General features: G+C 64.1%; 111 protein-coding genes, 1 tRNA gene and 3 pseudogenes (1 of these 115 only partly in view). 51 read left to right on the top strand and 64 right to left on the bottom strand.

Going from position 1 to position 111,555, the window contains the following annotated elements; all coding sequences use genetic code 11:
- The 4 genes from cpaB to rsmI all read right to left on the bottom strand — a co-directional run.
- Positions 1-472, bottom strand: the 5' portion of a protein-coding gene (gene cpaB / locus FXB41_RS12625) for a Flp pilus assembly protein CpaB (protein WP_007598472.1). The gene continues 332 nt to the left of window position 1, outside the view; only the first 472 of its 804 coding nucleotides appear in the window; it begins with the start codon at positions 470-472; its stop codon lies off the left edge, out of view.
- Between the two features lie 352 nt (positions 473-824).
- Positions 825-1,769, bottom strand: a complete 945-nt coding sequence (gene gshB / locus FXB41_RS12620) for a glutathione synthase (protein ID WP_219681938.1) — start codon at positions 1,767-1,769, stop codon at positions 825-827.
- Positions 1,770-1,779: 10 nt separating this feature from the next.
- Positions 1,780-2,181, bottom strand: a complete 402-nt coding sequence (locus tag FXB41_RS12615; RefSeq protein WP_007598474.1) for a YraN family protein — start codon at positions 2,179-2,181, stop codon at positions 1,780-1,782.
- Entirely contained in the window at positions 2,168-3,118 is a 951-nt protein-coding gene (gene rsmI / locus FXB41_RS12610) for a 16S rRNA (cytidine(1402)-2'-O)-methyltransferase (protein ID WP_219681937.1), read from the bottom strand. The genes FXB41_RS12615 and rsmI overlap by 14 nt, the downstream gene beginning before the upstream one ends.
- A 350-nt stretch (positions 3,119-3,468) precedes the next feature.
- On the opposite strand from rsmI, the gene FXB41_RS12605 reads away from it, so the two are divergent.
- Positions 3,469-4,722: a penicillin-binding protein activator gene (locus FXB41_RS12605; RefSeq protein WP_371261329.1), complete on the top strand. Its 1,254-nt coding sequence runs from the start codon at positions 3,469-3,471 to the stop codon at positions 4,720-4,722.
- Between the two features lie 121 nt (positions 4,723-4,843).
- Here the strand turns inward: FXB41_RS12605 and hemW are convergent, their stop codons facing one another.
- Genes hemW through rph form a run of 3 tightly spaced genes read right to left on the bottom strand, consistent with a single transcriptional unit; the run spans position 4,844 to position 7,345 of the window.
- Entirely contained in the window at positions 4,844-5,998 is a 1,155-nt protein-coding gene (gene hemW / locus FXB41_RS12600; RefSeq protein WP_219681936.1) for a radical SAM family heme chaperone HemW, read from the bottom strand.
- Positions 5,985-6,620 carry an RdgB/HAM1 family non-canonical purine NTP pyrophosphatase gene (gene rdgB / locus FXB41_RS12595; RefSeq protein ID WP_219681935.1) on the bottom strand — a complete coding sequence of 212 codons (636 nt, stop codon included), beginning with the start codon at positions 6,618-6,620 and terminating at the stop codon, positions 5,985-5,987. Before rdgB ends, hemW begins: the two co-directional genes overlap by 14 nt.
- Positions 6,621-6,631: 11 nt before the next feature.
- The gene (gene rph, locus FXB41_RS12590) at positions 6,632-7,345 is read right to left on the bottom strand and encodes a ribonuclease PH (protein WP_007598482.1); all 714 of its coding nucleotides are present in this window, start codon (positions 7,343-7,345) and stop codon (positions 6,632-6,634) included.
- 181 nt (positions 7,346-7,526) lie between these two features.
- Between rph and hrcA the strand changes: the two genes are divergently transcribed.
- Together hrcA and grpE are read left to right on the top strand one after the other, a co-directional pair.
- Positions 7,527-8,615: a heat-inducible transcriptional repressor HrcA gene (hrcA, locus tag FXB41_RS12585; RefSeq protein WP_007598483.1), complete on the top strand. Its 1,089-nt coding sequence runs from the start codon at positions 7,527-7,529 to the stop codon at positions 8,613-8,615.
- Positions 8,616-8,711: 96 nt separating this feature from the next.
- Positions 8,712-9,326 carry a nucleotide exchange factor GrpE gene (grpE, locus tag FXB41_RS12580; protein ID WP_219681934.1) on the top strand — a complete coding sequence of 205 codons (615 nt, stop codon included), beginning with the start codon at positions 8,712-8,714 and terminating at the stop codon, positions 9,324-9,326.
- 142 nt (positions 9,327-9,468) lie between these two features.
- Here the strand turns inward: grpE and pncA are convergent, their stop codons facing one another.
- Together pncA and FXB41_RS12570 are read right to left on the bottom strand one after the other, a co-directional pair.
- Positions 9,469-10,191: a bifunctional nicotinamidase/pyrazinamidase gene (pncA, locus tag FXB41_RS12575; RefSeq protein WP_219681965.1), complete on the bottom strand. Its 723-nt coding sequence runs from the start codon at positions 10,189-10,191 to the stop codon at positions 9,469-9,471.
- 271 nt (positions 10,192-10,462) lie between these two features.
- Positions 10,463-11,404, bottom strand: coding sequence for a hypothetical protein (locus FXB41_RS12570; protein ID WP_219681933.1), 942 nt, complete (start codon positions 11,402-11,404; stop codon positions 10,463-10,465).
- A gap of 395 nt (positions 11,405-11,799) precedes the next feature.
- Here FXB41_RS12570 and dnaK point away from each other — a divergent pair, with 395 nt between their 5' ends.
- From dnaK to FXB41_RS12530, 8 genes are all read left to right on the top strand, one after another.
- On the top strand, positions 11,800-13,701 hold the full coding sequence (gene dnaK / locus FXB41_RS12565) for a molecular chaperone DnaK (protein WP_007598490.1): 1,902 nt from the start codon (positions 11,800-11,802) through the stop codon (positions 13,699-13,701).
- A 257-nt stretch (positions 13,702-13,958) separates the two neighbouring features.
- Positions 13,959-15,092, top strand: coding sequence for a molecular chaperone DnaJ (dnaJ, locus tag FXB41_RS12560; protein ID WP_219681932.1), 1,134 nt, complete (start codon positions 13,959-13,961; stop codon positions 15,090-15,092).
- Positions 15,093-15,180: 88 nt separating this feature from the next.
- The gene (locus tag FXB41_RS12555) at positions 15,181-15,780 is read left to right on the top strand and encodes a class I SAM-dependent methyltransferase (protein ID WP_007598495.1); all 600 of its coding nucleotides are present in this window, start codon (positions 15,181-15,183) and stop codon (positions 15,778-15,780) included.
- Between the two features lie 57 nt (positions 15,781-15,837).
- On the top strand, positions 15,838-16,416 hold the full coding sequence (locus tag FXB41_RS12550; RefSeq protein ID WP_007598496.1) for an NADPH-dependent FMN reductase: 579 nt from the start codon (positions 15,838-15,840) through the stop codon (positions 16,414-16,416).
- Positions 16,417-16,422: 6 nt separating this feature from the next.
- Complete coding sequence (gene pyrF, locus FXB41_RS12545; protein ID WP_219681931.1) at positions 16,423-17,136, top strand: orotidine-5'-phosphate decarboxylase; 714 nt, start codon at positions 16,423-16,425, stop codon at positions 17,134-17,136.
- A gap of 95 nt (positions 17,137-17,231) precedes the next feature.
- Complete coding sequence (locus FXB41_RS12540; protein WP_027566211.1) at positions 17,232-17,543, top strand: DUF1330 domain-containing protein; 312 nt, start codon at positions 17,232-17,234, stop codon at positions 17,541-17,543.
- 261 nt (positions 17,544-17,804) lie between these two features.
- A complete protein-coding gene (gene dapB / locus FXB41_RS12535) occupies positions 17,805-18,620 on the top strand; it encodes a 4-hydroxy-tetrahydrodipicolinate reductase (RefSeq protein WP_007598502.1) in 816 nt (271 codons plus the stop codon).
- A gap of 19 nt (positions 18,621-18,639) precedes the next feature.
- Entirely contained in the window at positions 18,640-19,263 is a 624-nt protein-coding gene (locus tag FXB41_RS12530) for a 2,3-bisphosphoglycerate-dependent phosphoglycerate mutase (protein WP_007598504.1), read from the top strand.
- Positions 19,264-19,419: 156 nt separating this feature from the next.
- Here the strand turns inward: FXB41_RS12530 and FXB41_RS12525 are convergent, their stop codons facing one another.
- Together FXB41_RS12525 and FXB41_RS12520 are read right to left on the bottom strand one after the other, a co-directional pair.
- Positions 19,420-20,316 (bottom strand): methylated-DNA--[protein]-cysteine S-methyltransferase, encoded by an 897-nt coding sequence (locus tag FXB41_RS12525; RefSeq protein WP_007598507.1) that lies wholly within the window; start codon positions 20,314-20,316, stop codon positions 19,420-19,422.
- Positions 20,317-20,372: 56 nt separating this feature from the next.
- The gene (locus FXB41_RS12520; RefSeq protein ID WP_007598508.1) at positions 20,373-20,906 is read right to left on the bottom strand and encodes a DUF2244 domain-containing protein; all 534 of its coding nucleotides are present in this window, start codon (positions 20,904-20,906) and stop codon (positions 20,373-20,375) included.
- Positions 20,907-20,928: 22 nt separating this feature from the next.
- Here FXB41_RS12520 and nth point away from each other — a divergent pair, with 22 nt between their 5' ends.
- From nth to FXB41_RS12505, 3 genes are read left to right on the top strand one after another with little or no spacing between them, the layout of a single operon-like run.
- Positions 20,929-21,681, top strand: coding sequence for an endonuclease III (nth, locus tag FXB41_RS12515; RefSeq protein ID WP_007598509.1), 753 nt, complete (start codon positions 20,929-20,931; stop codon positions 21,679-21,681).
- A 36-nt stretch (positions 21,682-21,717) separates the two neighbouring features.
- A complete protein-coding gene (locus FXB41_RS12510; protein ID WP_219681930.1) occupies positions 21,718-22,854 on the top strand; it encodes an HlyD family secretion protein in 1,137 nt (378 codons plus the stop codon).
- On the top strand, positions 22,841-24,469 hold the full coding sequence (locus FXB41_RS12505; protein WP_219681929.1) for an MFS transporter: 1,629 nt from the start codon (positions 22,841-22,843) through the stop codon (positions 24,467-24,469). Before FXB41_RS12510 ends, FXB41_RS12505 begins: the two co-directional genes overlap by 14 nt.
- A gap of 6 nt (positions 24,470-24,475) precedes the next feature.
- On the opposite strand, the gene FXB41_RS12500 is transcribed toward FXB41_RS12505, so the two are convergent.
- From FXB41_RS12500 to FXB41_RS12495, 3 genes are read right to left on the bottom strand one after another with little or no spacing between them, the layout of a single operon-like run.
- Positions 24,476-25,216, bottom strand: coding sequence for a sulfate transporter family protein (locus tag FXB41_RS12500; protein ID WP_219681928.1), 741 nt, complete (start codon positions 25,214-25,216; stop codon positions 24,476-24,478).
- 19 nt (positions 25,217-25,235) lie between these two features.
- Positions 25,236-25,604 (bottom strand): hypothetical protein, encoded by a 369-nt coding sequence (locus FXB41_RS40630; RefSeq protein ID WP_246648761.1) that lies wholly within the window; start codon positions 25,602-25,604, stop codon positions 25,236-25,238.
- The gene (locus FXB41_RS12495) at positions 25,561-26,451 is read right to left on the bottom strand and encodes a phosphorylase family protein (RefSeq protein ID WP_246648760.1); all 891 of its coding nucleotides are present in this window, start codon (positions 26,449-26,451) and stop codon (positions 25,561-25,563) included. Before FXB41_RS12495 ends, FXB41_RS40630 begins: the two co-directional genes overlap by 44 nt.
- A gap of 270 nt (positions 26,452-26,721) precedes the next feature.
- On the opposite strand from FXB41_RS12495, the pseudogene FXB41_RS41710 reads away from it, so the two are divergent.
- From FXB41_RS41710 to FXB41_RS12480, 4 genes and pseudogenes are all read left to right on the top strand, one after another.
- A pseudogene (locus tag FXB41_RS41710) lies at positions 26,722-27,126 on the top strand (protease pro-enzyme activation domain-containing protein); the annotation flags it as partial.
- 106 nt (positions 27,127-27,232) lie between these two features.
- Positions 27,233-28,363, top strand: coding sequence for a S53 family peptidase (locus tag FXB41_RS40620; protein ID WP_311985835.1), 1,131 nt, complete (start codon positions 27,233-27,235; stop codon positions 28,361-28,363).
- A gap of 138 nt (positions 28,364-28,501) precedes the next feature.
- Positions 28,502-29,695: a CoA transferase gene (locus FXB41_RS12485; protein ID WP_219681927.1), complete on the top strand. Its 1,194-nt coding sequence runs from the start codon at positions 28,502-28,504 to the stop codon at positions 29,693-29,695.
- The gene (locus FXB41_RS12480) at positions 29,692-30,639 is read left to right on the top strand and encodes a hydroxymethylglutaryl-CoA lyase (protein WP_219681926.1); all 948 of its coding nucleotides are present in this window, start codon (positions 29,692-29,694) and stop codon (positions 30,637-30,639) included. The genes FXB41_RS12485 and FXB41_RS12480 overlap by 4 nt, the downstream gene beginning before the upstream one ends.
- Before the next feature lie 381 nt (positions 30,640-31,020).
- On the opposite strand, the gene FXB41_RS12475 is transcribed toward FXB41_RS12480, so the two are convergent.
- Positions 31,021-33,456 carry a heavy metal translocating P-type ATPase gene (locus FXB41_RS12475; RefSeq protein ID WP_219681925.1) on the bottom strand — a complete coding sequence of 812 codons (2,436 nt, stop codon included), beginning with the start codon at positions 33,454-33,456 and terminating at the stop codon, positions 31,021-31,023.
- A gap of 50 nt (positions 33,457-33,506) precedes the next feature.
- Between FXB41_RS12475 and FXB41_RS12470 the strand changes: the two genes are divergently transcribed.
- Positions 33,507-33,782, top strand: a complete 276-nt coding sequence (locus FXB41_RS12470; protein WP_007598521.1) for a metal-sensitive transcriptional regulator — start codon at positions 33,507-33,509, stop codon at positions 33,780-33,782.
- A 229-nt stretch (positions 33,783-34,011) separates the two neighbouring features.
- Here FXB41_RS12470 and FXB41_RS12465 read toward each other — a convergent pair whose 3' ends face one another.
- A complete protein-coding gene (locus FXB41_RS12465; protein ID WP_219681924.1) occupies positions 34,012-34,989 on the bottom strand; it encodes a YiiX/YebB-like N1pC/P60 family cysteine hydrolase in 978 nt (325 codons plus the stop codon).
- Positions 34,990-35,181: 192 nt separating this feature from the next.
- Here FXB41_RS12465 and FXB41_RS12460 point away from each other — a divergent pair, with 192 nt between their 5' ends.
- A complete protein-coding gene (locus tag FXB41_RS12460; RefSeq protein WP_219681923.1) occupies positions 35,182-36,579 on the top strand; it encodes a flavin monoamine oxidase family protein in 1,398 nt (465 codons plus the stop codon).
- A gap of 135 nt (positions 36,580-36,714) precedes the next feature.
- On the opposite strand, the gene FXB41_RS12455 is transcribed toward FXB41_RS12460, so the two are convergent.
- The 4 genes from FXB41_RS12455 to pheS all read right to left on the bottom strand — a co-directional run bounded on the left by FXB41_RS12455 (position 36,715) and on the right by pheS (position 41,553).
- Positions 36,715-37,485: a sulfite exporter TauE/SafE family protein gene (locus tag FXB41_RS12455; protein ID WP_219681922.1), complete on the bottom strand. Its 771-nt coding sequence runs from the start codon at positions 37,483-37,485 to the stop codon at positions 36,715-36,717.
- A gap of 23 nt (positions 37,486-37,508) precedes the next feature.
- Complete coding sequence (pheT, locus tag FXB41_RS12450; protein WP_219681921.1) at positions 37,509-39,917, bottom strand: phenylalanine--tRNA ligase subunit beta; 2,409 nt, start codon at positions 39,915-39,917, stop codon at positions 37,509-37,511.
- A complete protein-coding gene (locus tag FXB41_RS12445) occupies positions 39,914-40,384 on the bottom strand; it encodes an endonuclease domain-containing protein (RefSeq protein ID WP_219681920.1) in 471 nt (156 codons plus the stop codon). The genes pheT and FXB41_RS12445 overlap by 4 nt, the downstream gene beginning before the upstream one ends.
- Before the next feature lie 86 nt (positions 40,385-40,470).
- Positions 40,471-41,553 carry a phenylalanine--tRNA ligase subunit alpha gene (pheS, locus tag FXB41_RS12440; protein ID WP_219681919.1) on the bottom strand — a complete coding sequence of 361 codons (1,083 nt, stop codon included), beginning with the start codon at positions 41,551-41,553 and terminating at the stop codon, positions 40,471-40,473.
- Positions 41,554-41,703: 150 nt separating this feature from the next.
- On the opposite strand from pheS, the gene FXB41_RS12435 reads away from it, so the two are divergent.
- Positions 41,704-42,114 (top strand): hypothetical protein, encoded by a 411-nt coding sequence (locus FXB41_RS12435; RefSeq protein WP_219681918.1) that lies wholly within the window; start codon positions 41,704-41,706, stop codon positions 42,112-42,114.
- A 3-nt stretch (positions 42,115-42,117) separates the two neighbouring features.
- Here FXB41_RS12435 and rplT read toward each other — a convergent pair whose 3' ends face one another.
- Positions 42,118-42,477, bottom strand: coding sequence for a 50S ribosomal protein L20 (gene rplT, locus FXB41_RS12430; RefSeq protein WP_007598538.1), 360 nt, complete (start codon positions 42,475-42,477; stop codon positions 42,118-42,120).
- Positions 42,478-42,557: 80 nt separating this feature from the next.
- Positions 42,558-42,758, bottom strand: a complete 201-nt coding sequence (gene rpmI / locus FXB41_RS12425) for a 50S ribosomal protein L35 (protein ID WP_007598540.1) — start codon at positions 42,756-42,758, stop codon at positions 42,558-42,560.
- Positions 42,759-43,028: 270 nt separating this feature from the next.
- Here rpmI and FXB41_RS12420 point away from each other — a divergent pair, with 270 nt between their 5' ends.
- The gene (locus tag FXB41_RS12420) at positions 43,029-43,433 is read left to right on the top strand and encodes a hypothetical protein (RefSeq protein ID WP_219681917.1); all 405 of its coding nucleotides are present in this window, start codon (positions 43,029-43,031) and stop codon (positions 43,431-43,433) included.
- Between the two features lie 189 nt (positions 43,434-43,622).
- On the opposite strand, the gene infC is transcribed toward FXB41_RS12420, so the two are convergent.
- Entirely contained in the window at positions 43,623-44,162 is a 540-nt protein-coding gene (infC, locus tag FXB41_RS12415; protein ID WP_085349942.1) for a translation initiation factor IF-3, read from the bottom strand.
- Between the two features lie 249 nt (positions 44,163-44,411).
- On the opposite strand from infC, the gene FXB41_RS12410 reads away from it, so the two are divergent.
- Positions 44,412-45,236, top strand: a complete 825-nt coding sequence (locus FXB41_RS12410; protein WP_219681916.1) for an alpha/beta hydrolase — start codon at positions 44,412-44,414, stop codon at positions 45,234-45,236.
- 139 nt (positions 45,237-45,375) lie between these two features.
- Complete coding sequence (locus tag FXB41_RS12405; protein ID WP_219681915.1) at positions 45,376-45,840, top strand: nuclear transport factor 2 family protein; 465 nt, start codon at positions 45,376-45,378, stop codon at positions 45,838-45,840.
- Between the two features lie 17 nt (positions 45,841-45,857).
- On the opposite strand, the gene FXB41_RS12400 is transcribed toward FXB41_RS12405, so the two are convergent.
- From FXB41_RS12400 to FXB41_RS12390, 3 genes are all read right to left on the bottom strand, one after another.
- Positions 45,858-46,655 (bottom strand): acyl-CoA thioesterase domain-containing protein, encoded by a 798-nt coding sequence (locus FXB41_RS12400; RefSeq protein WP_219681914.1) that lies wholly within the window; start codon positions 46,653-46,655, stop codon positions 45,858-45,860.
- Positions 46,656-46,856: 201 nt separating this feature from the next.
- The gene (queG, locus tag FXB41_RS12395; RefSeq protein ID WP_219681913.1) at positions 46,857-48,047 is read right to left on the bottom strand and encodes a tRNA epoxyqueuosine(34) reductase QueG; all 1,191 of its coding nucleotides are present in this window, start codon (positions 48,045-48,047) and stop codon (positions 46,857-46,859) included.
- A complete protein-coding gene (locus tag FXB41_RS12390; protein ID WP_007598553.1) occupies positions 47,996-48,688 on the bottom strand; it encodes a glutathione S-transferase family protein in 693 nt (230 codons plus the stop codon). The genes queG and FXB41_RS12390 overlap by 52 nt, the downstream gene beginning before the upstream one ends.
- Positions 48,689-48,858: 170 nt before the next feature.
- Between FXB41_RS12390 and FXB41_RS12385 the strand changes: the two genes are divergently transcribed.
- A complete protein-coding gene (locus FXB41_RS12385; RefSeq protein WP_007598554.1) occupies positions 48,859-49,665 on the top strand; it encodes an undecaprenyl-diphosphate phosphatase in 807 nt (268 codons plus the stop codon).
- Between the two features lie 218 nt (positions 49,666-49,883).
- On the opposite strand, the gene FXB41_RS12380 is transcribed toward FXB41_RS12385, so the two are convergent.
- Positions 49,884-50,849: a complex I NDUFA9 subunit family protein gene (locus FXB41_RS12380; RefSeq protein ID WP_219681912.1), complete on the bottom strand. Its 966-nt coding sequence runs from the start codon at positions 50,847-50,849 to the stop codon at positions 49,884-49,886.
- A gap of 162 nt (positions 50,850-51,011) precedes the next feature.
- On the opposite strand from FXB41_RS12380, the gene FXB41_RS12375 reads away from it, so the two are divergent.
- Positions 51,012-51,098: transfer RNA gene (locus FXB41_RS12375), tRNA-Leu, on the top strand.
- A gap of 70 nt (positions 51,099-51,168) precedes the next feature.
- On the opposite strand, the gene FXB41_RS12370 is transcribed toward FXB41_RS12375, so the two are convergent.
- Together FXB41_RS12370 and FXB41_RS12365 are read right to left on the bottom strand one after the other, a co-directional pair.
- Positions 51,169-51,468: a type II toxin-antitoxin system RelE/ParE family toxin gene (locus FXB41_RS12370; protein ID WP_219681911.1), complete on the bottom strand. Its 300-nt coding sequence runs from the start codon at positions 51,466-51,468 to the stop codon at positions 51,169-51,171.
- Positions 51,465-51,722, bottom strand: coding sequence for a type II toxin-antitoxin system ParD family antitoxin (locus FXB41_RS12365; RefSeq protein ID WP_007598561.1), 258 nt, complete (start codon positions 51,720-51,722; stop codon positions 51,465-51,467). The genes FXB41_RS12370 and FXB41_RS12365 overlap by 4 nt, the downstream gene beginning before the upstream one ends.
- Before the next feature lie 240 nt (positions 51,723-51,962).
- On the opposite strand from FXB41_RS12365, the gene FXB41_RS12360 reads away from it, so the two are divergent.
- The 11 genes and pseudogenes from FXB41_RS12360 (at position 51,963) to FXB41_RS12310 (ending at position 63,425) form a co-directional block, all read left to right on the top strand.
- The gene (locus FXB41_RS12360; RefSeq protein WP_219681910.1) at positions 51,963-53,486 is read left to right on the top strand and encodes a hypothetical protein; all 1,524 of its coding nucleotides are present in this window, start codon (positions 51,963-51,965) and stop codon (positions 53,484-53,486) included.
- On the top strand, positions 53,483-55,003 hold the full coding sequence (locus FXB41_RS12355) for a glycosyltransferase family protein (RefSeq protein WP_219681909.1): 1,521 nt from the start codon (positions 53,483-53,485) through the stop codon (positions 55,001-55,003). The genes FXB41_RS12360 and FXB41_RS12355 overlap by 4 nt, the downstream gene beginning before the upstream one ends.
- Before the next feature lie 119 nt (positions 55,004-55,122).
- Positions 55,123-55,737: a ribonuclease D gene (locus FXB41_RS12350; RefSeq protein WP_007598566.1), complete on the top strand. Its 615-nt coding sequence runs from the start codon at positions 55,123-55,125 to the stop codon at positions 55,735-55,737.
- A 145-nt stretch (positions 55,738-55,882) separates the two neighbouring features.
- Positions 55,883-56,608, top strand: a complete 726-nt coding sequence (gene lptC, locus FXB41_RS12345) for an LPS export ABC transporter periplasmic protein LptC (protein WP_007598567.1) — start codon at positions 55,883-55,885, stop codon at positions 56,606-56,608.
- Positions 56,605-57,333 carry an LptA/OstA family protein gene (locus FXB41_RS12340; RefSeq protein WP_007598568.1) on the top strand — a complete coding sequence of 243 codons (729 nt, stop codon included), beginning with the start codon at positions 56,605-56,607 and terminating at the stop codon, positions 57,331-57,333. The genes lptC and FXB41_RS12340 overlap by 4 nt, the downstream gene beginning before the upstream one ends.
- A gap of 237 nt (positions 57,334-57,570) precedes the next feature.
- Positions 57,571-58,569, top strand: a complete 999-nt coding sequence (gene lptB / locus FXB41_RS12335) for an LPS export ABC transporter ATP-binding protein (RefSeq protein WP_219681908.1) — start codon at positions 57,571-57,573, stop codon at positions 58,567-58,569.
- A 91-nt stretch (positions 58,570-58,660) separates the two neighbouring features.
- The gene (rpoN, locus tag FXB41_RS12330; RefSeq protein WP_219681907.1) at positions 58,661-60,274 is read left to right on the top strand and encodes an RNA polymerase factor sigma-54; all 1,614 of its coding nucleotides are present in this window, start codon (positions 58,661-58,663) and stop codon (positions 60,272-60,274) included.
- An 80-nt stretch (positions 60,275-60,354) separates the two neighbouring features.
- On the top strand, positions 60,355-60,972 hold the full coding sequence (gene hpf / locus FXB41_RS12325; RefSeq protein WP_007598572.1) for a ribosome hibernation-promoting factor, HPF/YfiA family: 618 nt from the start codon (positions 60,355-60,357) through the stop codon (positions 60,970-60,972).
- Positions 60,973-61,210: 238 nt separating this feature from the next.
- Positions 61,211-61,672, top strand: a complete 462-nt coding sequence (gene ptsN, locus FXB41_RS12320) for a PTS IIA-like nitrogen regulatory protein PtsN (RefSeq protein ID WP_027514736.1) — start codon at positions 61,211-61,213, stop codon at positions 61,670-61,672.
- A gap of 411 nt (positions 61,673-62,083) precedes the next feature.
- Positions 62,084-62,209, top strand: a pseudogene (locus tag FXB41_RS12315) (transcriptional regulator); the annotation flags it as partial.
- A 103-nt stretch (positions 62,210-62,312) separates the two neighbouring features.
- Positions 62,313-63,425 carry a tetratricopeptide repeat protein gene (locus FXB41_RS12310; protein WP_219681906.1) on the top strand — a complete coding sequence of 371 codons (1,113 nt, stop codon included), beginning with the start codon at positions 62,313-62,315 and terminating at the stop codon, positions 63,423-63,425.
- A 51-nt stretch (positions 63,426-63,476) separates the two neighbouring features.
- Here the strand turns inward: FXB41_RS12310 and FXB41_RS12305 are convergent, their stop codons facing one another.
- The 11 genes from FXB41_RS12305 to FXB41_RS12255 all read right to left on the bottom strand — a co-directional run bounded on the left by FXB41_RS12305 (position 63,477) and on the right by FXB41_RS12255 (position 72,696).
- The gene (locus FXB41_RS12305; RefSeq protein WP_219681905.1) at positions 63,477-63,971 is read right to left on the bottom strand and encodes a type II toxin-antitoxin system VapC family toxin; all 495 of its coding nucleotides are present in this window, start codon (positions 63,969-63,971) and stop codon (positions 63,477-63,479) included.
- Positions 63,968-64,261 (bottom strand): type II toxin-antitoxin system Phd/YefM family antitoxin, encoded by a 294-nt coding sequence (locus FXB41_RS12300; RefSeq protein ID WP_219681904.1) that lies wholly within the window; start codon positions 64,259-64,261, stop codon positions 63,968-63,970. Before FXB41_RS12300 ends, FXB41_RS12305 begins: the two co-directional genes overlap by 4 nt.
- A gap of 125 nt (positions 64,262-64,386) precedes the next feature.
- Positions 64,387-64,659: a BQ00720 family protein gene (locus tag FXB41_RS12295; RefSeq protein WP_007598581.1), complete on the bottom strand. Its 273-nt coding sequence runs from the start codon at positions 64,657-64,659 to the stop codon at positions 64,387-64,389.
- Positions 64,660-64,710: 51 nt separating this feature from the next.
- Positions 64,711-65,136 carry an Hsp20 family protein gene (locus tag FXB41_RS12290; protein ID WP_007598583.1) on the bottom strand — a complete coding sequence of 142 codons (426 nt, stop codon included), beginning with the start codon at positions 65,134-65,136 and terminating at the stop codon, positions 64,711-64,713.
- 297 nt (positions 65,137-65,433) lie between these two features.
- Positions 65,434-66,513, bottom strand: coding sequence for a sn-glycerol-3-phosphate import ATP-binding protein UgpC (locus tag FXB41_RS12285; RefSeq protein ID WP_219681903.1), 1,080 nt, complete (start codon positions 66,511-66,513; stop codon positions 65,434-65,436).
- 5 nt (positions 66,514-66,518) lie between these two features.
- Positions 66,519-67,367 carry a sn-glycerol-3-phosphate ABC transporter permease UgpE gene (ugpE, locus tag FXB41_RS12280; protein WP_211395093.1) on the bottom strand — a complete coding sequence of 283 codons (849 nt, stop codon included), beginning with the start codon at positions 67,365-67,367 and terminating at the stop codon, positions 66,519-66,521.
- Complete coding sequence (gene ugpA / locus FXB41_RS12275; protein WP_219681902.1) at positions 67,367-68,248, bottom strand: sn-glycerol-3-phosphate ABC transporter permease UgpA; 882 nt, start codon at positions 68,246-68,248, stop codon at positions 67,367-67,369. Before ugpA ends, ugpE begins: the two co-directional genes overlap by 1 nt.
- Before the next feature lie 47 nt (positions 68,249-68,295).
- Positions 68,296-69,612, bottom strand: a complete 1,317-nt coding sequence (ugpB, locus tag FXB41_RS12270; protein WP_219681901.1) for a sn-glycerol-3-phosphate ABC transporter substrate-binding protein UgpB — start codon at positions 69,610-69,612, stop codon at positions 68,296-68,298.
- A gap of 297 nt (positions 69,613-69,909) precedes the next feature.
- A complete protein-coding gene (locus FXB41_RS12265; RefSeq protein ID WP_007598590.1) occupies positions 69,910-70,500 on the bottom strand; it encodes a Smr/MutS family protein in 591 nt (196 codons plus the stop codon).
- Positions 70,497-72,023 carry a murein transglycosylase A gene (mltA, locus tag FXB41_RS12260; protein ID WP_219681900.1) on the bottom strand — a complete coding sequence of 509 codons (1,527 nt, stop codon included), beginning with the start codon at positions 72,021-72,023 and terminating at the stop codon, positions 70,497-70,499. Before mltA ends, FXB41_RS12265 begins: the two co-directional genes overlap by 4 nt.
- Positions 72,001-72,696, bottom strand: coding sequence for a Tim44/TimA family putative adaptor protein (locus FXB41_RS12255; protein WP_219681899.1), 696 nt, complete (start codon positions 72,694-72,696; stop codon positions 72,001-72,003). The genes mltA and FXB41_RS12255 overlap by 23 nt, the downstream gene beginning before the upstream one ends.
- Before the next feature lie 415 nt (positions 72,697-73,111).
- Here FXB41_RS12255 and secB point away from each other — a divergent pair, with 415 nt between their 5' ends.
- Positions 73,112-73,594 carry a protein-export chaperone SecB gene (secB, locus tag FXB41_RS12250; protein ID WP_007598595.1) on the top strand — a complete coding sequence of 161 codons (483 nt, stop codon included), beginning with the start codon at positions 73,112-73,114 and terminating at the stop codon, positions 73,592-73,594.
- Here secB and dnaQ read toward each other — a convergent pair.
- Genes dnaQ through FXB41_RS12230 form a run of 4 tightly spaced genes read right to left on the bottom strand, consistent with a single transcriptional unit; the run spans position 73,591 to position 76,426 of the window.
- Positions 73,591-74,307 (bottom strand): DNA polymerase III subunit epsilon, encoded by a 717-nt coding sequence (dnaQ, locus tag FXB41_RS12245; RefSeq protein ID WP_219681898.1) that lies wholly within the window; start codon positions 74,305-74,307, stop codon positions 73,591-73,593. The two genes, secB and dnaQ, sit on opposite strands and share 4 nt — an antisense overlap.
- Before the next feature lie 28 nt (positions 74,308-74,335).
- On the bottom strand, positions 74,336-74,935 hold the full coding sequence (gene coaE, locus FXB41_RS12240) for a dephospho-CoA kinase (protein WP_219681897.1): 600 nt from the start codon (positions 74,933-74,935) through the stop codon (positions 74,336-74,338).
- A 23-nt stretch (positions 74,936-74,958) separates the two neighbouring features.
- Positions 74,959-75,567, bottom strand: coding sequence for a Maf family nucleotide pyrophosphatase (locus FXB41_RS12235; RefSeq protein ID WP_219681896.1), 609 nt, complete (start codon positions 75,565-75,567; stop codon positions 74,959-74,961).
- Between the two features lie 19 nt (positions 75,568-75,586).
- Positions 75,587-76,426 (bottom strand): pyruvate, water dikinase regulatory protein, encoded by an 840-nt coding sequence (locus FXB41_RS12230; RefSeq protein WP_007598606.1) that lies wholly within the window; start codon positions 76,424-76,426, stop codon positions 75,587-75,589.
- A 66-nt stretch (positions 76,427-76,492) separates the two neighbouring features.
- On the opposite strand from FXB41_RS12230, the gene FXB41_RS12225 reads away from it, so the two are divergent.
- The 8 genes from FXB41_RS12225 (at position 76,493) to FXB41_RS12190 (ending at position 85,529) form a co-directional block, all read left to right on the top strand.
- Entirely contained in the window at positions 76,493-76,708 is a 216-nt protein-coding gene (locus tag FXB41_RS12225; RefSeq protein WP_007598608.1) for a hypothetical protein, read from the top strand.
- 176 nt (positions 76,709-76,884) lie between these two features.
- Complete coding sequence (gene hemJ / locus FXB41_RS12220) at positions 76,885-77,319, top strand: protoporphyrinogen oxidase HemJ (RefSeq protein ID WP_007598610.1); 435 nt, start codon at positions 76,885-76,887, stop codon at positions 77,317-77,319.
- 246 nt (positions 77,320-77,565) lie between these two features.
- Positions 77,566-78,831, top strand: a complete 1,266-nt coding sequence (gene rho, locus FXB41_RS12215; RefSeq protein ID WP_007598612.1) for a transcription termination factor Rho — start codon at positions 77,566-77,568, stop codon at positions 78,829-78,831.
- 304 nt (positions 78,832-79,135) lie between these two features.
- Entirely contained in the window at positions 79,136-80,494 is a 1,359-nt protein-coding gene (gene mnmE, locus FXB41_RS12210; RefSeq protein WP_219681895.1) for a tRNA uridine-5-carboxymethylaminomethyl(34) synthesis GTPase MnmE, read from the top strand.
- Positions 80,495-80,943: 449 nt separating this feature from the next.
- Complete coding sequence (mnmG, locus tag FXB41_RS12205; protein WP_219681894.1) at positions 80,944-82,824, top strand: tRNA uridine-5-carboxymethylaminomethyl(34) synthesis enzyme MnmG; 1,881 nt, start codon at positions 80,944-80,946, stop codon at positions 82,822-82,824.
- Between the two features lie 7 nt (positions 82,825-82,831).
- Positions 82,832-83,605 (top strand): 16S rRNA (guanine(527)-N(7))-methyltransferase RsmG, encoded by a 774-nt coding sequence (gene rsmG, locus FXB41_RS12200; RefSeq protein WP_219681893.1) that lies wholly within the window; start codon positions 82,832-82,834, stop codon positions 83,603-83,605.
- A gap of 29 nt (positions 83,606-83,634) precedes the next feature.
- The gene (locus FXB41_RS12195; protein ID WP_007598621.1) at positions 83,635-84,489 is read left to right on the top strand and encodes a ParA family protein; all 855 of its coding nucleotides are present in this window, start codon (positions 83,635-83,637) and stop codon (positions 84,487-84,489) included.
- Positions 84,490-84,644: 155 nt separating this feature from the next.
- Complete coding sequence (locus FXB41_RS12190) at positions 84,645-85,529, top strand: ParB/RepB/Spo0J family partition protein (protein ID WP_219681892.1); 885 nt, start codon at positions 84,645-84,647, stop codon at positions 85,527-85,529.
- A gap of 232 nt (positions 85,530-85,761) precedes the next feature.
- Here the strand turns inward: FXB41_RS12190 and holA are convergent, their stop codons facing one another.
- From holA to leuS, 3 genes are read right to left on the bottom strand one after another with little or no spacing between them, the layout of a single operon-like run.
- Positions 85,762-86,790: a DNA polymerase III subunit delta gene (gene holA / locus FXB41_RS12185; RefSeq protein ID WP_007598623.1), complete on the bottom strand. Its 1,029-nt coding sequence runs from the start codon at positions 86,788-86,790 to the stop codon at positions 85,762-85,764.
- Between the two features lie 47 nt (positions 86,791-86,837).
- Positions 86,838-87,389: an LPS assembly lipoprotein LptE gene (gene lptE, locus FXB41_RS12180; protein ID WP_007598624.1), complete on the bottom strand. Its 552-nt coding sequence runs from the start codon at positions 87,387-87,389 to the stop codon at positions 86,838-86,840.
- Positions 87,376-90,000, bottom strand: a complete 2,625-nt coding sequence (leuS, locus tag FXB41_RS12175) for a leucine--tRNA ligase (RefSeq protein WP_219681891.1) — start codon at positions 89,998-90,000, stop codon at positions 87,376-87,378. Before leuS ends, lptE begins: the two co-directional genes overlap by 14 nt.
- Positions 90,001-90,222: 222 nt before the next feature.
- On the opposite strand from leuS, the pseudogene FXB41_RS40615 reads away from it, so the two are divergent.
- Positions 90,223-90,330 (top strand): annotated as a pseudogene (locus FXB41_RS40615) (GGDEF domain-containing protein); the annotation flags it as partial.
- Positions 90,331-90,333: 3 nt separating this feature from the next.
- Here FXB41_RS40615 and FXB41_RS12170 read toward each other — a convergent pair.
- Positions 90,334-92,031: a diguanylate cyclase domain-containing protein gene (locus FXB41_RS12170; RefSeq protein WP_007598626.1), complete on the bottom strand. Its 1,698-nt coding sequence runs from the start codon at positions 92,029-92,031 to the stop codon at positions 90,334-90,336.
- 107 nt (positions 92,032-92,138) lie between these two features.
- Here FXB41_RS12170 and FXB41_RS12165 point away from each other — a divergent pair, with 107 nt between their 5' ends.
- Entirely contained in the window at positions 92,139-92,828 is a 690-nt protein-coding gene (locus FXB41_RS12165) for a YggS family pyridoxal phosphate-dependent enzyme (protein WP_219681890.1), read from the top strand.
- Between the two features lie 156 nt (positions 92,829-92,984).
- On the opposite strand, the gene FXB41_RS12160 is transcribed toward FXB41_RS12165, so the two are convergent.
- Both FXB41_RS12160 and FXB41_RS12155 read right to left on the bottom strand, forming a co-directional pair.
- Positions 92,985-93,758, bottom strand: a complete 774-nt coding sequence (locus tag FXB41_RS12160) for a 2-keto-4-pentenoate hydratase (RefSeq protein WP_219681889.1) — start codon at positions 93,756-93,758, stop codon at positions 92,985-92,987.
- Between the two features lie 6 nt (positions 93,759-93,764).
- Entirely contained in the window at positions 93,765-94,334 is a 570-nt protein-coding gene (locus tag FXB41_RS12155) for a L,D-transpeptidase family protein (protein ID WP_219681964.1), read from the bottom strand.
- Positions 94,335-94,536: 202 nt separating this feature from the next.
- Here FXB41_RS12155 and FXB41_RS12150 point away from each other — a divergent pair, with 202 nt between their 5' ends.
- Together FXB41_RS12150 and FXB41_RS12145 are read left to right on the top strand one after the other, a co-directional pair.
- The gene (locus FXB41_RS12150) at positions 94,537-95,223 is read left to right on the top strand and encodes a response regulator transcription factor (RefSeq protein ID WP_007598630.1); all 687 of its coding nucleotides are present in this window, start codon (positions 94,537-94,539) and stop codon (positions 95,221-95,223) included.
- Between the two features lie 58 nt (positions 95,224-95,281).
- Complete coding sequence (locus FXB41_RS12145) at positions 95,282-95,725, top strand: cyclic nucleotide-binding domain-containing protein (RefSeq protein WP_007604089.1); 444 nt, start codon at positions 95,282-95,284, stop codon at positions 95,723-95,725.
- 96 nt (positions 95,726-95,821) lie between these two features.
- Here FXB41_RS12145 and xth read toward each other — a convergent pair whose 3' ends face one another.
- From xth to FXB41_RS12080, 13 genes are all read right to left on the bottom strand, one after another.
- A complete protein-coding gene (gene xth / locus FXB41_RS12140; protein ID WP_007598633.1) occupies positions 95,822-96,637 on the bottom strand; it encodes an exodeoxyribonuclease III in 816 nt (271 codons plus the stop codon).
- A 153-nt stretch (positions 96,638-96,790) separates the two neighbouring features.
- Positions 96,791-97,546, bottom strand: a complete 756-nt coding sequence (locus FXB41_RS12135; RefSeq protein WP_219681963.1) for an outer membrane lipoprotein carrier protein LolA — start codon at positions 97,544-97,546, stop codon at positions 96,791-96,793.
- Positions 97,547-97,698: 152 nt separating this feature from the next.
- Positions 97,699-100,173, bottom strand: a complete 2,475-nt coding sequence (locus FXB41_RS12130) for a DNA translocase FtsK (protein WP_219681888.1) — start codon at positions 100,171-100,173, stop codon at positions 97,699-97,701.
- A gap of 9 nt (positions 100,174-100,182) precedes the next feature.
- A complete protein-coding gene (locus FXB41_RS12125; protein WP_219681887.1) occupies positions 100,183-101,397 on the bottom strand; it encodes an aminotransferase class I/II-fold pyridoxal phosphate-dependent enzyme in 1,215 nt (404 codons plus the stop codon).
- Between the two features lie 310 nt (positions 101,398-101,707).
- Positions 101,708-102,112 carry a GFA family protein gene (locus tag FXB41_RS12120; protein WP_007598639.1) on the bottom strand — a complete coding sequence of 135 codons (405 nt, stop codon included), beginning with the start codon at positions 102,110-102,112 and terminating at the stop codon, positions 101,708-101,710.
- A gap of 116 nt (positions 102,113-102,228) precedes the next feature.
- Complete coding sequence (locus FXB41_RS12115) at positions 102,229-103,827, bottom strand: caspase family protein (RefSeq protein WP_219681886.1); 1,599 nt, start codon at positions 103,825-103,827, stop codon at positions 102,229-102,231.
- 207 nt (positions 103,828-104,034) lie between these two features.
- Positions 104,035-105,483 (bottom strand): ammonium transporter, encoded by a 1,449-nt coding sequence (locus FXB41_RS12110; protein ID WP_007598641.1) that lies wholly within the window; start codon positions 105,481-105,483, stop codon positions 104,035-104,037.
- A gap of 38 nt (positions 105,484-105,521) precedes the next feature.
- A complete protein-coding gene (locus tag FXB41_RS12105; RefSeq protein ID WP_007598642.1) occupies positions 105,522-105,860 on the bottom strand; it encodes a P-II family nitrogen regulator in 339 nt (112 codons plus the stop codon).
- A 434-nt stretch (positions 105,861-106,294) separates the two neighbouring features.
- Positions 106,295-106,897: an ATP-dependent Clp protease proteolytic subunit gene (locus FXB41_RS12100; protein ID WP_007598643.1), complete on the bottom strand. Its 603-nt coding sequence runs from the start codon at positions 106,895-106,897 to the stop codon at positions 106,295-106,297.
- A 41-nt stretch (positions 106,898-106,938) separates the two neighbouring features.
- On the bottom strand, positions 106,939-107,286 hold the full coding sequence (locus tag FXB41_RS12095) for an SRPBCC family protein (protein WP_007598644.1): 348 nt from the start codon (positions 107,284-107,286) through the stop codon (positions 106,939-106,941).
- Positions 107,283-107,597 carry an ArsR/SmtB family transcription factor gene (locus FXB41_RS12090; protein WP_035993871.1) on the bottom strand — a complete coding sequence of 105 codons (315 nt, stop codon included), beginning with the start codon at positions 107,595-107,597 and terminating at the stop codon, positions 107,283-107,285. The genes FXB41_RS12095 and FXB41_RS12090 overlap by 4 nt, the downstream gene beginning before the upstream one ends.
- 41 nt (positions 107,598-107,638) lie before the next feature.
- The gene (locus tag FXB41_RS12085; protein ID WP_219681885.1) at positions 107,639-108,940 is read right to left on the bottom strand and encodes an ammonium transporter; all 1,302 of its coding nucleotides are present in this window, start codon (positions 108,938-108,940) and stop codon (positions 107,639-107,641) included.
- Positions 108,941-109,068: 128 nt separating this feature from the next.
- Complete coding sequence (locus tag FXB41_RS12080; RefSeq protein ID WP_007598647.1) at positions 109,069-109,407, bottom strand: P-II family nitrogen regulator; 339 nt, start codon at positions 109,405-109,407, stop codon at positions 109,069-109,071.
- 239 nt (positions 109,408-109,646) lie between these two features.
- On the opposite strand from FXB41_RS12080, the gene FXB41_RS12075 reads away from it, so the two are divergent.
- Positions 109,647-110,537 (top strand): DUF4339 domain-containing protein, encoded by an 891-nt coding sequence (locus FXB41_RS12075; RefSeq protein ID WP_007598648.1) that lies wholly within the window; start codon positions 109,647-109,649, stop codon positions 110,535-110,537.
- Positions 110,538-110,577: 40 nt separating this feature from the next.
- Here FXB41_RS12075 and tesB read toward each other — a convergent pair whose 3' ends face one another.
- Positions 110,578-111,441, bottom strand: a complete 864-nt coding sequence (gene tesB, locus FXB41_RS12070) for an acyl-CoA thioesterase II (protein ID WP_219681884.1) — start codon at positions 111,439-111,441, stop codon at positions 110,578-110,580.
- Positions 111,442-111,555: the final 114 nt, after the last annotated feature.

Raw genomic sequence — 111,555 nt, 5'->3', positions numbered from 1 at the left:
AGCGGCGGGTCAGCACGATGTCGACGCGGTCATTCGGCAGGATGAAGCCGCCGGCGGCAGTCTCGGCTGAAATCTCGGTGGAGACCGCGCGCATGCCCGACGGCAGGATCGCGGCCATGAAGCCGGAGCCGTCGGCCTTGACCAGCTTCTGCTCGCGGATCGGCTCGCCCTGCATCAACGGCACGCGTGCGATCGAGCCTGCGATCTGGATCTGCGCCTCGGGCCTGTTGTCGCGGCGGATGAAGGCGCTGCTCGCGGTCGCCGCCGGCCAGACCTGCCATTGCAGGTCCTCGGGCTTCACGGCCTGACCGAGCTGGATGTCGTTCTTGGCGACCAGGACCTCGACCGTCGGCAGCTTTTCGGCGACAGGAAGAACGGGCGCGGGCTTGTTGTCATAGCCGCTCGCCAGATACGCAGCGACGCCGCCGGCGCCCAGTGCGATGACGAGAACGACAATGCGTGCGGTGTTCATACGCTTCTACTCTTACGCGGGGCACTCGAACCGCACCTGGCGGGTTCCCCGTGTCGATGAGTAGGCAGTAAAAGTATAAGCGGTGTTGCGAGGCCGAACGTGATCGACGCCCGCGCTGTGGTCTTTCGGCAGATGGTGAACGTCGCGTTAGCCGCTCGGCCACTGGCCCCGTAGTTTCACGCAGCCGCGGCCCGTGCGTTCGAATGATGCGCGCCGCGTCATGGTGAATGGGTAGTTAGTGATGGGTGAGGTGATGCTTGGTGCCGGCATGCAGTGAGATGGAAACAACGCGCCACATCACCGCTGTCGTCCTGGCTTTCGCCAGGACGACATTGAGGCTACAAGCCGATGCCTACCTCGCCCGCTTCTGCTCGATCACGTCCCAGAGCTTTGCGGCAACGTCCGGTCCGCCGAGCCGCGCGATGGCGCGGACGCCGGTCGGCGAGGTCACGTTGATCTCGGTGAGATTGCCGTTGATGACGTCGATGCCGACGAACAACAGCCCGCGCTCGCGCAGCGCCGGGCCCACGGTGGCGCAGATCTCGCGCTCGCGCGGCGTAAGCTCGGTCTCCTGCGCTGCGCCGCCGCGCACCATGTTGGAGCGGAGGTCGTCGGCGGCCGGCACGCGATTCACCGCGCCGGCGAACTCGCCGTTGATCAGGATGATGCGCTTGTCGCCGTGCTTGACCTCGGGGATGAACTGCTGGATCACCCAGGCTTCCTTGAAGGTCACCGAGAACATGTCGAACAGCGAGCCGAAATTCATGTCCTGCGGCATCACGCGGAACACCGCCGCGCCGCCATGGCCGTGCAAGGGCTTCATCACGACGGCGCCATGCTTGTCGCGAAACGCGTTGATCTCGTCGAGGTCGCGCGAGATCAGCGTCGGCGGCATCAGCTGCGGGAAGTTCATCACGAACAGCTTTTCCGGCGCGTTGCGCACCGAGGCGGGGTCGTTGACGACGAGCGTCTTCGGATGGATGCGTTCGAGAAGGTGCGTCGAGGTGATATAGGCGAGGTCGAACGGCGGATCCTGGCGGAGCAGCACCACGTCGAAGCCGTTGAGCGCCTCGCGCCTGGGTTCGCCCAGGGTGAAATGATTGCCGGGCTCGTCGCGCACGGTGAGGAGCTGAACCGGAGCGACGATCTCCTCGCCGACCATCGAGAGCTTGTCGGGCGTGTAATAGGACAGGCCGTGGCCGCGCTTCTGCGCCTCCAGGAGCAGCGCAAAGGTGGAATCGCCCTTGATGTTGATGCGGGCGATGGGGTCCATCTGGACGGCGACGTTCAGTTTCATGGTCTGCCTTTCAGGTCGAGGCGTCGAATGCCGCCAACACATGGCGTGGAAGTGACCGCGGCGCAATCAGCATGGCATCGAATCGCATTTCAAATTCCGCATGCTCGGGATGCGCGACGAGCCAGCCTTGCGCGGCATCGATGATGCGCTGCTGCTGGCGCGGCGTCACCGCGAAGGCGGCGTCGTCCAGCGTCGCGCGCGCCTTGACCTCGACGAAGGCGATCAAATTGCGGCGGCGCGCCACGATGTCGATCTCGCCATGCGGCGTGCGGTAGCGTTTGGCGAGGATGCGATAGCCCTTGGCCATGAGATAGGCCGCGGCGCGGCTTTCCGCGGAGATGCCGGTGCGAAACGCGGCGACGCGCTCGGGCGAGGCGATTTTCGGTTCCGTCGGGACCTCAGCCTTCGCCATCGCCGCCCCGCAACTCCTTGGCAAGCTCGAGCGCGCGGGCATAGACATCGCGGCGCGGCCGGCCCGAGAGCGCGACCGCATGCGCCACCGCATCCTTGACGCTGTTCGCGGCGAGCTGCTCGCGCAGGACACCGTCGAGCGCATCCGATGTCAGCATCTCGGCATCCGCCGCAGGCGGAGCGATCACCAGCACGAATTCTCCGCGCGTCTCCAGCGTGTCGGCGCCGCGCGCGAGCTCACGCAACGTGGCGCGCGAAATCTGCTCGTGCAGTTTCGTCAGCTCGCGGCAGATCGCGGCTTCGCGGCTCCCCATGATCTCGGCAAGCTCGGCGAGCGTGTCCTGCACGCGGTTGCCGGAATCGAACATCACCAGCGTCGCATCGATGCGCGCAAGCTCAGTCAGGCGAGATCGTCGCGCCGCCGATTTGGCCGGCAAAAACCCTTCGAAAAAGAAGCGGTCGGTCGGCAGCGCGGCGACCGACAGCGCCGCCAGCACCGAGGACGGACCGGGGAGCGCGTAGACCGCGTGGCCGGCGGCGCAGACCTCGCGCACCAGCTTGTAGCCGGGGTCCGAGATCAGCGGCGTGCCGGCATCCGACACCAGCGCGATCGAGCCGCCCTGCGACAGCCGTTCCAGGATCTTCGGACGGGCCGCTTCCGCATTGTGCTCGTGATATTGCTTGAGCTGCGCGGAGATGTCGTAGCGCTCGGTCAGACGCCGCGTGATGCGGGTGTCCTCGCAGGCGATGACATCGACCCCGGCGAGGGTCTGCAGCGCCCGCAGCGTGATGTCGCCGAGATTGCCGATGGGGGTCGCGACCAGGTGCAGGCCCGACGCGGCCTTCGGCGCGACAAGCCGATGGGCGTCGATGGAGAAACCGCGCGAGGCGGGCTCCGTGATCTCGGGTGTATTTATCGGGGACGGCTTTGCGCGCATAATCAAACGAACTTAGGCATGATCCCCGGAGCTGGGAACCGGTCCCCGAAAAAAGATCGTGCCTGGGCAAGGGGCGACAAGGGGCGAGGAAGGACTGGAATGTGATCCATTCGGCATCACATACCGCAGGGAATGAAGCGTCAGCGCCATATTCGTGGCGGAAACGCCGCCTTGATGCTGGGTGACGGACGGCGGACAGCTAGCCAGAACTTGAGAGGAAGCCGCGTTAAGCGGGCATTATCCTTTTGTTTGAGTTAACTATTTGCCGACAATATGCCTGAATCCATGGCCGGTGTCGTGGAAAGAATGTCGTGACCGGCTGGCGACGGTCGGTCGGAAGAGAAACTGTCATGACGGGCCCACGTGATCCCAGATCCTCCTTTTCGGAGGAGTCTCCCGTTCAGGGGCCCCTGATGTCAGGGGCGACCCGGCGAAGCGCGCTCGGTCTGTTGCTCGGCGCGCCGCTGCTGTCGGCCTGCGCCGGCGTGCAGCAGAGCCTGAGCCAGTTCTCCAATCCGTTCAGCAGCTCCTCCCCGCCTCCGGCCCAGCCGGCCGGCCCGCCGCAACAGGCGACGACCGCCGGCACCGGCGGGGTGAAGGTTGCCGTGATCCTGCCGCTCTCGGCATCCGGCAATGCCGGCCTCGCCGCGCAGTCGATGCGCAACGCCGCCGAGATGGCGCTGGCCGAGTTCCAGAATCCCAACATCCAGCTCCTGATCAAGGACGACAATGGCAGCCCGCAGGGCGCGCAGGCCAGTGCGCAGCAGGCGGTGGACGAGGGCGCCGAAATCATCCTGGGGCCGCTGTTCGCGCAATCGGTGCCTGCGGTGGCGCAGATCGCGCGCACGCGCGGCATCCCGGTGATGGCGTTCTCGACTGATTCCAGCATTGCCGGGCGCGGTGTCTATCTGCTGAGCTTCCTGCCGGAGTCCGACGTCAATCGCATCGTCGAATATTCCGCCAGCATCGGAAAGCGCTCCGTCGCCGTGCTCGTGCCCGACAATGCCTATGGCAACGTGGTCGAGGCCGCGGTGAAGGCGGCCGTGCCGCGCCGCGGCGGGCGCATCGTTGCGTTCGAGAAATACGGCGCCGATCGCGCCACGCCGGCCCGGACCGTGGCGCAGCAGCTCGGCAGCGCCGATGCGCTGTTCATCGCCGATGACGGCGACGCCGTCGTCGCGGTCGCCGATGCGATGAGCGCGGCGGGGGCGAATCTGCGCAATATCCAGCTGCTCGGTACCGGCCTGTGGGACAGCCCGCGCGTCTATGCCAGCTCCAGCTTGCAAGGCGGCCTCTACGCCGCGCCGGACCCGGCCGGCTTCCGCGCCTTCTCCGGCCGCTATCGCACCAAATATGGCGCGGAGCCCGTGCGCACCGCGACGCTCGCCTATGACGCCGTCGCCCTGGTCGCCGCGCTGGCGCGCACGCAAGGCACGACGCGCTTCTCATCCGACGTGCTCACCAATCCGTCCGGCTTTGCCGGCATTGACGGCCTGTTCCGCTTCCGCGCCGACGGCACCAACGAGCGCGGCCTCGCGGTGATGAAGGTCACGACGGGCGGCGGCGTGGCCGTGGCGGGCTCGCCGAAGAGTTTTGGGGCGTAGTTCAAGATGACGGTGCCGTAGGGTGGGCAAAGGCGCGCTTTGCGCGCCGTGCCCACCATCTTTCTGCACATGTGGTAAAAATGGTGGGCACGCTTCGCTTTGCCCACCCTACGACAGCTCGCTACGCCGCCAGATCCGCGACCACCGCGTCCAGCACCGGAAAACCGCTGCTGGTCACGCGCAGCCGTCCCGTTGCATCCACCGTGATCGCGCCTTCTTCGCGCAGCAGCGTGATGCGCTTGGGATCGAGCGAGCGGCCTGACAGCGCGCGGTAGCGCTCGGGGTCGATGCCCTCGACGAGGCGCAACCCCATCAGCAAAAATTCGTCGGCGCGCTCTTCGCTGTTGAGGAGATCGTCGGTGACGACGCCGTGCCCGTTGGTCTCGACCCGCATCACCCAGGCTTCGGGACGCTTCTCGGTAGCGGTCGCGTGCCTGATGCCGTCGATGTCGAGCCGGCCATGGGCACCGGGGCCGATGCCGGCATATTCCTCGCCGCGCCAGTAGACCAGATTGTGCCGGCACTCGGCGCCCCGCCGCGCGTGATTTGAAATCTCGTAGGCGGGCAGGCCGAGCTTGTCGCAGGTTTCCTGTGTGACGTCGTAGAGCGCGCGTGCGACCGCTTCATCCGGCGTCTTCAGCTTGCCGGCTTGATGCAGGCCGAAGAACGGCGTGCCTTCTTCGATCGTCAATTGATAGAGCGACAGATGCTCGGCCGCCTCGCCGATCGCGAGACGCAATTCATCGGCCCACATCGCCGGCGTCTGGTCGGGACGGGCGTAGATCAGGTCGAACGAATAACGATCGAACGAGCGGCGCGCGATGGCGACGGCATCGAGGGCCTCGCGCGCGCTGTGCATGCGGCCGAGCGCTTTCAGCGAGGCATCGTCGAGCGCCTGCACGCCGAGCGAGACGCGATTGACGCCGGCGGCGCGATAACCGGCGAAGCGCGTGGCCTCGACGCTGGTCGGGTTTGCCTCCAGCGTGACTTCAACGTCTTTCGCCACGGTCCAGTGCTTGCCGATGGCGTCGAGCACAGCGCCGACGGTTGCAGGCTGCATCAGGGATGGCGTGCCGCCGCCGAGAAAGATCGAGGTGACTTCGCGGCCAGGCGCGCGCTCGGCGGTCGCAGCGATCTCGCGCGCGAATGCTGACGCAAAACGCGCCTCGTCGATCGCGGCGTGACGGACATGGCTGTTGAAGTCGCAATAGGGGCACTTCGACAGGCAGAACGGCCAGTGCACGTAGACGCCGAAGGCTTCCTTAGCGCGGCTCAAGGCAGATCTCCGCCAGTTTCACGAAGGCGCGGGCACGATGCGACAGGCCGAGACCGAGCGGCGGCAGGCCGTGCTTCTCGATGCTCTCCATCTCGCCGAACGTGCGGCTGTGGCCATCGGGCAAAAACATCGGGTCGTAGCCGAAGCCGGCGGTGCCGCGCGGCGGCCACACCAGCGTGCCGTCGACGCGCGCCTCGACCTCTTCGAGATGATCGTCGGGCCATGCAACGCACAGCGCGGAAACGAAATGGGCCTTGCGCTTGGCGGGCGTGGTCGCGCCGCGCTCCTGCAACAGCCGTTCGATCTGCGCCATCGCCGCGGCAAAATCCTTGTTCGGCCCGGCCCAGCGCGCCGAGTAGATGCCGGGCGCGCCGTCGAGCGCGTCGACCACGATGCCGGAATCATCGGCGAAAGACGGCAGCTTGGTCGCCTGCGCTGCCGCGATCGCCTTGATCGCGGCGTTGCTGCGGAAATCGTTTCCGGTCTCTTCCGGCTCCGGAAGATCTAATTCGCCGGCCGACACCGCCTCGATGCCGTAAGGCGCAAGCAGCTCCTTCATCTCGGCGAGCTTGCCGGGATTATGGGTCGCGATGACCAGCTTTCCGGTGATTCGGCGATGCATCGGCCTATTGACTACGCTACCGCCAGTTTCTGCAAGTCCACGAGACGCGCGACGCCCTTGCGCGCAAGCGCCATCAACGCCAGGAACTCGGCTTCCGTGAACGGCTCGCGTTCCGCGGTGCCCTGGACTTCGATGATGCGGCCATCGCCCGTCATGACGAAATTGGCGTCGGTATCGGCTTCGGAGTCCTCGGCATAGTCGAGGTCGAGCACGGGCGTGCCCTTGTAGATGCCGCAGGAGATCGCGGCGACGTTGTCGCGCAACACGTTGGCCTTGACCATGTTGCGCGCCTTCATCCAGCTGACGCAATCGGCGAGCGCGACCCAGGCACCGGTGATCGAGGCCGTGCGGGTGCCGCCGTCGGCCTGGAGGACGTCGCAATCGACCGTGATCTGGCGCTCACCGAGTGCTTCGAGATTGATGATGGTGCGAAGCGAGCGGCCGATCAGGCGCTGAATTTCGACGGTGCGGCCGCTCTGCTTTCCGGCGGAGGCCTCGCGGCGGGTGCGTTCCGAGGTCGCGCGCGGCAGCATGCCGTATTCGGCGGTGACCCAGCCGCGGCCCTGGCCCTTGAGCCATGGCGGCAGGCGGTCTTCCAGCGTGGCGGTGACCAGCACGTGGGTGTCGCCGAATTTCACCAGGCACGAGCCTTCCGCATATTTGACCACGCCGCGCTCCAGCGTCACGGGGCGCAATTCGTCGGGCGCACGGCGGCTTGGCCGCATGGGAAATCCTCCAAAACTCTCGGAAAAGGGCTGTTGGCGGTGCTTGTAGGTGGGGTGAGGGTGGGCGGCAAGGGGGAAGATCGAGGCCTTATTCACCCCGGATTTTCAATCCGCGAACGCCACGCTTGTCAGAAGCCCCAGGGATAGACAAATTACCTTTATCTTAGAGGAGTTACGGTCTGTGGCCCATCACGATCCGATCCATCTGATCGCGCCGCGCGCGGGCCTCGCCCAGCTCAACGAGCGTTCCCGCGACATCTTTCGTCAAATCGTCGAAAGCTACCTCGCGACCGGCGAGCCGGTGGGCTCACGCAATATTTCGCGCCTGATCGCCATGCCGCTGTCGCCCGCGTCGGTCCGCAACGTCATGGCCGACCTGGAACAGCTCGGCTTGATCTACGCCCCGCACACCTCCGCCGGCCGGTTGCCGACGGAACTCGGCCTGCGGTTCTTCGTCGATGCCCTGATGCAGGTCGGCGATCTCAATGACAGCGAACGGCAGGCGATTCAGAGCCAGTTGACCTCCGTCGGCCACGCGCAATCGGTGGAGGCTGCGCTCGAAGAGGCATTGACGCGGCTCTCCGGCCTGACCCGCGCAGCCGCCGTCGTGCTGACGCCGAAATCCAATGCGCGGCTGAAACATATCGAATTCGTCCGCTTGGAACCGGAAAAGGCATTGGTGATCCTGGTCGGCGAGGACGGGCAGGTCGAAAACCGCGTGTTGACGCTGCCACCGGGGGTTCCATCCTCGGCGTTGACCGAAGCCGGGAACTTCCTCAATGCCCGTATCCGGGGCCGGACCCTGGCCGAGGCCCGGCTGGAGCTCGAAACCGCGCTCGGAGAGGCGCGCACCGAGCTCGATCAGCTGACGCACAAGGTGATCTCGGCCGGCATCGCCAGTTGGTCCGGCGGCGAGAACGAGGACCGCCAGCTCATCGTCCGCGGCCACGCCAATCTGCTCGAGGATTTGCATGCGCTGGAGGATCTCGAGCGCGTTCGCCTGCTGTTCGACGATCTCGAGACCAAGCGCGGGGTCATCGACCTGCTCGGGCGGGCCGAGACTGCGGAAGGCGTGCGGATCTTCATCGGCAGTGAGAACAAGCTGTTCTCGCTGTCGGGCTCGTCCACCATCATCTCGCCCTATCGGGATGCCGCCGGCCATATCGTCGGCGTTTTGGGCGTGATCGGGCCGACGCGGCTGAATTATGCCCGTGTGATCCCGACCGTGGACTATGCTGCCCGCATCGTCAGCCGGCTCCTGGGGGGCTGACCTGCGTCTCTCCCGATCACGGGCGCTTGATTTTCGGCGTCCGAAGCACGATATGCGGGCCAGAAACCCCCTGAGACGAATGCGAAAAGAGAGCCGATGACCGATCGAGACCGGCAACCCGAAGACACGAGTGCTGCGGCCGGCGAGCCCGTGGTGTCAAAACCCTACATCATGCCCGACGATCCCGAGCCCGGCTCGGTCGAGCTCCTGCAGAAGGAAGCCGCCGAGGCGCGCGACCGCATGTTGCGGACGCTGGCCGAGATGGAGAATCTGCGCAAGCGCACCGCCAAGGAGGTCGCTGACGCCAAGCTCTACGGCGTCACGGGCTTTGCCCGCGACGTGCTCGACATCGCCGACAACCTCCAGCGCGCGCTCGATGCCGTTCCGGCCGAAGCCCGTGCGGCGGCCGATGCAGGCCTCGCCTCGCTGATCGAGGGCGTCGAACTGACCGAGCGCTCGCTACTGAGCGCGCTGGAAAAACACGGCGTGAAGAAGTTCGATCCCTTGGGCCAGAAGTTCGACCCGAACTTCCAGCAGGCGATGTTCGAGGTGCCCGATGCGTCGGTACCCGCGGGCACCGTCGTGCAGGTCATGCAGGCCGGCTACACCATCGGCGAGCGCGTGCTGCGTCCCGCCTTGGTCGGTGTCGCCAAGGGCGGCGCCAAGGCCGCGCCCGCCAACAGCAACGAGCCGAACGGCGCTGCGAACTGATCGATCCTCATGGTGAGGAGGCGCGTCAGCGCCGTCTCGAACCATGCAGGCCGAGCTGCTGCAGCGGGGGCCTTCATCCTTCGAGACGCGCGCCAAGAAGCGCGCTCCTCAGGATGAGGGTCTGGCAGTTCGGTTGCGTCTCTTACGCGCTCGCGGCGATATCTGCGGACTGAATCCGCTTCACGCCGGCCTTGGCCATGTCGGCCCAGGCTTTTGCGAGCGAACCCTGATTGTCGATGCCGCGGCAGGCGTCTTCCACCACATAGACCTCGAAGCCCGCCTTGCGCGCGTCGAGCGCGGTCCAGGCCACGCAGAAATCCGTCGCCAGCCCGACTACGAAGACGCGCTTGATCTTGCGGGCCTTCAGATAGCCGGCAAGGCCGGTCGAGGTCTTGCCGTCGGCTTCGAGGAAGGCCGAATAGCTGTCGACGTCCTTGTGAAAACCCTTGCGGATGATGAGCTCGGCCTGCGGGATCGCAAGGTCTTTCGACAGCGCGGCGCCGTCGGTGCCCTGCACGCAATGGTCGGGCCACAGCACCTGCTTGCCGTAGGGAAGATCGACGGTCTCGAACGGCTTCTTCCCGGCGTGGACTGACGCAAAGGAAACATGGCCTTGCGTGTGCCAGTCCTGCGTCATCACCACGTTCGAAAACGCTTTCGAGATCTTGTTGATGACGGGCACCACCTGCTCGCCTTCCTTCACGGCAAGGCTGCCGCCGGGCAGGAAGCAGTTCTGCACGTCGATCACGAGCAGCGCGGATGCATCGTCCGGCTTGATCGATGCCGCTGCCAGAATTGCGGTTGGCGCGAGCGCCACGAGCGCGCTCGTCCCGAGCGCTGCCAAGACTTGTCGCCGATCCAGCATCATTCGCCTCCCTCCAGGATGAACTCAACGGAAGGGGAGCCTAGTTCCGTTCGTATACGAACAGAAGCCCGAAAATGCAGCCGGCTTTGGTGAGTCGTTGGGCTTGAGCCGCGGGTTCGGTGCACCTCGCCCGCTTGCGGGAGAGGTCGCTGCGCTCGTAGAGCGCGGCGGGTGAGGGTTCTATCCTCTGGGGGATTGTCCCCTTGCGGCGACACCCTCTCCCCAGCCCCCCGCAAGCGGGGGAGGGAGCGCATCTCATGCGCAGATGCTGCTAGCCCTTTGGCTGGATGCCGTCGCGGACCGCGCGGAAGCGGGTGAAGGCAGTCGGCCATTGCTCGCGCGGGGCGCTGGCGATGATGCGCAGCGAGGCGCCGCCGCTGCTGAAGCGGATCCACTGCACCACGGTCACCGGCGTCTTGTCCTTGCCGCTGACGCCGTCGATCCGGGTCTCGAACCCCTGCTGGCCGCTGATGCGGATCGGCTCGGACATGGTGACGCGCGACTCGCGCACGCCGGGGATCTGGAGCGCCGCCTCCTGGGCGAAGCGGGCGCGGTCGTCGGCGGCTTGCGGGGTGGCGCCGATCACGCCGAGGATGATGAACGGCTTCGATTCATAGCCGGAGCTCTCGTCGCCGTCGGCCAGGATGATGCTCGAGCCCGGCGCCAGCGTGCGAACGTCCTTGAAGTCGGCGAGATCGGTGATCTTGAACGGCATCAGCGCGATCTGCTCGTCGGCCGAGACCTGCTTGCGGGTGACGACGCTCGCAAACATCTGCCGCACCGCCTCGTCGGTGTAGATCTTGACCGCATTCTCGGGAATCTGCACCGCGACATAGCCGGAGAAGCCGGCGCCCGGCACGATCATCGAATAGCGCCGCACCGGGGTCTCGCCGGCCTTGCCGCTCTCGGTGGTGAAATAGGCAAGTCCCGCGGGCGTCTCGATCTTGTCCTGCTTGACGCCGTTGGCTCCGGCCGGATTGGAGTTGAAGGCGCTCACGACCTCGCCATAGGCCGCCGGCGGCAGCTCTGTGATCAGCACCTTGACGCTGCCGTCCTCGCTCTCGAAGCCGGGAAAAGTCTTGGCCGTGTTAAGGCCGACCAATGGCACCATGCCGAGGCGCAAGCCAGGTGGGAAAACGGCGTCGGCAGCCAGAGCCGGAAGCGCAGAGGCGACGAGGAGGACGAGCGCGGCGAGGGGGCGGATCAGCTTCATGGGCACTCTGATTGGTTCACATTGAGGCCGTTCGATGGTGGCCGGCCGGCCGTTTTGTCGCGCGAGGCGGCCTGATGACGAGCCCGGCCGGCTGCCCGCCTTTTAGCGGTTTTGGTCTGGCCGCAACAGGGCGGGGCGGGATGCTGTGACGGATGCGGGCCGATCGCGGGACCTGTTAATATTTCCTCACCCGCAAGGGCGGTGCAGCCCGGATATGTTCTTCCAAAACCCAATGTTTTCACGGCCGAAACTTGCGTTCGGTCCTTGCAGGCACCTCCCCCCCTCCTATATGACCCCCAACCATCGCAATATCGCGAATGTTTGATCTTAGGGGGTTTCGGTTCGGGTGCCTTCTGGGCCCAGCCAGCCTGCCGCAAAAACAAGGATATAGGACCATGGGAAAGGTCATCGGGATCGACCTCGGTACCACGAATTCGTGCGTCGCCGTAATGGATGGCAAGAACGCCAAAGTCATCGAGAATTCCGAAGGCATGCGCACGACGCCTTCGATCGTCGCCGTGACGGACGACGGTGAGCGCCTCGTCGGCCAGCCGGCCAAGCGCCAGGCGGTCACCAATCCCGAGCGCACGTTCTTCGCAGTGAAGCGCCTGATCGGCCGCCGCTACGACGACCCGATGGTCGAGAAGGACAAGAAGCTCGTTCCGTACAAGATCGTGAAGGCTTCCAACGGCGACGCCTGGGTCGAGGCCGACGGCCAGACCTACTCGCCCTCGCAGGTCTCGGCGTTCATCTTGCAGAAGATGAAGGAGACCGCGGAAGCCCATCTGGGCCAGAAGGTCGACCAGGCCGTCATCACCGTGCCCGCCTACTTCAACGACGCCCAGCGCCAGGCGACCAAGGACGCCGGCAAGATCGCGGGCCTTGAAGTGCTGCGCATCATCAACGAGCCGACCGCGGCCGCGCTCGCCTACGGCCTCGACAAGACCAAGGCCGGCACGATCGCCGTGTACGATCTCGGCGGCGGCACGTTCGATATCTCGATTCTCGAAATCGGCGACGGCGTGTTCGAGGTGAAGTCGACCAACGGCGACACCTTCCTCGGCGGCGAAGACTTCGACATGCGCCTCGTCGGCTATCTCGCCGACGAATTCCAGAAGGAGCAGGGCATCAACCTGCGCAACGACAAGCTCGCGTTGCAGCGCCTGAAGGAAGCCGCTGAAAAGGCCAAGATCGAGCTGTCGTCGACGACGCAGACCGAGATCAACCTGCCCTTCATCACCGCGGACCAGACCGGCCCGAAGCATCTGACGATGAAGCTCACCCGCGCCAAGTTCGAGGCGCTGGTCGATGACCTCGTCCAGAAGACCGTCGAGCCCTGCCGCAAGGCGCTGAAGGATGCCGGCCTCACCGCCGCCGAGATCGGCGAAGTGGTGCTGGTCGGCGGCATGTCCCGCATGCCGAAGGTCCAGGAAGTCGTGAAGCAACTGTTCGGCAAGGAGCCGCACAAGGGCGTCAACCCGGACGAAGTCGTGGCGATCGGCGCCGCGATCCAGGCCGGCGTGCTTCAGGGCGACGTCAAGGACGTGCTGCTGCTCGACGTGACCCCGCTGTCGCTGGGCATCGAGACGCTGGGCGGCGTGTTCACCCGCATCATCGACCGCAACACCACGATCCCGACCAAGAAGAGCCAGGTGTTCTCGACCGCCGAGGACAGCCAGAACGCGGTCACCATCCGCGTCTTCCAGGGCGAGCGTGAAATGGCGGCCGACAACAAGATGCTCGGCCAGTTCGACCTGATGGGCATTCCGCCGGCCCCGCGCGGCATGCCGCAGATCGAGGTGACCTTCGACATCGACGCCAACGGCATCGTCAACGTCTCGGCCAAGGACAAGGCCACGTCCAAGGAGCAGCAGATCCGCATCCAGGCCTCTGGCGGTCTGTCGGAAGCCGACATCGAGAAGATGGTCAAGGACGCCGAGGCCAATGCTGAGGCGGACAAGAAGCGCCGCGAGGCCGTGACTGCCAAGAACGACGCGGACGGACTTGTGCATTCGACCGAGAAGGCACTGGCCGAGCACGGTTCGAAGGTCGCCGAGACTGAGCGCCGCGCCATCGAGGATGCCGTCAGCGACCTCAAGGAAGCGCTGAAGGGCGACGATGCCGAAGCGATCAAGGCCAAGACCCAAACGCTGGCCCAGGCATCGATGAAGCTCGGCGAGGCCATGTACAAGCAGCAGGCCGAGGCCGACGCCAAGAAGGACGCGGCCAAGGACGACGTCGTCGACGCGGAATTCACCGAAGTCGACGACGACAAGACCAACAAGAAGTCCGCCTGAACCCCGCGAGGGTGATGATGCGGACGGCTTGGACCCCACACGCGCCAACGGCCTCCTCCCTCGCGGGGGAGGCCATCGTGTCGGGCTCGACGGACCAAGGCTTTAAATTTGGGCCCGTTACGATCGATCAATTCCCAGCCGTTATTCTGAACACTGCCATGCAATCCTCTGTCGCGAGGCGGAAGGCTGCCTATATCGTTGCATGGCGACGTTGCTTCGCTCCGACTTGAATCGCGATCGGATAGACTGAGCTCATCATGTCCACGTCCACCAAGCGCTGCTACTACGAAACCCTCGAAGTCGAACGCGATGCCGACGATTCCGTCCTGAAATCGTCGTTCCGCAAGCTGGCGATGAAGTTTCACCCCGACCGTAATCCCGGGGACAACACCAGCGAAATCAAGTTCAAGGAAATCAACGAGGCCTACGAGGTCCTGAAAGACAAGGACAAGCGCGCCGCCTATGACCGTTACGGCCATGCCGCCTTCGAGCAGGGCGGCGGTGGCGGCGCCGGTTTCGGCGCGGGCTTCGCCTCCTCCTTTTCCGACATTTTCGAAGATTTGTTCGGCATGGCCGGACAGCGCGGCGGCCGTGGCGGCCGCGAGCGCGGCGCCGACCTGCGCTACAACATGGAAATCACGCTCGAGGAAGCTTTTGGCGGCAAGACCGCGCAGATCGAGATTCCGGTCTCGGTCACTTGCGAAGCCTGTTCGGGCATCGGGGCCAAGGCCGGCACCAAGCCGAAGACCTGCTCGACCTGCGGCGGCGCCGGACGCGTACGGCAGTCGCAAGGCTTCTTCACGCTGGAGCGGACCTGTCCGGGCTGCCAGGGCCGCGGCCAGATGATCGAGGACGCCTGCCCGTCCTGCTCGGGTCAGGGGCGCGTCACCCGCGAGCGGAATCTGTCGGTCAACATTCCCCCTGGAGTCGAGGACGGCACCAGGATCAGGCTCGCCGGCGAGGGCGAGGCCGGGGTCCGCGGCGGCCCGCCCGGCGACCTCTACATCTTCCTGTCGCTGGCCCAGCACCAGTTCTTCCAGCGCGACGGCGCCGATCTGCATTGTCGTGTGCCGATCTCGATGGTGACGGCGGCGCTTGGCGGCGAGTTCGAGGTGCCGACCATCGAGAAGGGCAAGACCAAGGTGAAGGTCCCAGCCGGGACCCAGTCCAGCCGCCGATTCCGCATCGCATCAAAAGGCATGCCGGTGCTGCGCTCGCGCCAAATGGGCGACATGTACGTTCAGGTCGTGGTCGAGACCCCGCAGAACCTCACCAAAAAGCAGCAGGAATTGCTGGCCGAGTTCGACAAGCTCTCCTCCGGCAACACCCAGCCGGAATCCGAGGGTTTCTTCACCAAGGTCAAGGATTTCTTCGGTAATCGGGCGAGTTGACGCGTCTTGACCGTGCCGCCTTCGGCCTATACGTCTTTATGACCATTTTCTGACACGCCGCGGTCACGCGGTCCCGGCCGGTCCCGACATGCCATTGCCATCGTCCGCGCGTGCGTTGAAGAAGCCCCGTCTCGATGACGAGGTGCGTTTTCTCCGGTCATGGATCGAAAAGCCCCTCCACATGGGTGCGGTGATGCCGTCGGGCAAGCTGCTGGCCCGGACCATGGCCCATTACGTCGACGTCAATTCGGACGCACCGGTGGTTGAGCTCGGCCCCGGCACCGGCGCCATCACCTCGGCCCTGGTCGAGCGCGGCGTCGACCAGAAGCGTCTCGTCCTCGTCGAATACAATCCGGGCTTCTGCGCCCTGCTGCGCGACCGCTATCCGCAGGCCAAGGTGGTGCAGGGCGATGCCTATCGCCTGCGCGACACGCTGTGGAACGTGCTGAGCGCGCCGGCCTCCGCGGTGGTCTCGGGCCTGCCGCTGGTCACAAAACCGATGCTGACGCGGCTGCGGCTGATCCGCGACGCCTTCACGGCCCTGGCGCCCGGTGCGCCCTTCGTCCAGTTCACCTACGCGGTGGTGCCGCCGATTCCGAAATCGCTGCCCGGCGTGTCCACAGAGGCCTCCGAACGGATCTGGATGAACCTTCCGCCGGCCCGCGTCTGGGTGTATCGCAAGGACTAATTCCGCCGGCATTGCTGTTTGCGTGGCGGGCTCGTTTCGCCGAACGCATGGAAGCGGATGTCCGCACCGAAAATTCTGATCATTCCCGGCTCCCTGCGCACCGGCTCGCACAACGCGAAGCTGGCAGCGGTCGCCGCCTATGCATTCGACCAGGCCGGCGTCGACGTCACCCGCGTCTCGCTCGCCGATTTTCCGCTGCCGATTTATGACGGCGACCTGCAGGCCAAGTCCGGTGTGCCCAAACACGCAATCAATCTCAAGCGCATGATCGGCGCGCATCATGGCGTGCTGATCGTCTCGCCCGAATACAATGCCTCGGTGCCGCCGCTGCTGAAGAACGCGATCGACTGGGTCAGTCGCGTGCATGAGCTGCACGAGCCGCGTGGCGAGGTGTTCCGCAACCGCGTCTTCGCGCTCGCCGGCGCCTCGCAGAGCCGGCTCGGCGCGGCTCGCGCGCTGCAGGCGCTGCGGCTGATCCTGACCTCCTGCCACGCCAATGTGATTGCCAGCCAGCTCACGCTCGCCTTTGCCGACCAGGCCTATGACGATATGGACAGGCTGAAGCACGAGGGTGATCTCGCCGCGTTGAAGGACCTGGTGCGGCAGTTGATCGACATTTCCCAACGCATGATGTGAGGTGACATGACGCCAGCCGAGATCGCCCCGAAAGACCGCCTGATCGTCGCGCTCGATCTGCCCGGCGTTGACGCCGCGGAAGCGATGGTCAACCGGCTCGGCGACAGCGTCACCTTCTACAAGATCGGCTATCGGCTGGCTTATGCCGGCGGCTTGCCGCTGGTCGGCAAGCTCGCCGACAAGGGCAAGAAGGTCTTTCTCGATCTCAAGCTGCACGACATCGGCAACACCGTGGCGCAGGGCGTCGACAGCATCACCAGGCTCGGCGCGACCTTCCTCACCGTGCACGCTTATCCGCAGACCATGAAAGGTGCCGTCGAAGGTCGCGGCAGCTCGAACCTGAAGATCCTCGCCGTCACTGTTTTGACCTCCTACAACGAGGACGATCTGCACGCGGCAGGCTTCCGGCTCGGCGTCTCCGAGCTCGTCGAAGCGCGCGCCCAGCAGGCGCAGGTGCTCGGCATCGACGGGCTGGTGTCGTCGCCCGAGGAAGTCGGAGCCTTGCGCAAGATCGTCGGCCACCAGATGAGCCTCGTCACCCCCGGCATCCGGCCGGCGGGCGCGGCGAGCGGCGATCAGAAACGCATCATGACGCCGGGCCGCGCGATTGCGGCCGGCGCGGACTATCTCGTCGTCGGGCGGCCGGTGGTGGAAGCCACGGACCCCAGGGCGATCGCGGAGGCGATCCAGAGCGAGATCGCCGAGGCACTCGGAGCATGATCTGGACCCGAAGGGCCGCGTTAGCGCAAAGTGTGCAGCGGTTTTCCGATCAGATCATGCTCAAATAGAAGCCCAACAACACAGGGAGAAGAACAATGGCAAAAGGCTACTGGATCGGACGTGTCGACGTGAGCAGTGACGAGGGCTACAAGCCCTATGCCGTCGCCAATGGTCCGATCTTCAAGAAATGGGGTGGCCGCTTCGTCGTCCGCGCCGGCAAGTTCACCACCGTCGAAGGCGCCAGCCGCACCCGCAACGTCGTGATCGAATTCCCGGACTACGAGACCGCGATCGCCTGCTACAACTCGCCGGAATACCAGGCCAACATCAAGGTGCGCCAGCCGCACTCCGTCGCCGACCTCATCATCATCGAGGGCTATGACGGCCCGCAGCCGTCGGACGGCTGAGGCTGGGTCTGCGCGCGCGCCTCGTCCTTCGAGACGACCGCTCCGCGGTCTCCTCAGGATGAGGCTAAGCAGTATCGGCGCCCGTCGAATTTGTTGCCACGGATTCCGACCTCATCCTGAGGGCCCGCCGTAGGCGGGCGTCTCGAAGGATGGCCGCAAGCGACCGCGCTCCAGGGGAGGGTGGAAGCCCGCCTGCCCCCAATCCCCCTTGGTTGCCGGAACTGCATCCCCCCGCTACAACGACCGCGAGAGGATTGCACCATGTCCGACATGCGCTTGATCGTTGCTGGAGCCGGCGGCCGGATGGGCCGAGCGCTGACGCGGGCGATTGCCGAGACCAAAGGCGCGGTGCTGGCCGGTGCGCTGGAGGCGCCGGGATCGGAGCTGCTCGGCAAGGATGCCGGCGTGCTCGCAGGCCTGCCGGCCAATGGCGTCAAACTGTCCGGCGATCTCTGGGCATTGTCGAAGGACGCCGACGGCATTCTGGACTTCACCGTGCCCGCGGCGACGCTGGCCAATGTCGCGATCGCCGCCGAGCGCGGCCTCGTGCACGTGGTCGGAACGACCGGCCTATCGGGCTCCGACAACGCCGTGATCAAGAGCGTCACCAACCGCGCCGTCGTGGTGCAGTCCGGCAATATGAGCCTGGGTGTCAATCTGCTCGCCGCCGTGGTCAAGCGCGTCGCCAAGGCGCTCGACGAGAGCTTCGACATCGAGATCGTCGAAACCCATCACCGCATGAAGATCGATGCGCCCTCGGGCACGGCGCTGATGCTGGGCCAGGCGGCGGCGACCGGCCGCGGCATCGCGCTCGACGAGCATGCAGATCGCGGCCGCGACGGCATCACCGGCGCGCGCAAGCCCGGCGATATCGGCTTTGCGTCGTTGCGCGGCGGCACCGCGGCCGGCGATCACAGCGTGAGCTTCCTCGGCCCGTTCGAACGCCTGACGCTGTCGCATCACGCGGAGGATCGCATGCTGTTCGCCCACGGCGCGCTGAAGGCCGCGCTCTGGGCGCACGGCAAGAAGCCGGGGCACTATTCCATGGCCGACGTGCTCGGCCTGTCTGACATTTGAACTAAACGGAAAGCAATCAATGAGCGAACGTCTTCTCGTGCTGGTGCGGCACGGTCAGAGCGAATGGAATCTGAAGAACCTGTTCACGGGCTGGAAGGACCCTGATCTCACCGAGCTCGGCGTGAAGGAAGCCTCGGAAGCCGGCCGCAAGCTGAAGGCGCAGGGCCTCGTGTTCGACGTCGCCTACACCTCGGTGTTGACGCGCGCACAGCACACGCTCGATCTCATTCTCGGCGAGCTCGACCAGAAGGGCCTGCCGACGACGAAGAACCTCGCGCTGAACGAGCGCGACTATGGCGATCTCTCGGGGCTCAACAAGGACGACGCCCGCAAGAAATGGGGCGAGGACCAGGTGCTGATCTGGCGCCGCTCCTACGACGTGCCACCGCCCGGCGGTGAAAGCCTGAAGGACACGCTCGCGCGCGCATTGCCCTATTACGTGCAGGAGATCCTGCCCGGCGTGCTCAACGGGAAGCGCACATTGGTCGCCGCCCACGGCAATTCGCTGCGCGCGCTGATCATGGTGCTGGAAAAGCTCTCGCCCGAAGGCATTTTGAAGCGCGAGCTCGCCACCGGCGTGCCGATCATCTACCGCCTCAATGCGGATTCGACGGTGGCCTCGAAGCTGGATCTGGCGGGCTGAAGATGAGGGGCGGCTAGGCCGCGCTAAGCACGCAGAATTGTAGGGTGGGCAAAGCGTAGCGTGCCCACCATGCAGCAGCGATTGCGGAACGATGGTGGGCACGGCGCGCGAAGTGCGCGCCTTTGCCCACCCTACGAAACTTTGCCGATGACAGTCTTACTGCATCCCCAGCTGCCCGGCCTCCCAGCCCAGCATCGCCTGCTTGCGGGTGATGCCCCAGTGGTAGCCGGTGAGCGTACCGCTCTTGCCGAGAGCGCGGTGGCAGGGCACGACAAAGGACACGGGGTTCTTGCCGACGGCGGCGCCGACGGCGCGTGAGGCTTTCGGGCTGTTGATGTTGCAGGCGATGTCCGAATAGGACACCGCGCGGCCCATCGGGATCTTCAGCAACGTCTCCCACACCCGGACCTCGAAATCGGTGCCGATCATCACCACGCGCAGCGGCTGGTCCGGCCGCCAGAGCTTTGTGTCGAAGATGCGCTGCGCCAGCGGTGCGGTGCCTTCGTGATCCTCGACGTAAGTTGCGTTCCGCCATCGCCGCGTCATATCGGCAAGCGCCACCTGTTCCTCACCGGGATCGGCGAAAGCAAGTCCCGACAATCCGCGATCGGTCGCGATCACGATCGCAGTGCCGAACGGCGAGTGATGAAAGCCATAGCGCAAGATCAGCCCCGCGCCGCCGTTCTTCCATTCGCCCGGCGACATCGCTTCGTGCGTGACGAAGAGATCGTGCAAGCGCCCCGGACCCGACAGGCCCGAGTCGAGCGCCGCATCGAGGATGCTCGCGGAATCCCTGAGCAAGCCCTTGGCGTGATCGAGCGTGAGCGCCTGCATAAACGCCTTCGGCGTGATCGAGGCCCAGCGGCGGAACAAATGGTGCAGTTCGTCCGGGGTGACGCCGGCCGCATCCGCCATCGCCTCGATGGTCGGCTGCGCGCGCCAGTTTTCCGAAATGAAGGCGATCGCCCGGCGCACGGAATCATAGTCGCGCATCGCGGCGTTCTGGGAGCCCGGCCCGGCCAGGCGCTGGTCATGTATCGCGAGTGTCATCATGACGACAAATGTAGGAGAGGGCAGGGTGCGAAACCACCCGATTTCCGATCCGCAAATCAGGTCACCGGATTGTAGGTCGGACCGCGCCTGGCGGCATTTAATGCCTCAACCAAACCCTTGTAAAAACTTGCTTTTTCATCCGGTCCGAGGAAGCGGGCGATCTGGATCTGGTGACCTCGCGAGATCAGATAGAGGTGCTCGATGCCAAAATCCTCGTCGATTTCCATGTCCAGCCGGACCCAGAGCGGATTGAATGTCCATTCGACGATTTGGCCGTGCTGGCTGACGCGCCGCACGCGTAATTCAGAGGGCGTGACCACGATCTCCTCGCTGGCCCGCGCCGCGCGGAAATTGGCCTTGAAGGCCCACCAGATCACCAGCACATCGAGGCCGAAGAAGCCGAACACCGGCCACGCGCCCATCATCAGGAAGACGAGGCCGGTGACGAAGCTGACGGCGCTCAGGAACAGCATCACCGCGAGGAAGCCGGTGCGGTTCAGCGAGCGGTGCGGCGTCAGGCGCGCGGAAAAGATCTGAGGCTCAGCCTCGCTTCCCGATCGTTCGCGCGCAATTTCATTGCCTGTGCTCATCGTCCCTCAGTATATCCCGATCATGGCGAAAATCACCCGCAAGCCGGCCCCGCGCAAAACGTCCGTGCCGAAGAAAAAGGCGAAGGCGGCCGCCGCGAAGCCCAAGGCCCCCGGCAAGAAATCCCTCAAGGCCATGAGGCCTTGGACGCCGCCAGAAGTCCGCGAGGCCTTCAGCCGTTTCCGCAAAGCCAACCCGGAGCCCAAAGGCGAGCTTGAGCACGTCAATCCGTTCACGCTGCTGGTCGCCGTGGTGCTGTCGGCGCAGGCGACCGATGCCGGCGTCAACAAGGCGACGCGCGCGCTGTTTGCGATCGCCGACACGCCGCAGAAGATGCTCGACCTCGGCGAGGAACGCCTGCGCGAGTACATCAAGACCATCGGGCTCTATCGCACCAAGGCCAGGAACGTCATTGCGCTGTCGGCGAAGCTGCTCAGCGAGTTCGGCGGCGAGGTGCCGCGCACGCGCGCCGGGATCGAGTCACTGCCCGGCGCCGGGCGCAAGACCGCCAATGTCGTGCTCAACATGGCCTTCGGCGAGCACACCATGGCAGTCGACACGCATGTCTTCCGCGTCGGCAACCGGACCGGACTTGCGCCCGGCAAGACGCCGCTGGAGGTCGAGCTCGGTCTCGAAAAGGTGATCCCGGCCGAGTTCATGCTGCATGCCCATCATTGGCTGATCCTGCATGGCCGCTATACTTGCCTCGCGCGCAAGCCGCGCTGCGAGGTTTGCCTGATCAACGATCTCTGCCGGTGGCCGGAAAAGACGGTCTGAAAATAGCGTTCGGGAAAGTGGTTTTTGGAGTCTAGCGTGAGTCAGCAGGAACAAATCTCGCCGTCACCACCTGCTGCCACACCGGCGCCGCCACCGAAGCCAACGCAGCGACCAGCGAGTTCACTGTGGAGCCGGCTCGCGATTCCGCTGTTCGCGGTGATCGTCGCGCTCGGCTTCGTCGCGCTGGCCACGCAGCGCTTCGACGAATGGGTCGGCAATTCGGCGGTCCAGACCACCAACGACGCCTATGTGCGCGCCGAGCTGACGCGGCTTGCCAGTCGCGTCTCCGGCGAAGTGCTGACCGTCGGGGTCACCGATTTCCAGCGCGTCAAGGCCGGCGATCTCATGATCCAGATCGATCCTGCCGACTATGAGGCGCAAGTCGCGCAGTCCGAAGCGGCGGTCGCCGCCGCGCAAGCCGTGCTCGACAATCTGGCCAATCAGATCGAGCTGCAATATGCGACGATTGCACAGGCGCAGGCCGCGCGGCTCTCGGCCGAAGCCGTGGAGGTCGAGGCGCGGCAGGAGCAGGAGCGCCAGCAGTCGCTGTCGCAGACCGAATCCGGCACGCGGCAGCGGTTCGAGCAGGCGGTCGCAGGCTATGCCAAGGCGCAGGCCGACGTGCGCGCGAGCCGCGCCGTGATCGCGGCCCAGCAGCACCAGCTCGAGGTGCTGCAAGGCACCAGGAAGCAGCGCGCCGCCGATCTCGAAGCGACCAAGGCAACACTGGCGAGTGCGAAGCTCAAGCTCGGCTACACCAAGATATCGGCACCGTTCGACGGCGTCGTCGGCGAGCGGCAGGTCCAGCCTGGCGACTACGTCAACATCGGCACCAATCTCATCAACGTTGTGCCGTTGCCGAAGGTCTACGTGATCGCGAACTACAAGGAGACCCAGCTGACCCACGTCGCACCGGGCCAGCCAGTCGAGATCACTGTCGACAGTTTCCCGCGCGAGAAGCTGCGCGGCCGGGTCGAGCGCATTGCGCCCGCGACCGGCGCGCAGGTCGCGCTGCTGCCGCCGGACAACGCAACCGGTAACTTCACCAAAGTCGTGCAGCGCATTCCCGTGCGCATCCAGCTCGACGACAACCAGCCGCTGCTGGCGCGGCTGGTGCCGGGCATGTCGGTCGTCACCAGCATCGACACCAAGGCCGGCAATGGCGGAAAATGACGATTCCAGTCGCGGGCCGCTCTCGCGCGGCGGCGTCGCGCCGCAGCCCTTGTTTGCGGTGGCGGCGGTGCTGCTCGGCTCGTTCCTCGCCAATTTCGACAGCCGCCTGACCACAATAGGCCTGCCGGACCTGCGCGGCGCGTTCTCGCTCTCGTTCGACGAGGGCGCCTGGCTCTCCACAGCAGGCATCGGCTCGCAGATCTTCATCGCGCCCGCGGTGGCCTGGCTTGCCACCGTATTCGGCCTGCGCCGCGTGCTCGGTATCCCGAGCCTCGTCTATGCCGCGGTCTCGCTGATCATCCCGTTCGTGCACGACTATCCGACATTGCTCGCGCTCAGCGTCGTGCATGGCCTCCTGCTCGGCACCTTCGTGCCGGCGACGTTGATGATCGTGTTCCGCAATTTGCCGATCCGCTGGTGGCTCCCGGCGATCTCGATCTATTCGATCCGCGTCGGCTTCGCGCTGGATACCTCGAGCGCGCTGGTCGGCTTCTATGTCGACCATCTCGGCTGGCAATGGCTGTACTGGCAGAGCGTGCTGATCGCGCCGCTGATGGGCCTGATGGTTTATTGGGGCACGCCGAACGAACCGGTGAATCGCGCTTTGCTGCGCGAGGCCGATTGGGGTGGCATGCTGCTGCTCGGCGCCGGCGTCTCGATGATCTATGCCGGGCTCGACCAGGGCAATCGGCTGGACTGGCTGGGATCGGGGACCGTGATGGCGTTGATCATTGCCGGCGCGGTGCTGGTCGCGGGTTTTCTCGTCAACGAATCCCTGGTGCGGCAGCCCTGGGCGCATGTGAACGTCCTGTTCTCGCGCAATATCGGCCTGGGGCTGGTCCTGATCCTGCTCTACACGCTGACCAGCCTGTCCAACGCGTCGCTGGTGCCGAACTTCCTCGCCACCATCGCCCTGCTCAGGCCGGAGCAGAGTGGCTTGCTGCTGCTCACCTACGGCGCGTTGCCGATGTTCGTGCTGGTGCCGCTCTCGATCTGGCTGCTGCGGCATTTCGATACGCGGACAGTGGTGGTCGTGGGATTTGCCTGCTTCGCCGCCGCCAATCTCTGGGGCACGCAGCTCAGTCATGATTGGGCGCGTGAGGATTTCGCCGGCATCGTGCTGCTCCAGGCGATCGGGCAGTCGTTGACCTTGCTGCCGCTGATCATCACGCTGCTGTCCAATTCCGATCCGAGCCGCGCGACCTCGTTTGCCGCCTATATCCAGATCATGCGGCTCGGCGGTGCCGAGATCGGCGTGGCGTTGATGGGGACGTGGCTGCGCGTCCGCGAGCAGATCCATTCCTTCTATCTCGGCCAGAATCTCGGCGTCGGCGACGTCGATGTGGTCCGCATGCTGAAACAGCTCGCCGACCATTTTGCGGCCCATGGTGCCGGCTCGGCACAGGCACGCGCGGTCGGTACGCTCGCGGGCTTCGTCCAGCGCGAGGCCAATGTGCTCGCCTATATCGACGGCTTCTGGCTGTGCTTCTGGGTGGCGATGGCCGCGCTCGGCGTCGTCGCGCTTGTTACCCGTGCCCCGCCCGGCCCGTTCACGCCGGCGCCGTTCGGCTTCGCCAGGATGCTGTTGCGCAGATGCGGGGTGTCGCTGAAGTAGTCACCGTCACCGCATCTGCCGCGCCGGCTCGATCAGTTCGGGTCGCGGGCCTGAGAGCCGCTTGTGCATGTGAACCATGAAGGCCATGGCGAAGATCGGCGTCGCCAGATTGACGATCGGGATCGCGACGAAGGCTGCGATGAACAGGCCCGCGGTGAAGATGGTCGCGGCATTGTCGCGCCGCATCGCCTTGGCTTCCTCCGGCGAGCGAAACCGCATCGCCGCGAGCTCGAAATATTCGCGGCCGAGCAGCCAGGCCGTGGCGAGGAAGAAGACCAGGAAACCGGCGCCGGCGAAAAGCACCAGCGGCAGCGCGACCAGATAGACCAGGATCGTCAGCAGCGCGGTCTTGACGCCCTCGTAGATCGCCTGGCTGAACGGCAGCGCGACGCCCGGCCGCTCCGCCGGATAGTGCTCGCGCTCGACGATGTCGGCGACGTCGTCGACGAACAGGCTCGCCACCAGCGAGGTGATGGCGGGCATCAGGAACACAGCCCCGAACACGACGCCGAAGCCCGCGGCGATCGAAATGATCCAGGACAACACCTCGAGCGATGAGTGCCAGCCCGGACCGAGCAGGCCTTCCAGCCAGGCCTCGCCATAGGTCGCAAACCAGCTCAGGAGCCGCTGCAAGCCGATCGCCAGCACGATGATCAGCACCAGTGCGACGCCGATCGACCGCCACAGGATCGAGCGCATCGGCGGCGAGATCATTTGCGACAGCGCCTTGACGGCGGCATCCAGCATGGGAGTACCTCTCACGAAATCACCCGCGAGAGGTAGACACCCCGGGCCACTTCGGCAAGGGAGGCTGACCTTGCTCCGGCTGCGACTCAAGGCTCCGCCGCGATACTGGCCCAGCAGGTGATGGCCCAAAACCCTTGTAGATCTGAGCCGCGAGCTGCTCCTGCTGCTTCAGGGTACCCTCGGCCTTGATCTGCGGGTCGGAGACGTTGCGGATCGCGAGCCAGCGCGGTGCTTTGTCGCCCATCTCCTGCGCCACGAGGCCGAGGATGGCATCGCCCATCTCGGAGACGTCGCCGAGCCCCTGGAGATGGAAATGGTCGTCCGAGGTGTCGAAGCCGAAGAAGTCAGTGGTGACCACGGAGGACGACAGTCCGCTCGGTTTCGCCACGAAGATCTTCGGCAGCCTGGTGTTGTCCTTTGGCAATTGCCCGGCATTGGCCTTGAACAGCGTCCTCGCCTGCGCAAATTTTTTCGTCACGGCGGACCTGCTGGAAAAGTGCTCCTGCGCGAAAGGCTGCTTCTTGAACTTCGACAGGCAGTCGAAACGCACGATCGGTGAGACCGACGTCGCCGACCTCGAATTCTTTGCCGATGCCGCCGGCCGTGCCCGTGGTGATGACGAGCGTCGGCTGCACTTCGGTGATGATCTGGCGCCAGACGTCGCTGTTCGGCAGCTCCGGGCCGTCCTGCGACATGTGGGAATCCGATTTGAAGATGACGACCTTCTTCTTGCCGATCGTCGTGGTCCAATAAGTGCCGAGCCGCTTCAGCTCCCTGGCCGGACAGCCGTTGCGCATCTTCTTGGAAATAGTCGCGTAATTGTGCGTGTAGGGCACGTAGTCGTTGCGCGAATCCTTGCCAGGCGTGAGCACGCGGCTGAGCGCGTGGCCCTCGTCGACGGTCCAGGTCACGACCAGCACGTCGGCGCGCGGCAGCGGTCCCTTGCCGTTGCCCTTCGGCTTCGGTCCGGTCTGCGGCGCCAGCCCCTTCGGCCAGGTGATGTCGGTGAAACGCGACAATCCGGTCGAGGTCGAGAACGCCATGAACGCGCGGCCCTCGGTCGATTCGGAATCGAAATCGATGATCTCACGCCGAAAGTCTTCCGTCTCGACTTTCGCGGTCTTCTTCACCGCGGCATCGGCCATGCGCTTCACCGTAAAGGTCTCGCGCGGCGGCGGCGTCGTGATCGGATCGAAACCAAGATTTCGCTCAACCCATTGCCGGTCAGCCAGCATCGCATGTCTCCGCCAATTGATTTTGACAAACGTCTTCCGTTACCCGCCCTAGTGAGCCGGCGCGTGCAATCTTAAATCGCAATTCTAGATGTCGAATGGTCGTGACCGCTGACCAATTCCGCGCCGTTTTGAGGCTGTTGAGGTTCTGTCCTGCCAAACAAGAGGTCTTTTTGAAAAAATGTCGCTTAATGCCTGAACCAATCAGTCTCCGAGATTACACCTATAGTTGAGGTGCGACAATCCACGTTCCAATCACAAACGGAGGAAGTCATGGCAATCTCGACCAAGCGTGTTGCGTTGATGAACAGCGCACGGAAGTTGCCGAAAGGCGCCAAGCTCGTCGGCGCGGCCGATCCCAAGCAGGAAATCGAGATCAGCGTCCGCCTGCGTGCCAAGCGCGCGGACGACGAGCAGGTGATGGCGCTGGGCGCGCAATTGCCGCGCGAGCGAAAATATCTCTCGCGTGCCGAGTTCGCCGAGGAGATGGGCGCTGACCCCGCTGACGTCGCCAAAATCGACGATTTCGCACACCATCACGATCTCAACGTCAAGAGCGTGCATCTGGCGTCCCGCACGGTAAAGCTGACCGGCACGGTGAAGGCGCTCAGCGCAGCCTTCGGCGTCAAGCTCAACAAGGTCAGGCATGAGGGCGCGACCTATCGCATGCGCAAGGGCAGCGTGCAGATTCCGGCCGAGCTCGAGAATATCGTCGTCGGCGTTCATGGCCTCGACAACCGTCCGGTGGCGCAGCCGCACTTCCGGCGCAAGATCGCCGCGAAGGGTGCGACCGCGCGCGGCGCAGGGCGGCAGCTTCTCTGTCGAGCAGATCGCAGAGCTCTACAACTTCCCGGGCGGCGAGACCGGAGCCGGCCAGTGCATCGCCATCATCGAGCTCAACGATATCGACCAGAAGGGCCATCCGACCGGTGCCGGCTACAAGACCTCGGACCTGCGCACCTTCTTCAAGAAGGCGGGCATCCCGATGCCGAAGATCGCGCCCGCGAGCGTCGACGGCGGCGCTAACAAGCCAGGCCATTCCGATGCGGACGGCGAGGTCGTGCTCGACATCGAGGTCGCCGGCGCCATCGCGCCGGGTGCCAAGATCGTGGTCTATTTCGCGCCCAACACCACCAACGGCTTCATCGACGCGGTGAAGGCCGCCGTCCACGACAGCGCGCGAAAACCCTCGGTGATCTCGATCAGCTGGGGCGGACCGGAAGACCAGGAGGGCTCGCAGCAATTCGTCGACGGCCTCAACGAGGCAATCCGCGATGCCGCGGCGATGGGCGTCACCGTCTGTGTTGCCTCGGGCGACAATGGCTCGGCCGACATGGGCGAAGATTGGGACGGCAAGCCGCATGCAGATTTCCCGGCCTCGAGCCCCTTCGCGCTTGCCTGCGGCGGCACCAATCTCAAGGCGACAAACGGCCACATCAACGAGGTGGTCTGGAACGGCGGGCCGCAGGGCGGTGCGGGCGGTGGCGGCGTCAGCGTCATGTTCGCGCAGCCGAAATACCAGGCTCACGCGCACGTGCCGAAATCGCCGGCGCATCGGAGCGGACGCGGCGTCCCCGACGTTGCCGGCGATGCCGATCCCGCCACCGGCTATCAGATCTTCCTCAATGGCGTCGGCACCACGATCGGCGGCACCAGCGCGGTGGCGCCACTGATGGCCGGATTGATCGCCCGCATCAACGAGGCCACGATGAAAAAATTCGGCAAGACCGTCGGCTTCATCAACCCGCTGATCTACGCCTCGCACGCGCAAGGCGCGTTCCGCGACATCACGGCCGGCAACAACGACATCACCGGCGATTTGCACGGCATGTACAAGGCCGGCTCCGGCTGGGATCCCTGCACCGGCCTCGGCGTCCCCGATGGTGCGGCGTTGCAGACTCTGCTGGCGGCGTGATCCGGACGACGTTCTCCCCTCTCTCCGTTCTCACGGGGAGAGGGTCACACCACGTTGAGCGAGACATATTTTCAGAATGCCTGTGAAGGCCTAGGCTGGCGAGCAAACGGAACCAGGCGGGCAAAGGAACAGGCGCATATGGCGATGGAAGAATCGGCGGCCGGATTGCCGCTTGCAGGCGTGCGCGTCATCGAGATGACCCACATGGTCATGGGCCCGACCTGCGGCATGATCCTGGCGCAGCTCGGAGCCGACGTGATCAAGGTCGAGCCGCCCGCGGGCGACAAGACCCGGAGCCTGGGAGGCATGGGCACCGCTTTCTTCCCGTTGTTCAACCGCGGCAAGCGCAGCGTGGTGCTGGATTTCGAGAAGCCTGAGGATCTCGACACCATGCACCGGCTGCTGGCGACGGCCGACGTGTTCCTGGAGAATTTTCGCGACGGCCAGCTCGCGAAGCAGGGGCTTGGCGCCGACGAACTGCGCCGCCGGCATCCGGAGCTGATCATCGCCGGCCACAAGGGTTTCCTCTCCGGTCCCTACGAGCACCGCCCCGCGCTCGACGAGGTCGTGCAGATGATGGCGGGGCTTGCCGCCATGACCGGCACCAGCGAAAAGCCCCAGCGTGTCGGCTCGTCCGCCAACGACATCATGGGCGGCATGTTCGGCGTGATTGCGATCCTCGCGGCGCTCTATCAGAAGCGCGGGGGACAACGTGACGGTGCCGACATCCGCATCGGCCTGTTCGAGAACTGCCTGTTCCTGGTCGCCCAGCACATGGTCGAATACGAGATGACCGGCAACAAGCCGCGCTCGATGCCGGAGCGCGAGCATGCCTGGCCAATCTACGACATCTTCGAGACCGCCGGCGGCGAGCGCATCTTCATCGGCGTCGTCACCGAAGGCCATTGGCAGAGCTTTTGCCGCGAGTTCGGCCTGACTGAATTCCTCGATGATCCCGCCTTGCGCACCACGACCGATCGCATTCTGGCGCGTGGGCGGATCATTCCGCGCGCGGCCGGGATCATCAGGCAGTGGGACGTGGCAAGACTGTCGCAGAGGCTCGATGCGCTCAACATCTGCTTTTCTCCGATCAACCGGCCCGAGGATCTCTTCACCGATCCGCATGTGCTGCGGCCGGGCGGCCTCGTCAACAATGTCACCGCCGACGGCAAGCCGTTCCGGGTGCCGGCGCTGCCGATCGAATGGAACGGGAACCATATCGGCGAAGGCCTGAAGGTCGCGCCGCTCGGCGCCGATACTGCTGCGGTTCGCGCCGAGATCGACAATCAAAACGAAGATGTCACGTCAAAAACAACAGGGAGGCGCGCATGAGCCGGATTCAGGAGATTTACCCCGCAGAACGCGTCAGCCTGCGCGAAGTCGGCCTGCGCGACGGGCTCCAGCTCGTGAAGAAAATTCCGTCGACCGAAGCCAAGCAACGCTGGGTGCGCGAGGAATATGCCGCCGGTGTGCGGCATTTCGAGGTCGGCTCGTTCCTGCCGGCAAAGACGTTTCCGCAATTCGTCGATGCTCGCGACGTCGTCGCGACCGTCGCTTCATTGCCCGGCGCGCATGGCATCGCGCTTGCGCTCAACGAACGCGGCGTGAACGAGGCGCTGGCGTCAGGCGTCGGCGAAATCGCCTCCGTGGTTTCGGCAACGGAAGAGCACAGCCAGGCCAATGCGCACCGCTCGCGCGAGTCCGCCATCGCCAATCTGAAACGCCTGTGCGAGCTGCGCGATGCCACCAGCCACAAGCCGCTGGTCAACGCGGCGATCTCGATGGCGCTGGGCTGCTCGATCACCGGGGCGGTCGACCCTGCAGAAGTGCTGCGGCTGGTCGACAAATGCCTGGAGGCCGGTGTCGATTTCGTCGGCATCGCCGACACCGTCGGCTATGCCGGGCCGAAGCAGGTGGCGGAGCTGACGCGCGCCGCGGTGAAGCTCGCGGGGTCAAAGCCGATCTGCATCCATCTCCACGACACCCGCGGCATGGGCATCGCGAACGCGGCCGCGGCGCTCGACGAAGGCGCGCGTATCCTCGACGGCTCGCTCGGCGGCCTCGGCGGCTGCCCCTTCGCTCCCGGCGCGACCGGCAATGTCGTGTTCGAGGATCTCGTGTTCCTGTGCGAGAGCAAGGGCTTTGCGACCGGCATCGATTTGGAGAAATTGATCGCGGTGCGCAGCATCCTGCGCGAGGAAATGCCGAATGAGCAGCTCTACGGCGGCCTCGCCCGGGCGGGATTGCCGGGTGGGAGCGCGGCGAAGGTGGCTTAAATCCGCAGGGTGGAACGCTCTTCCCTTCTCCCCTTGTGGGAGAAGGTGGCGCGAAGCGCCGGATGAGGGGTGGCTCTCCGCGAGCTCGAAGAGGAGTAGTCGCGGACACATACTCCTCACCCGTCTCGCCGCTTCGCGGCGAGCCACCCTCTCCCACAAGGGGAGAGGGGAACGCACCGCCTGCGCGGCAAATCTACTCATGCCGGTGCGCCTGCTTCCGTGCCTTCGCCTGCTTGCTGTCCCCCGTCGGGATCATCACCACGCGGCCATAACGCACGCCGCGTTCGGCGATGATGTGGTAGCCCGGATGGAGCGAAGCGCAATCCGGACTACGCGCATCTTACCGCGTTTCGTGAACGGTGCGAGAGAGAGGGCGCTCGCTCACAGCCGCGTTGCCCGCAGCCGCAGCGCATTTCCAACGACGCTGACCGAGGACAGCGCCATCGCGGCCGCGGCGATGATCGGTGAGAGCAGCACGCCGAAGGTCGGATAGAGAATTCCGGCCGCGATCGGAATGCCGGCGGCGTTGTAGATGAAGGCGAAGAACAGGTTTTGCCGGATGTTGCTCATCGTCGCCTGCGACAGTTTTCGCGCCCGCACGATGCCGGTGAGATCGCCCTTCAGCAGCGTGACGCCGGCGCTCTCCATCGCCACGTCCGTGCCGGTGCCCATGGCGATGCCGACTTCGGCTGCGGCCAGCGCCGGCGCGTCGTTGACGCCGTCGCCGGCCATCGCGACGCTGCGGCCGGCCTTCTGCAACTTTGTCACCACCGCGCTCTTCTGATCCGGCAGCACCTCGGCCTCGACATCGGCGATGCCGAGCCGGCGTGCGACGGCCTCGGCCGTGGTGCGGTTGTCACCGGTCAGCATGATGACCTTGATGCCTTCGGCTGCCAGTGCCTTCAGGGCCTCGGACGTGGAAGCCTTGACCGGATCGGCGATCGCGAACAGGCCGGCAAGCCGGCCGTCGACCGCCATGTTGATCACGGTCGCGCCATCGCCGCGCAGCCGTTCGGCCTCGCCATCGAGTGCTTGGGTGTCGATGCCGATCGACGTCAGATATCTGGCATTGCCGAGCACGATGGTTTTGCCGTCGACCTTGCCGGTCGCGCCCTTGCCCGTCGGTGAATCGAATTGCTCGACCTGGCCCAGCGCGAGCTGCTTCTCCTTCGCCGCGCGCATGATCGCATCGGCCAGAGGATGCTCGCTGGCGCGCTCGACGCTGGCGGCCATGCGGAGGATGTCGTCTTCCGCGAAACCGGCGGCCGGCACGATCGCGACGACCTTGGGCTTGCCCTCGGTCAGGGTGCCGGTCTTGTCGACCACCAGCGTGTCGATCTTCTCCATCCGCTCCAGCGCCTCGGCGTTCTTGATCAGCACGCCTGCCTGCGCGCCGCGGCCGACACCGACCATGATCGACATCGGGGTCGCCAGGCCAAGCGCACAGGGGCAGGCGATGATCAGCACGCTGACGGCGGCGACGAGGCCGAAGGCCAGCCGCGGCTCCGGCCCGAACCAGGCCCAGGCCGCGAAAGCAGCGACCGCGACCGCAATCACCGTCGGCACGAACCAGCCCGCGACCTGGTCGGCGAGACGCTGGATCGGCGCGCGCGAGCGCTGCGCGTCCGCGACCATCTGCACGATCTGCGACAGGAGCGTCTCACGCCCGACCTTGTCGGCGCGCATGATGAAGCTGCCGGACTGGTTGAGCGTGCCGGCGATCACCTTTGCGTCCGTCTCCTTGGTCACCGGCATGGATTCGCCTGTGACCAGCGACTCGTCGAGCGAGGAGCGGCCTTCCAGAATGACGCCGTCGACCGGCACTTTTTCGCCCGGCCGCACGCGCAAGCGGTCACCGGCATGAAGTGCGTCGATCTCGACCTCGTGCTCGCCGCCCTCAGCATCGATGCGGCGTGCGGTCTTGGGGGCGAGCTGCAGCAGCGCCTTGATCGCACCCGACGTCGCATCGCGGGCGCGCAGCTCAAGCACCTGCCCGAGCAGCACCAGCACGGTGATGACCGCCGCCGCCTCGAAATAGACCGCGATCGCGCCTTCGTGGCCGCGGAAGGTGGCCGGGAAAATCTGCGGCGCGATGGTGCCGATCAGGCTGTAGAGATAGGCAACGCCCGTGCCCATCGCGATCAGCGTGAACATGTTGAGGTTGCGCGTCAGCAGCGACTGCCAGCCGCGGACGAAGAACGGCCAGCCGGCCCACAGCACCACGGGCGTGGCGAAGACGAGCTGGATCCAGTTCGACAGCGTCGCATCGATCCAGTTGTGCGGGCCCGCGAGATGGCCGCCCATCTCCAGCACGACGGCCGGCAGCGCCAGCGCGCCGCCGATCCAGAACCGCCGCGTCATGTCGGCAAGCTCAGGATTGGGGCCGGTCTCCAAACTTGCCACTTCCGGCTCCAGAGCCATGCCGCAGATCGGGCAGGTGCCGGGTCCGGCCTGGCGGATCTGCGGATGCATCGGACAGGTGTAGATCGTGCCTGCGGGCATCTCGGGCTGGGGTGTCTTCTCTTTGGCGAGATATTTTGCGGGGTCGGCGGCGAATTTGGCGCGGCAGCCGGCCGAGCAGAAATGGAAGGTCTCGCCGTGATGGTCGAAGCGGTGCTTGGACGTCGCGGGATCGACCGTCATGCCGCAGACGGGATCGCGGACTTTTGCCGCGGCGCCGTGGTCATGCGCGTGATCGCCGTGCGCGCCGCAGCAGGACGCAGCCGCGGGCTTGTCGACCGGGGCACCCTTACTGGAACAGCCGCATCCGGAATGTGTTTCCGGCTTGTGATGGTGCTCGTGTTCCGCGTCGTTCATTGCCACGCTCCGGCCTTGCAAGTGATACCCCTGGGGGGTATATAGTCCGCATGCGCAAGGACATCAAGGCATCTGTCGGAAAACGTCTCGGCCGGATCGAGGGGCAGGTTCGCGGCCTCTCGAAGATGGTCGAGGAAGACCGCTATTGCATCGACATCGTCACGCAGATCTCGGCGGTGCGCGCCGCGCTGCGCCGGGTCGAGGAAGAGGTTCTGAAAGATCACGTCGCCCATTGCGTCGAGCATGCGATCGCGAGCGGCGACAAGGCGGACCAGCGCGAGAAGATCGCGGAGCTGATGGCGGTGATCGGGCGGGCGGAGCGGTAGGTTCTGCTCGTCGCTCCCTTGCGACGCTCGCACAATGGCGGAGAGGGATGCGCGATATTTCCTCTGGCGTCGTCCTGGCCTAGTGCGCAACTGCGCACGGGAGCCAGGACCCATACCGCGGAATCCATCGAGCTTGCCAGGTAGCTGTACCGAACGACGAATCTTCGCCAAACGTCTTTCTGCGATAATGGGTCCTGGCTTTCGCCAGGACGACGCAGGGCAGTCGAGGCTACGCCGCCCTTTCGCGCGCCCGACCGCGCCGCCTTGGGCGGTCCATGGCCAGCTTCTTCAGCCGCCGGAAGCGCTCCGAGACGGTAATGCGATCGACCATCTCCGCTGGATGCGCGCTCACTTCTTCAGCCGGAAGCGGCGCCTCTTCGTCAAGCGCTTCAGGAACGAGCGGCGGCGCACTGAACGTTTCTGGAAACACACTGAATGTGCCGGCTACCTCCTCGAGCGGCTTCTGCTTGTCGGCCCAGTGCAAGGCGGTGTAGTCGAAGCCGTGCACGATGGTGGGTTTGACGACTTCGAAATAGGGCGAGATGTCGAAGTCGCGGGGCATGTAGAGCGAGGAATCGCGGATATGCAGGATCTCGCGGCGGGCAGCACGGCTGCCGGCCTTGGTGATCTTCGGCAGGATCGGATAGCGCACGGCGTCGAACGCCTGCGCGATCAGGGCCGAGCAGATGATCTTGGTGGGATCGCCCGAGCCGATCGAGATCATGCGGCGCCGCCAGCGCTGCGGGATCGGCAGCGGAAACAGAAAGCGCATCAGGTCGACGATGTTCTTGGTGTCGTAGCCGAAGCCGATGCGGTTGATCGCATAGCGGCAGACCGTGGTGCGGTCCTCATAGGACAGCCCGACCGGGCGGCAGACGCGGGTGTGATAGGGGAAATATTTCGACAGCGGCGCGGAGGTGACGCCTTCGCCGATATTGGCCTCGATCAGCACGTGCGGCTCGCCGTCGGGCTCTTCCGCGCCCTCGATCGGGCCGACATAGAGTGCGCCGTGGGACCAGGTCGACTGCGTCAGATATTTGATGATGCCGGAGATGCGGTTGTTGCCCTCGACCAGCAGCACGTCGCCGGGCTCCATGATGCCGCGCAGATGCTCGGGGTCGCTCGGCGTGAACGGCTCATAGCCCGGCACCTCCTTCGAGAGGTACGCGGCAATCAGCTTGCCGACTGAATCCAGGACCGTCCCCATTTCAAAACTCCCCCACGGCCTTTTCCGGCCGTCTTTTTCTCTTCTCTACCATGGTCGGAACGTGTTGCAATTCGGTTCATCGCTCCGTGACATCAAGCACGATTGATTCACCATGATGGTTGCCGCGCAACATCAGATACGGCAAGGTTCGCTAGCTGTTCCCGTTTGCTCCAAGTCTCCGGAAACCATGCCATGACAATCACGCGCCGCAGCTTCCTATCGGCGTCGGCGGGCCTTGCCGCGATGCCGGTCCTGCGCGCAACCGCCGCGACCCTGCCGCGCGAGGCTGACATTGTCGTGATCGGTGCGGGCGCGGCCGGAATTGCCGCGGCGCGGCGCATCATGGCGGCCAATCGCAAGGTCGTGGTGGTGGAAGCGGCGTCGCAGATCGGCGGCCGCTGCATCACGGATACGACCACCTTCGACACGCCGTTCGATCGCGGCGCGCGCTGGATGCATAATCCCGACACCAATCCGATGATCCGGCTGGCGCGCAGCGCCGGGCTCGACGTTCTGCCGGCGCCGTCAGGCCAGAAGATGCGCATCGGCCGCCGCAACGCACGGGCCGGCGAGACCGAGGAGTTCCTGGCGGCGCTGGTGCGCGCCAACCGCGCCATCGACGAGGCCGCGCGCGGCAAGCTCGATACCGCCTGCGCCTCGGTGCTGCCGAAGGATCTCGGCGATTGGGCCGGCGCGGCCGAGTTCATGCTGGGCGCGAGCTTCGCCGGCAAGGACCTGAAGGAGCTGTCTGCGATCGACAAGGCGCGGGCACAGGATCGTAACGCCGCGATCGCCTGCCGCCAGGGCTTGGGGACCCTGATCGCCAAACTCGGTGAGCAGGCGCCGGTCGCGTTGTCGACGCCGGCGAGCCGGATTGTCTGGAGCAATCGCGACGTCAGCGTGGAGACACAGGCCGGCAGGATCGCCGCACGCGCCGCCATCATCACAGTCTCGACCAATGTGCTGATTTCGGGCGCGATCAAGTTCGGGCCTGACATTCCCAAGCGCACGCTCGATGCCGCATCGAAGCTCACGCTCGGAAGCTACGATCACATCGTGCTGCAACTGCCGGACAATCCGCTCGGCCTGTCGCGCGACGACATCCTGATCGAGCAGAGCAACTCGACGCGCACGGCGCTGATGTTCGCCAATATCGGCGGCTCCTCGCTGTGTTCGATCGATGTCGGCGGCTCGTTCGGCCGCGATCTCACTCAGCAAGGCGAGAAGGCGATGACGGCCTTCGCCAGAGAATGGATCACGAAGCTGTTCGGCAGCGAAGTCGCCGCCGCCGTGCAGAAGGCCAGCGTGACGCGCTGGAACGCCTCGCCTTTCGTGATGGGTGCGATGTCGGCGGCCTCGCCCGGCGGTCAGCTCTCGCGAAGAATCCTGGCCGAGCCGATCGGCAACATGTTCCTCGCCGGCGAAGCCACGCACGAGACGCTGTGGGGCACTGTCGACGGCGCCTGGGAAAGCGGCGAGCGCGCCGCGGACGCAGCCTTGCGCAAGATCGGCGCGCTCAAGGACGAGCCGGCCGATGTCCCGACGCAGTCGACGAAGAAGCGGCGCGCGCCGCGGCAGCAGAGCAATTGAGTCATCGTCGTCCTGGACAAGCGCAGCGCAGATCCGGGACCCATTACCCCAGGAAGTGGTTTGGCGAAGATTTGGGGTTATAAAAGCTGACCGGGGTAATGGGTCCTGGCTTTCGCCAGGACGACAATGGATGGCTTACCGCAAAATCCCATCCAGCAGCGGTAGTCCCGCGACCACCGCGATCGCGATCAGCCCGTAGCAAATCGCGCGAAACACCTTTTCGCTGGCACGGCCGAACAGCGACGCACCGAAGGCGACGCCGATCGCATAGACCGGACCGACGATCAGCGAGAGCACGAGCGATTCGCGCGAGATCAGGCCGGTCGTCGCATAGCTGACCATCGAGAAAAAATCCGACGCGCCAAAAAACAGCAAGATGTTGGCGCGCGCGACAATCGGGGCGATGGGACGGCCGAGCCAGTAGCCGACGATCGGCGGGCCGCCGGTCTGGGCGAGGCCGCTGCAGAAGCCGGAGAGGCTGCCGATGCCGACCGAGAGCCAGGCATGGTCCTTGCCGCGATAGCGCCAGCCCGACAGCAGCAGAAGCAACAGCGCGGCGACGAAGCAGGAGATGATCCATCGCGTCGTGACGGGTTCGAGCACGCTGAGGAAATAGGTGCCGACGGGCACGCCGACCAGCGCGCCCAGCACGATCACGGCGGTGGCCTTGCGGTCGGCCTTGCGCCAGGCGTCGGGCAGCAGCGGCGCGGCCGCGACGAAATCGATCACGAGGAGCAGCGCGGCAACCAGACGCGGCGCCGCGATGCTGCTCGCCAGCGGCATGAAGATCAGCGCCGAGCCGAAGCCGGAGAAGCCGCGCGCGGTGCCCGAAACGAAAGCGACGGCGCAGAGCGCCATCGCAATGGTGAGGCTGACGTCCTTCGGAAGAAAGTCAGTGAGACTCATGCTCTATGATTTCTCGAGCATGATCATGCTCTCAAAGTGCCGCCGGTCTTCTTCGTCACCTCCGCCACGATCTTCGCGCCAACGGCCTCGATCTCCTGGTCGGTCAGGGTCTTTTCGCGCGGCTGGATCGTCACCGCGATTGCGATCGACTTCTTGCCGTCGTCGATGCCCTTGCCTTCGTAGACGTCGAACACGTTCACGGCGGTGATCAGTTTCTTGTCGACGCTCTGAGCCGCGCGCACGATGTCGCCGCCCTTCACGGTGCGATCGACGATGAAGGCGAAGTCACGCGACACGGGCTGGAAGGCCGATAGCTCGATCACGGGCTTGGCACGGGTCGGCTTTTTCTTCGCCTCGGGGATGCGGTCGAGGATCACCTCGAACACCATCAGCGGGCCACCGGCGCCGAGCGCTTCGAGCGCGCGCGGATGCATCTCGCCGAAATAACCCAGCACGTTCTGCGGCCCGATCTGGATCGTGCCGGAGCGCCCGGGATGCAGCCAGGACGGGCCGCCCGCGACGATCTGAAGCGCCTGCATCGGCGCGCCGGCAGCGGCGAGCACCGCGAGCGCATCGGCCTTGGCGTCGAACAAATCAGCCTGCGCCGAACCCGACCAGTGCCGTCCGAGACCCTGCGATGACGCAAAGCCGCGGCGGACGCCGCTTGCCGCCATGAACTGATCCTGCGGGCGATCGCCCTTGAACACCTGCCCGACTTCGAACAGCGCGACATCGCCAAAGCCGCGATCGGCATTGGCCTGCGCCGCCGCGATCAGGCCCGCCAACAGGGTCGGGCGCATGTCGGACAAATCCGACGCGATCGGGTTGGCGACCTCGAGTTCGCGCTGGCCGCCGCCGAACAACTCGGCCGCGGATTTCGTGATGAAGGACCATGTCACCGCTTCGATGATGCCGCGGCTCGCCAGCGCGCGCCTGGCGCGGCGGGTGCGGAGCTGGAGCGGGGTCAGCACGGGTTTGCGTGCGTCCTCGCCGCGCTCGAACGGCGTCATCGGCACCTTGTCGACGCCGTGGATGCGGACGACTTCCTCGACGATGTCGGCTTTGCCGTGCACGTCGGTACGCCACGACGGCACGGCGACCTTCACGACCGGACCCGGGCCCGCCATCATGAAGCCGAGATGGGTCAGGATGCGCTTCATCTCCGGCATCGGCACTTCGATGCCCGACAGCCGCTTGACCTCGTTGACCGGAAAATCGATCACGCGGTCGTCGCCGAAGGTCTTGCCGACGACGACGTTCTCCGACGGCGTGCCGCCGCACATCTCCAGCACGAGTTTGGTCGCGAGCTCTAGCCCGGGCACCATGAAAGCCGGATCGACACCGCGCTCGAAACGGTAGCGCGCGTCCGAATTGATGCCGAGCTTGCGGCCGGTCTGGGCGATGTTGATCTCGTTCCACAGCGCCGATTCGATCAGCACGTCCGTGGTGGTCTCGTCGCAGCCCGAGGCCTCGCCGCCCATGATGCCGGCGAGCGATTCGACGCCGTGCTCGTCCGCGATCACGCAGACGTTGGGATCGAGATTGTAGGTGCGGCCGTCCAGCGCGAGCAGCGTCTCGCCGTCACGGGCGCGGCGCACCACGAGATGGCCCTTCACTTTCTTCGCGTCGAACACGTGCAGCGGCCGCGCGCGGTCGTAAGTCATGAAGTTGGTGATGTCGACCAGCGCGTTGATCGGACGCAGCCCGATCGCGGTCAGCCGCTTCTGCAGCCACTCCGGCGACGGCCCGTTCTTCACGCCGCGCACCAGCCGCAGCGCAAAACCCGGGCACAACGTCGCGTCCTCGACCGTGACCTTCACCGGGCAAGGAAATTCGCCCTTGATCGGCTTGATGGTGGGGTCCTTGAACTTGCCCATGTCGGCGGCGGCAAGATCGCGCGCGATGCCGTGCACGCCGGTGCAGTCCTGCCGGTTCGGTGTCAGATTGATCTCGACCACGGGATCGCCGAGGCCGGCCCATGCAGCGTAAGCAGCGCCGATCGGCGCATCCGCGGGCAATTCCATGATGCCGTCATGGTCGTTGGAAATCTGCAATTCGGCCGCCGAGCACAGCATGCCGCGGCTCTCGACGCCGCGGATGGTGCCGACCCCGAGGGTGATGTCCTTGCCGGGAATGTAGGTGCCGGGCGGCGAAAACACGCTGACAAGACCCGTCCGCGCATTCGGCGCGCCGCACACCACCTGCACCGGCGCGCCACCGTCGCCGGTGTCGACCATGCAGACGCGCAGCCGATCGGCATTCGGATGCTGCTCGGCGGAGATCACCTTCGCGATGGTGAAGGGCTTCAGCGCCTTCGCCTTGTCCTCGATGTTCTCGACCTCGAGCCCGATCATGGTGAGCTTCTCGGCCAGCTTGTCCAGCGGCTCGTCGGTGTCGAGATGTTCCTTCAGCCAGGAGAGAGTGAATTTCATGGCTGTGTGCCTCGGCTCTTGTCGGTGTTCACTGAGTTGCTTTTGTCGGTGTCAATGTTCCCTCCCCCCTTGTGGGGGAGGGTCAGGGAGGGGGGTAAGCCGCGGGCTCCGGCGGATGCCGCCTGGCGGATTGCCTCAACAACGCCCTCCAGATTTGTCATCACCTGCTCGTTGGTGAAGCGCAGAACCTGAAAACCCTCGGCAGCAAAGAACGCATCGCGCTGTTGATCCGCCTTTTGGCGCTCTTCGGAATCGTGAGATTCCCCATCGACCTCGATGATGAGTTTTGATGAGAAACAAACGAAATCGGCGATGTAGTTTCCGATCGGCGTCTGGCGTCGGATGCCGACACCATCCATCCGGTTAGCCTTCAAATACCGCCACAGCAGTGTTTCGGCGCGCGTCATCGCTTGGCGAAGCTGCTTCGCCCGGCCGCGCTGACGCTGGCTTACAACTGCGTGCGGCATCCGCGGCTACCCCCCTCCCTGACCCTCCCCCACAAGGGGGGAGGGAACGGAGAGAGTCTTTGCGTACGCGTGTCCGGGCAAGCCCATCACGAGCTCAGCCCTCCCGCCAGCGTCGGCACTTCGAGCGGCATGAAGCCGTAATGGGAGAGCCAGCGGACGTCGCTGTCGAACAGCTGGCGCAAATCGGCGATGCCGTATTTCAACATGGCGATGCGGTCGATGCCCATGCCCCAGGCGAAGCCCTGGTACTCGTCGGGATCGATGCCGCAGGCGCGCAGCACGTTCGGATGCACCATGCCGCAGCCGAGAATCTCGAGCCAGTCCTCGCCCTCGCCGAAGCGGATCTCGCCCTTGTCGCGGCGGCACTGGATGTCGACTTCCAGCGACGGCTCGGTGAACGGGAAGAACGAGGGCCGGAAACGCATGTTGATATGGTCGACCTCGAAGAACGCCTTGCAGAACTCGTGCAGGATCCATTTGAGGTGGCCGAGATGCGAGTGCTTGTCGATGACGAGGCCTTCGACCTGGTGGAATTGCGGCGTGTGCGTCGCATCCGAATCGATGCGATAGGTGCGGCCCGGGCAGATCACGCGGATCGGCGGCTTCTGGCTCAGCATGGTGCGCACCTGCACTGGCGAGGTGTGGGTTCGCAACAGCATGCGGGAGCCGTCCTCCTTCGGATGGAAGAAGAAGGTGTCGTGCATCTCGCGCGCGGGATGGCCTTCCGGAAAATTCAGCTTGGTGAAGTTGTAGTCGTCGGTTTCGATATCCGGGCCTTCGGCGACCGAGAATCCCATATCGGCGAAGATCGTGGTCAGCTCGTCCCAGACCTGGCTCAGCGGATGGATGCGGCCGGCTTCAGCCGGCGCATCGCGCAGCGGCAGGGTGACGTCGATGGTTTCCGACGCAAGCCGCGCGTCGAGCGCCGCCGATTTCAAGACGTCGCGCCGCGCGGCGAGTGCCTCGGTGACCTTGTCCTTGGCCTGGTTGATCGCAGCACCTTGGGTCTTGCGTTCGTCCGGCGACATTTTTCCGAGCGTGGCAAGCAGTGCCGAGATCGAACCCTTCTTGCCGAGGGCTGCGACGCGCACCGCTTCGAGGGCGGCCTCGTCGCCGGAGGCGGCGATCTGGTCGAGGATGGATGTTTCGAGCATTGCGAGGTCGGACACGGTCAAATCCCTGCTGCCAAATTCGGCTGGGTTGTCGCCGCCCGAAGGCCGTAACGTCAAGCGAAAAGCCGGTGATTCGGGCTGACGAGCGGCTGGGTTGAACCTCGCGCGGGAGGCTGGCACCAAGGAGGATATGAGGAGACTTTCGCGATGCTCTCAAGATCCGGTCTGGCTGCTCTCGCCGTCGTTCTCTCTGTCACGAGCACCCCGGCGCGCGCCATGGTCTGCATGGAGAAATCCATGACGCTGGACGAGGTCGTCGACACCATCGGTGCCCAGAAGGGCTGCGAAAGCGCGATGAAAGTGTTTCAGGATTGCCAATTGACCGCGAGCGGCGATGTCCAGCTCGGCGCCGCCGTCGAGAAGAAATGCGAGGCGGACTTCATGCCCAGCCTCAACAGTGCGCGGAAACAAGCTTACCAACGCGAGATGCGCGTCTGCGACCGGAAGTACCGGACTAAATCCGGCACCATGTATCTGTCGTTCACGGCATTCTGCCGGGCGGAGATCGCCCAGCGCTACTCGCAACGCGCGCTGAAGGCCGGCGGAGCCGGCCGTTAGGCTTCAGGCCGCCAGAGCGGCCTTGGCCTTCTCGGCGATCGCCTGGAACGACGCGGGCTCGTTGATCGCGAGATCCGACAGCACCTTGCGGTCCACGGTGATCCCGGACTTGGCCATGCCGTCGATAAAGCGGCTGTAGGTCAGGCCGAACGGACGCACGGCGGCGTTGATGCGCTGGATCCAGAGCGCGCGGAACGTCCGCTTCTTGCGCTTGCGATCACGGAAGGCATACACGAGAGCCTTCTCGACCGCCGGCTTGGCGGTGCGGATCGTGTTCTTGCGGCGGCCGCGGAAACCCTTGGCGGCCTTGTAGACTTTCTTGTGCTTGGCGTGGGCGGTCACACCGCGTTTGACGCGAGCCATGACAAATATCCTTCAGAAGTGACTTGATGTTCGGATCGCCGCGAAAGCTGCGGCGCGGGTGGCAATGATCGTGGACGCGATCAGGCGTTCGGCAAGAAGTACTTCTTGACGTTGTCGCCGTCGGTCTTGAACAGCACGGCGGTGCCGCGCAGCTGCCGGATCTGCTTCTTCGTCCGCTTGATCATGCCGTGACGCTTGCTACGATGCGCGAACATCACTTTGCCGGTGGCAGTCACCTTGAAGCGCTTTTTAGCGCCCGATTTGGTCTTCAGCTTGGGCATTTGGCTCTCCTAATGGCCATAGAAATCCGCCCGCAAAGGCGGCTGGCCGTCAAAATGCTCGTTAGAGCGTTGATTGTGCTCAGGTTTTACGAACAAGCGCGAAACCCGCACGGACACCGCCACGGCAGCCCTTAATCAGCCGGGCAATGAAGGCTGGGCTTATGACAGAGGACGGGCGAATTGGCAACGATGAACCGGCGGAACCTAGCCGCCGACTATCCGGAATTGCTATCTTCATGTCCGGGCCGTGTCGCCCGGAGCAGGACCAGAATGCCCCATTTTTCCCGATCGCTTCCGTCTTTGACTGATTTCGCTCGTCCGCGCCGCCTGGCGCTGTTGGCCGTGCTCGCCATGGCTGCGTTTCCCTCGACTGCCGATGCGCGCATCCGCGGCTATGACGGAGTCTGGAACGTCACCTTCGCCACCACCCGCGGCAATTGCAGCTCCGGCTACAGCGTTCCCTTCACCGTCGCCGGCAGCCGGGTGTCGTCCGCCGGCGGTGGCCGGGTCTCCGGCAAGGTCAATCGCAGCGGTACCGTCGCGGTCCAGGTCTCGGTCGGGGCGTCCCATGCCAGCGGCGGCGGTCGGCTTGCCGGCGTGAACGGCGCCGGTTCGTGGAGGGGTATCATCTCCGGCGATCAGTGCAGCGGCACCTGGCAGGCGACGAGGAGTTAGTCGCCAAGCATTCGATGCGCTCCCTCCCCGCCTGCGGCGGAGGGTTGGGGAGAGGGTGTCTCCGCAGGCGAGGACCCCCAAGAGGAGAGAGCCCTCACCCGGCGCGCGCAGCTTGCACCTCAGCCAAAACAAAACGGCCCGCCGGAAAGCCGGACGGGCCGTTGAACTCTCAATCCTGAACAACTCGCGTCAGCGCGGCGCCAGCACCATGACGACCTGACGGCCCTCGAACCGCGCGTCCTGCTCCACCTTGGCGAGCTCGGCGACGTCGGTCTTGATCTTGTCGAGCAGCTTGGTGCCGATCTCCTGGTGCGCCATTTCGCGGCCGCGATAGCGCAGGGTGATCTTGACCTTGTCGCCTTCTTCGAAGAACCGCTGCATGGCGCGCATCTTCACTTCGTAATCGTGGTCGTCGATCATCGGGCGGAGCTTGATCTCCTTGATCTCGACGATCTTCTGCCGCTTGCGGGCTTCGGCGGCTTTTTTCTGCGCGGAATACTTATACTTCCCGTAGTCCATGATCTTGCAGACGGGAGGGCTGACGTTCGGCGAGATCTCGACCAAATCCATGCCGGCTTCCTGGGCCAGGCGGATAGCCGCGACGGTCTCGATGGTGCCCTTGTTGTCACCGGTCTGATCGATCAGCTGGATCTGCGCATTGCGAATGTCGTCATTGATGCGCGGCCCGTCTTTGGCGGCAGTGGGCGGGGCTTTATTGGGACGGCGAATGGGTGGTTCTCCAAAGTTATGAAAAGAGGCGGCTATTTTGCAGGAAGATACGGTTGCCGGCAAGCAATCGCTCGTGCGGCGGTCGAAAAAGCCTCAAATGCGAGGCATTTTGGCCACGGCGGGGCACGCAGAGGGACATAGACACCTTGCTTCCGTTCCGCAAGCGTCCCAAAGGGCAAATGCCGACGTCCGGCTGCGCTGCGGAGCGCGTCCGGACAGCTCAAACTGCACAGCCAGAGTAAACGTTCCATGACCCCTGCAATTCCCGATGCCGTGCTCGACTTCATCGATGTGGGCGAGGGCCCGTCCGCACGCCGGATCGCAGTGCGCCGCCGCGCGGCGCAAGAATCTGGTCAAGAATCTGCTCAAGGACCGGGGCTGGTCTGGCTCGGCGGGTTCAAATCGGACATGCGGGGCAGCAAGGCCGTGGCGCTGGACGAATGGGCCCGGGATCACGGCCGTGCATTGGTCCGGTTCGATTATTCCGGCCACGGCGAATCCGGTGGCGATTTCGCCGACGGAACCATCGGGCGCTGGCTCGAGGAAAGCGTCGCGGTGTTCGAGCGGTTCTGCGCCGGCCCGCAAGTCCTGATCGGCTCGTCCATGGGCGGCTGGATGGCGCTGTTGCTCGCGCGCGAAATCAAAAAGCGGCAAGAGACACAGCAAGCCAAAGCCTCGCTGGCGGGCCTGGTGCTGATCGCGCCGGCGCCCGATTTCACCGAGGAGCTGATGTGGAAGAATTTTTCGGCCGCGGTGAAGAAGGAGATCGAGACCAAAGGCGTCTGGCTGAGACCATCGGATTATGGCGACGGCTCGCCCTATCCGATCACGCGGAATCTGATCGAGGAGGGGCGCAACCATCTCGTGCTCGGCAGCGCCATCGATCTCGGCTGTCCCGTCCGCATCCTGCAAGGAGCGCAGGATCCCGACGTGCCCTGGCAGCACGCGTTCGCGCTGACTCATCGCCTGCCCGCCGACGATGTCGTGCTGACCATGATCCAGGACGGCGATCACCGCCTCTCGCGCCCGCAGGACATCGCCCGCATTCTTGCCGCGGTGGCCGAGATCGGGTGAAGATATCGTGCTCAGTGTCATCGTCCGCGAAGGCGGACGATCCAGTATTCCAGAGACCGTAGTGCTTGAACCGAGAAGCCTCGGCGCACTGGATGCCCCGCCTTCGCGGGGCATGACGAAGAGAGAGGGAGACAAGCCGATGATCACCGCCATGCTGCGCGCCTTCTGCGACGCCGTCGAACAACGCAACGGAAAAGCCTTCGCGGATCTCTTCACCGAGGACGGCGTCTATCACGACGTGTTCTATGGCGCCTTCGCCGGCCGCGAGAAGATCGCCGCGATGATCGACGACTGGTTCTACCGCACGGCGACCGACTTCCGCTGGGACATGCACGACCCGGTATCGAACAGCACCACGCTCTATGCGCGCTACACGTTCAGCTATCGCTCGACCTTGCCGGAGGCGAATGGCGCGCGGGCGATGTTCGAGGGCGTGGCGATCATGACGCTTCGAGACGGCAGGATCGTCAGCTATCACGAGGTCGCCAACACCGCGCCGGCGTTTGTCGATTTGAAGTTTGCACCTGATAGAATCGCGAAGATCGTCGCCAGGCAGGGCGCGGAACTCAAGGCGCGGCCGGAAATGCAGCGGCATTTGGGTTAGCCGTCGTTGTTGCGCACCTACCGCTTCGAGGGATTTAGCATCGGCTTGCGCTGCGCCAGCGCCGCGACCGTGGCAGTGCCGATCGGACCCTGCTCGTCATAGAGCCAGCACTCGCCGATCGCGACGCCATCGGTGGCCTGGTGGTTCACGACGTCGAAGCCGATCCAGTTCGTCACCGGCAGGCGGTGCAGATAGATCGTGACGTCGCTGTTGATGTAGCCGAGCCCCTTGTCGCCGGCGTTGGCGAACGGACTGGCGAAGTCTGCGCCGGTAGCGACACGGACGAACGGCGTCATCGGCACGCCCGCGACCAGCTCGCGCACCTCGCTCATCCAGAGCTTTCGTGGCCCGAGCGAGCCCATGTGGCCGACGATCGGTCGCGTGGTCCATTTGCCGTTCATGCCGAGCCTGGGATCGGTCGGCTTGGGAATGTCGGCCGGCTTCGGCACGTCCCAGTTCGGCGGCGACCAGACATTGCCGTCCGGATTCTGCGTTCGCCGCAACAGCTGGCACGAAGCGCGCGCCATGCCGACGCCGCCGGATAAGAACTCTGCTTCCACGACGCGGATGCGCATCCCGTCGCGCACCAGACGTGTCGTCATCTCGATCGGCTTGTCGATGGTCGGAAGCCGAAACATATCGACGGTCAGCCGCGCCGGCACGAATTCGGGGCCGGAATGGCGTTCCTCGATGGCGAAGCCGAGCAGGCCGATGATGACGCGTCCGTGCAGCGATTTCGGATCCCACGGGCCGTTGGCGACTTCCGTCGGATGGAATGTGTCGCCGTCGCGGGTGAAGAAAGGCATGTTTGTCATGACGCGCGACTTTGCGGGAAGCTGCGGGGAAATCAAGATGCTCAATCCTCATGGTGAGGAGGCGCGAAGCGCTCTCATCACAACAACGGTGTCATCGCCCGGCTTGACCGGGCGATCCAGTACTCCGAGACGGCTGTGGTTCAGTCGAGACGCCGCGGCGTACTGGATGCCCCGCTTTCGCGGAGCATGACAGCGGAGGAACTAGGAGGCGGTGCGCCACTCCTCATGCACGCTTTCGTCGCGCTCGCCAGCAATCGCATTCGTCCTGATCGTTTCGAACTCATCCCGCGGCATCAACTGCCCTAGCGCCCACACCGCAGCCCCGCGCACCAGCGCGCTCTCATCCTCCAGCAATCGCCGCGCCTCGTCCGCCAGTGCCGCATCGCCGGAGTTGCCGATCGCGATCAGCACGTTGCGCAAAAAGCGCTCGCGGCCGATGCGCTTGACCGGAGACTTCGTGAACAGCGCACGAAACGCAGCGTCGTCGAGCCGTGCGAGCTCGGCGAGACCCGGCGCGCGCAAAACGTCACGTGCGGCGAGCTTGGCCTCGCGGCCCTCCTGCGCGAACTTGTTCCAGGGGCAGGCGGCGAGGCAATCATCGCAGCCATAGATGCGGTTGCCGATGTTTTTGCGAAATTCGCGCGGGATCGGTCCCTTGTTCTCGATGGTGAGATACGAGATGCATCGCCTTGCATCGAGCCTGTAGGGCGCGGGGAAGGCGGCGGTCGGGCAGATGTCGAGGCACGCCCGGCACGAGCCGCAATGATCGATCTCGGCGTCGTCGCGCGGCAGTTCCAGCGTGGTGTAGATCGCGCCGAGAAACAGCCAGGAGCCGAATTCGCGCGAGACCAGATTGGTGTGCTTGCCCTGCCAGCCCAGATGCGCGGCTTGCGCCAGCGGCTTCTCCATCACGGCCGCGGTGTCGACGAACACCTTCACTTCGCAAGGCTTCACCTCACAAGTTGAGGTCGCAACCAGCCATCGCGCCAGTGCCTTCAGGCGCTTCTTGATGAGGTCGTGATAGTCGTCGCCCTGCGCATAGACCGAGATCGCCGCGCGCGTGCGCTGTTGCAGGATCGCGAGCGGATCCTGGTCGGGGCCGTAGTTGACGCCGAGCATGATGACGCTGCGCACGTCCTGCCACAGCCCGCGCGGATCGACCCGGCGCTCCGGCTGCGCGGCGAGCCAGTCCATGTCGCCATGGCCGCCGGATGCGATGAATTCGAGGAAATGCTTTCCGGCGCTTTCGATCGTGCCGGGCTCCGTGATGCCGATGCAATCGAAGCCGAGCGCACGTGCCTCGTTTGCAAGCGCCGTCTTCAGTTCGGTCGGATCGGAATTCAGAAGTCCAGGTCCACGTAGGTCCGCGACGCCGGCACGCCGGCCAGCCATTCGCTCAACAGCGGACGGAACGAGGGGCGGGATTTCACCCGCGCGTACCACGCCTTTGCCGCGTCGTCCTCGCTCCATGGCACGTCGCCCAGATAGTCGATCGCCGAGAGGTGCGCCGCGGCGGCGAGATCCGCGTAGCTGAGCCGGTCGCCGGCGAGGAAATTACGCGTCTGCGCCAGCCAGCCGATATAGGCCAGATGATAGCGCACATTTGCCTTGGCGGCGCGCATCACGTCGGCCGAGGGCGGTCCGCCGCCGTTGTCCTCGCTCATGAAGCGCTTGTAGATGCGCTCGGTGACGAGCGGGTGAGAGACTTCCTCGAAAAACTTTTCGTTGAACCAGGCCATCAGCCGGCGGACCTCGACGCGCTCGCCGATCGTGTCCGGCATCAGGCGCTTCAGTCCCATCTCGGAGCCATAGGCCTCGTCGACATATTCGGCGACGATCGCCGCGCCCGGGATCGGCGGCTGCTCGTCGTCCACCAGGACGGGCGTCGTGCCCGCCGCATTGAGCAGCAGAAATGCTTCGCGCCGCTCCCAACTGCGCTCTTCGATCAACTTCAGCTCAAGCCCGTATTCTCCCGCGATCAGGCGAATGAATCGCGAGTGCGGGCAGAACGGATGATGAAACAGCGTAAACATGAAGCCTTTGACTATGTGATGGTGCTTAAGAATCCATCAATGTTTTGTGCGGCGCCACACTAGTCATTCAAAACCGCGAAGCAAGGGCGCGACGCCGCATTTTGCGATTGCAGCAAGGGAGCGGATGGGCGAGAAGATCCCCGCTTTTCCAGCCGAAATGGACCGTAAATATGTCAGATGCAATCCGGGCAGTGATCCTCGGCATCATCGAGGGTGTGACCGAGTTCCTTCCTGTATCCTCGACCGGCCATTTGCTGCTTGCGGAGCGCTTTTTCCATCTCGGCGAGGGCGCGTTCTGGGATTCGTTTACGGTCCTGATCCAGCTCGGCGCGATCCTCGCGATCGTCGTGTTGTACTTCAAGAAATTGTGGGACGTCGCAATCGGCATGTTCACGGGCGACGCCTATGCGCGCCGCTTCGTGCTCGGCGTGCTGGTGGCGTTCCTGCCCGCGGTCGTCGTCGGTCTCGTCGCCGGCAAATACATCAAGAGCATGCTGTTCAATCCGTGGGTGGTGTGCTTCTCGCTGATCGTCGGCGGCGCCATCCTGCTCTGGGTCGATAAGCTCGATCTCAAGGCGCGCGAGCACGACGCCACCCGGTTTCCGCTGCTGATGTATCTCTATATCGGCATCGCGCAGTGCATCGCGATGATCCCGGGCGTATCGCGCTCCGGTGCCAGCATCGTCGCGGCGATGTTCCTGGGGGCCGACAAGCGCGCGGCGGCGGAGTTCTCGTTCTTCCTCGCCATTCCCACCATGATTGGCGCGTTCGCCTACGATTTCTACAAGAACCGCTCCGAGATGACGATGGACCACATGGGCATCGTCGCGATCGGCTTCGTGGTGTCGTTCGTCACCGCGATCATCGTGGTGAAGACGTTCCTGGAATACGTCACTCGCCACGGCTTCGTGGTGTTCGCCTGGTGGCGCGTGATCGTCGGCACGCTCGGCCTGATCGCGCTGGCGCTGGGGCGGTAAACTTCCGAGGACGTCGACGCGCTAAGAAGCGGAGATTCTCGCGACTGTGAGATTCGCACCAAGCCCGCGGTGCACTCCCTCGCCCCGTTCTTACGGGGAGAGGGTTGGGGTGAGGGGCCTCTCTCCACACGTGAGATCGCGGTGGGACCTGTACCCCCTCACCCGGATCGCAAGGGCGATCCGACCTCTCCCCGCAAGCGGGGAGAGGTGAAAAATACCTACGCGCTCTTGCGCTGGAATTGCCCGGCGGCGCGGAAGCGCCAGAGATATTGCGGGGCGATCGCTTCAAGCGAGTCGGGCGTGATGCCGAGGCCTTCCAGCGTTAGCCCAGCGGCCTTCGCCGCGTCCGACACCACATTATCGCGCGCGAGCAGCGTGACCTGGTCCGGCGTCAGCTTCAGCGCGCCCGGCGCGAATTGCAGGAAGTTGGCCTTGAAGCGGGCGAGGCCAAACGGCAGCGGCATCAGCATCGGCTTGCGATCGGCAATCTCGAGAATGGCCTCGATGATCTCGCGCATGGTCAGCACTTCCGGGCCGCCGAGCTCGTAGGTTGCGCCCGTCTTGGCCTTGCCGTCGACGGCATCCGCGACCGCGGTGGCGACGTCGCCGACATAGACCGGCTGCATCTTGGTGTCGCCGCCGATCAGCGGCAGCACCGGCGACATCCGGGCCAGCGCCGCGAAGCGGTTGGTGAACTGGTCTTCGGGACCGAACATCACGGAGGGGCGGAAGATCGTGGCCGACGGCACCGCGGCCAGGACTGCGGCTTCGCCGGCCGCCTTGGCCCTGGCATAGCGCGAGAGCGATTCCGCGTCGGCGCCGATGGCCGAGACATGGATCAATTGTGCCCCGGCGGCGGCCGCCGCCTTGGCGATGGTCTCGGCGCCCTTGGCCTGGACGGCGTCAAAACTCTGCGCGCCGCCCTCGGCGAGGATGCCGACCAGATTGATCACGACATGCGAATCACGCAGCGCCGCCTCGATCGAGGCCGGATAGCGCACGTTGGCCTGCACGGTGTGGACCTGCCCGACCTTGCCGGACGGCTGGAGGTAGCCGGCCAGCTCCGGCCGCCGCACCGCGACCCGGATCCGGTAGTCGCGCCGGCACAGCGCGCGGACGACATTCCGGCCCAAAAACCCCGATCCGCCGAAAACCGTGACGAGCGTGTCCAGATTCGATGCCATGGGATCCATTCCTGGGGTCCGTTCCTGCGGGAAGAGTGCGTCTCGTCAGGCTTGTATCGGGCCGGTTTGCGATGCGCAATCCGCATCCCGAAGCGGGGTTCAAGCATGAATTGACAACCGCGTCACCGAACCGTAGTAACCGCCTCCGTGCCTAACCGGCATGCCCAGGTGGTGGAATTGGTAGACGCGCTGGCTTCAGGTGCCAGTGGCTTAACGGCCGTGAAGGTTCGAGTCCTTTCCTGGGCACCATCTTTTCCCTAAGCGATTGAAATTGCTTGTCGGGCTATCTGCCCGACGTTGAGCAAGCGGCGATCGCGAACTACTCCTCAGGGAACAGCAACGCCTCGTAGTCGCGCGCGCTGTGGAGGATGTGAATGATCTCAACCGCGTCGTCACCCACACGATAGAAAATCAGAAATTGACCGAACGGACCCCTGCGCACACCAAATTGCTCGTAGCGCGGCACCAAGGGATAGGCGCGTGGGGCGTCCAGCAAAGACTCACATTTTTCTCGTAGCGTGCGAACGAGCTTGAGGGCGCTCGCAGGACTTTGCTCCGCGACATACGCCACGATCTGTTCGAGATCGGCCTCTGCCTCGGCGCTGACGGTGAGGATCACTTGCCGTCCGTCTGGACCGCCAATCTGGCTTCGAGCCGATCGAACACGTCAGAGCCCGCTCTGGTCCGGCCTGCGTCGGCATCTGAGAGTCCGCGTGCAATCGAAGCGTCCAGGGCGGCCAGCCTGGCCTCTCTTTCCTGGACGAGGCGTACGCCCTCACGCAGCACCTCGCTCTTGGAATGGTATCGACCGGACGCCACGAGCTCGTTCATCACGCTCTCGAGCGTCTCTCCTAAATCGGCGCTCACAGCCATACCGGAACCTCCGTTCAACCTCTAATAACTATTATTGGACGCTGGAATTTTCAAGTCTAAACAGCTGCTTGAAAGCTTCGGAAGCCCGCCCTCCAGCCGAATTTATTCCGCCAAACCCCTCGATTGCACGATCCGAATTTACCCCACTTTAGACAAACTGGCCCTAAGTCAGCCGGCAGGCTCGCATCCGGCCGTCGGCGAGCGCGGAGCCATCGGGCTCGCTTTGTCGTGAGGGAAGCGGTGGATCAGCACCAGATCTGGCACGAGCCGGCATTCGACAAGGTTGCGAACGCGATCAGCCCGTTCCTCCTGAGGTCGGGGATTTATCTGTTCCTGATCTCCTTCATCTGCCTGTTCTACGTCTTGAACGCGCCGCTTCTGCTCGGTCACTACGATTTGGGCTGGCATCTGGCGGCCGGAGATCTCATCCGGGAACGCAACGCCATCCCGCTGCAGGACCCCTGGTCGTTCACCCATGGCGACAAGCCATGGCTCAATCTGTCCTGGCTCTGGGACGCGCTTGCCAGTGCGACATTTCAATACGTAGGCTTTGGCGGCCTCGTCCTGCTGACGGTGGCCTGCGGCGCGGCGATCGTCGGCATCCTGACCGCGATCTCTCTTGGCTACGGCGCGTCGGCGATCGCGGTCTGCGTTTCGGTCTTCTTGGCCTGCCTGCTCTATCCCGCTTACGAAGCTTCGCCGAACATGTATCTCGCGGTCTCGCCGAATACATGCACGATGTTGTTCTGCGTCGTCTTCTATCGCGAATGCCTGCGACGAACGCGATGGTTCGTGCTTCCCCTGGTGATGGTGCTCTGGGCCAATCTGCACGGCGGTTTCCTGCTCGGCTTTTTCGTGATCGGCGTCTTCTGCGGTGGCGCCGTGCTCAGAGGGGCCTGGGCCGACCTCAGGATCCTTGCTCTCGCGGGGATCGCGTGCCTTGCCGCGACCTTCGTCAATCCGCTCGGCTGGAATATTTATGCCGGTGCCGCCGCGACGATGGGGCACTTCGTCCAGGGCAATATCGGCGAATGGCTGTCCTACTATCACAACATGGAAATGCCGGGCAGCATTCCCGGCATCCTGTACATGCTGGCCTTTGTCGCGTTCGAGCTCCGCTACAGAAATTCCAGGCCCATCCCGCTCGAGCCGAGACTGATGTCCTGGCTGTTCCTGATTCTGGGGCTGTATCAGTTCAGGTACATCGCTTTCTTCTTCATCTTCTCGACCGCACCGATGGCGCTTCACCTCAGCCGCTTGCTGCCTCGGCGTCTCACTGCGCTTGACGTGCGTGGACCGTTGCTGGCCGCGGGCATCGTCGGTCTCGGCACCCTGCCGATTGTCTATTTGCGCGTTGCGCCGGCGCTCGCGCTTCCGCCGATGCTGTCGAGCGAAGATGCCGGCTATCTGCGAGAGCATCTCGCAGGTCGGCGGGTCCTGAACAATTGGAACGTCGGCGGCTACCTGATCTTCGCGACGCACGGCACCGTCCCACCATTCGTCGATGGTCGCGCCGCGACCGCCTATCCGGACGATTTGCTGCGCGACTATTTCAAGCTGGTGAGCTGGGAGATCGACGAAGCCGCGTGGGACATGGTGCTCGATAAATACCGGATCGACGCCGTGCTGTGGGTCAAGGCGCACGAACAGCTGCGGCAGTTTCTGGTGAAGCGGCGAGGCTGGCGCGAGCAATACACCGGCGCTTACGAGACCGTTTACGTCAGGCCCCACTCCGGTTTGGCCGGCGACACCAAACGACAATGACCACCAGCGCCGCGGCTCTGCCCGACATCGCGCCCGCCGTCAGAGCCGAGAGCTTCGCGACGCGGTACGGTGCCTTGTGCGCATTGCTGCTGCTGGCTGCGGCAGTCCGGCTGCCGCTCGCCTTCTGGCCGAACATCGTTCACGTCGACGAGCTGTATCAATATCTCGAGCCGGCGTGGCGCCTGCTTGGCCACCAGGGGGTCGTCACCTGGGAATGGCGCGACGGTATCCGGAGCTGGTTTCTGCCGACCTTGTTCGCAGGGCCGGTCGCTCTGGGGGACTGGCTTGCGCCGGGCGGGTGGGGCGCCTTCGTCGTGCCTCGCCTGGTGGTCGGGCTTGCCTCGTTGTCGATCGTCGTGACGGCCTGGCATTTCGGCGAACGCATCTCCAGATCGCATGCCGTCGTCGCGGCGTTTGCCGCCGCGGTCTGGTTTGAGCTGGTCTACTACGCGCCCCACACGCTGAGCGAACCGCTGGCGACGGCCGTGATCCTGCCGGCGGCCTATCTGCTGACGGGCGAACTCGCGCGAAACCGGCTCTTCACCGCAGGCGCACTGCTTGCTCTCGCCTGTGTCTGGCGCTTTCAATATGTACCGGCTTGTGCGGTGTTTGCGTTGGCGGCGTGCTGGCGCGACCTGCGAAACGCGATTGCGCTGGTCGCGGGCGCTTGCATCGTCCTGGCGCTGTCCGGCGCCCTCGACCTGGCCCACGGCTCAGCGCCGTTTGCGTGGCTCGTCCGGAATATTCAGCAAAACCTCCTGCATGACCGGGCATCGGAATTCGGTGACGCGCCGGCGGCCGCGTACGTTCTGCAGGCTTCAATTCTGTGGTCGGGCGCGACGCTGCTGATGCTGCTGGCGCTCTGGCGCGGCTGGCGACATGCCCCCCTGCTGATCGTCGCGGCCGTCGTGAACGTCGCGTTTCACAGCATGATCGTGCACAAGGAATACCGTTTCATTTTCCTGTCGATCGCTCTGCTGATCATCGCGGCGGCGCTTGGCTCCGCCGATTGGGTCGAGATGATGCGCCGGCAAAGCGCGTGGCGCTCCCGGGCACTCGCCGTCGTATGTGGCGGCTGGCTGCTGCTCTCGCTCGGTCTGTCGGGCGCTACGCTCATCATGCGTGACAACTGGATGCGCGGCATCGGCGTGGCCCAGCTGATGGCGGAGCTCGAGGCCGAGCCTGAAGCCTGCGGTCTGGCCCTGTACGCGATCAACTATCCCTTTGTGCCCGGACGCGGGCAGCTCGCGGCCCGCAAGCCGATCTATTCCTTTTATCGGGACGACCCCCTGGCCAAGGGACGCCTTCCGGCTGTGGTGCAGACGCACCAGGCCGGGTTCAACCGCATCATCGGCCCGGCGAGCCTGGCCAGCGAGCTGCCGGCGGATTTCTCGCAACGAAGTTGCGCGATGATGAGCGATGACAAGCCGGCCTGCGTCTTCGCTCGACGCGGCGCTTGCGATGCGCCCGCCAGCCCGTTCGCCACCAACGACGTGCTCGTGCGCCTGAATTACTAGCCGCGCCTGATGCTTGCGCCGGCGGCTGCCAGCGGATACATCGCGGCCGGCCCTCGCCAGCATCTGTCCCGGGGATTAGCTTGCAAAAGCGCACCGATTCGATTGAGGTTTGAAACGCCATGACCGTACGCCTGCACCGCGGCGACCTGCCCGATCTGTCCCGCTACACCGGAGCGGTGGCGATCGACACCGAGACCATGGGCCTGAACCCGCATCGTGACCGGCTCTGCGTGGTGCAGCTCTCGCCCGGCGACGGCAGCGCAGACGTGGTGCAGATCCCCAAGGGTCATACCGACGCGCCGAACCTGAAGGCCCTGCTGGCCAATCCCGCGAACACGAAAATCTTCCACTTTGCGCGGTTCGACGTCGCGGTGCTGTACCAGACGTTTGGCGTCATGACCGGGCCGATCTACTGCACCAAGATCGCCTCCCGCCTGATCCGCACCTATACCGACCGCCATGGCCTCAAGGACCTCGTGCGCGAGGTGCTCAATGTCGACCTCTCCAAGCAGCAGCAATCGAGCGATTGGGGTTCCGACAGCCTGACCGAGCCGCAACTCGCCTACGCCGCCTCCGACGTGCTGCATCTGCACGGCTTGCGCGAGCGGCTCGATGCCATGCTGGCGCGGGAAGGCCGCACCGCGCTGGCCAAGGCCTGTTTCGACTTCCTGCCGACCCGTGCTTTGCTCGATCTCCAGGGCTGGGCCGAAGAGGACATTTTCGCGCATTCCTAGCGTTTCGCGTCGCGGCCGGGTTGGGGCGGTCGCCCCGTTTCAGACACTTTCGTAACGGCCTGTCGCTGGCTGCATATTTTGGCGTTGCCGGCTACAATGGGGCGCCCGCCAGCCGGACCAGGCGAGCGACACCTCAGGAGCCCAGGTGAATTCGGCCCATAATGTCACCTATGATGCCGCGCTTGCGGCGAAGTTCGCCAGCGCGGCGCGCCACAGCCGCCTGGTGCGGATTCTGCGCGTCGCGGTGCCGGCGACAGTGGCTGCGGCAATGGGTCTGCTCGTCCTTATCTCGACCATTTTCAACCCGTTCCAGATCCCCGTGAAGCTCGACTCCGGAAATCTCGTGGTCACAGGCACCAAGATCACGATGGAATCGCCGCATATGTCCGGCTTCACTCCAGACCAACGGCCCTACGAGCTCTGGGCCAAGACCGCGACCCAGGACATCACTGATCCCGATCATGTCGATCTCCATGATTTGCGCGCGAAAGTGCTGATGGAAGACCAATCGACGCTGTTTCTCGATGCACGCACCGGAAGGTTCGACAACAAGCAGCAGCAGCTCGACCTGCACAAGGACATCTTCCTGCGCACCTCGACCGGCTACGAGGCGCGGCTGAACTCGGCCTTCGTCGACATGGGCAAGGGCACGGTCTCCTCGGATGAGCATGTCGACGTCAAGCTGACCAACGGAACGCTGACCGCCGATCGGCTGCGGATCACGGAGGGCGGCGACGTCATCCGCTTCGAAGGCAATGTGGTGATGCACCTCGACAAGCTGGACGATCCCGCCGCCAGCGCGCCCGCGCCGGTCGAGCCCACGCCGCCGCCGGCGGCGAAGTCCAAGAACAAATCCGCGAATTCAAAATGATTCTCATGACCCATCTTCATCTGAGCAAGCGTCGCATTGCTGTGAGTGTAGCGACGCTTGTCTCCGGTCTCTTGCTGCTCACTGCAGATGCGGCGCACGCACAGAGCTCGGCGAGCGTGCCCAACGCGATGCAGGGTTTTTCGCAGAACCGCGATCAGCCGATCCAGATCGACGCTGCATCGCTCGAGATGCGCGATAAGAAAAAGGAGGCGACCTTCTCGGGCAACGTGAAGGTCGTGCAGGGCGATACCACCATGACCTCGAAGACGCTGGTGGTGTTCTACGACTCGGGTGGTGACAAGCCGGCGACGCCGCAGCCTGCGGCAGCAAAGGGTGCGAAGGCGGCGCCGATCCAGTCGGCGACACCGGGCCCGGGCGGTAGCTCCTCGATCAAGCGGCTGGAGGCACGCGGCAATGTCGTGGTCACCCAAAAGGACCAGGTGGTGACCGGCGAGACCGCGGTGTTCGATACGAAGACCAATCTCATCACCATGCTCGGCGGAGCTGGGAGCCAGGTCGTGCTGACGCAGTGCCAGAACGTGCTGCGCGGCGACCGCCTCCTGGTCGACATGACCACCGGCGTCTCCCGGGTGGAGTCGGACAGCGGAAGGGTGCAAGGCCTGTTCATCCAGTCCCAGGGCGGACAGAACGGCAAATGCGGGACGCCGGTGGCCCCGGGCACGGCCCCGCCTTTGCAGTTGCCCGGCGGGAACAAGCCAAAGTAAATTCCGTTCGCGATTTCAACGCCTTGATCTGGAGACTCCCGATCCGAGGTTGAAGCTTGCCCGCCGAGACTGTATCTAGCGCGAAGGGCTTTCGAAGCGGGGTTCGCCGCTTTTCGGGCGTGTTTCACTGGGCATGAGACATGCCTTCATTCATGCTGCGTCGGCGAATCCTGAGGCCGGCGCGGGCAGATCGCGCGAAAACCGCGCAGGATCGTCGCGAAAGGCTAGAAGGCGGGGATGGTCGATCTCTTCAGCATGTTCCGTCGGCGCCCCGCCAAACGCGGCCGGACAGGATTTGCGCGCCAGGACATCACCGCGCTCGGTGACAGCGTCGGCGGCCTCGTGGCCAGCCCAGTCAGGGACGCGCCGTCGATCGCCCGGCACCAGCCGATGCATGCGCCCGATCAGTTCCAAGGCGACTATGAGGCCGAGCCGCCCCGGGCCCAGGCGGTTCATCCCGTGAGGGCTGCCGGCAGGGCCAACGGTTCCGGCGGGCCTCAGCTCTTGAAGCGGCCGGGCTTCCTGGCTGTGCATAGCGTGGAAAAGAGTTTTGGCAGCCGCCAAGTCGTGCGCGGCGTCAGCATCTATGTGCGCCGCGGCGAAGCGGTCGGCCTGCTCGGGCCCAACGGCGCCGGCAAGACCACCGTGTTCTACATGATCACCGGCCTGATCAAGGCCGATCGCGGCGCCATCGAGCTCGACGGCCACGACGTCACCAAGCTGCCGATGTATCAGCGCGCACGGCTCGGCATCGGCTATCTGCCGCAGGAAGCCTCGATCTTCCGCGGTCTCACCGTCGAGCAGAACATCCGCGCCGTGCTCGAAGTGGTCGAGCCCTCGCGCAAGAAGCGCGAGCAGCAGCTCGACTCGCTGCTCGACGAATTCAACATCACGCGCCTGCGGAAATCGCCGTCGATCGCGCTGTCCGGCGGTGAGCGGCGCCGCGTCGAGATCGCGCGCGCGCTGGCGACGCGTCCGAACTACATGCTGCTCGACGAGCCCTTTGCCGGCATCGATCCGATCGCGGTCGGCGACATCCAGGACCTCGTCCGCCATCTCACCAACCGCGGCATCGGCGTGCTGATCACCGACCACAATGTGCGCGAGACGCTCGGCCTCACCGATCGCGCCTACATCGTCTATGCCGGGGAAATCCTGACCGAGGGCAGCCCGGATGAGATCGTCGCCGATCCGGACGTGCGCCGCCTTTACCTTGGCGAGGAATTCCGCCTCTAGCCCGTTTTTCCATTTCGTCAAGACGTGTACATCGGGCTCGGACTAAGATAAGCAAAAATCGGACCAACTTTTTGGGATCGGTTCTTGCTTCATGGCGCTTTCGCAGAGATTAGAGTTCCGGCAATCGCAGTCGCTAGTCATGACGCCGCAGTTGATGCAGGCGATCAAGCTGCTGCAATTGTCCAACCTCGATCTCACGACGTTCGTCGAAGAGGAACTCGAGCGTAACCCGTTGCTGGAACGGGCCAACGACGAGCCGCCCGTGGGCGAGGGCCCGGCCGAGACCGGCCAGTTCAACGACAGCGATGGCGGCCACAACGACGAGCCGGGCGGCGGCCCGGGCGAAGCCTTCGAGCCCGGCCAGGAAGAGTGGATGAGCAAGGATCTCGGCACCCGCGCCGAGATCGAGCAGACCATGGACACGGGGCTGGACAACGTCTTCTCCGAGGAACCCGCCGAAGCGGCCGCGCGCAACGCCCAGGATGCGGCGCCGACCACCTATACCGAATGGGGCGGCGGCGCCTCCGGTGACGAGGACTACAATCTCGAAGCCTTCGTCGCCGCGGAGACCACGCTCGGCGACCATCTCGCCGAGCAGCTCTCGGTTGCCTTCACCGGCGCAGCGCAGCGCATCATCGGCCAGTATTTGATCGACCTCGTCGACGAGGCCGGCTATCTGCCCCCGGATCTCGGCCAGGCCGCCGAACGGCTGGGCGCATCGCAGCAGGATGTCGAGAACGTTCTTGCCGTGCTGCAAAAATTCGATCCGCCCGGCGTCTGCGCGCGCAATTTGAGCGAATGCCTGGCGATCCAGCTCCGCGAGCTCGACCGCTACGATCCCGCGATGCAGGCCCTGGTCGAGCATCTCGATCTCCTCGCCAAGCGCGACGTCGCGGCCTTGCGCAAGCTCTGCGGCGTCGACGACGAGGACATCGCCGACATGATCGGCGAGATCCGCCGGCTCAATCCCAAGCCAGGCATGAAGTTCGGTACAGCCCGGCTCCAGACCATGGTGCCCGATGTCTATGTCCGCCCGGGCCCCGATGGCGGCTGGCATGTCGAGCTCAACAGCGACACCTTGCCGCGCGTGCTGGTCAACCAGACCTACTATTCGCAGCTCTCGAAGAAGATCGGCAAGGACGGCGACAAATCGTATTTCACCGACGCGCTTCAGAACGCGACCTGGCTGGTGCGTGCGCTCGACCAGCGCGCTCGCACCATCCTGAAAGTCGCAACCGAGATCGTGCGCCAGCAGGACGGCTTCTTCACCCATGGCGTGGCGCATCTGCGACCGCTGAATCTGAAGGCCGTCGCCGACGCCATCCAGATGCATGAATCCACGGTGTCGCGCGTCACCGCCAACAAATACATGGCGACCAATCGCGGCACGTTCGAGCTGAAATATTTCTTCACGGCCTCGATCGCCTCGGCCGATGGCGGCGAGGCGCATTCGGCCGAAGCCGTGCGTCACCACATCAAGCTGCTGATCGATGCGGAGGCGCCGTCCGCGATCCTGTCCGACGACACCATCGTGGAACGCTTGCGCGGCTCGGGCATTGATATCGCCCGCCGCACGGTCGCGAAGTACCGCGAAGCCATGCGCATTCCTTCCTCGGTGCAACGCCGTCGCGACAAGCAGAGCGCTCTTGGTAACGTCCTCTCCACCGCCATGGCCGATCGCTCCCGCAATCCCGAACCGGCCTGATTGCGTCGGCGCCAAATCGCGCTACTCTCGATCCGCTATCGGGCCCGATCCTGGCCAGGCACGAACCAAGCGAGGTTCACATGACTCTCCGCATCTCGGGAAAGAGCGTCAACGTCGGCGAGGCCCTGCGCGGCCGCGTCACCGACCGGACTGAAGAGGTCCTGCGCAAATATTTCGACGGTAATTATTCCGGCCACATCACGCTGAGCAAGGACGGCTTCGGCTTCCGCACCGACTGTGCGCTGCATCTTGATTCGGGAATTACGCTTGAGGCCGATTCGAACGCACCGGATGCCTATGCCAGTGCCGACCAGGCGCTGCTGATGATCGAGAAGCGGCTCAAGCGCTACAAGAGCCGACTCAAGGACCGCTCCGCCCGCAAGGCCCATGTCGCCTCCGCGGCGTTGGCCGCCATGGATGCCACCAGCTACGTGCTGGAGGCGCCGGGCGAAGGTGAGGACGAGGACGAAATCACCGGCTACAGCCCCGTCATCATCGCCGAGGCCACCACCTCGCTGAAGCCGCTGTCCGTCAGCGAAGCAGTCATGGAACTCGACCTCAGCGGGGCGCCCTGCCTGGTGTTTCAGCACGGCTCCTCGGGCCGGGTGAACATCATTTACCGCCGGGCCGACGGCAATGTCGGCTGGATCGACCCCCCGGGGGTCAAGGCGGACGGCAAGGTGGCTGGCAAGGCCTGAGGCCGTCGGACGACGCCCCTGCGGCCCGGCGCGGGGGCTCCTTTCCGCCTTAACAATGACCGGGGCAAAGCTGCACGCGGGAGTTGGCACCGGGATTGCGTTGGAGTAGAAGCCCCCCACATCAGGGGCGAGCTAAGTCCGCCTCCTGCTTCATCTTCTTGACGTCGGCCCGCCCAGGTTCTTTGTCCAGGCTGGCCAATTCGGAACCTGACGTTTTCATTCACCTCGGAAGACTTCCATGCCGATTACCGATCTGGTCGCGCCCGAGGCGATTCTCCCGGCATTGAAAGTCAACAGCAAGAAGCAGGCGCTTCAGGAACTCGCGGCCAAGGCCGCCGAGCTGACCGGGCAGAACGAGCGTTCCGTGTTCGAAGTGCTCCTGCAACGCGAGAAGCTCGGCACCACTGCGGTCGGCTACGGCGTCGCCATTCCCCACGGCAAGCTGCCCAAGCTGGAAAAGATCTTCGGACTGTTCGCGCGCCTCGATCGTCCGATCGATTTCGAATCGATGGACGGCCAGCCGGTCGATCTCGTCTTCCTGCTGCTCGCCCCCGAAGGCGCCGGCGCCGATCATTTGAAGGCACTGGCCCGCATCGCCCGTCTGCTGCGCGACCAGGACATCGCCAAGAAGCTCCGCGCGTCGCGCGACGCCCAGGCGATCTATTCGGTGCTCGCGCTGCCGCCGGCGACTGCGGCGTAGTAGGCTATAGCCACTCGTTCGTATGTGGCTCTATTTCATCGACCAGATTTGCCGACGCTTTCCAGGGGAAAGTTTGGAGCCGCTGTGACTGGGGCATGTCTCACAGACTTCGCAAGGGGGCTGCTGCTTGATTGAATTCCTCGTACTCGTTGGCATGCTCGGATGGTTGGCCGGCGTGGTTTGGCAATTGCGGCTTGCGAGTACCAAGGGAAAAGTTTGGAGCCGCAATGGCTATGTAACGCGTACAAGCAACGAGACAGTTTTCGGGGCCTGCGTGTGTTTCTACTGGGTCGCGCTTGGGTGGGGAACCATGATGCTGTTTTGCATGGTGATATCGATTATCAGGCAAATCTAGAATGCATCGCGCCTCTGATTGAGCGTGGCTCGTCGCCTTTCGGCTGATAGCCAGCAGTGAAGGCACTGGCGCGCATCGCCCGTCTCCTCCGCGACCAGGACATCGCCAAAAAGCTCCGCGCCTCGCGCGATGCGCAAGCGATCTATTCGGTGCTCGCGCTGCCGCCGGCGACCGCGGCGTAACCCTTCTCCCTCGAACCGACACAGCGCCGTCTGCGACATATTGTGCAGCCGGGCGCTGCGATATGTCGTCTCCGGCACGGTTTCGGCGCGGGGATTCTGCAAAATGATTTGCGGTTCGATCGGGCGGGTTTTCGGTCTGCTTTGCTCCGTCACCATTGTCGCCACCGCCGTCGCCCGCGCCGACGAGGCGTCCAACGACCGCGTCATCGCGGAGAAGACCGAGATCATTGCGGCCGATGCAACCAATGCGGTCGCTTACGAGCTGCGCGGCGAAGCCTACTATATCAAGCACGACTGGAATCGCGCCTTCGAGGATTGCAGCGCCGCGATCCAGATCGATCCGAACTTCGGGCGGGCCTATAACTGCCGCGGTCGCGCCTATTCGGCGAAGGGCGATGGCGATCACGCCATGATCGACTACAACGAGGCCATTCGCCTCGATCCAGCTTATGGGCCGTCCTACACCTCGCGCGCCGAAGAGTATTTCAGCAGGCGCGATTTCGATCGTGCGATCGCCGGCTTCACAGAGGCCATCGAACGCAGCCCCAAGCAGGCTTACCGTGCGCTCGTCATGCGAGGGGAGGCGTATGCAGCGAAGGGCGACACCGATCACGCCGTCGCCGATTACAGCGAGGCGATGCAGCGCAATCCGGCCGCCGCCTGGCCCTACGAGTTGCGAAGCACCATTCGCTCCCACAAGGGCGAGATCGATGCAGCTCTGGACGATTGCGACAGCGCCGTCCGCCTGGAACCCGGAAATGCCGGCGGCCACTATTGCCGGGCCATGGTGTTCCTGAAGAAGGACGATGCCGACAGCACCATCCGGGAACTGGATGACGTGACGAGGATGAGACCGTCTTTCGCAAAGGCCTATCTCGTTCGCGGCGTCGTCCTGCACGGAAAGGGCGACGACAGACGCGCCCTTGCCGATTTCGACGAAGTAATCCGATTACAGCCGGGGAATTGGGAGGCCTACAACAGTCGCGCCGGTCTGTTTCGGGACATCGGACAGCACGATCGCGCGCTCGCCGACTACAACGAGGCGATCCGGCTCGATCCGAACAGCCAGCTCGCCCTGGTCAATCGTGCCCTCCTCTACATGATGATGTCCGACCCAAAACATGCGCGCGCGGATTTCAACAGCGTGCTCGCGCTGCCACTGAGCGACAAATGGGCCGTGGACACGGCGCGCGAAGGACTTGGCTTTGTGAAGTGATGGCGGAGCCGGGGCCGCCATCTTCCGTGGGGCTTGGGACGATCTGCTTTGCTACAAACTCGATATCGCTTCGAGAGTCACGGGTGGCCGCATGAGCGTCTCGTCGCCGTGGCAGTAGAATTTGTGCGTCCACGGATCAAACACCGGCACGCGCGCTTCGACGAATTCGTCGATATCACGTGTAACAACAATCAGATCCTGTAGCGCGGCGATAGCCGCGATGAACAAGTCAGGCTGCCCGAACGTATGGCGGCGCTTGCGGCCCTCGACGACCATCGTTTTCCACCGCACGATGACATCTTCGGTGATGGGAAGAACCCGCCCCGCAAACAGCGGTCGCAGCGTGTTGTCTAACCACGATCGAAGGTCTGCGCGTCTGGTGGGATCGGACAGTTGTTCGATGCCGTAGACGATTTCGGCGAAGGTGACCTCGGTGACATAGAGATCATCGCCGTTTTGGCTGGCGACAAAATCGGCAACGTCAGGATTGGGTTTGGGCCGGCGTAGTTCCGAAACCACATTGGTATCGAGCAGCCATCCTCTCAAAGCTCGACGTCCCGAACTTTGGATTTGATCGTCAGGCGTTCAAATTCCACATCGCCCAACGGCGATTTGGCAAGGACCGAAACGATGTCGCGGCCGCTCACGGGACGTTGGAGGCGATCGAATTCCTCTGCCGCGATAATAACCGCGGCGTCCTTCCCGTGCAGCGTAACGCGCTGCGGTCCGGTGCGTTGGGCCTCCCTGACGATCTGGCTGAGGTGAGTCTTCGCATCCTGAAGGCTCCATCGCCCGGATTGGGGGCGCTTCTTCGACGAGGGACGCTTTGTCGACATGCTGTGCCTTCTGGTCGGATCAACCAGAATTTAGAGTATCCGAATTCGGCCGTCAAAGCAAAACGGGCACGCCTTCCTGCGAAGGCATGCCCGCTTGAAACTCTATTCGTGCGACGTGCGCGTGCTCAGTGCACGCTCACCGCTTGCAGCTCGTTGCTCCAGGCGTTGGCGATCGCGGCTTCGCGGCTGTCGGTCAGCATGATCGGCGTGCCGTCGGCGGCGTGGAGCGCGAAGAGCTTGAGGCCCGGCGCGATCTTCGGCGCTTCGGGAAACAGGCCCGGCACATCCTCGGAGCGGATCTGCTTCACATAGGCGATATGGCCTTCGCCGAGGGTTGCCAGCGTCTCTGGCGAGACATTCTTGGCTTCGTATTCGAACGCAACGTGACCTTCACTCATGGTCTCGACTCCTTCACAGAAACTAAGCGGTCGAGTCCGCTACTCGTTCCATTATTCGTGCTCATTGATAGCGATTGTCTTAACGATCCTCTCCGGTTCCGGCCGGGCAAGATCGATCGCCAGCAATCCGTTCTTCAGATCCGCACCCAGCACCAGCATCCCCTCCGCCAGCACGAAAGTGCGCTGGAAGTGGCGCGCGGCAATGCCGCGATGGATGTATTGCCGGGTCTTGTCGTCCTGCTGCCGTCCGCGAATGACGAGCTGGTTTTCCTCAATGGTTACATCGAGTTGGTCGCGGGTGAATCCGGCGACCGCCAGCGTGATCCGCAACCGCTCGGGCTGGCCCTCCGATCGGTCGCACCTCTCGATATTGTAGGGAGGGTAACCGTCGGCGCCTTTGACGACCCGATCGAGCACGCGCTCGATCTCGTCGAAGCCCAGAAGGAACGGACTGGAAAGCGTGGGAACACGAGACATAGTTTACAAAGTCCTCTCGAAGCGACTTTGGTGCATCAGGGCCCCGTACAGGCACCCCTTGATCAGCAATATGGGCATATCCGCTTGTAGGTTCAAGGACGTAGCCGGGGGCTGTGGATTGGCAGCTCACTTACTCTGCCATGCACAAATGCCGACTTGTCGTCATGGCGCGAAACGCCTGCGACAAGCCCGGCACGACGAAATTGCGGCGCGATTTTTCTCAACGAAAACAAACCCCCTTCTATGGTGCATGGGGTTGTTTTCGCGTTTTTTAATCGGCGGCCCCGCGGAACCCGGTCAGGCCTCAATCCGCGTCCGGCCGTCGCCGCTGAACAGATGCAGCTTTTGGCGCGTCGCTGCGACGCGGATCTTCTCGCCGATCGGCGGTGCCTCTGAGCCGGGAATGCGGACGATGACCTCGCCGGGCGGCAGCTCGCCGGGATTGGCAGCGATGCGCTGCTCGTCCTGAGCCCGCGTGCCGTAGACGAAGGTTTCGGCGCCGACGCGCTCGATCGCTTCCACGGTGAGCGGGAGCGTGACGCCGCCGGCCGGGGTCTGGTCGGTGATCACGAAGTCTTCCGGGCGGATGCCGAGGATGCCGGCGTTAGTGCTGCCGAGCTGCGATTTGATTTCATCGGCGCGAATCGACATCAGGTTCATCGGCGGCGCGCCGATGAAGGAGGCGACGAAGGTCGTGGCCGGCTTTTCGTAGATCGCCAGGGGATTGCCGACCTGCTCGACCTGACCGCCATTCATGACCACGAGAACGTCGGCGAGAGTCATCGCCTCGAGCTGGTCGTGGGTGACGTAGATCGACGTGGTGTTGAGCCGGCGCTGCAATTTGCGGATCTCGACCCGCATCGCGATGCGGAGTTTGGCGTCGAGGTTGGACAGCGGCTCGTCGAACAGAAACACTTTTGGCTGACGCACGATGGCGCGGCCCATGGCGACACGCTGGCGCTGGCCGCCGGAGAGCTGGCGCGGCTTGCGCTCCAGCATCGAGGTGAGCTCGAGCACGCGCGCGGCTTCGTCGACGCGGCTCTTGACCTCGGCCTCCTTCATGCCGCGGTTGCGCAGGCCGTAGGCCATGTTGTTGAAGACGCTCATATGCGGATAGAGCGCGTAATTCTGGAACACCATCGCGATGTCGCGGTCGGCAGGCTCGATCTGGTTGACGATGCGGCCGCCGATGTCGATCTCGCCGCCGGTGACGGTCTCGAGGCCCGCGACCATGCGCAGCAATGTCGACTTGCCGCAGCCGGAGGGACCGACCAGCACGCAGAACTGGCCGTCGCCGACATCGACGTTGACGCCCTTGATGGCCTCGAAGCCGCCGGGATAGGTTTTGCGGACGTTGCGCAGAGTGACGTTAGCCATGGGATTTACTTTTCCGTCTCCACGAGTCCGCGCACGAATAATTTCTGCATCACGACGACGACGAACACCGGCGGCAGCATCGCGAGCACGGCGGTCGCCATCACGATCGGCCATTCGGTCAGCGCGTCGGTGGTGGTGATCATCTTGCGAATGCCGACCTGGATGGTCTGCATGTCGTCGCGGGTGGTGATCAGCAGTGGCCAGAGATATTGATTCCAGCCGAGGATGAAGAGGATCACGAACAGCGCCGCCATGTTGGTGCGCGACAGCGGCAGCAGCGTATCCCAGAAGAAGCGCAAGGGACCCGCGCCGTCGATGCGCGAGGCCTCCAGCAGCTCGTCCGGCACGGTCATGAAGAACTGGCGGAACAGCAGCGTCGCGGTGGCCGAGGCGATCAGCGGCAGCGACAGGCCCGCGTAGCTGTCGAGCATGTGCAGATCTGCGACGATCTTGTAGGTCGGATAGATGCGGACCTCGACTGGCAGCATCAGCGTGATGAAGATGATCCAGAAGATCGGCATCCGGAACGGAAAGCGGAAATAGACGATCGCATAGGCCGAGATGATCGAGATCGCGATCTTGCCGACCGCGATCAGCAGCGCCATCACCAGCGAGTTCAGCATCATGTTGCCGACGGGCTCGCGAGTCGAGCCGCTCGTGCCGACGAAAATGGTCTGGTAGTAGACCTCGAAGAAATGACCGCCCGGCAGCAGCGACATCTGACCGTTGGCGATCAGCGCGTTGTCCTGGGTCGAGGCGACGAACGCGATGTAGACCGGGAAGGCGACGATCGCGATCCCGATCCAGAGGATGATGTGGGCGACGTAGCGCCGGAAGCCCTCTTCCTCGACCATCAGTAGGTCACCTTGCGTTCGACGAACCGAAACTGGATTCCGGTGAGCACGATGACCATGACCATCAGGATCACCGACTGCGCCGCCGAGCTGCCGAGATTGCCGCCAAGCAGGCCGTCGGAATAGACCTTGTAGACCAGCGTGACCGTCGACGTTCCGGGTCCGCCGCGGGTCATAGTGTCGATGATGCCGAACGTGTCGAAGAAGGCGTAGACGATGTTGACCACCAGCAGGAAGAAGATGGTCGGCGATAGCAGCGGGAAAGTCACGGTCCAGAACCGCCGCATCGGACGGGCGCCGTCGATCGCGGCGGCCTCGAACACGCTCTTGGGGATCGCTTGCAGGCCTGCGAGGAAGAACAGGAAATTATAGGAGATTTGCTTCCACGCGGCGGCGAGGATGATCAGCGCCGCGGCCTGGTCGCCGTCGAGCAGCGGATTCCAGTCGATGCCCATGTTGCGCAGATAGCGCGAGAGCACGCCGAGCGAGGGATGCAGCATGAAGATCCAGAGCACGCCGACCACGGGCGGCGCCACCGCATAGGGCCAGATCAGGAGCGTGCGGTAGAGCATCGAGCCACGCAGCGGCTTGTCCGCCATCACGGCGAGCAGCAGCGCGAAGGACAACGACGAGACGGCGATCGCGAACGAGAAGAAGAACGTTCGGACGATCGCCTCGAAATAGGCTACGTCCTTGAACAGCTCGATGTAATTCTCGAACCAGACAAAGGTGGTCGACAGACCGAACGCGTCCTGGAGCAAGAAGGACTGGATCACCGCCTGCAGGGCCGGCCAATAGAAGAAAATCAGGACGATCGCGAGCTGCGGCGCAACCAGCGCGTACGGTAACAGCCTTGACTGGAAAATGGCTTGCTTTTGCATGATGTCAGCAGAGCGGCAGGCCGGGTCGCGGCCTGCCGCTCATTGCCTCACTTGACGGCGGTCTTTTCGAACTGCCGCAGCATCGTGTTGCCGCGCTCGACGGCGGAATCCAGCGCCTGCTTGGCGGTCTTCTTGCCGGCCAGCGCCTGCTCGATCTCTTCCGACCAGACGTCACGGAGCTGCACCATGTTGCCGAGGCGCAGACCGCGCGAGTTCTCGGTCGGCTCCTTGTTGGTCAGCTCGAGCAGCGGCGTTTCGAGATAGGGCTGATCCTTGTAGAAGCCCTCTTCCTTCGCCTTGGCATAGGCCGCCTTGGTGATCGGCAGATAGCCCGAGGCCTTGTGGATATAGACCTGGCGATCGGTGTCCGAGAGGAAGGTCAGGAACTTCGCGACGCCCTTGTATTCCTCGGCCGACTTGCCGCCCATCACCCAGAGCGAAGCGCCGCCGATGATCGAGTTCTGCGGCGCGCCCTTGACGTCGGGATAATACGGCATCGGCACGGCGGTGAAGTTGAACTTGGCCTGCGCCTTGACGTTGCCGAAGAACGCCGACGAGGTCAGGTAGATCGGGCATTCGCCGGAGGTGAAGCGACCCTCGCCGGTGTTGGTGCGGCCGGCGTAGTCATAGGTCTTGGTCTTCTGCAGCTCGACCAGGGTTTCGAGATGCTTGACCTGAAGCGGTCCGTTGAACTCGAGCACGGTGTCGAAGCCGTCGAGGCCGTTGGCCTTGCTGGCGAGCGGCACGTTGTGCCAGGCCGAGAGCTGCTCGAGATTGACCCAGGTGACCCAGGAGCCCGAGAAGCCGCAGGTGTCATGACCGGCAGCCTTCAGCTTCTTGGCGGCCTCGAACGTTTCGGGCCAGGTCTTCGGAATCTCGACGTTCGCCTTCTTCAGCTCGTCGAGGTTCACCCACATCACAGTCGAGGACGAGTTGAAGGGGAATGAGAGCATCTCGCCCTTCGACGTCGAATAATAGCCGGTGATGGCGGGCAGGTAGATCTTGGGATCGAACTTTTCGCCGGCGTCCGCCATAAGCTTGTAGACGGGCTTCACGGCGCCGGTCGCAGCCATCATGGTCGCGGTGCCGACTTCGAACACCTGCATGATGTGCGGCGCGTTGCCGGCGCGGAACGCCGCGATGCCGGCGTTCATCGTATCGGGGTAGTTGCCCTTGTAGGTCGGGATCACCTTGTAGTCGCTCTGCGACGCGTTGAAGTCGGTGGCGAGCTTGACGATGACGTCATTGTTGGCGCCGGTCATCGCGTGCCACCACTGGATTTCGGTCGCGGCCAAGGCCGGCGAGGCCGATAGTCCAACCGTGAGCGCAATAGCGGCAGCCGCTCCAAAGTGTCTAAGAGCCATCAAGTAAACCTCCCTTGGCCGTTCTCTTGGGCCGTCAAAAATGATCGCTTGCGCTAGCAGCGCCATATGACGTTCACATGACTGTGTAAGCGGCCGAAACGAAAGCGGCAAGCGCGGCAAAAGGGAAGCCGTCAAATAGGCGAATGCCGCGAGCGGCGTCCTCCGTTCGCGGTGCAGCATTCGGGAGTGATGGGTTGGTCGCTACGTCTTCAGCAGAATAGTGGAGCAGACGATCGTCCCGCGGGCTCCGAAACCTCACCCGCAAGGCACGCGGGAGAGGTTGCAGCGAGCCCGCGGTTAGAATCTCGCCCGCCTGATCCGCACGTAAAGCGCGCCCTCGCCGCCATGGCCGATACCGGCTTCCTCAAAGCCGACCACAAAAGCCCGGAATTCCGGCAGGCTCAGCCATTCCGGCACCTGGCGGCGCAGCACGCCGCTTTCGCCGCCGCTTCGGCCCTTGCCGGTGATGACGAGCACGAAGGTCAGGCCGTCATGATGAGCGCGGTGCAGAAATCCGGTCAGTGCGCGATGCGCGCGCATCTGGGTCATGCCGTGCAGATCGAGCCGCGCCTCGATCTCGCTGCGCCCGCGCGACAACTTTGTGCGCTCGCGCTTGCCGAGCGGCGCGAGCGGCGGCACCGCCGGCTTCGCTGCACGCAGTGCCGGGGCAGCGGCAATCGGACGTGGTGATGGCGCAGGCCGCGTGGGGGGCGCTGCGGGGGAAGGCTCGGTGCGCGGCGCAGCTTGCGCCTTCACCGCACGAGGCTTCCTCAGCGGCTTGACCTGCTTTGCGACCGTATCCCACAGCGCGCGCTCTTCTTCGCTCAGCGCGCGACGGCGCGGCGAGGGACGAGGCTCCAGCACGGGCGGACGGGACGATCGCTTCATTGCTGCCGATGGGAACGATTTTTCACCGGCCGCCGCGGCTCCTGAACCGGCTCGATCACGGGACGCGGCACCGGCAGCGGGACTGGACCGGCGACAGCGACCGTCTCGCTCCTGCTTTGCGCCTCGGCTGCCGCCGGCTTGTCCTTCGCGGGCTCTGTTTGCGGAAACAGCTTCGCGATCTTCTCCGACGGCCGCGGGTCCGGCACCGGCAGCCGCGCGGCACGCGCCGTCGGATCGAGACCCTTCGGCACCAGCATCACGAAATGCATAGCATGGCGCAGACGCCCGGAGACGCGGCCGGCCTCCTGGCCCGCGCCGAAATAGAGATCGGCGCGCGCCGGACCGATGATGGCCGAGCCGGTGTCCTGCGCGATCATCAACCGATGGAACGGCGTCTTCGCGCGTTCGGAATCGATCGGCAACTCGCCTTCGATGAAAAACGGCGTGCCGTAGACGTGGAGCGATTTGTCGACTGCGATCGAGCGGCCGGCCGTCAGCGGAATGCCCTGCGCGCCGACGGCCTCCTCCTTGTCGGACAGATTGACCTCGCGGAAGAAGATGTAGGAGCGGTTCTGGCGCCGCAGCTCCTTGGCACCGTCTGGTGTCTGCGCCATCCACTCCCTGATCTTCTGCATCGACATCTCTTCCTTCGGAATGATGCCGCGCTCGATCAGGATGCGACCGACCGCTGTATAGGGATAGCCGTTATAGGCGTCGTAGTTGAGCCGGACCGTGCCGCCATCGTCGAACTTGATCCGCGCCGAGCCCTGGATTTGGGCGAACAGCAGATCGGTCGGGTCCTTCAGCCAGGCAATCTCGAGTCCGCGGCCGGCGATCTTGCCGTCCTCGATCTCGGCGCGGTCGTAATAGGGGACCAGCTTGCGGCGGCCGATCTTGCGATAGACCGAGCCCTTGTTGGGCAGGCTGACCGAATCCTGCTTGTAGCCGCGCACGAACAGGTTCGACGGGCGGCGATAGACCGGGACGTTGTAGACGTCGGTCTGCGTGCGCGATCCCTCCAGCACCGGCTCGTAATAGCCGGTGACGAAACCATCCGGCTCGCCGAGGCGAGAGATCCGTAGCGGCGCAAAATTTTCCTCGAAAAAGGTTTTGGCCCTGGCGTCGTCGGTAAGCTCGAGCGATTTGGCGACCCGGCAGGGTTCGGCCAGAGAGGCGCCCAAAGCCTTCGGTTCGGGCGCGCCGGTCTGGGCGCTGATCGGACGGCAGCTCGCGCGAAAGGTCTTGTAGGCGGCGAGATGATTGTCGTCGCCCCAGCCCTTCACGTCGGCCCAGGCCAGCGGCAGATATTGCGCGCCGGGAATCTCGAACGGCAGGGGAAGCTGCGGATACGGCAAGGCGCGCGGCGGCGCGGCAGGCAATTCCGGGAGATGATGGTGATGGCTGCGATAGTGGCGCCGCGCCGCCTCGGCGCCGAGTGAAAACGACGACAGCGCGACGGCACCTGCGCAAAGCGCCGTCGCGCTGGTCTTCAGGAAAGCCTTAATTCGCGCTTCCGGTGCCAACCAGCTTCCAGTTCGGATCGCGAGAGGTGATGTCGCGGGCGAAAGTCCAGATGTCGGTGATGTCGGCGACCGTGTCGGCGCTGCCATCGACGATGTTGCCGGCCTTGTCACGCGTGGCCGAGATCATCTGCGAGACGAAGCGGATCGTGAGCTGGGCGGTGCGGTCGCGCAGCTCGGCGCCGACGAGCTCGGCCTTGTCGATCGAGACAAAACGCGTCTCGGTCTTCTGCTCGTTCTTCTCGCGCTCTTTGATCGCGGCATCGAAGCTTTCATAGACCTCCGACGACAGCAGGTCGCGCAGCGCGCGGCGGTCGCCATTGGCAAAGGCCAGCACGATCATCTCATAGGCGCCGCGGGCGCCGGAGATGAAATGGCGCGGATCGAAGGTGGAGTCCTTTTCGACGATGGCGTCGAGACCCTGGGCGAGCACGGTGCCCGGCTCGGTCAGGCCCTTCCAGCGGTCGGAGGGCGGGGCCGGCTCGGCCGTCGGCGCCAACGGAGCCTGGTCGATGACCTTGCCCGGCATGGTGACGACGTTCTTGTCCTGGGCACCCTGGAGCGCGTTACGGTCGAACGGCGGCCGCTCGTTGCCGGTGCGCTGCCCCAGCACGCTGCGCAGCCTCAGAAAGATGAAGACCGCCAGCGCCAGGAAGATGATGGTGTAGATGTCCACGTCGTATTCGCTTTCTGGTCGTCTGTAGAAGGGGCCGTCTCGAAAGGATCGTGCCGGGAAAATCGATCCGGCCAGTAGACCGTTCCATACCGGAACGGCAAGTCCACATCACCATTTCGGGTCTGCGCGTCAGGTCCGTGGGATGTAGGCACGAAATCTTGCCCGGCCAATGGCGCCTTTTGGCACAGCACCGAGTGTAGCGCGTTTTATGCTTAAGGGGAAACCCGATCCTGGCCGGAAATCGCGCATCTTCAATCGTTTAAGGCGCAGTTGCGCTGGATCGGCGGGATGAACGCCGCAGTTGTGGCCGTAACCGGAATTCCCCATCCGGGACCGTTCGTCCTTGTGGAACGAGGTAGCCCTATGTTAGCCAACCGCCGCGAAATTCAGCCCAATCGGGTAAGGAGACACTCTTATGACCAACGGTAACGGCACCCCTCCCGAGGCGGCCCAGGCTCCCCAGCTCAACGTCCTGGCGCAATATACCAAGGACCTCTCGTTCGAAAATCCGAATGCGCCCAGCTCGCTCCAGCAGCAGAGCCAACCGCCCCAGATCAACATCCAGATCAATGTGAGCGCCAACAACCTCAGCGAACAGGAGTTCGAGGTGACCCTGTCGGTCGAGGGCAAGGCCGAGACCGCCGGCAAGATCATGTTCTCGTTCGAGCTCGCTTATGCCGGCGTGTTCCGCATCTCCAACGTGCCGAAGGACAATTTGCATCCGCTGGTCATGATCGAATGCCCGCGCCTGCTGTTCCCGTTCGCCCGTGAGATCATCGCCACGGCCGTGCGCGACGGCGGGTTCCCGCCTTTGATGCTGGACCCGGTCGACTTCGTCGGCCTCTATCGTCAGAACATGGAGCGGCAAATGGCCGCTCAGCCGAGCGGTCAGGCCTAACCAGCCGAAGCGACAGCTGGAGCGGGCAAGAACTCGTTCCAGATCGCCTTGTCGCCGAGCGTTGCGATGAAGGCCCGGTGGGCCTCGCGCTCGGCGTCTGAAATCCGCGGGGTGAGCGGCGCGGGCCGTTGCCGCCGAGGCGCATCGGCAGCCCCATTGGCGCGGGTTTCCTCGGATTCCGAGGCCAGCAGCAGCTGCGATTGCCGCGCCCCGACCAGATCCACATAGACTTCCGCAAGCAGCTCGGCGTCGAGCAACGCGCCGTGCTTGGTGCGGCGTGAATTGTCGATCGCATAGCGCGAGCAGAGATCGTCGAGCCGGTTCGACACGCCGGGATGCTTACGACGTGCCAGCAGCAGCGTATCGACCAACCGCTCACGCGGGATCGCCGGGCGCTTGATCCGGTCGAGCTCGGCATTGATGAAGCTGATGTCGAACGAGGCATTGTGGATCACCAGCGGCGCATCGCCGATGAACTCCAGAAAATCGTCGACGACCTCGTGAAACAGCTGCTTTGTCGCCAGGAACTCGGCCGACAGCCCGTGCACCGCGAAGGCTTCTGCCGGCATGTCCCTTTCGGGATTGATGTAGACGTGGAAACTCTGCCCCGTCGGCATGCGATTGAGCATCTCGACGCAGCCGATTTCGACCAGGCGGTCTCCCCGCAGCGGGTCGAGGCCGGTGGTTTCTGTGTCGAGAACGATTTCGCGCATGATCTGAGAAGCCGTGTCAGGCGGCGAATCAGGCGCGCCGCTGCGGCATCTTAACGACCTCGGCCAGGATATGCGCGATTTTGGCGCGCACCGGATCGAGCCCGTGGGACGTATCCACCACGAAATCGGCACGCCTGCGCTTTTCCGCGTCGGGTGTCTGCTTGGCGATGATGGCGTCGAGCTTGGCCTCGTCCATCGTGCCGCGCGCCAGCACCCGCTCGCGCTGCAGTTCCGGAGACGTCGTCACCACGACTACGGCATCGACCCGCGTCTCGCCCCCAGTCTCGAACAGCAGTGGAATGTCCAGCACCACGACGGGCGCCTTGGCGGCTTCGGCGTCGGCGAAGAATTTTTTGCGGGAAGCGCCCAGCATCGGATGGACGATCTGCTCCAGCTGCTTGATGGCCGCAGCATCGTGCACCACACGCGCCGACAGTTTCGACCGATCGACCTTGCCGTTCGCGGTGGTGCCGGGGAAGGCGGCCTCGATCGCGGGCGCAGCCTCGCCCTCATAGAGCTGATGGACGGCGGCATCGGCATCGTAGACAGGGACGCCAGCCTCCGCGAATAATTTCGCGGTGGTGGATTTGCCCATCCCGATCGAGCCGGTCAGTCCCAGGATTCGCATCAGCGCCCAGCCATCTCTGCCAATCACACCGCAACTAGCCGCTCGTGCCGCAGGAACGCAAGCAGCGGCAGCAGCGGCAAGCCGAGAATGGTGAAGTGGTCGCCCTCGATACGCTCGAACAAATGGATCCCCAGGCTTTCGAGTTGATAGCCGCCGACGCTGGTGGTGACGGCATCGCCGGCGATGTCGAGATAGGTCGAAAGTTCGGCCTCGGTCATCTGCCGCATGGTGAGGCGGGCGACCGAGACGCCCTCGAAGATGATCTCACCATTACGTGCTATCGCCACGGCAGAATTCAGCTCATGGCTGTGTCCGGAGAGATCGCGCAGTTGCGCCAGCGCCTGGGCGCGGCCCGCAGGCTTGTTGAAGAGGCGATCGCCAAGCGCCAGCGTTTGATCCGCACCGATGACGGTGCTTCCAGCGTGATGAGCCGAGACCGCCTTGGCCTTTTCGCGCGCCAGCAGCAAGGCAATCTCGCGCGGACCAGACAGCCCGGAGGCGGCCTGGATCGCGCGCTCGTCGATATCAGCCGTGATCACCTTGAACTCGAGCCCGGCATTGGCCAGCAGCATCTTTCGCGCGCTGCTCTGCGACGCCAGGATCAACGCAGATTTGCCGAGCCACAGACCCATCGCGAAACTATTCCCAAAGCTATTCAGAAGGCCGGTTACGCTGGCGATCGCTGTAGAGTTTCATGATCGCCGCGGCGGTTTCCTCGATCGAGCGCCGCGTGACGTCGAGCAGCGGCCAATCGTGCTTGGCGCTCAGCTTGCGGGCAAATGCGACCTCTTCGGCGACCGACTGCTTGTCCGTGTAGGTGTCGCCGCTGGAATCGGCGCCCATGGAGAGCAGGCGGTTCGTGCGCACCTGGATCAAGCGTTCCGGCGTCGCATGCAAGCTCACCACCAGCGGTCGCGTCAACGTTTCCAGTTGCGACGGCACCGGAATGCCTGGAACCAGCGGCACGTTGGCGGTGCGGATGCCACGGTTGGCAAGATAGATCGATGTCGGGGTCTTGGAGGTGCGGGAGACACCGACGAGCACCACGTCCGCGTCGTCGAGCCCTTCGACATGCTGACCGTCATCATGGATCATCGTGTAGTTCAGCGCGTCGATGCGCTTGAAGTATTCGGCGTTGAGCACGTGCTGGGCACCGACCCGGCCGGTCGTGGCGGCTCCGAGATACGCCTCGAACAATTGCATCACCGGGCCGATGATCGACAGGCTCGGAACATTGATCCCCTTGCACTTGTCCTCGAGCCTGGCGACCAGATCCTTCTCGAGCAACGTGAACAGCACGATTCCCGGCGCTTCCTCGATCTCGTCGAGCACGCGATCGAGCTGTTTCTGACTGCGCACCAGCGGATAGACGTGCTCGACCGGGGTCACGTTGGCGTACTGGGCGGCAACGGCCCGCGCGACCGTGATCAGCGTCTCACCGGTGGAATCGGACACGAGGTGCAGATGGAAATAATTGTTCGAGGTCGGCACAAAAGCCCTTTGTATGAAACCGGTTTGGTTTGTGGATTTCTGTGGACCTTAACCCCTCGGAAAGGGATGCGCGACACCGGGGGCGGGACAAGTGCCAATTTTCTTCACACCACTGCCCGTGAGAACAAGTTCGGCGCCCCGTCGAAAGGGAAACGGGATTGTGCCGATAACCCTCTTGATAAGCTGCCGACAGAAACGCGCAAGCCTTTGAAGCTGACCGCCTTATCGAGGGCGGCCAGAGTGATCAGGGATATGTTGATGGATGTGAACAAGCGCGTGTGAACGGGCGGACGGAAATGTGTGAGTCCAATTCACCGTCACATAGACTCAAACCTTAAGAATCTAAGATTCTTATTGGAGAAGGGCGCTACGGACGGATATGTGTGCAGGCAAGACCTTAACGAGTTCTTACTATCCCCAGCGTTCCCCGCGGTTGGGCAGGAATCCGGATCCCAGACATGTTTGAAGACGTCTATCTCTGGATCAAGGCGCTGCATGTGATCGCCGTCATCTCCTGGATGGCGGGCATGCTCTATCTGCCACGGCTGTTCGTTTATCATTGCGAGGCCGACATCGGCTCGAAGCAGTCGGAAACGTTCAAGATCATGGAACGGCGGCTGTTCAAGGCCATCATCAACCCCGCCATGATCGTGACCTGGCTCGCCGGGCTCTATCTCGCCTGGGCTGGCCATTGGTTCAGCTTCGGCTGGCTGCACGTAAAACTGGCACTGGTCCTCGCGATGTCCGCGGTCCACGGCTTTTTTTCGCGCTGGCTGAAGGATTTCGCCGCGGATCGGCGCCCCCGGAGCCAGAAATTTTATCGGATTATCAACGAGGTACCCACTGGCCTGATGATTCTGATCGTCATCATGGTGATCGTCAAGCCGTTCTAGGCAGGGGTCGCGAACAATCGCTCAGTGCTTCTGCTTGCGGAGTGAGAGGCGATTTTCTATATTAGCAATATCCCACCCAACGCAGGCGGATGTGGTCGTGTCTGAGCTTTCCAGAGGCCGGACACCCCATCAGGTTTGAAGCCTCACCGGCGCTCTCCTTGCCAGACCTGCGGACCTTACCTTTTCGCGTCCGCATTTCAGAGCCTCCTCGCACCCCTCCCCAGGTTACCCCACAGGACCACCCCAATGCGGGAAATCAAACTCCAGGACCTCAAGTCGAAGACGCCGGCCGAGCTCGTCTCGTTCGCGGAAGAGAACGGGGTCGAGAATGCCAGCACCATGCGCAAGCAGGAGCTGCTGTTCGCCATCCTCAAGCAGCTTGCGCTCGCCGAGACCGATATCGTCGGCGAAGGCGTCGTCGAGGTTCTCTCCGACGGCTTCGGCTTCCTCCGTTCGCCCGATGCGAATTATCTGCCGGGCCCGGACGACATCTACGTTTCGCCCTCGCAGATCCGCCGTTTTGGCCTGCGCACCGGCGACACCATCGAAGGCCACATCCGCAGCCCGAAAGAGGGCGAGCGCTATTTCGCGTTGCTGAAGGTCAACACGCTCAATTTCGAGGACCCGGAAAAGGCCAAGCACAAGGTCAATTTCGACAACCTCACGCCACTGTTTCCGAATCAGCGCTTCCGCATGGAAATCGACGATCCGACGCGGAAAGACCTTTCTGCAAGGGTGATCGACATCGTCGCGCCGATCGGCAAGGGCCAGCGCGCGCTGATCGTCGCGCCGCCGCGCACAGGCAAGACGGTGCTGATGCAGAACATCGCGCACTCGATCGCGCATAATCATCCCGAGTGCTATCTGATCGTGCTCCTGATCGACGAACGTCCGGAAGAAGTCACGGACATGCAGCGCTCGGTGAAGGGCGAGGTCGTCTCCTCGACCTTCGACGAGCCGGCGGTGCGCCACGTCCAGGTCGCCGAGATGGTGATCGAGAAGGCCAAGCGCCTGGTCGAGCATGGCCGCGACGTGGTGATCCTGCTGGACTCCATCACGCGCCTCGGCCGCGCCTACAACACCGTGGTGCCGTCATCGGGTAAGGTGCTGACCGGCGGTGTCGATGCCAACGCGCTGCAGCGGCCGAAGCGGTTCTTCGGCGCCGCCCGCAACATCGAAGAGGGCGGCTCGCTGACGATCATCGCGACCGCGCTGGTCGATACCGGCAGCCGCATGGATGAAGTCATCTTCGAAGAGTTCAAGGGCACCGGTAACTCGGAGCTGATCCTCGACCGCAAGGTTTCGGACAAGCGGACCTTCCCGGCGATCGACATTTCGCGCTCCGGCACCCGCAAGGAAGAGCTGATCACCGATCCGGTGGTCCTGAAGAAGATGTACGTGCTCCGCCGCATCCTGAATCCGATGGGGACGATGGACGGTATCGACTTCCTGCTCGACAAGCTGCGTTCGACCAAGAGCAATTCCGAGTTCTTCGACTCGATGAACACCTGATTGCGGTGCAATATGATAGCGCCTCCGGGCGCCCTTTTTTTGTGCGGCTTTGCTGCAGCGAAGGTGCAGCATGGCGGCGTGTTTGTTGCCTCGACCGGATTTTGTAATAAGGCCTTGATACTACTTGGTAATATTTATTATCCGGCTCGTTTATCATTCCGCAGTGAGTAATTCTCGCAGCAATTGCCACTGGATATATTGCATTGCAACATAGGTTTTACTGCAGGATTTGGCGCAGCAAAACCCGCCGTTCGTCAGCCGAAACGGATGTTTGCCTTTTCCCTTTCAGCCGGACAAATAGGCCATGCATCCGCGAGACCAGACCATCTTTGCGCTGTCGTCCGGCCGTCCGCCGAGTGCGCTCGCGGTGGTGCGCGTCTCCGGGCCAAGCGCCAGCCTGGTGCTGACGGCGCTGGCGGGCAAGCTGCCGGCGCCGAGACAGGCCTGCCGCCGGCTCCTGCATGACGGCGTGGGCCAGCCGATCGACGATTCGGTGGTGTTGTGGTTTCCAGGCCCCGCCAGCGCGACCGGCGAGGACGTCGCCGAATTTCACGTTCATGGCGGCCGCGCGGTGCTGGCGGCACTCTTCGCCGCTATTTCTGTAATTCCGAATATGCGCGCCGCCGAGCCCGGCGAATTCACCCGGCGCGCCTTCGAGAATGGCAAGCTCGACCTGACCGAGGCGGAGGGCCTCGACGATCTCATTCACGCCGACACCGACCGCCAGCGCCGCCAGGCGTTACGGCAGTTGCGGGGTCTGCTCGGCAATCGCGCGCGCGACTGGCGCGAGCGCATCATCGAGGCCTCGGCCTTGATCGAGGCCGGCATCGATTTCTCCGACGAGGGCGATGTGCCCGCCGAGTTGATGGCGCCTGCGGTCAAAGCGATCAGTGCGCTGCACGACGAAATCACAGAAGTCCTTGCGGCACAGGGACAAGCTGAACGTTTGCCAGACGGCCTGGTGGTTGCGATCGCGGGCGAGCCGAATGTCGGCAAGTCGACGCTGATCAACCAGCTCGCGCGCCGCGACGTCGCGATCGTCTCGCCGCATGCCGGTACGACGCGCGATGTAATCGAAGTGCAGCTCGATCTCGACGGCTATCCTGTCACGGTGATCGACACGGCCGGGATTCGCGAGACCGACGATCCGGTCGAGCAGGAGGGTGTGCGCCGGGCGCGGGCGCGAGCCGAAGACGCCGACCTCGTGTTGTGGCTGGTGGAGGCTGGGCGCGCTGTTGATCCGGCCGCGATGCCGCTGCTGGGGAAGTCCGGCAACGCAGGCAGTCGCTCCGGCGGCTCGGTCTGGATCGTACGCAACAAGATCGATCTTGGCGGGGTCGAGGACGTCGGCCCGCGCGGTGAGTTCGGAATCGCAGCGAGCCGGGGGGACGGCATCCCCGAGCTGGTCGATGCCCTCGTGAAATTCGCCGCCGACTTCTTCGGAACGACCGAGGGGGCCTTGGTGACCCGGGCCCGCCAGCGGGATCTGCTGCGCCGGGCAGCGGACAGCTTGCGCCGGAGTCTGGAGCTCGTAGAACACGGCGAGGAGCTCGCCGCCGAAGAGCTGCGCGCTGCGGCCTATGCCTTGGGCCGGCTGTTGGGTCGGGTGGATGTCGAAGACGTCTTGGGTGCCATTTTCCAGAAATTCTGTGTTGGGAAGTAGCGCTAGTTCTTCATTGTAGAACTAGCCTTTGTTCCACTTATTCTGTTTCACGTGAAACACGGCGGGCGCGGTTCCAGATGTTTCACGTGAAACATGGCTCCATCGCCCAAGATTCTCGGGCCTGAAACGTACCAGATAAGGACCGGGTGCGCGGAGCGATCCGGGATCGCTCCGCTCGCGATGATTAGATGATTAGGAGTATGCCGCTGCCATCGCACTTCGGAGAGCGGCCCGTATCTGGGCATTACGACCTCCGGCCGCTGCCTTTATCCTTCGAGAGCCCCGTTTTCGCTCACTAAAAATGGTAATCTTTCCAAGGGCCATTCTACTGTGCATGGGGTTGTTTTCGCGGAAAACACTTGGGCTCCGCTTTCCCCGTTTCACGTGAAACAACTGCCTTGACCAGTTTCCACTTCCGGCTTGCCCGCCTCTGAGTTAGAAGTCCGCCCATGCGAACAGAGCGAGAGAGCTTCGACGTCATCGTGATTGGCGGCGGCCACGCCGGCTGTGAGGCTGCGGCGGCATCAGCGCGGATGGGCGCGGAGACCGCTCTGGTGACGCATCGTTTCTCCACCGTCGGCGCGATGTCCTGCAATCCCGCGATTGGCGGTCTCGGCAAGGGCCATCTGGTTCGCGAGGTCGACGCGCTCGATGGTCTGATGGGCCGGGTCGGAGACGCCGGCGGCATCCAATTTCGCGTCCTCAATCGACGTAAGGGCCCGGCGGTGCGTGGTCCGCGCGCCCAGGCCGACCGGAAGCTCTATGCCGCCGCGATGCAGGCGGCGATCCGGGAGACCGAGGGTCTTTCCGTCATCGAAGGCGAGGCGGACGAGCTGATCGTGGTCGAGGGACGGGTGATCGGCCTGAGCCTGGCGGATGGCCGCGAACTTCGGGCAGGGGCTGTCGTCGTCACCACCGGCACCTTCCTCCGCGGTCTGATCCATCTCGGAGAGAAGAACTGGCCGGCCGGCAGGGTTGGCGAGGCGCCGGCAATGAGCCTTTCGACGTCCTTCGAGCGCGCCGGGTTCACGCTTGGACGGCTCAAGACAGGGACACCGCCGCGTCTGGATGGCACCACGATCGACTGGCCGGCGGTTGAAATGCAGCCGGGGGACGAGCCTCCGGAGCCGTTTTCCGTGATGACCGAGCGGATCACGACGCCGCAGATCCAGTGCGGGATCACCCGGACCACGCCTGCGACCCACGACGTGATCAGGGCCAATGTCCATCGTTCTCCGATGTACTCCGGCCAGATCAAGAGCTCCGGACCGCGCTATTGCCCCTCGATCGAGGACAAGATCGTTCGCTTCGGCGATCGCGATGGTCACCAGATCTTCCTGGAGCCGGAGGGGCTCGACGACAGCACGGTCTATCCCAACGGCATCTCCACTTCGCTGCCGGAGGAGGTCCAGCTCGCCATCCTCGCAACCATTCCCGGCCTGGAGCGGGTCAAGATGGTCCGGCCGGGCTATGCCATCGAATACGACCACGTCGATCCCCGGGAGCTCGATCCGACCCTCCAGACCAAGCGTCTGCGCGGCCTGTTCCTGGCCGGGCAGATCAACGGCACCACGGGGTACGAGGAAGCCGCTGGCCAGGGCATCGTGGCCGGGCTGAACGCGGCATTGGCCGCGAGCGGCGCCGCGCTGACGGTGTTCGACCGCGCCGATGGCTATCTCGGCGTCATGATCGACGACCTCGTCACCCGCGGCATCAGCGAACCCTATCGGATGTTCACCTCCAGGGCCGAGTACCGGCTGACCCTGCGCGCAGACAATGCCGATCAGCGCTTGACCGAGAAGGGCATCGCCCTGGGATGCGTCGGGAGCGCCCGGACCGTGCATCATCGCGCCAAGATGGACGCCCTGAATGCGGCTCGAGCGCTGTCGAAGTCGCTGACGATCACCCCGAACGAAGCGATCAAGCATGGACTGTCCCTGAACCGGGACGGCCAGCGGCGGTCGGCCTTCGAGCTGATGGCCTATCCCGACATCGGCTGGAGCCAGGTCCGTGCGATCTGGCCGGAGCTCGCTGCCGTTGATCCCGTCATTGCCACCCATCTCGAGATCGACGCGAAGTACGACGTCTATCTGGAGCGCCAGAGCGCCGACGTCGAAGCCTTCAGGCGGGATGAGGGGATGGTGCTGTCGGACGTCGACTACCAGCAGGTCCCCGGTCTCTCCAATGAGGTCCGGGCCAAGCTGGAGAAGGCACGTCCGTTCACGGTTGGCCAAGCCGGCCGAATCGACGGGATGACGCCGGCCGCGCTCGGCATCCTTGCGGCCTATCTCCGCCGCGAAGCGCGGAAGACGTCCAAAGCGATCGCATAGGTTTCACGTGAAACAGCGCGGGCCGGGCGGCGGCAGATCGTCATCAGCAAAACCCTCGGCGGGAGAGGGCGCCGGTGGTCGCTTCGAACCGGCGCCGACCAGACCGAAGATCGACAAGGCCAGCGCCAACGATCGATCGCTGGACGCCGTCATCGCAGCCGACAAGATTGCGGCGCTCAAGCTTGCGCCCGTTTCACATGAAACGGAGGCCCGGCTCGATCGCTACATCGCACTGCTCCGGGAGTGGCAGGCCAAGACCAACCTGGTCGCGCCCTCGACATTGCCGCATCTCTGGACCCGGCACATCGCCGACTCCCTTCAGCTCGTCGCTCTCGCCCCATCGGCCAAACGCTGGGCCGATCTCGGCAGTGGCGGCGGCTTCCCCGGCATAGTGCTGGCTTGCGCCATGGCGGGGACGGCCGGGGCCAGCGTCCATCTGGTCGAGCGAATCGCCAAGAAGGCGGCCTTCCTGCGCGAAGCCGTCCGCATAACTACATCCCCGGGAGTCGTACATCTCGCTGAGATCGGGGATAATGTGGATAGAATCACCGGCCCGGTCGATTGCGTCACCGCGCGTGCGCTGGCTCCGCTACACCAACTCATCGGCTTTGCGGAGCCGCTGATGCGCCAGGGCGCAAAAGCGTTGTTTCTCAAGGGTCAAGATGTAGAGTCTGAATTGACCGAAGCTACTAAATATTGGAATATTCAGCCGCAGCTCCACCAAAGCCGGACAGGCGACGGTTGGATCGTCGAGCTGGCTTCCGTGGAACGGCGCGGGTGAGGCGTCAGGGGCCGAGTGGGGAATTTGCGATGAGCGTGATTGACGAACCGCAGCAAGAACAGACCGCCGCCGTCCCGCAGGGCCATCCGCGCATCCTGGCGCTGGCGAATCAGAAGGGCGGCGTGGGAAAAACAACCACGGCGATCAACCTCGGCACGGCGCTCGCGGCGATTGGCGAGCGTGTCCTGATCGTCGATCTCGATCCGCAGGGCAACGCCTCGACCGGCCTCGGCATCGATCGTCGCAATCGCTCCTGCTCGACCTATGACGTTCTTGTCGGCGAGGCGAGCCTGCGGGAAGCGGTGGTGTCGACTGCGGTGCCGCGGCTGCATATCGCGCCCTCGACCATGGATCTCTCCGGCCTCGAGCTCGAGCTCGGCACCACGCCCGGTCGTGCGTACAAGCTGCGCGACGCGATCAGCGCGCTCAACAACAACGTCTCGCCCGACGCCGATTACACCTACGTGCTGATCGACTGTCCGCCCTCGCTCAATCTGATCACCGTGAACGCGATGGCGGCTTCCGACGCGATCCTGGTGCCGCTGCAGTGCGAGTTCTTCGCGCTCGAAGGTCTGTCGCAATTGCTGCAGACGGTGGAGCAGGTGCGTTCGACGCTCAATCCGAACCTGTCGATCCACGGCATCGTGCTGACCATGTTCGACTCGCGCAACAATCTCTCGAACCAGGTCGTTGCCGACGTCCGGCAGTTCATGGGCGAGAAGGTCTACAAGACCATGATCCCGCGCAACGTGCGCATCTCGGAGGCGCCGTCCTACGGCAAACCGGTGCTGGTCTACGATCTCAAATGCGTCGGCAGCGAAGCTTATCTGCGGCTCGCCACCGAAGTGATCCAGCGCGAGCGCGAACTGCGGACGACGCATTGAAGGTGCGCTGATCTGTAGGATGGGTAGAGCGCAGCGAAACCCATCATGGGTCGCGCCAACAGGATGGGTTTCGCTTCGCTCTACCCATCCTACGAGTTACGAGTTTCGATAATTCAGTTCTGGAGTGCTGCAGCGTGAATCCAAGGGAGCTGGCGATGGCCGACGAAGCGCGTTCGCGATTGGGCCGGGGTCTTGCGAGTCTGATCGGTGACGTCGGCGGCGAGGCTCAGCACGTCGATCGTCCGCGCGCGCAGCGCAAGGTGCCGATCGAATTCATCAAGCCCAATCCGCGCAACCCGCGCCGCACCTTTTCGGAAAGCGAGCTCAGGGAGCTCAGCGATTCCATCAGGCAGCATGGCGTGATCCAGCCGATCGTGGTGCGCCCGGTGAAGGGTGCACAGGACCGCTTCGAGATCATCGCCGGCGAACGGCGCTGGCGCGCCTCGCAAATGGCCGGCCTGCACGAAGTGCCGATCGTCCCCGTCGACATCAGCGACAGCGATGCGCTGGAGTTCGCGATCGTCGAGAATGTGCAGCGCGAAGACCTCAACCCGATGGAAGAGGCGCTCGGCTATCACGCGCTCGCCAACGAGTTCAAACGCAGCCAGGACGATATCGCCAAAGTCGTTGGCAAGAGCCGCAGCCACATCGCCAACATGATGCGGCTGACGAAGCTTCCCGCCGAAGTGCAAGCGTTGATCACGAGCGGCGAGCTGACCGCGGGTCACGCCCGCGCGCTGATCGGCGTGCCTGATCCGCTCGCGGCCGCCAAGCGCATCGTCGAAGAAGGCCTCAACGTCCGCCAGACCGAGGCGCTGGCGCATGAAGAGGGCGTGCCGGAGCGCAAGCCGCAGAAGGCGCGCACGGGGGCGAAGGAAAAGGACCCCGACACGGTCGACCTGGAGAAGCGCGTCAGCGATGCGCTCGGGCTCAAGGTCACGGTGAGCCACCGCGATCCCGGCGGCTCCGTCCAAATCAACTACCGCAACCTCGATCAGCTCGACGAGGTGATGCGGCGGCTGGCGAAGGGCGCGCTGTAGCCGCTAGTTCCGCTCTCTCACCCTCATGCTGAGGGGCCGCGGAGCGGCGTCTCGAAGGGCGAGGGCCCGGCCTGCATCCTTCGAGACGCGCGCAAGAGCGCGCTCCTCAGGATGAGGGACACGCACCGTCCTCGTCATCGCGAGCGCAGCAATCCAGAATCTTTCCGCGGAGAGATTCTGGATTGCTTCGTTGCAAGGGCTCCTCGCAATGACGGGGGGCAGAGCGGCGTGCTCAGCTCCGCCGCTTCGCGTTCGCGGCGATCGCCATCAGCGTGCGCTGGGCGATGGCGGCGGCGAGGGTGGATTGCTTGCGCGTGTCGAGCGCGGCGGTTGCGAGCTGCTCGATGATGGCGGCGAGCCGCGCTACGCTGAAATTGCGCAGTGCGGTTTCGACCGCGGGCTTCCGCGAGAAATGCAGGCGCGGATAGCCGCTGTCGAGTACTGCGGAAGCGGGCGTGCCGTCGGCGATCGCGAGCGCCGATTTGTGCAGCCACGCCGCCTGACGCTGCGCCGCAGAGATGATCACGCCGGGGTATGTGCCCGCTATCATGGCTTTGGCAAACTCGTTCTCGACGATCTCGGGCCGGCCGGCGAAGGCGCCATCGACGATCGGATCGAGTTTCAGCTCCGACGCATCGGCGACGACAGCCATCACGTCATCCAGCGTGATCTCGCCCTTGCCATGGGCATAGAGCGTGAGCTTGCGCAGCTCGTTGCGGGAGGCCTGGCGGTCGCCGCCGAGGAACGACATCAGCGCCGCGCGGGCATCCTGCGCGATGCGCAAATTGGCGATGCGGAGCTCGTCTTCCATCAGCTTGGCCAGGTCGCGCTCGCTATCGGGATAGCAGGCGATCGCGACGGCCGTCTTGGCGCGTTCGCAGGCCTTGCGCAGCGGCGATTCCGGGCGCAGCTCGCCGGCCTCGATCACGATGCGGCAATCCTTCACGCCCATCTCAGCCAGCGTGTCGATAGCGCTGGCAAAGCTGCGCGAGCCGGCGCGCACGCGGATGGCGCGGCGGCCGCCGAACAGCGGCACCGTCATGGCCTCGTCGACGAGGCGCGACGGCTCGGCGGAGAGCTCGTCGCCATCGACCTTGACCAGCGAGAACGGATCGTTGGGATCGTCGACAGCCGAGGCAATCAGCGCATCCGCGCGTTCGCGGACCAGGCCGGCGTCAGGTCCATAGAGCAGGATGATCGAACGGCCCACATCGGGGCGGGCGAGAAAGGCGTCGATCTCTTTTCCGCGCAGCGCGACCATGTTGCCTGGGATTCGTCATTCCGGGCGAACCGGGGGGACGGGATGAATTAAGTGCCCGCGGTGAAGAACGAGGCGAGGCGAGTCGTGATGTTCTCGGCGATCTCGTTGGCGGCACGATCCTCGGCATCACGTATTGCGCGGTTGCGGCTGAAACGCTGATAGGAGCCGGGCATGTCGTAGGACACGCGGGAGAACGTGGTGCCGGTCATTACCGACTTGCCGCTAACGACCTCGATCAGATTGTACTGGGCGTCGAGGCCGTAGTTTTCGCTGCTCGGCAGGCCGGTATTGGGATCGACGATCAGCGACGACTTGCTGCTTGAGAAACGGATCTCCAGGCGGTGGGTCGGCGGCATGCCGGTGGCGGTGCCATAGAGCTTGAAGGCCAGCGCGTTGCGGACCTCGACGCCGACGCGGGCCTCGCGCGAGGCATTGGCTTTGGAGATCGGGGGCAGATCGACCCCCATCAGCTTCTCGCGCAGGCCGGGCGTACCGTCGGTGTGCTCGGCATACATCGGGTGGAAGCAGCCGGCCGTCATGGCCGCCAGTGCGGCGACCGCCAGCAAGCGGGCTGCGATGCGGATCCTAGCCGACAACATTCACGATCCTCTTGGGGACGATAATCACCTTGCGGACGGGCTTGCCATCCAGGGCCAGTTTTACCGCATCGAGGGCCAAAACGGCAGCCTCGATTTCCGGATTCTCGGCCGCTGTTGCAACTGTGACCTCGCCCCGCTTCTTGCCGTTGACCTGAACCACCAGGGTCACACTGTCTTCAACCAGCAAATCACGCTCGATTTGGGGCCAATTGGCCTCGGAAACCAGCCCGCTGTGGCCGAGAGCCTGCCAACATTCCTCGGCCAGATGCGGCATCATCGGGGAGAACAGCTGGACCAGGATCTGGCTCGCCTCCCGGATCGCCCAAGCCAAATCTGGAGCCGGCTGGCCGGGACGCTGCAAGACCTCCGCGAACGCATTGGTGAATTCGCGAATATGGGCGAGGCAGACGTTGAAGTGCAGCCGTTCGATCCCGGTGGTGACCTTGTCCAGCGCACCATGGGCGGCCTTGCGCAAGGCGGTGGCGTCCGGGCCGAAGCCGGCGGGCCGGGCGGCCGGCGCGGCCTTGCCGGGTTCGATCGAGTCGTTCACCAGCCGCCACAGCCGCTGCACGAAGCGCGAGGCGCCCTGGACGCGCTCATCGCTCCAGATCACGTCGCGCTCGGGCGGGGAGTCCGACAGCATGAACCAGCGGGCGACGTCGGCGCCATAGGTCTCGATGATGTCGTCGGGATCGACCGTGTTCTTCTTAGACTTCGACATCTTTTCGATCGGACCGATCTGGATGTCTTCGCCTGACGTCAGCAGCGTGGCGCGGCGGCCGTTGGCGCCGGTCTCGACCTTCACCTCGACCGGCTGGACGTAGGTGCCGTCGGCCTTCTGGTAGGTCTCGTGCACCACCATGCCCTGCGTGAACATGCCGGCGAACGGCTCGTCCAGTGCGATGTGCCCGGTCGCTTTCATCGCGCGCGTGAAGAAGCGGCTGTAGAGCAGATGCAGGATCGCGTGCTCGACGCCGCCGATATACTGGTCGACCGGCAGCATCCGGTTGGCGACCTCTGGCGTCGTCGGCGCGTTCTCGTTCCAGGGATCGGTGAAGCGCGCAAAGTACCAGGACGAATCTACGAAGGTGTCCATGGTGTCGGTTTCGCGCTGCGCCTTGCCGCCGCATTGCGGACAGGTCACGTGCTTCCAGGTCGGGTGATGATCGAGCGCGTTGCCTGGCTTGTCGAAGCTCACATCCTCCGGCAGCACCACGGGGAGGTCGGCATCCGGCACCGGCACCACGTCGCACTTCGGACAGTGGATGACAGGAATCGGGCAGCCCCAATAGCGCTGGCGCGAAATGCCCCAGTCGCGCAGGCGGAAATTGACCTGACGCTCGCCGACCGGAGCGTTGCCGCGCAGCTCGCTCTCGAGACGCTTCGCCACCTCGTCCTTGGCCTGATCGATGGTCATGCCGTCGAGGAAGCGCGAATTGATCATGCGGCCGTCACCGTCATAGGCGGTATCGGTGATGACGAACGATTTCGGATCCTGGCCCTCGGGGCACACCACCGGCGTATTGCCGAGAGCGTACTTGTTGACGAAGTCGAGGTCGCGCTGGTCGTGGGCGGGGCAGCCGAAAATGGCGCCGGTGCCGTATTCCATCAGCACGAAGTTCGCGACATAGACCGGCAGCTTCCAGCTCGGATCGAACGGATGGACCGCGCGGATGCCGGTGTCAAAACCCTGCTTCTCGGCGGTATCGATGATCTCCTGCGCTGTGCCCATCCGCTTGATCTCACCGATGAACTCGGCGAGCTCAGGATTTTTGGCCGCGGCTGCCTGCGCCAGCGGATGATCGGCCGAGATCGCCATGAACTTCGCGCCGAACAGCGTGTCCGGGCGCGTCGTGAAAATCTTCAGCTCGCTCTCGCCGGCCGGCGTCGTCGCCGCGTCGAGCGCGAAGCGGATCAGCAGCCCCTCGGACCGGCCGATCCAGTTGCGCTGCATCAGCCGCACCTTGTCGGGCCAGCGGTCCAGCGTATCCAGTGCCGACAGCAGCTCCTGCGAGTACTTCGTGATCTTGAAGACCCACTGGTTCATTTCCCGTTGTTCGACGACGGCGCCCGAACGCCAGCCTTTGCCGTCGATCACCTGCTCGTTGGCGAGCACGGTCATGTCGACGGGGTCCCAGTTCACCTTGCGCTTTTCGCGCTCGGCGAGGCCTTCGCGCAGGAAGTCCAGAAACAACTTCTGCTGGTGCTTGTAGTAGCTGGGATCGCAGGTCGCGATCTCGCGGCTCCAGTCCAGCGACAGCCCGATCGAGCGGAGCTGCTTCTTCATCGCGGCGATGTTGTCGTAGGTCCAGGCCTTCGGCGCCACCTTGCGCTCGATCGCGGCGTTCTCGGCCGGCAGGCCGAAAGCGTCCCAGCCCATCGGATGCAGCACGTTGAAACCCTTGGCGCGCATGAAGCGGGCCAGCACGTCGCCGAGCGTGTAATTGCGGACATGGCCGATATGGATGCGCCCCGACGGGTAGGGGAACATCTCCAGCACATAATATTTCGGCCGCGGATCGTCGTTTCTGGAGACGAAGATCGCCTGTTGGTCCCAGGCGGCTTGCCAGCGCGGTTCGGCGTCGCGGGCGTTGTAGCGTTCGGAGGTCATGGAATCGTTGGGTTTTCGTGGATCTGGGCCAGCTAAAGACGGCGGACTAGGCCATAGAAGTCCTCAAGGGGTCAATGGGTTGCCGCAATTTGGGAACCTTCGCGACCGTCCCGGGCAAATAGTGCGGCCGCCATTGGGGTGTGATTAAGAGGTCGATGCCAGGTTGGTGGCCAGGACCCGAAGACTTGCGATGGCCACCAGCTTCGACGATCTCGACCGATCACAGATCTCATCGAGCGCTGCGATCGCGCGCTCTATCTCGCCAAGAACAACGGCCGCAATCGCGTGGTCACCGAGCGCGAGCTCGATGCCACCGGGGCTGCGGGTTAGCCCTTAACCCGCCATCATCATTTCCGCCGCGCCGTTGTCGATCACCATGATGCCGTGTTCGACGACGTTGTTGCGACCGCGGTGCTTGGCGGCGTAGAGCGCGGCGTCGGCGGCTTCGATCAAATCGCCCGGACGCAAGCTCTCGTTGGGCTTCGTCGCGGCAACGCCGATCGAGACGGTGACGATCATGTGGTCGGAGGTGATGTGCGGCAGGCACAGCTTCAGCACGGCCGCGCGCGCCTGTTCGCCGATTTCGACGGCGCGCGCGATGTCGGTGTTCGGCAGCAACAGGCAGAACTCCTCACCGCCGTAGCGGGCCGCGAAGCCCATCGTGTCGGCGGCGATGCCGGACAGCGACTCGCCGAGCCTGGTCAGGCAGGAATCGCCTTCGAGATGGCCGTAGGTGTCGTTGAACAGCTTGAAATGGTCGACGTCGATCATCAACAGCGCGAGGTCGCTACCATATTGCTGCGCGCGCATCCATTCGAAGTCGAGGCGGCTCTGGAAGCCGCGGCGGTTGGCGAGCCCCGACAACATGTCGATCGAGGCCATCACCGTGAGCCGGTCGTTGCTCGCCATCAGCTCGCGTTCGCGCTGGCTGAGCTGCGCGGCCATCGCGTTGAACGCACGGGCCAGCGGCACGAACTCGGATGGCAGGCGATTGCGCGCGGCGCGCGCCGACAGATCGCCCTCGCCCAGACGCTTGGCCATGTCGGCGAGCATCCTGATCGGCTTGATCACCAGTTTCTCGGCTGCGATCAGCGCGCCGAGCAGCACGAACACGACGACGAAAGCGAGCTGGAGATAGGCGGTGCGGATGTCGCGGCTCACGGCCGCGGACACCTTGTCCTCGTCGATGCTGGCGATCAGGCGGGCATTGGTTCCGGCGATGCGGATATAGCTGACCGCGCGGCGGGAGCCGTCCGCGGCGAGGAAGGAGAGTGAACCTTCGTCCTGGTCAGACCTCAGCGCCTTGTCGGCGATCGCGGACATCAGCGGCATGTTGTCGAGCGGACGTCCGATCGCACTATGCTGGTCGGCCGGTGCCGCCAGCACGGTGCCCGCGCTGTCGACCAGCACGGCCGTGATGCCGGCGCGGCCACCCAGATTGCTCATGACCTTCGACATCCAGTCGAGGTTGACGGTGGCGAGCACGACGGCATCCGCTACGCCGCTGAAGGCGGACACCGGGTAGACCGCCATGACGGTCGGTGTCGGCACCGGGCGCGACAGGATGAAGTCGCTCAGCACGAAGCGGCCGGTTTCCTGCGCCTGCTGGAAGTACGGCCGGTCACCGAGGTCGAGGCCGACATACATGTTGTTGGTGGCGCACTGGATGCGCCCGTCCTGGCCGGCGATCAGAAGCGTGCGGATCCAGGGAAGATTCGACGGCAGGCTCGCGCGCAGCACGTCACAGCTCTTGCTGATGCCGCCGACGGAGGCGCGGATGAAAGCTTCCGATTTCAGGATGGTCTCGACCGACGATATCACCTCGCGCTGCGCGTCGGCGCTGTGTCTTGCAACGGTGGTGAATTCGGCCGTGGCCTGCGCGATCTGCCGCGTGCGCGTGTCTTCGAGCGAACGGATGCGCTCGAACATCAAGGGCGTCACCAGAATTACCGCGAGCAACGCAAGCCGCGCCCGGATTCCGAGAACCTGCTTGAGTTTCGCTCGTTTGCGGTTGAAACTGACGTTTGCCATCTTCGCTGCCCACCCCGCGGCTAAGGTAAAGCAAAGGGTTCAAAAACTCTTTCTTGAACTCGGTAAAATTAGAACTAGCTCCGCAACAACAGCTCCGATGCGACATCATGACTGAAGCCAACGCCGCGCCGCTAACCGGCCATTCACCAAACGCGCTCGCCGCGGTCGAAGCCGAAATCGCGCGCGCCTGCAGGGATGCGCGGCGCGAACGTGCCTCCGTGACGCTGATTGCGGTGTCGAAAACTTTCGCCGCGGATGCAATTACCCCGGTCATCGACGCCGGACAGCGCGTATTCGGTGAAAATCGCGTGCAGGAGGCCAAAAGCAAATGGCCCGCGTTAACTTCTGTTTACCCCGATATCGCGCTGCATCTGATCGGCCCGCTGCAATCCAACAAGGCGAAAGAGGCGGTCGCGCTGTTCGATGCCATCCATTCGGTCGACCGCCCGAGCATTTGCCAGGCGTTAGCCAAGGAAATCGAATCCCAGGACAAGCACCCGGAATTGTTCGTCCAGATCAATATCGGTGAGGAGCCGCAGAAGGCCGGCATCGCCCCCGGCGAGGCCGATGCTTTCATCGCGAGCTGCCGCGACACCTACGGGCTGACAATCTCGGGGTTGATGTGCATCCCGCCGGTGGACGAGCCGCCGGCGGCGCATTTCGCGCTGACCGCCAAGATCGCCGCGCGCAATGGATTGAAGAAGCTCTCGATGGGCATGAGCGCGGATTATGCGACCGCGATCATGCTCGGCGCCACGCATGTGCGCGTGGGCAGTGCGATCTTCGGGCACCGGTGATCATAAGCGAATTTGTTTTTGGTCGTCCTGGCGAAAGCCAGGACCCATTACCGCGATAGTCTGTTTGACGAACACCGCGGCAACGACCGCTCTGCCCTTTGCGTAGATCACGCGGTATGGGTCCTGGCTTTCGCCGGGACGACAGTGGGGAAGAGCCTATTCAAACCCCACCGCCACCTTTCCCAGCGCGCCAAAGTCCGCGACAAACTGATCGCCGGCCTGGATCGGCAGCGGCGGATGGCACGTGCCCGTGGTCACCACCTCTCCTGCCCGCAAGGTGATGCCGAGGCCACGCAGCTCGTTGGCCAGCCAGACCAGGGCAATGCGGGGATCGCCGAGCACGTTCTTGCCGTGGCCGAGATAGCGCTGGCCACGCAGCGTGATCTGCGGCCGCTCCTCGACGAGATCCATGGCACGCCAGTTCGCATGCGTCGCCGCGCCCAGCACGAACAGATGCGCACAGGCATTGTCGGCGATCAGCTGCGCCTCGCCGGCGCTGGCGAAATCGGCAAAGCGCGAATCGGGAATCTCGATCGCGGGATGCAAGCTGTCCACGGCGGCGAGCACTTCGTCGACAGTATACGGCGCCGCGCGCGGCGGCAGATCGCGCGCCATGCGGAAAGCGAACTCAGGTTCGCCGACGCGCATCGCGTTGCCCTTCATCGAGACTGTGCCGCCATCGGCGATCACGGTGTCGCTCATGATCCGACCGGCCAGCGGTCCCGCGACGTTGATGTGCTTCTGTCCGGACTCGCTTGTCGCCGCGATCTTCCAGCCGAACAAAGTCCCGCTGAGTGCGGCCTGTATGGCGTAACCCTCGGTGCGGTTCTGAGGCCGCAACGGTGGCTCCAGCGCGTCAAGCTTGGTGCCGTCGCGCCAATGTTTGATCAGGACCTGCGAAGCGGCGGCGATCTGATCCCTGTCGAGCATGTGTCCTCACCCGATGATGATTTTTGTTTTTGGTCCCAGCCGCCGCAGCAATTGTCGCATCGCCGCTTCGGTCATCGAGACGCAGCCTGCGGTCGGGCCGAAATTGTCGCGGGCCAGATGCAAAAACACCGCGCTGCCCCGGCCGGCGATCCGAGGCCTCGTATTGTGGTCGATTTCGATGATGAAGTCATAGAGATGGTCGGCCCGCTTGAGCCGGTCGCCGCCCTGCCCCTCGCCGAGGCGGATCCCCTGATTGTAGTGACGGTCCTTGGGATCCTCGCACCAGGCGTCCTCGCCGGTGATGATCCGGGCCGGCAGGAAGGTCTGCGGGCGGCTGTGCCGGTCGCCCCGCCACCACAATCGTCTGGGACGGAAGCTGCCCCTCGGGGTGCCGCCATCGCCCTCGCGCTTGTTTGCCAGAATGCCGCCGCGTCCGAGCGCCACCGGAATCGTCAGCGCTCCGGCGGTCAGCCAGCCCCGGCGCGGATTCCCGGCAGCAGGCTTAACGCGGATCGCCGACAGCGGCCCGGCGCTTCGGTTCATGGTGTAACTAGCTGAAGCAGCTTTATTTTTCATGTGAACGTGCGATGTCGAATTCATTACAGGACATTCATCAAAACGGCCTGCTATTCTGGGTTAGAGTGGTTCTGGCTTGTGAATCGGTAACAGCCCACTACTTCAACACGAACAATAATAATAACGGCGACCCCTAAACTTCCCTCTCGGTTGGGTGCAGCATGGATGCGCGCCGCGCCGGACCCCAAAAGGATGACCCCCTATGGCCAATGCCCGCAAGATCCTGATCGTGGATGACGATACCGATCTGCGCGATACGTTGGTGGAGCAATTGTCGCTGCACGAAGAATTCGAAGCCTCCGCGGTCGATACCGGCGCCAAGGGCGCGAGCGCCGCGAAGGCCAATGCCCCCGATCTCGTCCTGATGGATGTTGGCCTGCCTGACACCGATGGCCGCGAAGTGGTCCGCTCCTTACGCAAGGGTGGGTTCAAGGCTCCGATCATCATGCTCACCGGGCATGACACCGATTCCGACACGATTTTGGGGCTGGAATCCGGCGCCAACGACTATGTCGCAAAACCCTTCCGCTTCGCCGTGCTGCTGGCGCGCATCCGCGCCCAGCTCCGGCAGCACGAAGCCAGCGAGGACGCGGTGTTCTCGGTCGGCCCCTACTCTTTCCGGCCCGGCTCCAAGATGCTGACCGCCGCCAACGCGCGCAAGGTCCGGCTGACGGAGAAGGAAACCGCGATCCTCCGCTTCCTCTACCGGGCCGGTCAGATGCCGGTCTCCCGCGAGACCCTGCTCCAGGAGGTCTGGGGCTACAATTCCGGCGTCACCACCCACACGCTGGAAACCCACATCTACCGCCTTCGCCAGAAGATCGAGAAGGACGCCGCGAACCCGGAGATCCTGGTCACGGAAGCCGGTGGCTACAAGCTGGTGCCGTGATACGCTTCTGGGGCGTGCGAATCGTTTTAGATTGCATGCCCTTGAGCCCCGGACCTGAATGTCAATCGACGACGATGTAGCGCTTCTCGAGCGTGTCCCGACACTGCGCCTGTTGGGAGACACTTCGTTGCGCATGCTGGCGATCGGCTCCGAGCAGCGTGACTTCGTCCGCGGCGACGTCTTGTTCAATCTCGGCGACGATGCCGATGCCGGCTTCGTGGTCCAGCGCGGCGCCTTCCGGGTCGACGACGGCGCCGGCGCGGAGATGATCGCAAGTCCCGGTGCGCTGATCGGCGAGCTCGCGCTGATCGTGCCGATGAAGCGGCCGTCGAGCGCGATCGCGATCGAGCACGCCTCCGTCATCCGCGTCGCGCGCAGCCTGTTTCAGCGTGTGCTCGAAAGCGACCCCGCCGCGGCCGTCCGCCTTCGCGATGAATTCGCGGTGCGCTCCAGCCAGATCGCCAGCGATATATTGATGGCGGGTGCGAAGCTGACCAGCTAGCAGTGCCGTAGCCCGGATGGAGCGAAGCGCAATCCGGGATTCGTGCCTCCGGAAAAGCTGCCCCGGATTTCGCTACGCTCCATCCGGGCTACAAGATCACACCTCGAGCGTCACCGTCACGGGCACATGGTCCGACGGACGCTCCCAGCTCCGCGCGTCGCGTAAAATCTTGAAATCGCCGACCGCGTCTTTCAGCGCGCGCGAGACCCAGATGTGGTCGAGCCTGCGGCCGCGGTCGCCGAGGGTCCAATCGGCGGAGCGGTAGCTCCACCAGGTGTAGACCTTTTCCGACATCGGAATGCGGTCGCGCGCGACGTCGACCCATTCGCCGGCGGCGAGCGCGGCTTGCAGCTTCTCGGTTTCGATGGGCGTGTGCGACACCACCTTCAGAAGCTGCTTGTGCGACCAGACGTCGTTCTCATGCGGAGCGACGTTGAGATCGCCGACCAGGATGTGGCGATCCTCGCCGCGCGGATGCAACGGCTCGCACGCTTTCATCTCGTCGAGGAAGCGGAGCTTGTGATCGAACTTCTCGTTCAGCGCGGGATCGGGAATGTCGCCGCCGGCCGGCACGTAGAAATTATGCACCACCAGGGGCTTCGCGATCCCGGCCTTCTCACCGAACGATACTGAGATATGGCGTGAATCAACCTTGTCGCAGAAGGTGCGGATGTCCTTCGACTCGAACGGAATCTTCGAGACGATGGCGACGCCGTGATAACCCTTCTGCCCGTTCAGCGCGACATGCTCGTAGCCGAGCCGCTTGAAGCGCTTCAGTGGAAAGGCGTCGTCGATGCACTTGGTCTCCTGGAGACACAGCACGTCCGGCCGCGAGCTCTTGAGAAATTTTGCGACCAGATCGATGCGTAGCCGCACCGAATTGATGTTCCAGGTTGTCAGGGAAAAACGCATGAGGGATGCGTCTTAGCATGGATTTGCGCGAGGAAAATGCTTGTCCACAGCAGCGGAATCGTAGGGTGGGTTAGCTCAGCGTAACCCACCATGCTTCCAAATTTGCGGACCGAGATGGTGGGTTACGCCTTCGGCTAACCCACCCTACGGCACCTAGCCCGGCGACGGGCCGTAATTGGTAAAATCGATCTTGAACATGCCGGGATCGAGCTTCTTGCTCGTGTCCAGATTATAAACGGCGATCGTGGTGTCGTAGCCCTGCGGATCTGTGACGGTCCACTGCTTCAACTGACCGTCCTTGGCGCCGAACATCAGCAAGAGGCGGCTGGTGCCGACCAGCGCCTGCTTCTCCTCGATGGTGACGCTGACGAAGACGTCGTCGGCCGAGACGTTGACGACGTTGGTGTCCTTCATCAGGTCGATGCGGTCGGACAGCAGGAAACGCAGCGGCGTCTGCGACAGCGGATAAACGTCCTGCGTCGCGAGCTTGCGGTCGCGCACCACCAGCGACGATCCGTCGGCGACGATGTCGATCGGGCTCGGCGCGTCATATTCGAAGCGCACCTTGCCCGGCTTCTGGATGTAGAAGTCGCCTTGCGTCTTGCTGCCGTCGGGGCCGACCTGGACGAAATTTCCGACTAGCGTCGACAATGATGAGAGATAGGCGCTGACCTTGGCCGCCTGGGCCTTCTGGTTGGCATCGAAGGTCTGGAAGATGCTGCTCGGCACGTTGCGGCGCGGATCCGGAATCACCGGATTCGGCGGCGTCTGGGTCGCGCCGGTGACCGTGGGTCCTCCACCGGCCGGACTGCCATCGCGGCCCTTCGGTGCAGGCTTCGGCACGGGAACGGTCTGCGCGAACGACGCCGCACTCACCATCGCGGCGGTGACGAGAATCACGCCGGCCATGCGCGCGCTTCGCGCGGCGACGATGGCAGCGAATCGAATGTCCGGATGTCTGATCAACGCGTCGTCCTGTGTGGCTGGGCGCCCTTTTAGCGTGATTTCGGCCAAAAGCAGATAACGTTTTTGCGTGAAATGGTGGTCCGAGGCGGCTCGCCTCACATATGGCTGTCTTCTTCCTCGACCAGAATCTCGCGTTTGCCGGCGTGGTTGGCGGGTCCGACGATGCCCTCCAGTTCCATGCGCTCCATCAGCGATGCGGCGCGGTTATAGCCGATCTGCAGGCGGCGCTGGATGTAGCTGGTCGAGGCCTTGCGGTCGCGTTTGACGATCGCAACGGCCTGCGAGAACAAATCGCCGCCGCCATCCGCGCCCATGGCGGAGGCGTCGAACACCGCGCCGTCCTCGTCCTCGCTGGGTTCTTCGGCCGTGACGGCTTCGAGATATTCCGGCTGTCCCTGCGTCTTGAGGTGGCGCACCACCTTCTCGACTTCGTCGTCCGACGCGAACGGTCCGTGCACGCGGCTGATGCGACCGCCGCCGGCCATGTAGAGCATGTCGCCCTGGCCGAGCAGCTGCTCGGCGCCCATCTCGCCGAGAATCGTGCGGCTGTCGATCTTGGACGTGACCTGGAAGGCGATGCGGGTCGGGAAGTTCGCCTTGATGGTGCCGGTGATGACATCGACCGATGGACGCTGCGTTGCGAGGATCACGTGCAGGCCGGCGGCGCGCGCCATCTGCGCCAGACGCTGCACCGCGCCTTCGATGTCCTTGCCGGCAACCATCATCAGGTCGGCCATTTCGTCGACGATGATGACGATGTAGGGCAGCGGGTCGAGCGAGAGCTTCTCTTCCTCGTAGATCGCCTTGCCGGTTTCCTTGTCGAAGCCGGTGTGCACCGTGCGCGTTGGCTCTTCGCCCTTGGCCTTCAATTCGAGCAAGCGCGTGTTGTAACCGTCGATGTTGCGCACACCGAGCTTGGCCATGTTCTTGTAGCAATCTTCCATCTCGCGCACGGCCCATTTCAGCGCGACCACCGCTTTCTTCGGGTCGGTCACGACGGGCGTGAGCAGATGGGGAATGCCGTCATAGACGGAGAGTTCGAGCATCTTCGGATCGACCATGATCAGGCGGCACTGGTCCGGGCGCAGCCGGTAGACCAGGCTGAGGATCATGGTGTTGATGGCGACCGATTTGCCGGAGCCGGTGGTACCGGCGATCAGCATGTGCGGCGTGCGTGCGAGGTCGATGATGACGGGATCGCCGCCGATGGTCTTGCCGAGGCAGAGCGGCAGCTTCGCAACCGAATCGACGGTCTCCTTGGCGACCAGCAGCTCGCGCAGATAGACCTTTTCGCGATGGGCGTTCGGCAGCTCGATGCCGATGGCGTTGCGGCCGGGCACGACGGCGACGCGCGCCGACAGCGCGCTCATCGAACGCGCGATGTCGTCGGACAATCCGATCACGCGCGACGATTTGATGCCCGGCGCCGGCTCCAGCTCGTACAGCGTGACCACGGGACCCGGATGGGCCTTCACGATCTCGCCGCGAACGCCGAAATCCTGCAGCACGCCTTCGAGCGCGCGCGAATTGGCTTCCAGCTCGGCCTTGCTGAGCGGCTGACGATCGCCGGCCTTCGGCGCGGCCAGCACCGACACGGACGGAAGCTCGAACTTGTCGGAGGATTTCTTGGAAGCGGCCTTGGGCGCAGCCTTCTTACGCGGGGCGCGCGCGGCCGGCTCCTCCTCCTCTTCCTCCTCCTCGTCGTCCTCGTGTTCGTCCTCGTCGTGCTCGTCTTCGGATTGGGGCGAGATCGACGGCGCGGTGCGGCCGCCACCGAGCTTCGGCTCCTGGCGGCTGAATGCAACGGCCTTGGTCTTCGGTCCGCTCGAGACCAGCGAGCGGTAGGCCGCACCAAGCAACCAGGTCAGTCGCGCCTTCGTGCTCATCAAGGCATGGAACAGCCAGCCCAGCGACACCGAACCGCGATCGCTGTCCTCGTCCTGGTCGAGCGGCTTGTCGTCGTCCTCGATGTCCGCGAGTTCGTCGTCATGCTCGCGTGCGCCGAGGCCGCAGGCGATCAGGAAGGTCGCCGCCATCGCCGCGAACAGGATCGTGCCGAGCACGATGCGATAGATCATGCCCGGCGGTCCGAAGATCACCGCGGGCGCGCGAACCAAGGCATCGCCGACCACGCCGCCGAGGCCTGTCGGCAGCGGCCAGGCGCCGCCATGTGGCCAGCAGCTGACGAAGCCCGCCGCGATCACCGTGCAGAGAATCCAGGAGCCGAGCCGCAGCGCCTCGCGGTCGAACGGGCGATGGGTCAGCATGCGCCACCCCCAGACCGCGATCGTCAGGACCAGCATGATCGCGCCGAGCCCGAGGATCTGCATCGCAAGGTCAGCGCCGATTGCGCCGGCATAGCCGAGAATGTTGCGGATCGGCCGCGACGTTGCGTGGCTGAGGCTGGGATCCTGCACCGACCAGGTCATCAGCGCCGCCGAGGCGACGCCCGACAATGCGATCAGGCCGAGACCGCTGAGCTCGCGCACGCGCCGCGCCAACCCCTCGCGGATCGAGGGCGGCAGATGGCCGACCAAGGGAATGACACGTTCGATTGTCGACATGCTCACGGGCCCCGCCTAACCCAGAGTCTCGACCAGGCGGTGCAGCGCCTGCGCCGTAGTCTCGCCATCCTGCACCAGCGCAAGGCGAATGTAGCCTGCGCCGGGATTGAAGCCGTCGGGCTGGAGCCGCGCCAGATAGCTGCCGGGCACCACGCGCACGCCTGCTTCCTTGAAGAGTTTCAGGCACACAGACACGTCGTCGCCGATTTCGGACGTGTTGAGCCAGACGCAGAAGCCGGCGTCGGGCCGGCGATAGCCGTAGCGATTGCCGATGATCTGGTCGGCGAGATCGAACTTGATCCGGTAGAGCCTGCGGTTCTCCTCGACATGCGCCTCGTCGCCGTAAGCGACGGTCGCGACATGCTGGAGCGGTACCGGCACCTGCGGCGCCGCGATATTGCGCAGCTCGAGGAACATGCCGATGAGTTTTTTGTCGCCGGCGGCGAAGCCGACGCGCAGGCCCGGCAGGTTGGAGCGCTTCGACAGCGACTGGAACGCAACCACGCGGGTGAAATCAGGGCCGGCGCATTCGAGCGCGCTGCCGGGCGCTTCGCGGGTGTAGATCTCCGAATAGCACTCGTCGCTGAGGATCACGAAGCCGTAGCGGTCGGCGAGCTGCTTCAGGCGCGTGAAATAATCGCGCGAGGCGACCGAGCCCTGCGGGTTGGCGGGCGAAGCCAGATAGAACGCCACCGTGCGCGCCAGCGTCGCCTCGTCGATGGCGTCGAGATCGGGCAGGAAGCCGTTCTCGGCCGTGGTCGGCAGGTAGACCGGTTCGCAAGCCGCGGCGCGGGCGCCGGCGCCATAGACCGGATAGAACGGGTTCGGCATCAGGATCGCGGGCTTGCCGGGACGCGGGCCGACATAGCGCGCGGCCGCGATCGCGGCGAGGAACAGCCCCTCGCGGCTGCCATTGAGGACGAGAATCTCGCACTCGGGATCGAGGGCGCGCGGCAGCTTGAAGCGCGACGATAGCCAGACGCCCGCAGCCTTGCGGAACGGGTCGGTGCCCTTGTTCGCGGGATAACGGCCGAAATCGGCGATGTGCTTGGCCAGCACCGGGCCGACGAAATCAGGCACGGGATGCTGCGGCTCGCCGACGGCAAGCGAAATCAACGGCTTGCCGGGCTGATGGGGTGCCAGCAGCTCGTTCAGCCGGACGAAGGGAGAGCGTTCGCTATCGGAGCTTCCACTGTCCTGCGGCGCACGGGATGAAGCGGTCATAGCCATTCTGGACGCCAGCACTCTTGGAACAGCCGGTCGCAGCAAGGCGCCGACGGGAAGCGGTTCAGTTCACCATAGATAGGGCGAGGTTAAGACGCGATTAACCATCGGTCGCCGGCTCCGTCCAGAGCAGGAAAAATAAGGCCGGATAACAACGGGATGGCTGCGGCGGTTCTTACCGCTCCCGCTTGCGGGAGAGGTCGCGCCGGAGGCGTGGGTGAGGGTTCTCTCCAAACAGGGACTGTCCCGATGTTGAGGCACCCTCTCCCCAGCCCTCCCCCGCATGCGAGGGAGGGAGCGCGCCGTCATCGCGGCTCTAGTGCGCCGGCAGCTTCTCGAATGTCGCCATGCCCGCGGGGATCGCGTGGAAGTCCTGCTTGTCGCAGGTGTAGATCGCCATCTGCGGATGGAACTGCGCAGGCTCGTCCAGCGTGCCGACCTTCAGGATCGCAGCCGGCAGTCCCGGAACCTTGGTCACCAGATGGGTGCCGCATTCGGCGCAGAATTCGCGCGTGACGGCGCGCTCGAGGTCCTTGCGGGTGAACTGCTTGGGCTGCCCGGCGATGTAGCTGAAGCCGGCCGCCGGCATCGCGATGAAGGTGTTGGGCGCGCCGCCCGAGATGTACTGGCACTCGCGGCAATGACACTGCGCCTGCATCATTGGGTCGCCCTCGGCGACATAGCGCACTTCGCCGCAATAGCATCCGCCTTCCAAACGCATGACGACCTCCCTTTTGTTGTTTCTTGTGGTCGATATTTCTGCGCCAGCGGTGCGGAATGGCAATCTTTTTCTTTGCGAGCGGACAAAGGCAGACCATCCGCAGCCGGTTCGTGCATCTATCGCTTGGCAAGCCCGCAGCCGTTGAATCCCCGGCCGCGCCAGCAACCGCTGCTCATGCACTCGGCTTCCAGCCGTGGACAAGCGGTTGAAGCGCAATCCGCGCGGCCGCCCATACTGACGCACGCCGTGGCGCACCTGCTTCGCATGAACGAACAGCTCATGCCGCTTCCGGTCTGCCGTGGTTGCCCTGCTCCGGCCTGATCTGGCGGCAGCACGGCCCTCTTGTCGTCGCGCTTGGTCGGCCGCTTCGAATCAGGTTGGCCCGGACTTGCAGCGGGGCTCGGTGTCGTCAGCTTGGAGAGCTCCATCCGACACGGTCGGCCGGTCTCGGTGCGGACGCCGGCGCCGGTGGTTTCTTTCAGCTCGAGTGCCAGCTTGTACTGATAGGGCGCGCCGGCGGTGCGGCGAAGCGGATCCTTTTCGCCAATCAGCCCGTTGACGGTGACAGTCGCGCTGCCGTCCGCTTCAATCTTCCCGTCATAGATTGTGGCACCGGGCTTGCCCTCTTCCCCGGAGAGAGTGTGCAGCACGCCATCCTTGACGCGCAGCGCATACTGGAAATAGGCCTCGGGAAACGGGGGCTTGTTCTCGCAAGTTTCCTTCGCGATCCAGGTTCCATCGAACGCGGTTACGCGCTTGGCGGCGTCTGATGGTTTCGCCAAAGTCTCGATGCGTGATTTCGCCAAATCTGCGAACGCGCACGCTGGGAAGCGTGCGAGGTGATCCTTGAACGCCGCGAGCGTTCCCAGCGCTTCCGCGCTACGCCAATGGTCGCTGGCCTCCGCGCAGGGATCGACCTGAGGCGTCGCAGGAGACAACGCCGCCGTTTCGGGCTTGCCGTTGAGGTAGAACTCGCCGAAGAACGACAGCGACAGCTCCGGCACTTGCAAGCCTTTGGAGCGCTGGTAGACGCCGGCGCTGATCGTTTGAAATACCGTGTTGACGTTGCCCTTGTCGCCGATGTGCTCCAGGAACGCGCTGGTATAGGGGCTGTTGCGGCCGCTGCCGTCGTCGGCAGTCCGGCCGGCCTGTGTCGCGTAGGAAATGATGGTGCCCTCGGGACTTTCCATCTTGGCGAGGCCGCGAGAGACGGTGACGCCACGGCCCTGTCCGACGTTTCGCCGCAACTCGTCGGCAAATGGATTGTCGCGGCAGGCGTCGAGCACGAGGATGCGCAGGTTCTTCGCCTGCTGGAGATCCGCCAGGATCTCGTCGGCGCGTACCAGGCGGCGCAGATCGACCTCGTCGCGAACGACGGCATCGACAGGCACCAGATAGTTGACGCCGGCGAACTGGAGCGCGTGCCCGCTGTAGTAGAACAGGGCGACATCGGCGCCGCGAGCCTCACGCGCGAAGCGAAGAATGGTGTCCTGCATGGCGGACTGGTCGAGGTCGGTCGCGACCAGAGGATCGAACCCCGATCGCTTGAGGGCCGCGCCGACATCGGCCGCATCATTGGTCGGATTGGCGAGCGTGGGAACGTTTCGGTAGGCGCCGTTGCCAATCACCAGCGCGACGCGCTTGTCCGCACGGGCATCGAGGCTCGACAAAGCGAGCAACAGGAAGCACCAGACCAGGCAATAGGGCAGACGCATGAAATCCTGCTCCAAATGGGGAGCATGATATTCAACAAGCTCGCAGCAATGCAATTTAACTTATGACGGCCCAGCGGTGCTCGGGTCCAAAAAGAAAGGGGCTCCAACTTGCGCTGGAGCCCCTCAACGGCCGGGACATTGCCGGGTATGTGCCCCAAACCGTAGTTGTGAGCGCGACCTCCGAGGAGGCCGCGCCCGGGAGGAGACTTACATGTTGTAGGCGCGCTCGGTGTGCTCGGTGATGTCGAGGCCTTCACGCTCGCTCTCGACATTGGCGCGGAGGCCAACGATCACATCGACGACCTTGTAGAGGATCGCCGAACCGATACCCGACCACACCAGCGTGGTGCCGACGCCCCAGACCTGGGAGATCATCTGCGCTGCGAAGTCGTAATCGGCAACCTTCGGCGGGATCGCGGTGTAGTCGATGATGCCCGCACCACCCAACGCCGGATTGACGAGGATGCCGGTGCCGAGGGCGCCGATGATGCCGCCGACGCAGTGCACGCCGAACACATCGAGGGAGTCATCGTAGCCGAGCGCGTTCTTCACGACGGTGCAGAAGAACAGGCAGACCACGCCGACCACGAGGCCGAGGACGATCGCACCCATCACGCCGGAGAAGCCGGCGGCAGGCGTGACGGCCACGAGGCCCGCGACAGCGCCGGAGATGACGCCGAGCACGGACGGGTGACCCTTGATGATCCACTCCGCGAACATCCACGACAGCGCGGCGGCTGCGGTGGCGACGAAGGAGTTGGTCATGGCGAGGGCTGCGCCGCCATTGGCTTCGAGGTTGGAGCCGGCGTTGAAGCCGAACCAGCCGACCCAGAGCAGCGAGGCGCCGATCATCGACATGGTCAGCGAGTGCGGAGCCATCAGCTCCTTGCCGTAACCGACGCGCTTGCCGATCAGCAGAGCGCCGACGAGGCCCGCGATGCCGGCGTTGATGTGCACCACGGTGCCGCCCGCGAAGTCGATCGCGCCCTTCTTGAAGATCCAGCCTGCGTCGGCGTTGATCTCGTCGAGCTTGGCCTGCGCCGCGGTCTTCGCCGCGCCATCAGCCGCAGCAGCCAGAGCCTTGGCAGCGTCCTGGATCATGTCCGGGCCGGGCCAATACCAGACCATGTGCGCGATCGGGAAGTAGATCAGCGTGACCCAGAGCGGGATGAAGAGCGCGATCGCCGCGAACTTCATGCGCTCGGCAAAGGCGCCGACGATGAGGGCGGGCGTGATCGCTGCGAAGGTCATCTGGAAGCACATATAGATGAGCTCCGAGATGTTGGCGTCGACCGAGAAGGTCGCAGCCTTCGAGTCGGTGGTGACGCCCATCATGAAGGCCTTGGAGAAGCCGCCGATGAAGTCGGAACCGCCGGTGAAGGTGAGGCTGTAGCCGTACACGGCCCAGATCACGGTGACGACGCAGACGGTGTAGAACACCTGCATCAGGACCGAGAGCATGTTCTTGGAGCGGACGAGGCCGCCGTAGAACAGCGCGAGGCCGGGGATCGTCATCAACAGCACGAGCACTGTCGATGTCAGCATCCAGGCGTTGTCTCCCTTGTTGACCGTTGGCTCGGCATAGGCTGCGGTCGCAGCGAACAGGCCGACTGCGAGAGCCGCCAATCCCGCGCCATAGGGACGCTTAAACGTCATTTCATTTACTCCTGATTGAATTTTGATTGAGCGCGAAATCAAAGGGCCGCAGCATCGGCCTCGCCGGTGCGGATACGAACCGCATGGTCGAGATTGATGACGAAGATCTTGCCGTCGCCGATCTGACCGGTTTTTGCGGCGGTCGTGATGGCGTCGATGGTCTTGTCGACCTGGTCGGAGGCGACAGCGACCTCGATCTTGATCTTGGGCAGGAAGCTCACGGCATATTCGGCGCCGCGATAGATTTCCGTATGGCCCTTCTGGCGGCCATATCCCTTGACTTCCGTCACCGTGAGACCGTGAACGCCGATGGCGGTCAGGGCGTCACGGACTTCTTCCAGCTTGAATGGCTTAATAATCGCCATAACAATTTTCATGGGTCCTATCCCCGCTTGGGCCCGGTCCGGACGTGGCCGGGCGTTTCTCGACTGGTTCGCCACGAGGGAGAAAGTTCACTACGCGGGCACAGCCAGGACCCCTAGAATCAAATGCCGTGCCAGATCGGGCGTGTTGGCTAACGGACTATGAAAACGGGTGTTTTCGCGTTTGACGCGTATTGCGGTGCGGTGCGCTATTACGCCGCGCTCAATACCTGGTCATGCCTGATTAAAATAAAGGCACGTCAAGCTGCCGACACATTGATGCTCATGCGCCGGGCAGCAGAACGGTATTTCCGTAAGGCGGACGCCTGTTGCAGGGCTTGTCGTGCGGCGAAATATCGGACCCCCCGCACTTGTGCTCACGGAATGCGCGTAACCGGCCAAACAGCTTAAGCGGGGCGAGCTCGCCGGACGGTTGCAGGCAGAGACCGTCAGGCGGCGCTGCGTTCCGTGAACACCCGGTCGATCAGCCCCCAGTCGACCGCCTGCTGCGCGGTCATGAAGTGGTCGCGGTCCAGGGTTCGTTCCACGTCCGGCTCGGGGCGCCCGCAATGTTGGGCATAGAGCCGGATGATGCGCCGCTTGGTTTCCTGCATCTCGGTGGCATGGATCAGGATGTCGGACGCCTGGCCCTGAAAGCCGCCGAGCGGCTGATGCACGTGAAGGCTCGCATTGGGCAGGGCGGCGCGGTGACCGGGCTCGCCGGCCATCAGCAGGAACGAGCCCATCGAGCGCGCGGTGCCCATGCACAGCGTATGCACCGGCGCCTTGATGAATTGCATGGTGTCGTACATCGCAAGGCCCGCGGTGACCACGCCGCCATAGGAATTGATGTAGAGATTGATCGGCTTGTTCGGATTCTCCGCCTCCAGGAACAAGAGCTGCGCGCAGACGAGGCCCGACATCGCATCATTGACCTCGCCGTTGAGGAAGATGATGCGCTCGCGCAGCAGGCGCGAATAGATGTCGAAGGATCGTTCGCCGCGGGCGGATTGTTCGACGACCATAGGGACGAGCTGAAGCATGTCGCGCATCGGCGACCTCCATGTCTGCGGGTGGTGAAGTGGTGTTGGTGTTAGGCGGCCGCGCGCATCAGGCAGCCATTGCTGTTGGCCGGCTGCGGCAGCTTCATGCAGGTTTGCTGGATGATGCGGAAGCGGGTGCCGCCATCCTCGTTCGGTTCGATCCGGAAGATGACATGGCTTTCGCGAAACGGCGGTTCGGAATCGCGAAGCCGGTAGCGCACCTCCTGGCCTGGGATTGATGATTCCGGCTCGGCGCCCGCAAGGTCGCAATCCGGCAGCCAGCGCTCGCGCAACGCCGGAATGGTCACCGCGCGCCAGACCTTGGCCGGCGGCGCATCGAATTCATATTCGAGGACGAGAGCTGCGTCGGAGGGATCAGGCTTCGCGGCGTCGCTCATTGATCCATCTCCTTCAAGAGATCGGCGAGGGCATCCATGCGTTTCGGCCAATAGGCGCGGTAGCGCGCAAGCCAGGTCCCGATGGCGAGAATTCCTTCGGGATCGACTTCGTAATTCACAAAGCGGCCCTGCCGCTGTTCGCGCACCAGGCCCGCCCCGCGCAGCACCGCAAGATGCTGCGACATCGCCGGTTGGCTGATCTCTAATCCGTCGCGCAAAGCGCTCGCATTCAGGCTTCCGCCGGCAAGCTTCTCAAAGACCTTGCGGCGGGTCGGGTCGGCCAGCGCCTTGAAGATGTCGGCTTCGATCATGGCAACACATAAGCACAGGCTTATGTGTTGCGCAAGGCCCATTACTGCAGCGCCTCGCCGTGCTGCGAAATATCCAGCCCTTCGAGCTCGTGCTCCCGCGAGACGCGCAACGGCACGAACAGGCTGACCAGCGTGAGCAGGACGAAGCTCACGCCGGCCGACCAGACGAAGGTGACGGCGACCCCATACAGCTGGATCAGAAGCTGCTGCGGATGGCCTTCGAGCAGGCCGGCGGTGCCGCCGATCGCGCTGGTTGCGAACACGCCGGCCAGCAGGGTCCCGGTCAGCCCGCCGATGCCGTGGACGCCGAACACGTCGAGCGAATCGTCATAGTCGAAGCGGTGCTTCAGCCAGGTGCAGGCCCAGTAGCAGACCAGGCCCGCGATCACGCCGATGACGATACCGTGCCAGGGCGCCACGAATCCCGAGGCCGGCGTGATGGTGCCGAGGCCGGCGACCGCGCCGGAAATCATGCCGAGCACGGAAGGCTTGCGCCGCGTCGACCATTCGATCGCGCCCCAGGTCAGCGCGCCGGAGCACGCTGCGAGATGGGTCGCGATGATCGCCAGCACCGCGCGCGAATTGGCTGCGCCCGCCGAGCCGCCGTTGAAGCCGAACCAGCCGACCCACAACAGGCCGGTGCCCATCACCGCAAGCGACAGATCGAACGGCGAGAGATTTTCGGTGCCGTAGCCATGACGGCGTCCCATCACCTTCGCCGCGACGAGGCCGGCGGTGCCGGCCGACAGATGCACCACGAGGCCGCCGGCGAAATCCAGCACGCCCATGCTCGCGAGGAAGCCGCCGCCCCACACCCAGTGCGCCAGCGGAATGTAGACGAAGATGAACCAGGCCACTGAGAACAGCAGATAAGCGGAGAAACGCATCCGGTCGGCGACCGCGCCCGCGACCAGCGCCACCGTGATGATCGCAAACGTCATCTGGTACAGCATGAACAGCGCTTCCGGGATCGTCTTCGCGGCCGGGTTGACGCTGTCCATGGTCATGCCGGCGAGGAACCAGCGGTCGAGCGTGCCGATCCATGGGCCGTCGCCGACGAAGCACAGCGAATAGCCGAAGGCGACCCAGAGAATGGAGATGATCGTCACCGCGGCGAGGCTCTGCGCCATGGTGGCGAGCACGTTCTTCTTGCGCACCATGCCGGAATAGAACAGCGCGAGCCCCGGGATCGTCATCATCAGCACCAATGCGGTGGCGACAATCATCCAGGCGGTGTCGGCGGTGTTGATCTCTGAGCCCGCGGCGCGCGCCGGCGAAGCCATGATCGACACAAGCCCGATCGGCGCGGCAATAGCAGCCGCGCGGCGCAACAATCCCGCCATGTCGTTTCCCCCAGCTATTGATTGCGTCGCACGCCGTGGCGCCGTTGCCCGGTGCGATCGAAGAAGAAGAGCGTTTTCGAGCGAAGTGGATACCGGTTCGCGTACGGAAAACGCGTCAAAACAAGAATCTAGAGCGCGTCGCTGTCGGTCTCGCCGGTGCGAATGCGGGTCGCGTGATCGATCGGCGTGACGAAGATCTTGCCGTCACCGATCTGGCCGGTGCGTGCGGTCGCGGTGATGACGGCGACGGCCTTCTCGGCGATATCGGAGGCAACCGCGATCTCGATCCGCAGCTTCGGCAGGAAATTCACGACATATTCGGCGCCGCGATAGATCTCGGTGTGGCCCTTTTGGCGGCCGTAGCCCTTCACTTCGGTCACGGTCATGCCGTGGACGCCGATCGCCGTCAGCGCCTGGCGGACTTCATCGAGCTTGAAGGGTTTGATGATCGCGACGACGAGTTTCATGGTCAGGCCTATTCCCCGGGATGCGCCGCGCCGTATGTCCCCGGCGCTGCGTCAATCTGGCATCTTTCCGGGCAAATGGCATAAAAAAGTTGCAGATTGAAGCGGAAAATCGTTGGGCTATGTGAACGGCCGCCTCTGTACAGGGCAGCCGTTCATCCTCCACAATGCGTTTTTGGCATGGATGCGATGAACCCAAGCGTCGCGGCCGGTACAAAACTATGTTTGAGGGGGGACGCTTCATGGCGAGTTGGTTCTACGCATCCGAGGGCAAGCAGCAGGGGCCCTACCAGGAAGGGCAATTCCGCGACCTCGTCGCCCAGGGAGTCGTGCGCCCCGATACGCTGGTGTGGTCGGAGGGCATGGCCGGCTGGCAGAAGGCGGCCGAAATCCCTGGCCTGATCAGCGGCGGCGGTGCGCCTCCGATGATGCCGGCTGGCGGCCCGCCGATGATGGGCTCCGGAGGCTACGGCGGCGGTGGCGGCGGAGGATCGCTGGCGGTCGATTTCGGCATCCTCGAGTTCACCTGGCGCAGCATCGTGATGCTGATCGGCATGTGCTTCATCATCCCGGTGCCGTGGGTGTTCGTCTGGTACACGAAATGGATCGTGTCCTGCGTGAAGGTCCCCGGACGGCCCAATCTCAGCTTCACCGGCAATGCGATGGCGCTGGTGCCCTGGTATTTCGGCTTCATCGTTCTGGCGATCGTGATCGGGTTGATCGGCGTCCCCTTGCTGAGCAATTTGCTGTTCATCGCCCAGATCGTTCTCTACTGGCTCCTGATCAAATGGATGGTCGCGAACCTCGCCTCCAACGGGCAGCCGCTCGGCCTGAGCTTCACCGGCACGGTCTGGGCCTATGTCGGCTGGAGCCTGCTGTTTGCGATCTCCATCATCACCATCATCGGCTGGGCCTGGGTCGCCGCGGCTCAAATGCGCTGGTTCTGCCGCAGCATCGAAGGCACGCGGCGCGAGATCGTCTTCAACGGCAGCGGTCTCGGGATTCTCTGGCGGGGCATCGTGGCTGCATTCCTTTGCGGCTTCATCATCCCGATCCCGTGGGTGTATCGCTGGATCATGAACTGGTTCGCGTCGGAGACCGTCCTGGCTCCGCGAGGATCGCTCCGGACCTGATCTCGAGAGGCATAAGCGCGATCGATCGTGCTTATGCCTCTCAGGCTTTCCGTTCGCGCACCGAGCCTTCTTGCGCGACGGAGGCCACCAGCGTGCCGTCGGGCTTGAAGATCGAGCCGCGGGTCAAGCCGCGGCCGCTTCGGGCGCTTGGCGAATCCTGTGCGTAGAGCAGCCATTCGTCGGCGCGGAACGGCCGGTGAAACCACATCGCGTGGTCGAGGCTCGCCGGCATCATGCGCTTGTCGAACAGGGTGCGGCCGTAGCGCGCCATGATCGCGTCGAGCAGCGAGAAGTCGGACGCGTAGGCCAGCGCGCACATGTGCAGCGCCGGATCGTCCGGCAGCGTTGCCGCGGTCTTGATCCAGACATGGATGCGGCCGTCCTCGATCTTTTGGCCGAAATAGCGGCCGAGCTCGACCGGGCGCAGCTCGATCGGACGGTCGGATTCATAGTAGCGGCGGATGAACTCCGGCATCTCCTTGAACATCGGCTGCTTCGCGACCTCCTCCGCCGTCAGCTTTTCCGGCCGCGGCACGTCGGGCATCTTGTCCTGGTGATCGAACGCGCTCTCTTCCTCGGCATGGAACGACACCATGATCGAGAAGATCGCGTTGCCGTGCTGAATCGCGGTGACGCGTCGCGTCGAGTAGCTCTTGCCGTCGCGCAGGCGCTCGACCTGGTAGATGATCGGGATCTGCGGATCGCCCGGCAGGACGAAATAGCAATGCAGCGAATGCGGCAGCCTGCCCTCTACGGTGCGGCACGCTGCAACCATCGCCTGCCCGATCACCTGGCCGCCGAACACCCGTTGCCAGCTGGTCTTCGGACTGTTGCCGCGGAACAGATTCACCTCGAGCTGTTCGAGGTCGAGGATCGAGATGAGGTCGATCAGGCTCTTGGACATGGAATTCAGCTTTCGCCTTGCCGCCCCGGCTTCGCTGCTCCGGAATGACACAATGGGGGCTTTCCGCCCTTGTTTCACCGCACTGTTTCGCCCACCTCAAGTCTGCTAGCAAGG

The organism is Bradyrhizobium canariense (assembly GCF_019402665.1).
Classification (GTDB): Bacteria; Pseudomonadota; Alphaproteobacteria; order Rhizobiales; family Xanthobacteraceae; genus Bradyrhizobium; species Bradyrhizobium canariense.
The sequence above is the reverse complement of the archived record's forward strand: the minus strand, read 5'-3'. Positions and strand labels throughout refer to the sequence as shown.

Excerpts from the sequence above, each read along its gene's own strand:
- gshB (WP_219681938.1), bottom strand. The coding sequence starts at position 1,769 with ATGAAACTGAACGTCGCCGTCCAGATGGACCCCATCGCCCGCATCAAC.
- FXB41_RS12615 (WP_007598474.1), bottom strand. The coding sequence starts at position 2,181 with ATGGCGAAGGCTGAGGTCCCGACGGAACCGAAAATCGCCTCGCCCGAG.
- rsmI (WP_219681937.1), bottom strand. The coding sequence starts at position 3,118 with ATGCGCGCAAAGCCGTCCCCGATAAATACACCCGAGATCACGGAGCCC.
- FXB41_RS12605 (WP_371261329.1), top strand. The coding sequence starts at position 3,469 with ATGACGGGCCCACGTGATCCCAGATCCTCCTTTTCGGAGGAGTCTCCC.
- rdgB (WP_219681935.1), bottom strand. The coding sequence starts at position 6,620 with ATGCATCGCCGAATCACCGGAAAGCTGGTCATCGCGACCCATAATCCC.
- rph (WP_007598482.1), bottom strand. The coding sequence starts at position 7,345 with ATGCGGCCAAGCCGCCGTGCGCCCGACGAATTGCGCCCCGTGACGCTG.
- grpE (WP_219681934.1), top strand. The coding sequence starts at position 8,712 with ATGACCGATCGAGACCGGCAACCCGAAGACACGAGTGCTGCGGCCGGC.
- pncA (WP_219681965.1), bottom strand. The coding sequence starts at position 10,191 with ATGCTGGATCGGCGACAAGTCTTGGCAGCGCTCGGGACGAGCGCGCTC.
- FXB41_RS12570 (WP_219681933.1), bottom strand. The coding sequence starts at position 11,404 with ATGAAGCTGATCCGCCCCCTCGCCGCGCTCGTCCTCCTCGTCGCCTCT.
- dnaK (WP_007598490.1), top strand. The coding sequence starts at position 11,800 with ATGGGAAAGGTCATCGGGATCGACCTCGGTACCACGAATTCGTGCGTC.
- dnaJ (WP_219681932.1), top strand. The coding sequence starts at position 13,959 with ATGTCCACGTCCACCAAGCGCTGCTACTACGAAACCCTCGAAGTCGAA.
- FXB41_RS12555 (WP_007598495.1), top strand. The coding sequence starts at position 15,181 with ATGCCATTGCCATCGTCCGCGCGTGCGTTGAAGAAGCCCCGTCTCGAT.
- FXB41_RS12550 (WP_007598496.1), top strand. The coding sequence starts at position 15,838 with ATGTCCGCACCGAAAATTCTGATCATTCCCGGCTCCCTGCGCACCGGC.
- pyrF (WP_219681931.1), top strand. The coding sequence starts at position 16,423 with ATGACGCCAGCCGAGATCGCCCCGAAAGACCGCCTGATCGTCGCGCTC.
- FXB41_RS12540 (WP_027566211.1), top strand. The coding sequence starts at position 17,232 with ATGGCAAAAGGCTACTGGATCGGACGTGTCGACGTGAGCAGTGACGAG.
- dapB (WP_007598502.1), top strand. The coding sequence starts at position 17,805 with ATGTCCGACATGCGCTTGATCGTTGCTGGAGCCGGCGGCCGGATGGGC.
- FXB41_RS12530 (WP_007598504.1), top strand. The coding sequence starts at position 18,640 with ATGAGCGAACGTCTTCTCGTGCTGGTGCGGCACGGTCAGAGCGAATGG.
- FXB41_RS12525 (WP_007598507.1), bottom strand. The coding sequence starts at position 20,316 with ATGATGACACTCGCGATACATGACCAGCGCCTGGCCGGGCCGGGCTCC.
- FXB41_RS12520 (WP_007598508.1), bottom strand. The coding sequence starts at position 20,906 with ATGAGCACAGGCAATGAAATTGCGCGCGAACGATCGGGAAGCGAGGCT.
- nth (WP_007598509.1), top strand. The coding sequence starts at position 20,929 with ATGGCGAAAATCACCCGCAAGCCGGCCCCGCGCAAAACGTCCGTGCCG.
- FXB41_RS12505 (WP_219681929.1), top strand. The coding sequence starts at position 22,841 with ATGGCGGAAAATGACGATTCCAGTCGCGGGCCGCTCTCGCGCGGCGGC.
- FXB41_RS12500 (WP_219681928.1), bottom strand. The coding sequence starts at position 25,216 with ATGCTGGATGCCGCCGTCAAGGCGCTGTCGCAAATGATCTCGCCGCCG.
- FXB41_RS12495 (WP_246648760.1), bottom strand. The coding sequence starts at position 26,451 with ATGCTGGCTGACCGGCAATGGGTTGAGCGAAATCTTGGTTTCGATCCG.
- FXB41_RS12485 (WP_219681927.1), top strand. The coding sequence starts at position 28,502 with ATGGCGATGGAAGAATCGGCGGCCGGATTGCCGCTTGCAGGCGTGCGC.
- FXB41_RS12480 (WP_219681926.1), top strand. The coding sequence starts at position 29,692 with ATGAGCCGGATTCAGGAGATTTACCCCGCAGAACGCGTCAGCCTGCGC.
- FXB41_RS12475 (WP_219681925.1), bottom strand. The coding sequence starts at position 33,456 with ATGAACGACGCGGAACACGAGCACCATCACAAGCCGGAAACACATTCC.
- FXB41_RS12470 (WP_007598521.1), top strand. The coding sequence starts at position 33,507 with ATGCGCAAGGACATCAAGGCATCTGTCGGAAAACGTCTCGGCCGGATC.
- FXB41_RS12465 (WP_219681924.1), bottom strand. The coding sequence starts at position 34,989 with ATGGGGACGGTCCTGGATTCAGTCGGCAAGCTGATTGCCGCGTACCTC.
- FXB41_RS12460 (WP_219681923.1), top strand. The coding sequence starts at position 35,182 with ATGACAATCACGCGCCGCAGCTTCCTATCGGCGTCGGCGGGCCTTGCC.
- FXB41_RS12455 (WP_219681922.1), bottom strand. The coding sequence starts at position 37,485 with ATGAGTCTCACTGACTTTCTTCCGAAGGACGTCAGCCTCACCATTGCG.
- pheT (WP_219681921.1), bottom strand. The coding sequence starts at position 39,917 with ATGAAATTCACTCTCTCCTGGCTGAAGGAACATCTCGACACCGACGAG.
- FXB41_RS12445 (WP_219681920.1), bottom strand. The coding sequence starts at position 40,384 with ATGCCGCACGCAGTTGTAAGCCAGCGTCAGCGCGGCCGGGCGAAGCAG.
- FXB41_RS12435 (WP_219681918.1), top strand. The coding sequence starts at position 41,704 with ATGCTCTCAAGATCCGGTCTGGCTGCTCTCGCCGTCGTTCTCTCTGTC.
- rplT (WP_007598538.1), bottom strand. The coding sequence starts at position 42,477 with ATGGCTCGCGTCAAACGCGGTGTGACCGCCCACGCCAAGCACAAGAAA.
- rpmI (WP_007598540.1), bottom strand. The coding sequence starts at position 42,758 with ATGCCCAAGCTGAAGACCAAATCGGGCGCTAAAAAGCGCTTCAAGGTG.
- FXB41_RS12420 (WP_219681917.1), top strand. The coding sequence starts at position 43,029 with ATGCCCCATTTTTCCCGATCGCTTCCGTCTTTGACTGATTTCGCTCGT.
- FXB41_RS12410 (WP_219681916.1), top strand. The coding sequence starts at position 44,412 with ATGACCCCTGCAATTCCCGATGCCGTGCTCGACTTCATCGATGTGGGC.
- FXB41_RS12405 (WP_219681915.1), top strand. The coding sequence starts at position 45,376 with ATGATCACCGCCATGCTGCGCGCCTTCTGCGACGCCGTCGAACAACGC.
- FXB41_RS12400 (WP_219681914.1), bottom strand. The coding sequence starts at position 46,655 with ATGACAAACATGCCTTTCTTCACCCGCGACGGCGACACATTCCATCCG.
- queG (WP_219681913.1), bottom strand. The coding sequence starts at position 48,047 with ATGGCTGGCCGGCGTGCCGGCGTCGCGGACCTACGTGGACCTGGACTT.
- FXB41_RS12390 (WP_007598553.1), bottom strand. The coding sequence starts at position 48,688 with ATGTTTACGCTGTTTCATCATCCGTTCTGCCCGCACTCGCGATTCATT.
- FXB41_RS12385 (WP_007598554.1), top strand. The coding sequence starts at position 48,859 with ATGTCAGATGCAATCCGGGCAGTGATCCTCGGCATCATCGAGGGTGTG.
- FXB41_RS12380 (WP_219681912.1), bottom strand. The coding sequence starts at position 50,849 with ATGGCATCGAATCTGGACACGCTCGTCACGGTTTTCGGCGGATCGGGG.
- FXB41_RS12365 (WP_007598561.1), bottom strand. The coding sequence starts at position 51,722 with ATGGCTGTGAGCGCCGATTTAGGAGAGACGCTCGAGAGCGTGATGAAC.
- FXB41_RS12355 (WP_219681909.1), top strand. The coding sequence starts at position 53,483 with ATGACCACCAGCGCCGCGGCTCTGCCCGACATCGCGCCCGCCGTCAGA.
- FXB41_RS12350 (WP_007598566.1), top strand. The coding sequence starts at position 55,123 with ATGACCGTACGCCTGCACCGCGGCGACCTGCCCGATCTGTCCCGCTAC.
- FXB41_RS12340 (WP_007598568.1), top strand. The coding sequence starts at position 56,605 with ATGATTCTCATGACCCATCTTCATCTGAGCAAGCGTCGCATTGCTGTG.
- lptB (WP_219681908.1), top strand. The coding sequence starts at position 57,571 with ATGGTCGATCTCTTCAGCATGTTCCGTCGGCGCCCCGCCAAACGCGGC.
- rpoN (WP_219681907.1), top strand. The coding sequence starts at position 58,661 with ATGGCGCTTTCGCAGAGATTAGAGTTCCGGCAATCGCAGTCGCTAGTC.
- hpf (WP_007598572.1), top strand. The coding sequence starts at position 60,355 with ATGACTCTCCGCATCTCGGGAAAGAGCGTCAACGTCGGCGAGGCCCTG.
- ptsN (WP_027514736.1), top strand. The coding sequence starts at position 61,211 with ATGCCGATTACCGATCTGGTCGCGCCCGAGGCGATTCTCCCGGCATTG.
- FXB41_RS12310 (WP_219681906.1), top strand. The coding sequence starts at position 62,313 with ATGATTTGCGGTTCGATCGGGCGGGTTTTCGGTCTGCTTTGCTCCGTC.
- FXB41_RS12300 (WP_219681904.1), bottom strand. The coding sequence starts at position 64,261 with ATGTCGACAAAGCGTCCCTCGTCGAAGAAGCGCCCCCAATCCGGGCGA.
- FXB41_RS12295 (WP_007598581.1), bottom strand. The coding sequence starts at position 64,659 with ATGAGTGAAGGTCACGTTGCGTTCGAATACGAAGCCAAGAATGTCTCG.
- FXB41_RS12290 (WP_007598583.1), bottom strand. The coding sequence starts at position 65,136 with ATGTCTCGTGTTCCCACGCTTTCCAGTCCGTTCCTTCTGGGCTTCGAC.
- FXB41_RS12285 (WP_219681903.1), bottom strand. The coding sequence starts at position 66,513 with ATGGCTAACGTCACTCTGCGCAACGTCCGCAAAACCTATCCCGGCGGC.
- ugpE (WP_211395093.1), bottom strand. The coding sequence starts at position 67,367 with ATGGTCGAGGAAGAGGGCTTCCGGCGCTACGTCGCCCACATCATCCTC.
- ugpA (WP_219681902.1), bottom strand. The coding sequence starts at position 68,248 with ATGCAAAAGCAAGCCATTTTCCAGTCAAGGCTGTTACCGTACGCGCTG.
- ugpB (WP_219681901.1), bottom strand. The coding sequence starts at position 69,612 with ATGGCTCTTAGACACTTTGGAGCGGCTGCCGCTATTGCGCTCACGGTT.
- FXB41_RS12265 (WP_007598590.1), bottom strand. The coding sequence starts at position 70,500 with ATGAAGCGATCGTCCCGTCCGCCCGTGCTGGAGCCTCGTCCCTCGCCG.
- secB (WP_007598595.1), top strand. The coding sequence starts at position 73,112 with ATGACCAACGGTAACGGCACCCCTCCCGAGGCGGCCCAGGCTCCCCAG.
- dnaQ (WP_219681898.1), bottom strand. The coding sequence starts at position 74,307 with ATGCGCGAAATCGTTCTCGACACAGAAACCACCGGCCTCGACCCGCTG.
- coaE (WP_219681897.1), bottom strand. The coding sequence starts at position 74,935 with ATGCGAATCCTGGGACTGACCGGCTCGATCGGGATGGGCAAATCCACC.
- FXB41_RS12235 (WP_219681896.1), bottom strand. The coding sequence starts at position 75,567 with ATGGGTCTGTGGCTCGGCAAATCTGCGTTGATCCTGGCGTCGCAGAGC.
- FXB41_RS12225 (WP_007598608.1), top strand. The coding sequence starts at position 76,493 with ATGCGCGACACCGGGGGCGGGACAAGTGCCAATTTTCTTCACACCACT.
- hemJ (WP_007598610.1), top strand. The coding sequence starts at position 76,885 with ATGTTTGAAGACGTCTATCTCTGGATCAAGGCGCTGCATGTGATCGCC.
- rho (WP_007598612.1), top strand. The coding sequence starts at position 77,566 with ATGCGGGAAATCAAACTCCAGGACCTCAAGTCGAAGACGCCGGCCGAG.
- mnmE (WP_219681895.1), top strand. The coding sequence starts at position 79,136 with ATGCATCCGCGAGACCAGACCATCTTTGCGCTGTCGTCCGGCCGTCCG.
- mnmG (WP_219681894.1), top strand. The coding sequence starts at position 80,944 with ATGCGAACAGAGCGAGAGAGCTTCGACGTCATCGTGATTGGCGGCGGC.
- FXB41_RS12195 (WP_007598621.1), top strand. The coding sequence starts at position 83,635 with ATGAGCGTGATTGACGAACCGCAGCAAGAACAGACCGCCGCCGTCCCG.
- FXB41_RS12190 (WP_219681892.1), top strand. The coding sequence starts at position 84,645 with ATGGCCGACGAAGCGCGTTCGCGATTGGGCCGGGGTCTTGCGAGTCTG.
- holA (WP_007598623.1), bottom strand. The coding sequence starts at position 86,790 with ATGGTCGCGCTGCGCGGAAAAGAGATCGACGCCTTTCTCGCCCGCCCC.
- lptE (WP_007598624.1), bottom strand. The coding sequence starts at position 87,389 with ATGTTGTCGGCTAGGATCCGCATCGCAGCCCGCTTGCTGGCGGTCGCC.
- leuS (WP_219681891.1), bottom strand. The coding sequence starts at position 90,000 with ATGACCTCCGAACGCTACAACGCCCGCGACGCCGAACCGCGCTGGCAA.
- FXB41_RS12170 (WP_007598626.1), bottom strand. The coding sequence starts at position 92,031 with ATGGCAAACGTCAGTTTCAACCGCAAACGAGCGAAACTCAAGCAGGTT.
- FXB41_RS12165 (WP_219681890.1), top strand. The coding sequence starts at position 92,139 with ATGACTGAAGCCAACGCCGCGCCGCTAACCGGCCATTCACCAAACGCG.
- FXB41_RS12160 (WP_219681889.1), bottom strand. The coding sequence starts at position 93,758 with ATGCTCGACAGGGATCAGATCGCCGCCGCTTCGCAGGTCCTGATCAAA.
- FXB41_RS12155 (WP_219681964.1), bottom strand. The coding sequence starts at position 94,334 with ATGAAAAATAAAGCTGCTTCAGCTAGTTACACCATGAACCGAAGCGCC.
- FXB41_RS12150 (WP_007598630.1), top strand. The coding sequence starts at position 94,537 with ATGGCCAATGCCCGCAAGATCCTGATCGTGGATGACGATACCGATCTG.
- FXB41_RS12145 (WP_007604089.1), top strand. The coding sequence starts at position 95,282 with ATGTCAATCGACGACGATGTAGCGCTTCTCGAGCGTGTCCCGACACTG.
- xth (WP_007598633.1), bottom strand. The coding sequence starts at position 96,637 with ATGCGTTTTTCCCTGACAACCTGGAACATCAATTCGGTGCGGCTACGC.
- FXB41_RS12135 (WP_219681963.1), bottom strand. The coding sequence starts at position 97,546 with ATGGCCGGCGTGATTCTCGTCACCGCCGCGATGGTGAGTGCGGCGTCG.
- FXB41_RS12125 (WP_219681887.1), bottom strand. The coding sequence starts at position 101,397 with ATGGCTATGACCGCTTCATCCCGTGCGCCGCAGGACAGTGGAAGCTCC.
- FXB41_RS12120 (WP_007598639.1), bottom strand. The coding sequence starts at position 102,112 with ATGCGTTTGGAAGGCGGATGCTATTGCGGCGAAGTGCGCTATGTCGCC.
- FXB41_RS12115 (WP_219681886.1), bottom strand. The coding sequence starts at position 103,827 with ATGCGTCTGCCCTATTGCCTGGTCTGGTGCTTCCTGTTGCTCGCTTTG.
- FXB41_RS12110 (WP_007598641.1), bottom strand. The coding sequence starts at position 105,483 with ATGACGTTTAAGCGTCCCTATGGCGCGGGATTGGCGGCTCTCGCAGTC.
- FXB41_RS12105 (WP_007598642.1), bottom strand. The coding sequence starts at position 105,860 with ATGAAAATTGTTATGGCGATTATTAAGCCATTCAAGCTGGAAGAAGTC.
- FXB41_RS12100 (WP_007598643.1), bottom strand. The coding sequence starts at position 106,897 with ATGCGCGACATGCTTCAGCTCGTCCCTATGGTCGTCGAACAATCCGCC.
- FXB41_RS12095 (WP_007598644.1), bottom strand. The coding sequence starts at position 107,286 with ATGAGCGACGCCGCGAAGCCTGATCCCTCCGACGCAGCTCTCGTCCTC.
- FXB41_RS12090 (WP_035993871.1), bottom strand. The coding sequence starts at position 107,597 with ATGATCGAAGCCGACATCTTCAAGGCGCTGGCCGACCCGACCCGCCGC.
- FXB41_RS12085 (WP_219681885.1), bottom strand. The coding sequence starts at position 108,940 with ATGGCGGGATTGTTGCGCCGCGCGGCTGCTATTGCCGCGCCGATCGGG.
- FXB41_RS12080 (WP_007598647.1), bottom strand. The coding sequence starts at position 109,407 with ATGAAACTCGTCGTCGCGATCATCAAACCCTTCAAGCTCGATGAAGTC.
- FXB41_RS12075 (WP_007598648.1), top strand. The coding sequence starts at position 109,647 with ATGGCGAGTTGGTTCTACGCATCCGAGGGCAAGCAGCAGGGGCCCTAC.
- tesB (WP_219681884.1), bottom strand. The coding sequence starts at position 111,441 with ATGTCCAAGAGCCTGATCGACCTCATCTCGATCCTCGACCTCGAACAG.